The 115,343-nt window shown below is 30.5% G+C and carries 85 protein-coding genes; 34 read left to right on the top strand and 51 right to left on the bottom strand.

Annotation, left to right across the window (positions count from 1 at the left end; translation table 11 throughout):
• Window positions 1-166: 166 nt before the first annotated feature.
• The 19 genes from WG951_RS00425 to WG951_RS00335 all read right to left on the bottom strand — a co-directional run bounded on the left by WG951_RS00425 (window position 167) and on the right by WG951_RS00335 (window position 35,853).
• Window positions 167-1,609: an MFS transporter gene (locus WG951_RS00425; RefSeq protein WP_105048245.1), complete on the bottom strand. Its 1,443-nt coding sequence runs from the start codon at window positions 1,607-1,609 to the stop codon at window positions 167-169.
• A 6-nt stretch (window positions 1,610-1,615) separates the two neighbouring features.
• Window positions 1,616-3,112 (bottom strand): glycoside hydrolase family 30 protein, encoded by a 1,497-nt coding sequence (locus WG951_RS00420; RefSeq protein WP_105048244.1) that lies wholly within the window; start codon window positions 3,110-3,112, stop codon window positions 1,616-1,618.
• A gap of 5 nt (window positions 3,113-3,117) precedes the next feature.
• On the bottom strand, window positions 3,118-4,392 hold the full coding sequence (locus WG951_RS00415; protein ID WP_105049352.1) for a glycosyl hydrolase family 17: 1,275 nt from the start codon (window positions 4,390-4,392) through the stop codon (window positions 3,118-3,120).
• A 121-nt stretch (window positions 4,393-4,513) separates the two neighbouring features.
• Window positions 4,514-7,972, bottom strand: coding sequence for a hypothetical protein (locus tag WG951_RS00410; protein WP_105048243.1), 3,459 nt, complete (start codon window positions 7,970-7,972; stop codon window positions 4,514-4,516).
• 102 nt (window positions 7,973-8,074) lie between these two features.
• Window positions 8,075-9,379 carry a glycoside hydrolase family 2 TIM barrel-domain containing protein gene (locus WG951_RS00405; RefSeq protein WP_105048242.1) on the bottom strand — a complete coding sequence of 435 codons (1,305 nt, stop codon included), beginning with the start codon at window positions 9,377-9,379 and terminating at the stop codon, window positions 8,075-8,077.
• A gap of 108 nt (window positions 9,380-9,487) precedes the next feature.
• On the bottom strand, window positions 9,488-11,158 hold the full coding sequence (locus tag WG951_RS00400; protein ID WP_105048241.1) for a glycoside hydrolase family 16 protein: 1,671 nt from the start codon (window positions 11,156-11,158) through the stop codon (window positions 9,488-9,490).
• A gap of 42 nt (window positions 11,159-11,200) precedes the next feature.
• On the bottom strand, window positions 11,201-13,201 hold the full coding sequence (locus WG951_RS00395; protein ID WP_105048240.1) for a carbohydrate binding domain-containing protein: 2,001 nt from the start codon (window positions 13,199-13,201) through the stop codon (window positions 11,201-11,203).
• 11 nt (window positions 13,202-13,212) lie between these two features.
• Window positions 13,213-14,697, bottom strand: coding sequence for a RagB/SusD family nutrient uptake outer membrane protein (locus WG951_RS00390; protein ID WP_105048239.1), 1,485 nt, complete (start codon window positions 14,695-14,697; stop codon window positions 13,213-13,215).
• A gap of 10 nt (window positions 14,698-14,707) precedes the next feature.
• The gene (locus tag WG951_RS00385; protein WP_105048238.1) at window positions 14,708-17,710 is read right to left on the bottom strand and encodes a SusC/RagA family TonB-linked outer membrane protein; all 3,003 of its coding nucleotides are present in this window, start codon (window positions 17,708-17,710) and stop codon (window positions 14,708-14,710) included.
• Between the two features lie 221 nt (window positions 17,711-17,931).
• Window positions 17,932-20,715 carry a helix-turn-helix and ligand-binding sensor domain-containing protein gene (locus tag WG951_RS00380; protein ID WP_105048237.1) on the bottom strand — a complete coding sequence of 928 codons (2,784 nt, stop codon included), beginning with the start codon at window positions 20,713-20,715 and terminating at the stop codon, window positions 17,932-17,934.
• A gap of 100 nt (window positions 20,716-20,815) precedes the next feature.
• Window positions 20,816-22,465: an alpha-amylase family glycosyl hydrolase gene (locus WG951_RS00375; RefSeq protein WP_105048236.1), complete on the bottom strand. Its 1,650-nt coding sequence runs from the start codon at window positions 22,463-22,465 to the stop codon at window positions 20,816-20,818.
• 114 nt (window positions 22,466-22,579) lie between these two features.
• A complete protein-coding gene (locus WG951_RS00370) occupies window positions 22,580-24,457 on the bottom strand; it encodes an alpha-amylase family protein (RefSeq protein WP_105048235.1) in 1,878 nt (625 codons plus the stop codon).
• A 9-nt stretch (window positions 24,458-24,466) separates the two neighbouring features.
• Window positions 24,467-26,893, bottom strand: a complete 2,427-nt coding sequence (locus WG951_RS00365; RefSeq protein ID WP_105048234.1) for a TIM-barrel domain-containing protein — start codon at window positions 26,891-26,893, stop codon at window positions 24,467-24,469.
• Window positions 26,894-26,944: 51 nt separating this feature from the next.
• A complete protein-coding gene (locus WG951_RS00360; protein WP_105048233.1) occupies window positions 26,945-27,913 on the bottom strand; it encodes an alpha/beta hydrolase in 969 nt (322 codons plus the stop codon).
• 71 nt (window positions 27,914-27,984) lie between these two features.
• On the bottom strand, window positions 27,985-29,919 hold the full coding sequence (locus WG951_RS00355) for a glycoside hydrolase family 13 protein (RefSeq protein WP_105048232.1): 1,935 nt from the start codon (window positions 29,917-29,919) through the stop codon (window positions 27,985-27,987).
• 329 nt (window positions 29,920-30,248) lie between these two features.
• The gene (locus WG951_RS00350) at window positions 30,249-32,543 is read right to left on the bottom strand and encodes a glycoside hydrolase family 65 protein (RefSeq protein ID WP_105048231.1); all 2,295 of its coding nucleotides are present in this window, start codon (window positions 32,541-32,543) and stop codon (window positions 30,249-30,251) included.
• Between the two features lie 141 nt (window positions 32,544-32,684).
• The gene (gene pgmB / locus WG951_RS00345) at window positions 32,685-33,338 is read right to left on the bottom strand and encodes a beta-phosphoglucomutase (RefSeq protein ID WP_105049351.1); all 654 of its coding nucleotides are present in this window, start codon (window positions 33,336-33,338) and stop codon (window positions 32,685-32,687) included.
• Between the two features lies 1 nt (window position 33,339).
• A complete protein-coding gene (locus tag WG951_RS00340; RefSeq protein WP_105048230.1) occupies window positions 33,340-34,686 on the bottom strand; it encodes an MFS transporter in 1,347 nt (448 codons plus the stop codon).
• A gap of 144 nt (window positions 34,687-34,830) precedes the next feature.
• Window positions 34,831-35,853, bottom strand: coding sequence for a LacI family DNA-binding transcriptional regulator (locus tag WG951_RS00335; protein WP_105048229.1), 1,023 nt, complete (start codon window positions 35,851-35,853; stop codon window positions 34,831-34,833).
• Between the two features lie 199 nt (window positions 35,854-36,052).
• Here WG951_RS00335 and WG951_RS00330 point away from each other — a divergent pair, with 199 nt between their 5' ends.
• The 5 genes from WG951_RS00330 (at window position 36,053) to WG951_RS00310 (ending at window position 46,284) form a co-directional block, all read left to right on the top strand.
• Window positions 36,053-38,974, top strand: coding sequence for a SusC/RagA family TonB-linked outer membrane protein (locus WG951_RS00330; protein ID WP_105048228.1), 2,922 nt, complete (start codon window positions 36,053-36,055; stop codon window positions 38,972-38,974).
• Between the two features lie 10 nt (window positions 38,975-38,984).
• On the top strand, window positions 38,985-40,598 hold the full coding sequence (locus WG951_RS00325) for a RagB/SusD family nutrient uptake outer membrane protein (RefSeq protein ID WP_105048227.1): 1,614 nt from the start codon (window positions 38,985-38,987) through the stop codon (window positions 40,596-40,598).
• A gap of 18 nt (window positions 40,599-40,616) precedes the next feature.
• Window positions 40,617-41,756 (top strand): SusE domain-containing protein, encoded by a 1,140-nt coding sequence (locus WG951_RS00320; protein WP_105048226.1) that lies wholly within the window; start codon window positions 40,617-40,619, stop codon window positions 41,754-41,756.
• Window positions 41,757-41,777: 21 nt separating this feature from the next.
• Complete coding sequence (locus WG951_RS00315; RefSeq protein ID WP_105048225.1) at window positions 41,778-43,454, top strand: SusE domain-containing protein; 1,677 nt, start codon at window positions 41,778-41,780, stop codon at window positions 43,452-43,454.
• 61 nt (window positions 43,455-43,515) lie between these two features.
• A complete protein-coding gene (locus tag WG951_RS00310) occupies window positions 43,516-46,284 on the top strand; it encodes an alpha-amylase family glycosyl hydrolase (RefSeq protein ID WP_105048224.1) in 2,769 nt (922 codons plus the stop codon).
• A gap of 77 nt (window positions 46,285-46,361) precedes the next feature.
• Here the strand turns inward: WG951_RS00310 and WG951_RS00305 are convergent, their stop codons facing one another.
• From WG951_RS00305 to WG951_RS00295, 3 genes are read right to left on the bottom strand one after another with little or no spacing between them, the layout of a single operon-like run.
• A complete protein-coding gene (locus WG951_RS00305) occupies window positions 46,362-46,814 on the bottom strand; it encodes a DUF1569 domain-containing protein (RefSeq protein ID WP_105048223.1) in 453 nt (150 codons plus the stop codon).
• A gap of 1 nt (window position 46,815) precedes the next feature.
• The gene (gene holA / locus WG951_RS00300) at window positions 46,816-47,817 is read right to left on the bottom strand and encodes a DNA polymerase III subunit delta (protein WP_105048222.1); all 1,002 of its coding nucleotides are present in this window, start codon (window positions 47,815-47,817) and stop codon (window positions 46,816-46,818) included.
• On the bottom strand, window positions 47,818-48,306 hold the full coding sequence (locus WG951_RS00295) for an AAA family ATPase (RefSeq protein ID WP_105048221.1): 489 nt from the start codon (window positions 48,304-48,306) through the stop codon (window positions 47,818-47,820).
• 26 nt (window positions 48,307-48,332) lie between these two features.
• Between WG951_RS00295 and WG951_RS00290 the strand changes: the two genes are divergently transcribed.
• Both WG951_RS00290 and WG951_RS00285 read left to right on the top strand, forming a co-directional pair.
• Window positions 48,333-48,776, top strand: a complete 444-nt coding sequence (locus tag WG951_RS00290) for a type I restriction enzyme HsdR N-terminal domain-containing protein (RefSeq protein ID WP_105048220.1) — start codon at window positions 48,333-48,335, stop codon at window positions 48,774-48,776.
• Window positions 48,777-48,974: 198 nt separating this feature from the next.
• The gene (locus WG951_RS00285) at window positions 48,975-49,973 is read left to right on the top strand and encodes a glycosyltransferase family 2 protein (protein ID WP_105048219.1); all 999 of its coding nucleotides are present in this window, start codon (window positions 48,975-48,977) and stop codon (window positions 49,971-49,973) included.
• A 100-nt stretch (window positions 49,974-50,073) separates the two neighbouring features.
• On the opposite strand, the gene WG951_RS00280 is transcribed toward WG951_RS00285, so the two are convergent.
• The 8 genes from WG951_RS00280 to nusB all read right to left on the bottom strand — a co-directional run bounded on the left by WG951_RS00280 (window position 50,074) and on the right by nusB (window position 56,590).
• A complete protein-coding gene (locus WG951_RS00280; RefSeq protein WP_105048218.1) occupies window positions 50,074-50,694 on the bottom strand; it encodes an L-threonylcarbamoyladenylate synthase in 621 nt (206 codons plus the stop codon).
• 73 nt (window positions 50,695-50,767) lie between these two features.
• Window positions 50,768-51,469, bottom strand: a complete 702-nt coding sequence (locus tag WG951_RS00275) for a response regulator transcription factor (RefSeq protein WP_105048217.1) — start codon at window positions 51,467-51,469, stop codon at window positions 50,768-50,770.
• An 11-nt stretch (window positions 51,470-51,480) separates the two neighbouring features.
• The gene (locus tag WG951_RS00270) at window positions 51,481-53,070 is read right to left on the bottom strand and encodes a sensor histidine kinase (protein ID WP_105048216.1); all 1,590 of its coding nucleotides are present in this window, start codon (window positions 53,068-53,070) and stop codon (window positions 51,481-51,483) included.
• A 103-nt stretch (window positions 53,071-53,173) separates the two neighbouring features.
• Window positions 53,174-53,770 (bottom strand): dephospho-CoA kinase, encoded by a 597-nt coding sequence (gene coaE, locus WG951_RS00265; protein WP_105048215.1) that lies wholly within the window; start codon window positions 53,768-53,770, stop codon window positions 53,174-53,176.
• On the bottom strand, window positions 53,771-54,649 hold the full coding sequence (locus WG951_RS00260) for a CdaR family protein (RefSeq protein ID WP_105049350.1): 879 nt from the start codon (window positions 54,647-54,649) through the stop codon (window positions 53,771-53,773).
• 163 nt (window positions 54,650-54,812) lie between these two features.
• On the bottom strand, window positions 54,813-55,133 hold the full coding sequence (gene yajC, locus WG951_RS00255) for a preprotein translocase subunit YajC (protein WP_211296701.1): 321 nt from the start codon (window positions 55,131-55,133) through the stop codon (window positions 54,813-54,815).
• Window positions 55,133-55,600 carry a DUF1573 domain-containing protein gene (locus tag WG951_RS00250; protein ID WP_105048214.1) on the bottom strand — a complete coding sequence of 156 codons (468 nt, stop codon included), beginning with the start codon at window positions 55,598-55,600 and terminating at the stop codon, window positions 55,133-55,135. The genes yajC and WG951_RS00250 overlap by 1 nt, the downstream gene beginning before the upstream one ends.
• A 51-nt stretch (window positions 55,601-55,651) precedes the next feature.
• Entirely contained in the window at window positions 55,652-56,590 is a 939-nt protein-coding gene (gene nusB / locus WG951_RS00245; RefSeq protein WP_105048213.1) for a transcription antitermination factor NusB, read from the bottom strand.
• Between the two features lie 194 nt (window positions 56,591-56,784).
• Here nusB and WG951_RS00240 point away from each other — a divergent pair, with 194 nt between their 5' ends.
• Together WG951_RS00240 and WG951_RS00235 are read left to right on the top strand one after the other, a co-directional pair.
• A complete protein-coding gene (locus tag WG951_RS00240; RefSeq protein ID WP_105048212.1) occupies window positions 56,785-58,539 on the top strand; it encodes an ABC transporter ATP-binding protein in 1,755 nt (584 codons plus the stop codon).
• Between the two features lie 81 nt (window positions 58,540-58,620).
• Entirely contained in the window at window positions 58,621-58,998 is a 378-nt protein-coding gene (locus tag WG951_RS00235) for a PUR family DNA/RNA-binding protein (protein ID WP_105048211.1), read from the top strand.
• Between the two features lie 142 nt (window positions 58,999-59,140).
• On the opposite strand, the gene WG951_RS00230 is transcribed toward WG951_RS00235, so the two are convergent.
• Window positions 59,141-60,145 (bottom strand): chorismate-binding protein, encoded by a 1,005-nt coding sequence (locus tag WG951_RS00230; protein WP_245893474.1) that lies wholly within the window; start codon window positions 60,143-60,145, stop codon window positions 59,141-59,143.
• A 58-nt stretch (window positions 60,146-60,203) separates the two neighbouring features.
• Window positions 60,204-60,620, bottom strand: a complete 417-nt coding sequence (locus tag WG951_RS00225; RefSeq protein WP_105048210.1) for a PaaI family thioesterase — start codon at window positions 60,618-60,620, stop codon at window positions 60,204-60,206.
• 71 nt (window positions 60,621-60,691) lie between these two features.
• Here WG951_RS00225 and WG951_RS00220 point away from each other — a divergent pair, with 71 nt between their 5' ends.
• From WG951_RS00220 to WG951_RS00185, 8 genes are all read left to right on the top strand, one after another.
• Window positions 60,692-61,195: an IS1096 element passenger TnpR family protein gene (locus WG951_RS00220; RefSeq protein ID WP_105049347.1), complete on the top strand. Its 504-nt coding sequence runs from the start codon at window positions 60,692-60,694 to the stop codon at window positions 61,193-61,195.
• 150 nt (window positions 61,196-61,345) lie between these two features.
• Complete coding sequence (locus WG951_RS00215; protein WP_105048209.1) at window positions 61,346-62,245, top strand: ABC transporter ATP-binding protein; 900 nt, start codon at window positions 61,346-61,348, stop codon at window positions 62,243-62,245.
• 60 nt (window positions 62,246-62,305) lie between these two features.
• The gene (locus tag WG951_RS00210; protein ID WP_105048208.1) at window positions 62,306-63,151 is read left to right on the top strand and encodes an ABC transporter permease; all 846 of its coding nucleotides are present in this window, start codon (window positions 62,306-62,308) and stop codon (window positions 63,149-63,151) included.
• Between the two features lie 133 nt (window positions 63,152-63,284).
• Window positions 63,285-67,853 (top strand): T9SS type B sorting domain-containing protein, encoded by a 4,569-nt coding sequence (locus WG951_RS00205; RefSeq protein ID WP_105048207.1) that lies wholly within the window; start codon window positions 63,285-63,287, stop codon window positions 67,851-67,853.
• Between the two features lie 121 nt (window positions 67,854-67,974).
• Window positions 67,975-69,603 carry an acyl-CoA carboxylase subunit beta gene (locus tag WG951_RS00200; RefSeq protein ID WP_105048206.1) on the top strand — a complete coding sequence of 543 codons (1,629 nt, stop codon included), beginning with the start codon at window positions 67,975-67,977 and terminating at the stop codon, window positions 69,601-69,603.
• 47 nt (window positions 69,604-69,650) lie between these two features.
• Window positions 69,651-70,856, top strand: coding sequence for an OmpA family protein (locus tag WG951_RS00195; RefSeq protein ID WP_105048205.1), 1,206 nt, complete (start codon window positions 69,651-69,653; stop codon window positions 70,854-70,856).
• Between the two features lie 193 nt (window positions 70,857-71,049).
• A complete protein-coding gene (pta, locus tag WG951_RS00190; RefSeq protein WP_105048204.1) occupies window positions 71,050-73,143 on the top strand; it encodes a phosphate acetyltransferase in 2,094 nt (697 codons plus the stop codon).
• A 1-nt stretch (window position 73,144) separates the two neighbouring features.
• Window positions 73,145-74,329, top strand: coding sequence for an acetate/propionate family kinase (locus tag WG951_RS00185; RefSeq protein WP_105048203.1), 1,185 nt, complete (start codon window positions 73,145-73,147; stop codon window positions 74,327-74,329).
• A 56-nt stretch (window positions 74,330-74,385) separates the two neighbouring features.
• On the opposite strand, the gene WG951_RS00180 is transcribed toward WG951_RS00185, so the two are convergent.
• Entirely contained in the window at window positions 74,386-75,567 is a 1,182-nt protein-coding gene (locus WG951_RS00180) for a T9SS type A sorting domain-containing protein (RefSeq protein ID WP_105048202.1), read from the bottom strand.
• Window positions 75,568-75,728: 161 nt separating this feature from the next.
• On the opposite strand from WG951_RS00180, the gene WG951_RS00175 reads away from it, so the two are divergent.
• Window positions 75,729-76,445 carry a YebC/PmpR family DNA-binding transcriptional regulator gene (locus WG951_RS00175; protein ID WP_105048201.1) on the top strand — a complete coding sequence of 239 codons (717 nt, stop codon included), beginning with the start codon at window positions 75,729-75,731 and terminating at the stop codon, window positions 76,443-76,445.
• A 127-nt stretch (window positions 76,446-76,572) separates the two neighbouring features.
• Here the strand turns inward: WG951_RS00175 and lpxK are convergent, their stop codons facing one another.
• Window positions 76,573-77,586 (bottom strand): tetraacyldisaccharide 4'-kinase, encoded by a 1,014-nt coding sequence (gene lpxK, locus WG951_RS00170; protein WP_105048200.1) that lies wholly within the window; start codon window positions 77,584-77,586, stop codon window positions 76,573-76,575.
• Between the two features lie 201 nt (window positions 77,587-77,787).
• Between lpxK and WG951_RS00165 the strand changes: the two genes are divergently transcribed.
• Both WG951_RS00165 and WG951_RS00160 read left to right on the top strand, forming a co-directional pair.
• Window positions 77,788-78,882: a Nif3-like dinuclear metal center hexameric protein gene (locus WG951_RS00165; RefSeq protein ID WP_105048199.1), complete on the top strand. Its 1,095-nt coding sequence runs from the start codon at window positions 77,788-77,790 to the stop codon at window positions 78,880-78,882.
• 2 nt (window positions 78,883-78,884) lie between these two features.
• A complete protein-coding gene (locus tag WG951_RS00160) occupies window positions 78,885-79,658 on the top strand; it encodes a zinc ribbon domain-containing protein (protein WP_105048198.1) in 774 nt (257 codons plus the stop codon).
• Between the two features lie 215 nt (window positions 79,659-79,873).
• Here the strand turns inward: WG951_RS00160 and WG951_RS00155 are convergent, their stop codons facing one another.
• The 12 genes from WG951_RS00155 to WG951_RS00100 form a co-directional block, all read right to left on the bottom strand.
• Entirely contained in the window at window positions 79,874-81,763 is a 1,890-nt protein-coding gene (locus WG951_RS00155) for a DUF349 domain-containing protein (protein ID WP_105048197.1), read from the bottom strand.
• 247 nt (window positions 81,764-82,010) lie between these two features.
• Window positions 82,011-82,769, bottom strand: a complete 759-nt coding sequence (locus tag WG951_RS00150; RefSeq protein ID WP_105048196.1) for a shikimate dehydrogenase family protein — start codon at window positions 82,767-82,769, stop codon at window positions 82,011-82,013.
• The gene (locus WG951_RS00145; protein WP_105048195.1) at window positions 82,750-83,757 is read right to left on the bottom strand and encodes a DUF368 domain-containing protein; all 1,008 of its coding nucleotides are present in this window, start codon (window positions 83,755-83,757) and stop codon (window positions 82,750-82,752) included. The genes WG951_RS00150 and WG951_RS00145 overlap by 20 nt, the downstream gene beginning before the upstream one ends.
• Window positions 83,758-84,681, bottom strand: coding sequence for a DUF368 domain-containing protein (locus WG951_RS00140; protein WP_105048194.1), 924 nt, complete (start codon window positions 84,679-84,681; stop codon window positions 83,758-83,760).
• Between the two features lie 209 nt (window positions 84,682-84,890).
• Window positions 84,891-86,102, bottom strand: a complete 1,212-nt coding sequence (locus WG951_RS00135; RefSeq protein WP_105048193.1) for an ABC transporter permease — start codon at window positions 86,100-86,102, stop codon at window positions 84,891-84,893.
• A gap of 2 nt (window positions 86,103-86,104) precedes the next feature.
• Entirely contained in the window at window positions 86,105-87,283 is a 1,179-nt protein-coding gene (locus WG951_RS00130; RefSeq protein WP_105048192.1) for an ABC transporter permease, read from the bottom strand.
• Window positions 87,276-88,268 carry an HlyD family secretion protein gene (locus WG951_RS00125; RefSeq protein ID WP_105048191.1) on the bottom strand — a complete coding sequence of 331 codons (993 nt, stop codon included), beginning with the start codon at window positions 88,266-88,268 and terminating at the stop codon, window positions 87,276-87,278. Before WG951_RS00125 ends, WG951_RS00130 begins: the two co-directional genes overlap by 8 nt.
• A 7-nt stretch (window positions 88,269-88,275) precedes the next feature.
• Window positions 88,276-89,631, bottom strand: coding sequence for a TolC family protein (locus WG951_RS00120; RefSeq protein WP_170062866.1), 1,356 nt, complete (start codon window positions 89,629-89,631; stop codon window positions 88,276-88,278).
• A gap of 27 nt (window positions 89,632-89,658) precedes the next feature.
• Window positions 89,659-90,243: a TetR/AcrR family transcriptional regulator gene (locus WG951_RS00115; RefSeq protein ID WP_105048189.1), complete on the bottom strand. Its 585-nt coding sequence runs from the start codon at window positions 90,241-90,243 to the stop codon at window positions 89,659-89,661.
• Window positions 90,244-90,473: 230 nt separating this feature from the next.
• Window positions 90,474-93,329, bottom strand: coding sequence for a carbamoyl-phosphate synthase large subunit (carB, locus tag WG951_RS00110; RefSeq protein WP_105048188.1), 2,856 nt, complete (start codon window positions 93,327-93,329; stop codon window positions 90,474-90,476).
• Between the two features lie 107 nt (window positions 93,330-93,436).
• The gene (rpmH, locus tag WG951_RS00105; RefSeq protein ID WP_036820926.1) at window positions 93,437-93,598 is read right to left on the bottom strand and encodes a 50S ribosomal protein L34; all 162 of its coding nucleotides are present in this window, start codon (window positions 93,596-93,598) and stop codon (window positions 93,437-93,439) included.
• 124 nt (window positions 93,599-93,722) lie between these two features.
• A complete protein-coding gene (locus WG951_RS00100) occupies window positions 93,723-94,385 on the bottom strand; it encodes a hypothetical protein (protein ID WP_146105253.1) in 663 nt (220 codons plus the stop codon).
• Between the two features lie 138 nt (window positions 94,386-94,523).
• Here WG951_RS00100 and WG951_RS00095 point away from each other — a divergent pair, with 138 nt between their 5' ends.
• The 4 genes from WG951_RS00095 (at window position 94,524) to WG951_RS00080 (ending at window position 101,161) form a co-directional block, all read left to right on the top strand.
• Complete coding sequence (locus WG951_RS00095) at window positions 94,524-96,137, top strand: CTP synthase (RefSeq protein ID WP_105048186.1); 1,614 nt, start codon at window positions 94,524-94,526, stop codon at window positions 96,135-96,137.
• Window positions 96,138-96,344: 207 nt separating this feature from the next.
• A complete protein-coding gene (gene yidC / locus WG951_RS00090; protein ID WP_105048185.1) occupies window positions 96,345-98,225 on the top strand; it encodes a membrane protein insertase YidC in 1,881 nt (626 codons plus the stop codon).
• Between the two features lie 539 nt (window positions 98,226-98,764).
• Entirely contained in the window at window positions 98,765-99,919 is a 1,155-nt protein-coding gene (locus tag WG951_RS00085; protein WP_105048184.1) for an iron-containing alcohol dehydrogenase, read from the top strand.
• Between the two features lie 219 nt (window positions 99,920-100,138).
• Window positions 100,139-101,161, top strand: coding sequence for a hypothetical protein (locus WG951_RS00080; RefSeq protein WP_105048183.1), 1,023 nt, complete (start codon window positions 100,139-100,141; stop codon window positions 101,159-101,161).
• Between the two features lie 388 nt (window positions 101,162-101,549).
• On the opposite strand, the gene WG951_RS00075 is transcribed toward WG951_RS00080, so the two are convergent.
• A complete protein-coding gene (locus tag WG951_RS00075; protein WP_105048182.1) occupies window positions 101,550-102,743 on the bottom strand; it encodes a THUMP domain-containing class I SAM-dependent RNA methyltransferase in 1,194 nt (397 codons plus the stop codon).
• A gap of 178 nt (window positions 102,744-102,921) precedes the next feature.
• On the opposite strand from WG951_RS00075, the gene WG951_RS00070 reads away from it, so the two are divergent.
• The 3 genes from WG951_RS00070 (at window position 102,922) to WG951_RS00060 (ending at window position 104,731) form a co-directional block, all read left to right on the top strand.
• Window positions 102,922-103,647, top strand: a complete 726-nt coding sequence (locus WG951_RS00070; protein ID WP_105048181.1) for a class I SAM-dependent DNA methyltransferase — start codon at window positions 102,922-102,924, stop codon at window positions 103,645-103,647.
• Window positions 103,644-104,321, top strand: coding sequence for a ZIP family metal transporter (locus tag WG951_RS00065; RefSeq protein WP_105048180.1), 678 nt, complete (start codon window positions 103,644-103,646; stop codon window positions 104,319-104,321). Before WG951_RS00070 ends, WG951_RS00065 begins: the two co-directional genes overlap by 4 nt.
• A gap of 125 nt (window positions 104,322-104,446) precedes the next feature.
• Window positions 104,447-104,731: a hypothetical protein gene (locus WG951_RS00060; RefSeq protein WP_068605326.1), complete on the top strand. Its 285-nt coding sequence runs from the start codon at window positions 104,447-104,449 to the stop codon at window positions 104,729-104,731.
• Between the two features lie 344 nt (window positions 104,732-105,075).
• On the opposite strand, the gene WG951_RS00055 is transcribed toward WG951_RS00060, so the two are convergent.
• The gene (locus WG951_RS00055; RefSeq protein WP_105048179.1) at window positions 105,076-106,464 is read right to left on the bottom strand and encodes a S1C family serine protease; all 1,389 of its coding nucleotides are present in this window, start codon (window positions 106,462-106,464) and stop codon (window positions 105,076-105,078) included.
• 299 nt (window positions 106,465-106,763) lie between these two features.
• Here WG951_RS00055 and dapF point away from each other — a divergent pair, with 299 nt between their 5' ends.
• The 7 genes from dapF to WG951_RS00020 all read left to right on the top strand — a co-directional run bounded on the left by dapF (window position 106,764) and on the right by WG951_RS00020 (window position 112,475).
• Complete coding sequence (dapF, locus tag WG951_RS00050) at window positions 106,764-107,534, top strand: diaminopimelate epimerase (RefSeq protein WP_105048178.1); 771 nt, start codon at window positions 106,764-106,766, stop codon at window positions 107,532-107,534.
• Window positions 107,535-107,551: 17 nt separating this feature from the next.
• Entirely contained in the window at window positions 107,552-107,803 is a 252-nt protein-coding gene (locus WG951_RS00045) for a hypothetical protein (protein ID WP_105048177.1), read from the top strand.
• A 97-nt stretch (window positions 107,804-107,900) separates the two neighbouring features.
• The gene (locus tag WG951_RS00040; protein WP_105048176.1) at window positions 107,901-109,190 is read left to right on the top strand and encodes a hypothetical protein; all 1,290 of its coding nucleotides are present in this window, start codon (window positions 107,901-107,903) and stop codon (window positions 109,188-109,190) included.
• A gap of 123 nt (window positions 109,191-109,313) precedes the next feature.
• A complete protein-coding gene (locus tag WG951_RS00035; protein WP_105048175.1) occupies window positions 109,314-109,838 on the top strand; it encodes a GNAT family N-acetyltransferase in 525 nt (174 codons plus the stop codon).
• A gap of 30 nt (window positions 109,839-109,868) precedes the next feature.
• Window positions 109,869-110,897 (top strand): endolytic transglycosylase MltG, encoded by a 1,029-nt coding sequence (gene mltG, locus WG951_RS00030; RefSeq protein WP_245893473.1) that lies wholly within the window; start codon window positions 109,869-109,871, stop codon window positions 110,895-110,897.
• Window positions 110,898-110,914: 17 nt separating this feature from the next.
• Window positions 110,915-111,817 (top strand): DUF2279 domain-containing protein, encoded by a 903-nt coding sequence (locus tag WG951_RS00025; RefSeq protein WP_105048174.1) that lies wholly within the window; start codon window positions 110,915-110,917, stop codon window positions 111,815-111,817.
• Window positions 111,818-111,866: 49 nt separating this feature from the next.
• On the top strand, window positions 111,867-112,475 hold the full coding sequence (locus tag WG951_RS00020) for a peptidoglycan-binding protein LysM (RefSeq protein WP_105048173.1): 609 nt from the start codon (window positions 111,867-111,869) through the stop codon (window positions 112,473-112,475).
• A 95-nt stretch (window positions 112,476-112,570) separates the two neighbouring features.
• Here WG951_RS00020 and WG951_RS00015 read toward each other — a convergent pair whose 3' ends face one another.
• From WG951_RS00015 to dnaA, 3 genes are all read right to left on the bottom strand, one after another.
• Window positions 112,571-113,275, bottom strand: a complete 705-nt coding sequence (locus WG951_RS00015) for an SAM-dependent methyltransferase (protein ID WP_105048172.1) — start codon at window positions 113,273-113,275, stop codon at window positions 112,571-112,573.
• A 91-nt stretch (window positions 113,276-113,366) separates the two neighbouring features.
• Window positions 113,367-113,819: a low molecular weight protein-tyrosine-phosphatase gene (locus WG951_RS00010; protein WP_105048171.1), complete on the bottom strand. Its 453-nt coding sequence runs from the start codon at window positions 113,817-113,819 to the stop codon at window positions 113,367-113,369.
• A gap of 96 nt (window positions 113,820-113,915) precedes the next feature.
• Window positions 113,916-115,343 (bottom strand): chromosomal replication initiator protein DnaA, encoded by a 1,428-nt coding sequence (gene dnaA / locus WG951_RS00005; RefSeq protein ID WP_105048170.1) that lies wholly within the window; start codon window positions 115,341-115,343, stop codon window positions 113,916-113,918.

Here is a 115,343-nt window from a genome sequence, read left to right as displayed (position 1 = left end):
ACACTCGTTATTAATATACTTATAACCATAACCAACCTCTTTATATAGATTGATTTTGATACGTTTTAAGGACTTCTTAAAAAAACATAAAAAAACGCTATAAATATCAAGTATTTATAGCGTTTATAAAGAAACAGAAGTTGTTTCATTGATACTATATGCTAATTTATATTTTCTTTAAAGTTTCTTGCTTTAAGGCTTTTCTTTTATTTAATTCTGCACTAATTTCTATTGCTCTTTCTTCTGTTAAATCGTAATCTCTCATAATATACATAGCAATTGCGGTCCCTAAAATAGGAAAAACAGAGAAGAAAAATCTTAACCCAGTAACTGCTCCTTCTGGCTGCGTAGCGGCATCTGGTGTAAAATCTACCATAAGCATTATTAAGCCACTTAAACCACCTGCAATGGCAAAACCAAATTTTACCATCCACCAATAAATTGCGCCAAAAATCCCCTCTCTTCTTTGTCCGAAATTTAATTCATCTAAATCGCAAATATCTGCGGTCATAGACATCATTATTGTAAATAAACCACCTATACCAAAAGAAAAAAAAGGTAGCGCTAACAAAAATAGATAGGGTTTGCCTGGTATAAAAAGAAACCACAATAAAATGTATCCAAATATTGAAATTCCTTGTGAAATTAAAAAAGCATTCTTTTTACCCATTGCTTTAGATATTTTGGCAACTACAGGTATCACCAAAAAGGTAGTTATTAAAGCACCTACACTACCAAATAGTGTTGGCCAAATCCAAGCTGCGGCAGCATCACCATTAAACAAATAATAAACAATGATAAAAAAAGAAAAAGCTGCAACCGTATTAAATGCATTAAAAATAAAGAAGGTAGCTATACAAAGTTTTCTAAATTGTTTAATTTTAAAGGCTTCTTTAAAACCTTTTAATATTTCTCTAAGACTACCACCAATGTTTTTTATTGTTAAAGGCACCAAACTATCATCATCTAAAGTAGATTTATCTTTTAAAAATATGGCGGGTACCATGGCTAATAAAGCACAGACAATAGCTACCCAAATTGCCAAAGTTCTTGTTGCAACATCTCCAGAATCAAACCAATTAGGGTCGTACATAATTACCCACAACCAAGGTGCTAACACCCAAGCCCATTGCCCAATCCACTGAGATACTGCCATAATGCTGGTACGCTCATGAAAATCATCGCTCATTTCATAGCCCATTGCCACATAAGGAACACTAAAAATAGTTAAGCCTAAATAGAAAACCAAAGACCAAAATAAATAATAAGCAAAATTATAATTTAAACTATCTTCTCTATAAAGTTGCCACATTAATGCAAATGAAATACCCATTATAATAGCACCAATAAAAACATAATGACGTCTTCTACCATATTTAGAACGGGTATTGTCTGAAATAAACCCCATTATTGGATCTGTAATAGAATCGAAAATACGAGGAAGAAAATACAAGATACTCCACATCCAAGTTGGGAAACCTAAGTCTTTAACTAAGACCACCATAAAAATACCTAAAGCAGCCGGAAACATTTGGTTTGCCAACATGCCCAAACCGAATGCTATTTTTTTTCCCATCGGAACTTTAGAAGATGAATTTGTCTTAGTCATAATGTTTTAGTTTTTAATAGTTGATACCATAATGGTTTGTAATGCTTGTGCATCTATATTTACAAGGGTTTCTTTTTCTCCTAAAAGTAACTTGAAACTCTTTTTTGTTTTCCCTTCATTAAAAACAACCACAGCAATAGAACCGTCTGTGTTTTGTGCTGCCGTAACTTGCAATTCTTTATCTGAATTTTCTAAACCAATTACTTTTGCCTCTGGTCTTATGTATTTACTAAAATGAGCCATTGTGTAATAAAGTGGCGTAAAATAAACGGCATCTTTTGCAGGGTCTACAATTACGGGAGCCACACACCAATTCTCGAACCAGTTTGGACCTCCTTTTGTATCTAAAACCATATTCCAATCTACCCAACCATCTACCCAATTATTTAGGCAACCAATAATATCTCTTGCATATCTGTTAACTGGTGCATATTTTGGATGTAAATGTTTGTCTTTTTCTGGTGCCCAATCCCAACCCCAATCTGTTGCTTCTTTTTTCCAATACCAAGCGTCATCTTGCCAAACTGGAACCTGAGAATCGATACAACCTTCTGTTTCTATTAAGTATTTATTTGGTGCTTTGTTATGTGCATATTGCAACGCTTCCGGAAAAACTTCATAGGTACTTTCGTACCAATGTATGGCCGTTCCATCATAGTATTTAGAGGAAGCTTCATCTTTAAACATAACATCTACCCATTCTTTTAACCCTTCTCTATTTTGATCGTACCCTAAAATTTTAAGATCACCTTTTCCATCTGCTTCTAATTTAGGACCTAAGTGATGCTGAACAAACTCCGTCATTTCTTCTGGAGAATAATGCATACTTTCCCAATTATTTCCATTTCCGTGCGGTTCATTTTCTACTGTAAATCCCCAAATATCGATGCCTTCTTCTTTGTAAGCATCTGCATATTTAGAAAAGAATAATGCCCAAGTATCATAGTATTTTGGTAATAATTTACCGCCAACCCATTTCTTATTATCTTTCATCCAAGGAGCGGCTGTCCAAGGTGAAGCAAAAATTTTAAATCCGTCTTTAGACACTTTCATAGCATCTTTTATCATCGGAATTAAATCGTCCATATCTTCCTTAATTGTAAAGTGTTCTAACTCCATATCCTCTGCTACAGGAGAATAGGAATACTGATTGAGAGAAAAATCACAAGAGTTCATGTGTGTTCTTGTTAACGAATAATTGGCACCATCTTCAGCAAAATAAGCTTGTAAAATAGTATCTCTATTTTTTTTACTTAATTTATTTAATAAATATGCTGATGATTCTGTAAAAGCACCACCAAAACCAGTAATTGTTTGAAACGTCTCTTTAGGGTTTAAAGTTATTATTGATGCATTTTCATCCGAAGTAAACGTTGAAATAGGTGTTAATTTATTCCCTGCTTCAGAGGTTTCATAAACAGTTACATTTAGTTTGTTATCAACTTGCGTACAACTAATCATCGCTATTAAAAAAAGTGTTAGAAAATAGAATTTTGTTTTCATTGTTTTTATTTTTTATAGTCTGTATTCGGAACAAAAACGTCTTTCATCAACGCTTCTTTATTTCCATTATATGTTTTTGTAATTGGTTGTCCATTTCTTGTTAAACCTTTAAAAACACCTTTATCAACCAAATTCCAAAGCGCATATTTAGCTTCTCCTTTTAAAGTGATTAAACCAAAATGATTTTCTGAACCATTTGCATTTTCAGCATCTTTCCATTGTTCATCAAAAGCTTCAAAATAGAAACAAGAAATCCCTTCTTTATTAGTCCATTCTCGCAAACTATTATAATACAAACCTTGCTTGTATTCGTCTGTTGCTCTAGAGCCTTGTGCGCCATAATAGCCGTTAGAAATCGTTGCCCAACCTGTTTCGCCAATATGAACAGGTTTGTTTACGCCCAAGCTTTTCATATAACTTTTTACAGCATTATATTGCTTTATGGCAAACTTTTTAGACCTTAACATGGCTGCATCAATTTTTTCTATGTCTGATAAATGCAACTCATTATCGGGTACTTTCCAAAATTCTGAATTGTGGTGCGAATTATGATATGGATACGTATGTGCAGAAATATAATCTACGGCTTTTATCAATTTTTCTAAATCTTCTGTATGATAAATTGAATCTCCGCCACCCCAACAAGAAAAATCGTCTGAACTTGTAATCCAAACATCTTTAGCCAACTTGCTATTTTTCTTTAAATCTTGCAGGTGATTTACCCATTTTAAAATCACATTCGGTTGTACAAAATAACTTGCTGCCCATTTTACCATCGCTTCATTACCCACCGAAATTACTTTTACAATCTCTGGGTATTTGTTTGCCAAGGCGACTGCTCTTGCTATTTCTCCTTCATTTTCTGGACTTTCTAGATTATGATTTGGCTCTTTGTCTGTCCAAGCATTTAAACAATCTATCCAAGCGCCCAACATTACATACATTTCAAAATTTGCATCTTCTTTTTTAAGTTGATGAATGGCTTCTAAAACATTTGCTGCATGTGGTAATTTTGGTTGCACATTATAGGTTCTTAAAATGCGAATCCCCATAGCATGCATCAACTTTAAATCTTCTTTTAATTGAGAAATTGTAGGTTGATTGTCTTCTCTATATTTCTCTCTATAACCTCCATAAGAGATGGCTAAATAATCAGGATTTCCTAATATTTCGGCAGCTGTTACAACTTTTTTCACTTCTTTTAACTTCACTTTAGAAGTACAGCTAACGCAAAAAATAAACACAATAATTACAAAGGATATTTTAAAAATTGAATTCATATTTTGATGTTTAAAATCGTTTTTTTTGAAAGGTTTTAAAACCTTGTTAGTCTTTATTCTTAACACCTACAAGGAAAAAAAGACCTTGCAGGTGGAATCTATCTTTTAATTTTTTTATCAATTATTTTTTTACTGAAACCTCTATTCTATCTATTTCACCTGTTCTTTCAAACATCATTTTAGAAATAGTACTGTTAAGAATTAAGATTTCTGATGTTGTTATTTTTCCGTTTGTAAAAAAGATTGTTACACTTTCTTCTCCTCTATTTTTATAAATAATAGGTACTTGACAATAGGTAAAACAAAGTGAATTTTCTTTTAATTCAATTGATTTTGCTTCTTTGCTAATTGATGTATACTTAAAAGTTTTTGGAGCTTTGATAAACTCACTACCTCTTAATAATCTTGGATTGAAAATGATTTTACCTTCTTTTACAAAAACACCTAATTCACCAATTCTGCTTAACACATCTTCTTTAACCTGACCTGTCATTCCTGGTTGTTGCGCTCCTTTTCCTCCTGGTGTATGAGAATATGGATCTGTTGGAAATGCACCATATAATTCTGGTGATTTATGCACACCAATTCCTGCTTGAATTTCATAATAATGATCTAATAATTGACCAATTACAGCTTCATCTTCCTTATTTTTAACCGCTAACAAGCAATTTTCTTGAACCGCTAATAATAGTTTTGAAACCATATGCCAATAAATAGAACCTAACCCTTCATAGCCAAAGAAAGTACCTGAACGACCTGTAAATGCTTTGTGATTAAAGACTCCTTCAAAAGTTTCTAGCAACAAATCAGATTCGTTTTCAATTAAATCTGAATACGTTTCTGGTAATTCTTTAAAAGCTCCTTTTAGACTATTGGCATTATTAAAGTTTGCATTAAAATGGTAATTGCCTAAGACATCTTTAGTAATGATTTGCGTGTTTCCATCACTAATTAATTTTGACAGTAATTTTGAGTTTTTTACAGCTTCTTTAGAAATCACATTTTTCTCATCAAAACGTGGTAAATCTTTATTCGGATATAAAATATAACTGTATTGATCTTCTCTAAACAACGCACTTGCTTTCATTCCGTCTAAAACTTTTAAAGCTTCTTTTGACGATAAATATCCAGCACTTAAAACAGCAACTTGCCCTTCTAACATTTCTGGTAAATAAGAAATAGACACCTCTTTATCATTCTTAATTGTCATTAAATTGTATGAATGATATAAATTATCTGCACGTTTGTTTCCTTTAATAGTATGCTCTAAATATTGCTTTGTAATGGTAAAAAATGCTAACAATTCTGTTTTAGAAATTGTACTTCTATCACTAGAAAATCCGTTTTCATAAATTGCAGTTCTAAATACACTTCCTGCTTCACCTAAACCATCTAAAACAGTTTTTCTCTCAGTATCTGAAACATTCCCTGAAAGGATGTTTTTATTTTGATTGAAAGTCGACACAACTTCATTAAAGAATGTTGCCAATTCAGATGAAATTTCAACTTCTTCTGTGGTTGATTTCGTAACTACTTTTTCGAAGAAATTGATAAATCTATTTAAGTAATTTAATGTTACCATAGAAACTCCGTTACCAACTAAAGCGTTGTTAGCGTCATTCCATTCCGGACGTTGCGTATTCATCCAAATACCTCCTTCTGGGATGAAGTTGGATACTTTTGCTAATACAGTTGCTAATAATTTTTCTATTAAATTAACTTTATAAATAAAGAAATTTTCATCTCTTAATAAAGCACCATCAGCTCCTAATTCTTCTCTTTTTTGATGAATTTTAGCATCTAATTCAAAATCGAAATCAATGGTATCTTTAGGGTTTTTAAGTATACTTTGATAATCTTTAATTTTATAAGGCACATTTGCGTACACAAAAATATCTTCAGAAAAACGTTTTTCTAATTGATTAGGATAATGGTTTTCTATAAATTCTAAGAATTTTAATAAGTAAATTATTTGATGATCTCCCCAATAACCAATGTAAGACCAAGGATCATTTTCTTCTATAGTTTCCCAATCAAAACCATCTTTGGTAACTCTATACGGATTGTAACCATCAAAAGTTGTTGCATTTAAAAACTTATGAATCATACTTTCTATAAAGGCTGGATATGAATGTGCTAAGGTTTCCCAATTCTGGAAAATATCACGCCAGTTCCCTTCATAATCTAAAATTTTAGAACCATCAATTTCATTTTTTGTGTTGATAGAAAACTTGTTCCAAGGTCTACTTGGATCACCGTGTCTTCTACTAAATTTTAATGGTAAATATTCAAAACAAAGTCTTTTAAAGTTTTTATCTTCATCGTTCTCTGCAATTTCAAGAATGGTATTTAATGTAAATTCCTCTGGTAAGTCATTTAACAATTCTTCTTTTTTCTTGATGACTTTTTTATTTGCCTTTGCAATGTATTTTATAAAATCTTCTTTCTCAATCTTATAATCATCATCAAAAGTACCACCACGCATTAAGTTAAAAAGCGTATTTGCAAAATGTCTTGTGTTTACTAAAGGATCGTTTGTTACTTGCAAACCATCTGCAGCACCTGTTAAAGCAATTAAGTTTTTAGTTCCTAATTCAATATCTTCTAAAATACTTTCATATAAATTTTCATCATTTAAAATCGCCTTAGAAATTATTTGAATATCGCCTATCGTTTGATTTACATTCGCAATAAAACTCCATTCTTTAGTTTCATTTGCTGATAATTCTAAATCTGCACTAATAAAATAAGCCCCTTTTTCTGCTTTTACATCTACTTCTTGATGTACCTCTTTTCCTCTTCTAAAATTATCTAATTGTAATGATGATAATAAATGAGTAGGATTTTTAATACCTAAAGACCAAACGATATTTGCTTTTAAAGCTTCACTTGGTTCTGCTTTATCAACAATAATTGCACTTAATGCATAAATACCTAAACCAGCTTCTGTTTGTAATTCACTCTTTTTATAAGCATCTACTAAATTACTGCGAGAGTTTTGTAAATCTGTTTCTACATCCGAAGGAATAATATTTTGTAAACCATCTAAAAATGTAATTTGTATTTTATCTGAAGAATTATTAATTAAGGTAGATTTTTTTACAAATCCGAATTTGTCAGAAGAACTCCATTGATATCTAAAAGTTACCTCTAAATCTTCATTAATTTCTTCGAAAATAACTTTATTACCAAAACTATTTTTATATAAGTTTTGTTTGGTTTTATACAACCCAATTTGTCTTTGAGAAAAAGGCTCCCATAAATAAATGTTTCCATTTTTAGAAACCTGAAAAATAGATTTACTTCCTGTTACATCTGCAGATTCCGTAATTTTATCATCCGTATAATACGGAAAAAGAGAATATTCACTATTTTTTCTACCAGCCGTAAGACCTCCATTACTAGAAATAAACATCCAATGATTTGAGTCTGAAACAATACTCATAAAGAAGGGTCTCATTTCATTACTGTTTGCAATTTTATAATAAACTTCATTGTCAAAATTTATCATTTCTCCTTTCACTTCTTGTGCTTGAAAGTCTGCTTTGTTTTTTCCTAAAAAGATGGTTTTGTTTGTCATTAAAATTGGTGTTCTAAAACCTCTGCAACAATTAAATAGAGGTTCTAATTAGTATTTTATTTCATTAGAATATTTTAAAATATTCTCTCTAATTTTATTTTTTTATTCTAAAACAACTTTATTATTTGCTGCTTTTATAAGAGCATCGTTTAGCTTAATTTCATTAAAATGTTTTAAAACTAAGCTTGTGGTCATTCCTTCTGAATACGGATTTAATTGATGCGCTTCTTTTAATGCATAATAAGCTGCTCTTGGATATAAAGTGTATAAACCTTTATTGTTTGTTGGTCCTTTTGCACAAATACCAAACCACTCCTCATTCATATTATTATGATTTTCTTGATAGTCATAATCATATGCTTTGGTTGCCCAAGAAGCATCATTATCATGTACATCTAAATTTATGGTTTGTCCGTATTTCCACCAACCATCACTAAATTGAAACGTAAAACCTCCTATTGCATTTTCTGCTTTACCCAAACCAGCAACGTTTTTATAAATCTCTTTCCAGTTTTCTACCAAGTAAAAAGCTTGCATTTTTTGATCTTCTTTATTATTGATTGCATTAAAAGCATCTGACCCGAATTCGGTAAATAGAACAGGCATATTCAGTTTCTTTTTTACAATATCAAAAGCATCTAAAAAAGATTTTCCTCGATACATATTGGTGCCATAAATATCTACGTCTTTACATTCTTCTGCTATAATATCAATAAACAAAAGATCACCATTACAAATAGCTATTGGATGAGAAGCATCTACCTTTTTCATTTGAACAGCCGCTTCATTCATCAATTTATACATTGCTCTGCCTCTTATTTCTCCTATTTTTTTCTTTTCAGTTTCTTCTTCAGGAAAATCTTCTGTTTCTGATCCTGCCCAAAAAAGCCCGTAATTATTTTCATTCCCTAAAAGAAACAATAACAAACCAGGGGTATTTTTATACGTTTTAGTCATTTGCACAACTTCTGCAAGCAAAGACTTTTGAGCATTAACATTTGTGTAATCTGTTTCTGGTTTCCAATTTCCGTTTATAGAAACTCCGTATCTACCAAAAGAATGGTTTAGCATGGTGTAAATACCATACTTTTCATAGATATAAGTAATCCATTTAGGTTGAATCCCTTCGTAAACACGAATTGTATTAACACCTAACTCTTTAAGCAAAGTCATTTCTGTTTCTAATGCCTTTTTTATAAATGCATTAGGTTGTTGCCATAAACTGTAAGAAAAATTGGTTCCAACCGGAAAATAATCCCAATTCATTCCGTTAATGATAAAATCTTCTCCATTAACCATTAAACGCATTCCTTGTTCATTCTTTAAAACAACTACTTCCTCCTTTTTTTTAGAACAAGAATTTAAGGCCAAAAAAATAAATATAATTGGCAAGAAAATATATTTCATAAGTATCTCTTTAAAAGTAAAACCTTACTATTTTGTAGGTAATAAAAGGAAGAAATAATAAGGTCAATCAATTAAAAACTGACCTTATTACACTTCTTCAATTAATTATTATTGATATACTTTTACGTAATCTATTTCCATAGTATCTTCAGTAAACGCTGCATCTACAGACCCTCCTAAAGTACCGCCCATTGCTACATTTAAAATTAGAAAGAAATCTGCATTAAAAGGTAATGTATCATCATTTGCTAATTCATAAAAAGGAACGTTATCTAAGTAAATTTTAACTGCAGTATCTGTCCATTCTACCGTATATAAATGAAATTCAGAAGCAGCATTTGCAACAGCTGTAGTTTCGCCATAACTAGCATTATTACTACCTGCAGTATTGTACCAATGTAACGTACCTAAAGTTGTATTTTTATCTGCCCCTGTTTGCTCCATTATATCTATCTCTCCAGAATGTGGCCAACCAATAGTAGAAAAATTAGCACCTAACATCCATATTGCTGGCCATGTACCTTGAGAACCTGGTAATTTAGCTTTTACTTCTACTCTACCGTAAGTAAACTCATACAATCCTTGAGATTTTAATCTTGCAGATGTATATCCACCGCTACCATCAGCTTTTGCTTTAATTTTTAAATAACCATCTTCTACAATTACATTTTCTGCATCATTGGTATAGGTTTGTAATTCTCCATTACCCCAACCACCTGCACCTAAATCATAGGTCCAATTTGCAGGATTTGGTGCTCCGTCTGTATTAAAATCGTCTTCCCAAGCCAAATCATTATAAATATAACTAGATCCTTTTACAGGTTTTGTAGATGTAAATTTATGATACCAAGCTGCTCCAGAACCAGACGCTGGGTCTTCTATAACTCTAACAATTAACTCACTACTAGAAATAGAAATAATATCATAAGTTCCAGAACCTACTAACCATCCCATAAAACCACCATCAGAAATTTCGAAATTTGTACCTCTATATGGCGCATTGTTATATGTACCTTCTGTACCTGCTTTAGATGTAGAAGGACCAAAAGCCACTGTTTTTACACCAAACATTTTTGTTGCTACAGTTTCATCATGACACTGATCACCTGCAACCCCTAAAACACCTGCATACGTACCAGGAACAAAAGCAGGTCCTACGGTTTGTTCAAATGTTAAACCATCTGCAGTTCTTGTAAAGACAAACTCATTATCATACATACATCCTTTTTCAGAATCCCAAGCTTTAATACCATTCCACCAAGCCTCATACGCAAATTCTCCGTTACCATAATCATCTGTAACAGGTCCTAAACCAACATGTAAATCTTTATCTGCTTGCCAGTACCATTTTTTACTATCTCCAATATTAGCACCACTTAATAAGTTTTCTGCTTCAACATCAGAAAAAGAACTAAACACTTCTACATCTATTGTTTTTGTTGATGAAACACCACCTGTACCATTTGCTTTTACAACAACAGTATAGCTATTTACACCCACTTTAGAAAACCTTTTTGATAAAACGCCTGATGGAGAAGCTACCGCTACACCATCAAAATAATATACATAAGAAGATGCATTTTCTGCAGTTGTAGTAAAACTTACTGTACCACTTCCATCTCCATAAAGATTGTCTGCATCTACACCAGCAATTTCTGCAGTGATAACAATATTTGTAGGAGCTACTATTTCTCCGAATTCATGCTCATTTTCTTGACACCCATAAAAAGCCGTCATTAACGAAAATAAGATTATATAAATATTTTTTATTTTTTTCATTTTTTATATTTTAGTTACGTTACAAGTAAATAATTGTTTTACTTAATTACTAGATAATGAAACATCATCTAAATTAACCATACCTACCGCTGCTCCTAAATCGAAAATGACTCTTGCGTCAGAGGCTCCAAATTCTGCTGCAGATAATGTTACAGAATAGGTTGTTCTTGTTGGTGTAATTTCTACCGTTTTAGAATCATTAGACCAAGGATCTGCACTTAAACCGATTCCTGCAATTATGGGTCTGTTTACGTCTGACCAAGCATCAAAAGTTAATGTGTACGTACTTCCTTGAATGATTTCTAATTTTTGACTTGCATTTACATCATAAGAATTACCTGCCGCCGTTACGTTTACAGAATAATAGGTATTACCTCCATCTGTTGCTACTGGAGCAGAAGTAGTGTCATCAACACCAATTAACCAAGCATCGCTTCCGTTTTCAAAATCTCCATTAACTATTATATTTCCTGTACCTATAATAAGCGATACATTGTCTAAATTTACCATACCTACTGCAGCACCTAAATCGAAAATAACTCTTGCATTAGAGGCTCCAAATTCTGCTGCAGATAGCGTAACAGAATAGGTTGCTTTTGTTGTTGTAATATCTACCGTTTTAGAATCATTAGACCAAGGATCTGCACTTAAACCGATACCAGCAAGTATAGGTCTATTTACGTCTGACCAAGCATCAAAAGTTAATGTGTAGGTATTTCCTTGAATAATTTCTACTTTCTGACTTGTATTTACATCATAAGGTTGACCTGCTGCAGTTACGTTTACGGAATAGTAAGTATTACCTGCATCTGTTACTACTGGCGCAGAAGAACTATCATCAATACCAATTAACCAAGCATCGCTTCCGTTTTCAAAATCTCCATTGATTAATAAACCATCATCAAAAGCAGGTGTATTTGTACTTGCTTTATAGAAATAAAGGTTATCTAAAAATACGGTTCCTTGTGGTGCTGCAGCAATAACTATTTGGTTGATATCTGAAAAAGGAACTCCAGTAAATTCTGATAAAGGAATATTAAAACTTAACCATTTACCTTTTTCTGTAATTGTATTTTCTACTTCAAACTCAATATTATCAGCACCATCATTATATCCTGTACCATTAAAGTCAACAAATTTCAATTTAAAGGTATCTACATTGGTGGTCCAAATATCAAAATGAACAAACTCCATTGATGATGCATCTATTGGTGAAGCTTCTGTAATTATACCCGCATAATTTAAATCTCTGTACGCCAAAACATTGTCGGCATCTACTGTAATTACTTCTTGTAAAGCTAAAGAAGACCAATCTGTAGTAAATGAATCTACGGTAGTTTGTGTGTATTTATCTGAAAATATAGAAATTACATCTGCCGCATCTCTTGTTGCAGGTTTTTGTGCAGCAACAATTGGCACTAAAATTTCTGTTACTTCAAAATCTGCCGTATATGTTGTTGTTTCTACAGCACCACCTTTAGCAATAACTTTTACAGAGTAAGTACCTGCTGTTGGATATTGATAAGAAATTACATCGCCAATATTACCTGTTAAAACTGGTTGCGTAACACCATCTTCTCCCGAGTAAAACTCAAAAGTAGCAGCATAATCTGCAGTAGCAGTAACATTTACTTGTTTAGAAACGGCTACATCATTCTCTAAAGTAACCTCTAAATTTTCTGGAGCTTTAAATGAAACGACTAATTCTTGCGTTGCTTCTGTTGTATCTCCTTTGGTATTATAAGCTACTATTTTTATAGTATAAGTACCTTCTACATAAGTGTGTTGAGCACTTTTACCTGCTTCAATACCTTTTTCTTCTGGAGTTGCATCTCCAAAAGAAACATCAAAATAAGACCCTCCATCTGCCGTTGGTAAAATTGTTACCAACCCAGAGTTATCTTGAGATAAATTATAACTTGCAGCCACATTAGTTGGCGCAGCAATAGTATCTAAAAAGTCTAAACTTCTATCCTCTTCTGTACACGCATTAATAATTAGTAATAGTATTAATGCTTTATATATTATTTTAATTTTCTTCATCCTTATAAATATTAATATTTATCATTTTGTGACCAATTTCCTTGAGAAAACTGTATTTCTTCTACAGGTATAGGAAACACCTCATTTTTACCTGTGGTAAAACCTGGTATTTGAGTTCCTCTTCCTGTTCTTACTAAGTCAAAAAACTGATGACCTTCTCCAACTAATTCTACTCTACGTTCATGATAAATAGCCGCAGTTAAATTAGTACCTGTTGTTGTTATGTTATGATCTGTATTACCAAAAGCTCTTTCTCTAACTCTGTTTAAGTATGTTTTAGCTTTGACATCGTCTGCAGAAGGTCTTCTATTAAAAGCTTCTGCCGCCATTAATAATACATCTGCAAAACGTATTGCTCTGTAATTATTAGGATTTGTTATATTTAAATCTCCTGCTGCATCTGCATTTCTTTTTCTTGGAAGGTATTTTCTATTAAAAAAACCTGTATGCTCATAACCTGTTGTAAATTGTGCACCTGTAGCAGCAGACCAAGCATCGATATCTAAAATAGCAACCTCTTTTCTATTGTCTCCATCTTCAAATTCATCTACCACTTCTTGTGTAGGTACATTAAAACTAAAGCCTGATGTAAATAAATCTCCATCATAACCTCTAATTCCCTGAAAACCTACTGCCACATTCCCTTCACTACATTGTAAACAATCGAAACCTGCTCCCTGAGTATCTGTATATTGAACTTCGAATATAGAACCCGATCCGTTTTCTCCATCAAATTCAAAGATTTTATTGTAATCAGATTCTAACATATAAGGACCATTCTGAATTAAATTTTCTAAAACTGTTGATGCTTCTAAAAATTTATCTTGATACAAATATGCTTTTCCTAACAATGCTTGTGCCGCTCCTTTTGTAGCTCTACCAACTTGTGGTGCTGTATAAGATAGGTTAGCAATTGCATATTCTAAATCTGCTTCTATTAAAGCATACACATCTGCTTTTGGCGATCTTGGGATTGTTTTTTCATCCCCCAAAACGAAACGTCCTTCTGGTTTAATAGGAATATCTCCAAACCATTTTACCAATTCAAAATTATAATACGCTCTTAAAAAATGAGCTTCTGCAATGATAACTTCTTTACCTGTAAAGTCTGTTTTGTCTTGAAATTCTAAAATGTATGCAGCTCTATTAACACCACCATACATCCAACTCCAAAGATTTTGAAGTTGATCATTAACAGGTGTGTGCGTCATATCATCTACTTGTTGATACCCTGGTACATCTGTAGCACTTTCTCCTCCTGCCAAAGTATTGTTTGATGCAATTTCTCCCATTAATACATTGATAAATGTAGATTGTAAAGGGTCGTACGCAGCAACTAAAGCATTGTAATAGTCTGTTTCTGAATTGAAAAAAGATTCAGAATCTTCTGCGTAAATTTTAGAATTATTTAAGTAATCATCAGAACATGCGCTTAAAATAAATAAGCTTGTCATAAAGATGAATCCTAATTTTATTTTTTGTTTATAATTTCTCATCTTTTATTTTTTAAAATGTAACATTTAAGCCTAATAAAAACTGTCTTGCAGATGGATAATTCCCAGAATCGATACCAGCTCCTATTGCTCCGTCATTTATAGAAGGATCATACCCAGTGTAATCTGTTAGTGTAAATAAGTTGTTTATAGATGTGTACAATCTTAATTTAGACACCCCAACTTTTTCTAATAATTCTGGTGCAAAATTATACCCAATTTGTATGTTTTGCATACGTAAGAAAGAAGCATCTTCTACAAAGAAATCTGAAAACAATTTGTTGTTTGTTGCGTCATTTGTAAGTCTTGGTACAGAGTTGCTTGTTCCTGCTCCTGTCCATCTATCTAAATAATAAGCTGGTTTATTAACATTTGGTAAAAAACGTTCAAAGTTTCTAACCATATCTTTCCCTAACTCTGCATATAAATAAGCTGTAAAATCCCAATTTTTATAGGTAGCTGACACATTAAAGCCCATATAATAATCTGCTTGCGGATTCCCAATATTAGTTCTATCATCAAAATTTATAACTCCATCTCCATTCATATCTTTATATCTAATATCTCCTGGTGATGTTACAGTAGCCCCTAACCCAGACTGTGAAGGATGTGCATCTACTTCTGCTTGAGTTTGAAAAATACCATCTGTTTGCAAGCCTAAGAAATACCCAATTGGTTGCCCAACTTCCATTCTAGAAGGAGCAAGGTTTCCGACAGCAAAATTACCTCCTTCTACAAAGGCGTCATCTAAAACTTCGGTTACCTCATTTTTTACGTAGGTTACATTGTAACCAAAATTTAATGTAAAATCATCTTTAGAAATTGCCTTATAATTAATAGCTAATTCTCCACCCGTGTTTTTAGAAGTACCTGCATTTACTGTTGGGTTTGCTCCTCCTGGTGCAGCAGAACCTAATAAACCAGAAACCGGAAAGTTTTCTATTAATAAATCTTTTCTTGTTTCTTCAAAATAATCTGCAACAATAGTAAGTTTATCATTAAACATATTTAAGTCTACACCAATATCTAATTTCTGTGCAGTTTCCCATGTTGCTGATGGATTAGATAAAGCACCTTGCGCAGTACCATCTACTAAACTTCCACCAAACACATATTCACCTTCTCCATTTAATAAAGACCTGTATAAGTTATCACCCACCAAGTTTCCTAAAGTACCATAACTTGCTCTTAATTTTAAGAAAGAAATAGTTTCACTATCTTTTAAGAAATTTTCATCAGAAATTTTCCAACCAGAAGTAATAGACCAAAAATTATCTACTCTTTGATCTTCTGCAAAAACAGAAGCGCCATCTCTTCTTATTAACCCAGAGAACAAGTATTTACCTTTATAATCATATTGAATTCTACCAAAAAATGAAGTCAATCGTATATCTCCATTACCAGTATTTAAACTTCTTTGTTCGCTTTGTGAATTTGTTAAGCTGATATCTGCAAAATCATAAGAATTGTTTGGCACATCAAAACCAGTAGTATAAATACCATCAAACAAATCATTTTGTACACTTGTACCTAAAGTAAAACTTGTGTTATGGTTTTCTGCAAATGTTTTTTGATACGTTGCAAAAGTTTCCCAATTTACTCTTGTTGATGTTGTTTTATACTGATAAACAGAACTTTGTGTTTTATTATACACTTTACTAGAACCGTAATCTTGTATTGGTGTAAAAGAGCGTTGTTTTTCGTTATAAATTTTATAACCAAGACGAGAAACTACATTTAAACCTTCTATTGGTTTGTACTCTAACTTAAAGTTTCCTTCAATTCCGTTTCCATTATTTTCACCATAAGTGTTTTGTAATAAAGACAAAGGGTTTACAACCTCTATCCCTAAAAAGTTATTGGTATCGTTTTCTGCAACACCAAAAGTTGGGGCATAATTTAAACCATTAAATAAAAGAGATCCATCAAAACCTTGAGAAGCACTCGTAAAGTAGTTTGCAATTACAGAAAAGTTTAATTTATTATTGATATCTACCCCTAAATTTAATTTGATATTATTTCTAATAAAATTAGATTTATCTTTAGCAATAATACCATCTTGTTCTGTACGAGATGCACTAACAAGATATCTAAAACTTTCTCCACCACCAGATAAACTAATATTATGATTCATTAATAAAGCATCATTAAAAAGTTCATCTTGCCAATTGGTTCCTTTTCCTAAAGAACCAACATTAGCAAAAGGCACTGTTTGTCCGCTTGCAGCATACGCTTCATTTAAAACCAAAGCATACTCGGTTGCATTTAAATAATCTAACTTTTTGGTAGTTTGTTGAAAAGCAGCATAAGTATCATATCTTACAGTGGCTTTCTTATTTTTCTTACCAATTTTAGTAGTTACTAAAACAACACCATTTGCTCCTTTAATACCATAAATAGCGGCTTGTGCATCTTTTAAAACTGTAATCGATTCAATATCATTAGGGTTAATACTGTTTAAATCACCTTGATAACCATCTATTATTGTTAATGGTTGGTTGTTGGTGTTTGAACTTACCCCTCTAATTAAAATATTAACCTTAGCACCTGGAGCACCAGAAGACAAGTTTACAGCAACACCAGAAGTGGTACCTTGCAAGGCACTTGTTGCGTCTATAGGCTTTAAAGCATCTAATGTTTTTTCTCCAACAATAGATACAGAACCTGTAACATCTTTCCTTTTTTGTTTACCATAACCAACAACCACAATTTCATTTAAAGTCTCTGCCGCTTCTTCTAATAAAACGTTTACAGTTTGTTGATTAATAATTACTTCTTTTTTAGCATATCCTAAATAATTAAAGACAAGTGTTGCCCCTATATCTACTTTAGAAAGACTATAAAGTCCATCAAAATCAGTTTGAATTCCAACTGCTGTTCCTTTAATTAATATACTTACTCCAGGCAATGGATCTCCTGTTTTAGCATCTTTAACAACACCCTTTACATTTATAGTTTGTGCCGAAACACAAATTCCGATAAATAAAAAGAGTAATAATGTGATTTTTTTTCTCATGAATTTAAAATTATTATTAGTGGTATAAAATTAAGCCTTCATATTAGTAAATTGACAAAAACAACCACAACAAAAAACATACATCGTAAAAAAAGCACTGCAAAAACAGTAAACTCTTAATAAACATAAGGTTTTAGAAACATGTTAAATATTACCTTGTACAGAAGATATATTAACCTTGTTGTGGTATTGTATAGGTAAAAAACAGCCTTGTTTGGTTACTAAATTTCTAAGATGTAGTTGGTTAAATTTGAGTCGTGAGGTAAGTCCATTTTTTTTCTTAATCGATACCTTTTAACCTCTACACTTCTTGGAGATATATTTAATAAAGGAGCAATTTCTTTAGAAGATAAGTTCAGTCTTAAATAAGCACAAAGCCTTAAGTCATTAGGTGTTAAATTTGGATGCTTATCTTTTACTTTTTTAAGAAAGTTTTTGTCTGCATTATTAAATGCTTCTTGAAACATTTTCCAATCATCAGAATTATTTAAGTTCTTATCTATAATCTTAATTACTTTTAAAGTATTTTTTCCATCACCGTTTATCAATTCGGTTTTAATGGTATTTAAAAAATCATTTTTCTTAATAATATTCATAGTAGAACTTGCCAATTCCCTACTCTTACTGTCTATATCTACTCTTAATTTTTCATTATTCAATTTCATTATTATCTGAGAATTTTCTAGCTCCTTTAACTTTAGTTCTTTCTGAGCTTTCTCTAATAAAATTTTGTTTTTCAATTTGTATCTTCTTCTGTAATAAATATTTATCATTACAATAATAAAAACAACAGATAACGTATAAAAAACTAAAAATAAGTTACTTAAATAATAAGGTCTTTCTATAGAAAATGAAAAAGATTTAACATCAGTTGTCTCGTTACCATATTTCCCTTTTACATTAAACACATAATCTCCGTAAGGTAAATTTTCAAATAGCTGAGAAGAATTCTCTGACCAATCAGACCAATTACTAGACAAACCTTCTAACTGATACTGATATTCATTTTTAATAATTTTATCATATTTTAAAATACTGTAAGAAAAATCAATATTATTTTGTTTGTTTTCTAAGACAACCTCTCCTGCTAATGATAAATTGGTTTTTATATCATCTATTTTATTTACAAGAACCTTCTGAAAAGATATAGCTATATCTTGTTGCTTAGTTTCTATAGCATCATTTAACAATAAATAACCTCGGGAAGTACCTATTAAATAATTATTATCGCTAATTTGTGTTAGGTTCTCAAAACCTAAAACATTGTTTCTTATAGATGCAGCAATGGGTATACGTTTTACCTGCGGCTTTAAACTAATACTGTTAGAAGTAATAAAAAGAATGTTATTATTAGAAAAACTATAAAATGTATTCTTTTTTTCTGGCAACTTTCTTATAGTTGTAATATTTTCAATATCATTTAAAACATTGGTAAACAATGTATCCTTACTAAAACCTCCTGTTGGTTGTTTTTTAAAAATCCCTTTAGAAGAAGAATAATACAAATGATTACCGAAAGAAAAAACATTAGATCCATAACCTTCTTCTGGTACATGAATTTTGTTTTGAAGAAGCACCTTAGAATAATTCTCATCTATTTTTAACTCATAAAATCCTTTTAACTCATGATTTACGTACAATTTATCTTGATAAAATTCGTAAAACCTACTAGAAATATTAAACCCATCAATTTTATTTCTAAACTTCCACACCCCGTTTTGTTTCTCTAAAATAGATAAACCTTGGTAAGTTCCTTGAATTAAAATATCCTTATTATTGGGCACCTTTTTTACATTCCAAGTTCCTAACTGTTCTGGTATGGTACTGCTAATTTTTTTATTTTTTATGATAAACGTCCCTTTATCATGTCCACAAAAAAGATTTCCGTCAATTTCTTTTAGAAACCATACCTGCCCTTCAGTTCCTTTAATTATTTTATATTTTAAGTCTTTGTCTTTAAAAAACAACCCTTGGTTTGTACCTAAATAAAGCTCATTATCAAAAAAGAACGAAGTATATACTGTACCTAAATCACCATCTTCATCTTCAAAAATTTTAAATGCAGAAGAGATATTTATATAATTAATTCCGTTGTCTAAACCAATCCAAATATTATCTGTTTTATCTTGAAATAAAGAAAGAGCTGTATTATTACTTAATCCATTTTTTCTATTAACCGTAGAGGTAATTTTTCCTTCTGAGTTTAAAAAAATAATTCCATTAGAAATGGTACCCAATACAAAACTGTTGTCTTTTAGTTGAATTGCACTAAAAACAGAAAATTTTTCTTTGTTTAAATCTGTTTCTTTCCATACAACATCATTCCCTTTTACACTAACAAAACCTTTTTCTTCGGATAAAAAGACAAGCTCTTTATTATGATAAAAACAATTAATAACTTTATTGTTTCTAAAAAAATTAGCATCAGAAAACACCTTTTCTTCTCCGTTTTCTAGCGTAAATATCCCTTTGTTCTTTTTTTGAAAAAAAATGGTATTATTAATTACAAAAAGTCCTGAGATTGTTTCATTAGAATCAATTATTTTAACATCTTTGGCCAATCTATTTACAAAATAGATTCTTGTTTTAGATTGAAAAAGCACCCAATCTTGATAAAAATTAACGCCCCAAAATTCTTCTCCTTCTTTTAATTTTATTTTTAAATCTTCTACTAAAGAACTATATTCTAAAAGACCTTTATCGTTTTTTTTCCAAAAACCAAAATCCATAAAAGAACCTGTATAAATTACATCTTTTTTAATTTTTAAGGATCTAAGAATTGGGTTTGAATAATGTGAATACAATTGCCAGTGCTCTCCATTATATTCTAAAAGACCACCATTATTGGCTACGTAAATTAAATTATCTTCAGATTGTGCAATTCCCCAATTCTGGTTCTGAGCTTTATAGTTTTCTGGTGTAAATATTTTTATAGGCGGCAACTCTTGAGCATAACTAATTGATGCTATATAAAGAAGAAACAAAAAAAGTAAAGTTCTACACATATCTGTTTTAGTAATGTTTGGTTACTAAGTTACATTAAATATTGTAAAACTTATAAAAAAAGGTACAATTGTATGGTTTTTGTATGGGTAATTAATCTTCTTATTTTTCTAATAAAACAATATTAAAATCTGAATTTACAGTTACTTTTCCTTCTTTAACGGTTACCATTTGATTAGAATAAAAATCGTTCAGTTTATCTCCATTTTTAAATACGGATGAAACTGAAAGTGTTTTACTTCCTTTTGGTAAATCGATACCGGCAATAATTTTATCTTCGTTTCTTACTCTTGAAAAAACCAAACCGTTTTCTTCTGAAATTAATTGATGTTTTCCTGCGCCAACTGCTGGGTGGTTTGCTCTAAACTGACCTAATTTTTGCCAATGATTTAGAATATCTTGAGTTTCTTTTTCGTTTTCTATAGCGTTCCAATTCATAAAAGAACGTAGAGTTGCATCACCAACAGTACCGTCAATAATTAAACTTCTTGCAGACTCATCACCATAATAAACTTGCGATGTCCCTGGCGTTAACAACAACATGGTTGCTGTTTTATAAGGCATTTTTCTTTCCTTATCAAAAGGTTGTCCATCATCATGAGAAGTCATATAATTTAGAATACCATATCCTTTTAAATTATCCTGAAGAAGTGTGTCATATTTTTTAAAGACCTCTTTTTCTGCCATTTGTTTTACATTCCATTTCAATTCAAAGTTGATTAAACTATTAAAAGCTTTGTCAAAATAATTTACCTTTTTTTCTCCCAAATGAAAGGCTTTTCCATCAGAAATTGTATAATTATATACCTCACCCACTAAATAAAAATTATTTGTATCTAATACTTTATCTGGATTGTTCTTTTTATACGCTGCAAAAGCAACATCACATTCTTGCCTAAATTCTTGCCAAACAAATTCCTCAGTATGTTTTACGGTATCTACTCTATAACCGTCAATTCCAAATTCTGTAATATAATCTGTTAACCATTTCATTATATAAAAACGTGGCGCTCTAGGGTGTCCTGTTCTTGTAAAAAAGGCATCTAATTCTTCCATTTCTTGCTTATAACGTCCTTCTGCTTTCCACTTTTCCATTAACTGTGGCGGCAATGCAACATTATCATTACTTTCAGTTTTAATATCTGGTAAATTTTTTACCAACGTACACGAAATGGTATGTTCATAACTATCATAAGAACATTGCGGACTCGTTCTTACCCAATCGGAAGGCCAAACAGGATCTTTCTCTGTAACAGGCCCCGTGTGATTGATTACTGCATCTAATAAAACACGAATTCCGTTTTTATGAGCAAGGGCAACCAATTCTTTTAAATCTTCTTTGGTTCCAAAATTAGGATCTATTTTTGTCCAATCTTTTGCCCAATATCCATGAAAACCATAAGACAAACCAGTTCCTTCATCGGTTCCTCCATGAATTTGCTCTACAATGGGCGTCATCCAAATGGCGTTAATCCCTAGTTTTGTAAAATACCCTTCTTTTATTTTTTGTGTAATTCCTTTGATATCACCGCCTTTAAAACCACGTAATTTTCCGGTTTCTTTAGTTCTATCAAAATTAATATCATTGGTGGTATCACCATTATTAAAACGATCTGTCAACAAAAAATAAATATTTGCGCCTTCCCAAACAAACTCTTTGTTTACAGTTTGTGCTGTTACTTTTTCTGTTGATGATTTTTCTTTACAACTAAAAACGGTTGCTAAAAGGAATATGAAGAGTATTTTTTTCATGCGTATTGTTCCATTTAAATTCCTCCTACAAGGTCTTTTTATACCTTATAAGTGTTTATTAATTAATCTTATAATACCTACAAGGTTTTGAAAACCTTGCAGGATATATGAAAGTTATTTTTTAATTTTCAATATAAAAGACTCTAACGGTTTTACATCTACTCTAACCCTAGCTTCACCATTTTCTACTTTTAAAGTTGATGCATACTTTTTATACAATTGGTCTTCTAGTTGATATTCGCCATCTTTTAAGTTCCATTTTTCAATAACCTCCTTAGGTAAACCTAACTCAAAACCATAAGTGTCATGAGCATTAAAATTAGAAACGATTATTAATTTTTCATCACCACTCCAACGAACAAAAGACATTACTCTTTCATTATACCATTCTGTATGCTGACGATTAAAATGATGAATGTCTTGGTATTCTCCCATCAAAGCATCGCTTGTAATGGTGAAATTTAATAGACGCTTGTAAAAATCTCTTAATGATTTTTCTGCATCCGTAGATTGACCACCATCAAACTTCTTGTTATTTACCCATCTCTGAAGTGTTGGCACGCCTATATAATCGAAAATAGAAGTTCTAGACGGAGTTCCAAACCCCGCATTTTCTGCTCCTGGTTCACCAAATTCTTGTCCGAAATAAACCATGGTTGGCGACGTAGAAATAGTAGCAGAAACTACCATTGCTGGTTTTGCTTTTAAGGCGTCTCCTGCAAACTCTGGACTCGCAATTCTTTGTTCATCATGGTTTTCTAAAAAATGCAACATATTGTGCTCAATATCTTTTAAATCTTCTTGAATTGGCGCAATATGATCTGTAATTCCGTGTCCTTGCATAATATGTTTAATGGTATCATACAATTGAACTTTGTCATACAAATAATCCATTTTTCCTTTTCTAATGTAATTTCTATATTCATGCGGATTGTACACTTCTGCTAATAAAAAAGCATCCGGATTTTTCATTTTAATCGCAGAATTCATAAAACTCCAAAACTCTACAGGCACCATTTCTGCCATGTCATATCTAAAACCATCAACACCTTTTGCGGTCCAATACAAAGCAATATCTCTAAATTTAATCCAAGAATTGGGTATTTTTTTATCTTGCCAAAAAGCAAAATGTTTTTTATAATCTTCGTTTTCAAAACCTTGTGGCAATTCATCAAAATCTTTTCTTCCGTCTGGAGAAACGCCATAATTTACTTTTACAGTTTCGTACCAATCATTAAAATGTGGTTTTGCAGCACGCGATCCATTTCCTGTCCATTTTGCAGGATTTTCAACAAATTTATGATCCGATAAAGGATTTTTTTCTCCACCTAAAGGCAAATAACCATTTAAAAAATCTGGTACTTGAAATGTTTCATTAGGCACATAATAAAAATTATTATTTACATCATACTCCACTGTTTTATCATCATCTGCACCAAAATCTTTTGTCCCTTTAGGGTTTGATAAACTTTGGTAATTTCTTGCAACGTGGTTGGGTACAATATCAATAATTACTTTTAATCCTACTTTATGAGAACGTGCTATTAAAGCTTCAAATTCTTCTAATCTATTGGCAACATTTACAGCCAAATCCGGATTTACATTGTAATAATCCTTAACTGCATACGGAGAACCTGCTCTTCCTTTTACAATATCTGGATCGTCATTAGAAATGCCAAATTTTGTGTAGTCTTTAATTACATCATGATGCGGAACTCCTGTGTACCAAATATGAGTAACTCCTAAATCTTTAATTTCAGACAATGCTTTTTCTGTAAAGTCGTTGAATTTACCTACACCGTTTTCCTCTATAGTTCCCCAAGGTTTGTTGGTGGTATTTGTATTACCAAATAAACGTGTAAAAACCTGATAAACAACTGCTTTTTTCTGTGGATTTGTACTCATCATTTTATTTTTTGATATTTTTTCTTTTGAACAACCAATTATTGTTGATAAAATTAATACGGATAAAACGCTGTATATTTTTCTCATAATCGATTTTTATTTTAATGTAATTTTTATTTTTATTTCTTCTGTTGGATTCCAGTTTACTGGAATTTTTAAAATGTTATTTTCTAGGTGTGCATTTTCTGTTCTTTTTCCGTCTACTTTTATTTTTCTCGGGTTCCAATTGATGTTATGAATAACCAACAATATTTCTTTTTGCTGTGGATTCCAGTTTTTGCCAAATTCTGCTTCCATTTCAATTTCTAAACAACGTTTGGTAATTTCTGCTTCAAATTCTAAAAATTCAAATTCTTCTTTTTCAAAAGCATTCGATAATAATCCATTGTCATTGTAAAATTCTCTTTCACTCTCTTTTACTGCAGCATCATAATAGTAATGCACTTCTAAATTATTGCCATCAAAAGCATCTGAAGTTTGTACCACTTTTGTCATCGCAATAAATGCCCCTCCTCTTACATATGTAGGAATCGAATTTTCATTAACAGCAACATTTATTGTTTGTCCTCCTGCCACTTTTTCATCCGAATAAAAATTGAACCAATTTGCTGTTTTAGGAAAATAAATTTCTTTGGTTTTTAGAGAGTCTTTTAAAATTGGGGTTATTAAAAAATCCTTTCCCCATAAATAAGTGGTTGAATTTGTCATTAATTTTAAATCATCTTCTTCAAAGAAAATAGGACGCATTAAAGGTGTTCCTTTTTGATTGTTTTGAAAAGCTAAGTTGTAATTATAGGGTAATAATTTATAGCGTAATTCAATAGCTTCTTTCGCCATTTTTTTCGCGTTGTTACTTCTAAAAACAGGTTCACTTGCCACACCTTCTTGCGCATGTGGTCTAAATATAGGTTGAAAAACACCGTATTGTAACCAACGTGCATATAAATTATCATCTAAATTATCACCTGCAAATCCGCCCAAATCAGAGTGCATATACCCTAAACCTTGCATGCCCATTTGTAAGGCAATTTCTGGTTGAGATTGCAATCCGCCCCAAGTTCTGTTTACATCTCCAGACCAAGGAATCATTCCAAATCGTTGCGAACCAGAAGATCCTGCGCGCATTAAAATAAACGGTCTTTCTTTTGGAAATTCTTTTTGATACCCTTCAAAAATTAAACGTGCCCAATCATGCCCATAAATATTATGAATTTCGTCGGCTTTTTTATTTTTAAAATTTACCCAAGAAGGCAATACTTCTGGTTCTCCTAAATCTCCCCAAAGCCCTTTTGCTCCTAAATTTATAATTTCTTTATAGATATTCCAAAACCACTCTTTTCCTTCCTTTTTATAAATATCTACAATCCCTGTATTGCCAAAATAAAAATCATATTTAGCAGGATTTCCTACAGAATCTTTGGCTAAAACATCTTTTTCTACCGTTTCTTTCCATTTTTTAGAGTTCGATAAAATAAAAGGTTCTGTTATTAAAACTGTTTTTACTCCTTTATTTTTTAAACGAGTAATCATTGCTTTCATATCCGGAAAAGAATCTTTGTATACTTCTAAATTCCCCATGGTCCCTTGCAACGTTTTTCCAAACCAATACAAATCTAAAATAACAGCATCTACAGATATTTTTTCCTCTTGAAATTTAGCTATGGTTGCCTCCGTTTCTCGTTGAGAATGATACCCAAATCTACTCGAAAAGTTACCCAAAGTCCAACGTGCTGGCAAAGGTTGTTTCCCTGTTAAATCGGTGTAATTTTCTACCAAATCCATCCAAGAATCTCCCACAATAACTTGGTAGGTTTTACGGCCAGAAATGGTTTCGTAGTTTAAAGTATTGTTTTTTTTGCTATCCAAATCTAAATAACCAATGGGTGCATTATCAAAATGAAGCATGTATTTTTTTGATGAAATTACAATGGGTAAAGTAAAATTCATTAATGCTGCTTGCGTTTCATAACCATATTGCGCTCTATTATACAATGGCAATCTATTGCCTCTTCTATTCATACCCAACGCTCTTGATCCTGCTCCATATAGAATTTCGTCTGAAGTTAAATTGAATTCTATTTTTTCTGTTTCGGCAGCAACAATATTACCTTTTACCAATTCCATTGGTTGATGTTTGGATTTTAAATATCCTGTTTTTTCTGATGTAATTTCCTTATCCTTATAAAAATAAGATATCTTAAAAGGCTTTTTCTGAATTTTTACCGAAACTCCTTTTGTAGAAAAATTAACAAAAGTTGATGACTCCATAAATCTAGCATCCGTGTAAGTTGGTTTTAAAACAACTGCATGAGAGTTGGCTACAAAAGTTTCTCCTTTAGGTATAAAAGAGGTTTCTACTATTTTAGAATTGTAAAACTGAATTCTATAAGATCCGTCTGTTACCTCAACCTGTAAAAAATTTCCGTCTTTAAAAGTTGCTTTTTTAAAACCTCTTTTAGAATTTTGAGCGAATGTAAAAACAGTAAAAAAAAGTAATAAAAATAGAATGATATATGTTTTCATCTGATGATGCTTTTAATTTTTTCTGGTGAATTTACCTTGAAAATACATGGTTTATTTTTTTAATAAAAAAGTAAGAGGAATGTCTAATCTTTTTTGCCAAGACAACTCAGAATGATCGCTCCCTTCAAAAAATAAGTTTTTAAAATTTGCTTCGGTATATCCATTATTTAGAAAAATAGAATCCACTTTAGGTGCATATTCTGGATAAAACTGATCTAAAGTTTTATTACCATAATCAAAATACATTTTATGCGTTTTTGCATCTGGTAAATGCGCTTCTAAGTACTTAAAAATAGCTTTAGGCAAAGGGTTGTTTTCCTTTGGTGTTGCCCCCACCCAATGGGTAGATAAACAAGCGGCACCTGCAAATACATTTGGATATTCTGCTACGGCATACATAGACATTAAACCGCCCATAGAAGAACCTGCCACAAACGTATTTTCTTTGTCTTTATAAACCGAATATGTTTTATCTATGTAAGGTTTTAATTCATCAACCAGAAATTTCAGATATTCATCTCCAGATAAATCTACACTCAAATTATTCTTCTTAGCCTCTTCAAGCATTTTATCCTTATTTTCTTTCGATAAAAAATTCATAGCTTTTTCTGGAAATAAATCTAACCAGCGAATGGCAGGTATGTTATGAATACCTACTACAATAAAATCTTTAGTAATTCCTTGTTTCATTAGTTTTGAAGCAACCTCATCAATTTTCCATTCTTGCTTATTCCAAGTAGTGGTTTCATCAAATAACATTTGACCATCATGCATGTATAGAACGGCATAGGTTTTATTTTCAGTGTAATTTTCTGGCAACCAAACATCCACAGGTCTTGATGTAATATTTTTAGAAGGAAAAGCAGCTACTCTTATTAATTTACCTGATGATAAGACTGCCTTTTTTAATACTTTAGAAGTGATTTTTAAAGTGTCCTTCTCTTTTTTATCCGAATTCTTTTTTTCTGACTTACAAGCAACTACTAAAAGAATTAATAACAAAATTATATATTTTTTCATGATTCATATTTTAAATACAGTAAGAAAAAAAGCATAATAAATAAACTTAAACAATACTTAGTTTCTAAAAATTAGTTATTTTTTGTAGTTAAAATAATACTACCTTTTTCCGTTAAATGAATTTCATCATTCCAAATAAAATCTTCTCCGGTTATAATATTTTTAAGCTTTTTACCTGATAAACCAACTTCTTCATATCGTTTTAAATCGAGTGTTATTGGTTGTTCATTTTTATTGATAATATGCACTACAGTTTCATCATCTTTTATTCTAAACAAGAAATAAGTTCCCATAAAAGGGGCAAAATGTAGGGTTTTACCATCATGGATTGCGGCACTATGTTTCCTATAATTTAATATCTTAGTTACAAATGACTGCATGTCTTTTTGATACTCATTTAAACCTTCTCCGGTAAATGCATTGATAGTATCATCTTTCCAGCCACCAGGGAAATCAGATCTAATTAAACCATGATCTCCAGGGTTTGCAGTATCATTCATTAAAATTTCTGTACCGTAATACACTTGTGGAATTCTTGGCAAAACCAACATATAACTCAACGCTGTTTTAACTTTTCTAATATCTTGCCACAACTCTGTAAACACTCTTGTTTTATCATGATTGTCTACAAAAATTAAAATATCTTTTGGTGTTGTATAATGAAAATCATTAGCCAAACCTTCATACAATTTTATCAATCCTTTGTCCCACTCTTCTTCTTCGTTAAGACCTTCTACAATGGCCTTTTGCATCGGAAAATCCATTGGAGATTTTAAATTAGATTTGTAACCATCTTTATTATTTGCGCCTTTTTGCCAATAACCTACAATTAACGGATTGTAACTCCACTCCTCACCAACAATAGAAAAATTAGGATACTCATTCATTATAGTTCCTGCCCAATTACTCATAAATTCTTTATCAGGGTATGGATATGTATCTTGTCTAATACCCCCCAACCCTAAGGTTTCTATCCACCAAATACTGTTCTGAATAATGTATTTTGCTAAAAATGGATTCCGCTGATTTAAATCTGGCATTTTAGGAGAAAACCATCCTTCATTATTTCCTTTTCTGTCTGCTTCTGATGCATACAAATCTTGATTAGTTGTTCTTCTATGATTAGACCCAATAGAGGTTTCAATATTCCAATTATCTTTATTCTCTTCATAGTTTTTCTGATGATTTAACCAATCATCAAACGGAAGATCTTTTACCCACCAATGTCCTATTCCACAATGATTTGCAACTTGATCCATGATTAATTTCATGTCTCTTTTACGCAATTCATCTGCTAATTTTTTATACAAAGATAAGTTTCCAAAACGCGAATCTACTTTATAATAATCTGTAATTGCATAACCATGATACGAGCTTTCTGCCATATCATTTAAAAGTAAAGGAGTTGGCCAAACAGCAGTAAAACCTAAATCTGAAATATAATCTACATGGTTAATAATTCCTTGTAAATCGCCTCCATGACGTTTATAATTATCAGAACGGTCTATAGCTGTTTCTTTTAACTCTAAATTAATATTATTAGATTCATCTCCATTTGCAAAACGATCTGGCGTAATTAAATAAATGGCATCAGAGCTATTAAAACCAACATACGTATCGGACTGTTTTTCTCTAGATTTTAACTCGTAGGTATGCGTTTTTTTTGTTCCATCATTAAAAGTGAAATCAATATTAAACACACCAGCTATTGTAGAAGCATCAATTCTTACATCTATAAAAAGGTAATTGTTACTTTTTGCTCTGCTTACTTTTTCAATTGTAACTCCATTGTAAGAAATACTAGGATTTGAAGCACCAATATTCTCCTCTTTTACTAATAATTGAAGTGAATTATCTTTAAAGCCAATAAACCAATTCGGGGGCTCTACTCTTTCAATTTCATTTATTACTGCTGTAACTTCCTTAGAAAATTCCATTTTTTTTTGTTCTCCATTTTGACATGAAAACAAAAATACAACAACAAAAATTAAGATTAAGTTTTTCATTTTTTATTAATGGAATTAATTATACCTACAGTTCCCAATTACACCTAAAGGCTTTTAAAACCTTGAAGGATACTTTAGAAACTAATCCCTTTTTAAGAATACTAATGTTAGCAAGATAAATGGGCTAAAGCCATCAGAACATTAAAAATTTTAATACCTATTGATAAATCCACGTGTAATTAAAAACCTCATTAATGAGATCTTTAATAGACACAGGCTTTAGCCAAATTGCTTTAATTTAAAATGCTAAATATTAGTTTAAACAAATTTTTCTAATACAAATGCTTTAGCAACCTCAAAGATTAAAAACACCCTTGAGGTTTGTATTTTTATTTATTGGGAGAAACCGTTACTTGCTTTCCATCCACCAAAATTTCAATTGCTTGTTTACCTTCTAAAGTAAATTCTGTTCCTTTTTGAGAAACATTTACGGTAATAACTTGATGTCTAAAATTTACTTTAAATGAGTAAGTTTTCCATCCTTTAGGAATTTTTGGTGAAAAAGAAAGTGTATTATTATGCACTCTCATTCCTCCGAAACCTTCTACAATACTCATCCAAGTTCCTGCCATAGATGTAATATGCAAGCCTTCTTCTACCTCGTGATTGTAATCATCTAAATCTAAACGTGATGTACGTAAATAGAAGGTATACGCTTGTTCCATTCTGTTTAACTTTGCAGCTTGAATACTGTGTACACAAGGAGAAAGAGAACTTTCGTGCACTGTAAATGGTTCATAAAAATCGAAATGACGCTCTAATTCTTCCGTAGAAAAATCGTCTTCAAACATATAAAACCCTTGTAAAGTATCGGCTTGTTTTATGTACGGAGAACGTAAAATTCTGTCCCAACTCCATTTTTGGTTAATCGGTCTTTGACTTTTATCTAAATCTGCCACCGTAATTAATTCTTTGTCTAAGAAACCATCTTGTTGTAAATAAATGTTATGTTTTTCTGAATATGGAAAATACATTTCATCTGCAACATGTTTCCATTTTGCCAATTCTTCATCAGAGAAATTTACTTTTTCTTTAATTCTGATGTAATCAGAAATATGGTCTGTTTTTACAATCTCTATATTTTCTAAGGCATAATTAATACACCATTTGGCAATGTAATTGGTATAAAAATTATTGTTGATGTTGTTCTCATATTCATTTGGCCCCGTAACTCCCAAAATCATGAATTTATTTTTATGGGAAGAAAAAGTTGCTCTTTGTTGCCAAAAACGAGCAATACCAATTAATACTTCCAATCCTTTTTCTGGAATGTAAGAATAATCATCCGTAAAGCGGTAATAGTTAAAAATGGCAAAAGCGATGGCTCCATTTCTATGAATTTCTTCAAAAGTAATTTCCCATTCGTTATGGCATTCTTCACCATTCATGGTTACCATTGGGTACAATGCTGCTCCGTTTGTAAAACCCAATTTTGCCGCATTTTCTATTGCTTTGTCTAAATGTTTATATCTGTATTCTAACAACGTTCTTGCTACAGATTGATCTTTAGTTGCCATGTAAAAAGGAATACAATACGCTTCTGTATCCCAATACGTACTTCCTCCATATTTTTCGCCTGTAAATCCTTTTGGACCAATATTTAACGTAGCATCGGTACCTAAATAGGTTTGATTTAATTGAAAAATATTAAAACGGATACCTTGTTGTGCTTTTACATCGCCCTCTATGGTAATGTCAGACATGTTCCATATTTGTGCCCAAGATTGCTTTTGCATCTCTAATAAAGCATCAAAACCAATACTTACTGCTTTGTCTAAAGCTGTTTTTGCAGCTGCAACTAATTGGTCTTTATCATGATCTCTATCTACCACATAACCACCAAATTTATGAATAGTATATGTTTGGTTCTGTTTTACTTCTTGTTCATAAGCGCAAGAAATAGTATTTTCTGTTTGCTCATTCTTACTCTCTGCAGCAACCTCTACATTATTTACAAACAAACGAGATTCCATAAAAGTACACGTATAAAAGTGCGTTTTCATGGTTCTAGACTTAATATAAGATTGTTTGTTGTTTTTAGAAACTTCTAAAACATCCCAAAATTGGTCGTCCCAATTGGTATCTTCATTAGTAATACCAGCATCTATATAAGGAATATAAGTAATTTTAGCATCCGAATTTAAAGGGGTTACATTGTAATTGATTGCCCCAATTTCATCTAATTCTAAACTTAAAAAACGTTTGGTATCTACTTTAATTTTGATTCCGTTTTGTAAAATAGCTTCAAAACTTCTAGACAACCAACCTTCTTGCATGTTAAGTTCTCTTTTAAATTCTGATACTTCTTTACACGTATGTAAATCTAATTTTTCATCATTGATTAATACGTTAATACCAATCCAATTTGGTGCATTTAACACTTTTGCAAAATACTCTGGATATCCATTTTTCCACCATCCAACACGTGTTTTATCTGGATAATAAACTCCTGCAATATAACTTCCTTGAAAAGTTTCTCCGCTATATTCTTCTTCAAAATTTGCTCTTTGTCCCATAGCACCATTACCAATGCTAAAAAGACTTTCTGATGATTTTACTTTATCTGAATTAAACCCCTCTTCTATGATGGACCATTCGTTTGGTATGATGTAATCTTGATTCATTTTTTTCTTTTTTTCCTGTAAAGTCTCAAGGACCTTGTAGGTATATTATCTTAAATTTTAATAAAACAACTAAAGGTTTAATTTACTTATAACTTAACTTAGACCTACAAGGTTCTAAAAACCTTGCAGGATTTCATAAATTTATTTATCAATCAACTCTTGTATAAAACCAGTACTGATTTCTGTAAAATCATTGAAATTAAATTGCGCTTCAGAAAGTATCTGTTGGTCTCCAATACCGATACTTATCATTTTTGCAGCATTTGCTGCTTCTATACCTGCCACAGCATCTTCAAAAACCACACAATCGGTTGCATTTACACCTAATTGTTTTGCGGCTAAAAGAAAAACTTCTGGATCTGGTTTTGCTTTCGTTACATTATTTCCGTCTACAATGGTATCAAAATAATGTAATAAACCAACTTTTTCTAAAATAGGTTGTGCATTTTTACTTGCAGACCCTAAAGCTATTGGCACATTTTTCTCCTTTAAAAAGGCTAAAACTTTAGGTACATCAGGTAATATTTCTGATGCATCCATATTTTCTATATACTCTAAATAGTCTACATTTTTTTCTACCATCCAGGTATCAAACTCTTCTTGTGTAGCTTTTCTGTTGCCTATTTCTAATAAAATTTCTAAACAACGTTTTCTACTAACGCCTTTAAATAATTCGTTTTGTTCTTTGGTAAACTCGAATCCTAAGTGATTCGCTAATTTTTTCCATGCTAAATAATGATATTTGGCAGTGTCAACGATAACACCATCCAAATCAAAAATAAATCCTTTTTTCATTTTAATTTGTTTGAACCACATCATCTACATCTTTTACTTTGTAGACTAAAACTGCAGCAATTAAGAAACTTAACCCACTTATCATTAAAGCAAATATAGCTTCATTATTATAAGCGTATTTTACTAACGGACCACCAATTAAAGCATTGATGATTTGCGGAATTACAATAAAGAAATTAAAAATCCCCATGTAAACCCCCATTTTTTTAGGTGATATTGAGCCTGCTAAAATAGCATACGGCATTGCTAAAATACTTGCCCATGCAATACCAATACCAATCATAGATATTATTAACCAATTTTCATTTGGCATAATATAGATTGATAAAAGCCCTAAACCTCCAATAATTAAAGATATTGAATGTGTTCTTTTTCTACCAATTTTCTTTGCAATATAAGGCAATGCAAAAGCATAAAAGGCAGATACTAAATTGTAAATTCCAAAAAGAATTCCTACCCAATCTCCGGCATCTTGATATGAACTACTACTGCTATCTGTATACGGTAACCCATATATATGTTGTGCAATTGCAGGAGTTGCAAAAACCCACATTCCAAAAAGACCGAACCAAGAAAAAAACTGCACCCAACTTAATTGACGCATTGTTGTTGGCATTTTTTTGAAATCTTCAAAAATATCCATCAAACTAGAACTTTCTTCTTCTGTAGACTCTTTAGAATCTGCATCAAAACTTGCTAATTCTTCTGGAGAGTATTCTTTTGTAGTGGTTATTGTAACTAAAATAGAAATTATTAAAATAGCGGCTCCAATAACAAATGACCAAATTAAATTATCTGGTACAACGCCTAAAGACGTTCTATTAGAAACACCAAACCAATGATGCAATGCGTAAGGTAACCAAGAACCAACTACAGCGCCAAAACCAATTAAAGCAGTTTGTACACTAAAACCTAAAGTTCTTTGATCTGTTCTTAAATTATCACCTACTAAAGCTCTAAATGGCTCCATGGCAATATTAAAAGAAGCATCCATAATCATTAGCATTCCTGCACCTACCCAAAGAGCTGGTAGAAAAGCAATAAACATATCTGCTTGTGGCATTAAAACTAACCCTATAGAAGCTAATATGGCTCCCACTAAAAAGTAAGGTTTTCTTCTACCAAACCTACTCCATGTTTTGTCGCTATAATGTCCTATAATAGGTTGTACTATTAAACCCATTAAAGGAGCTATAATCCAAAACCAAGAAAGTTCATGAACATCGGCACCAAAAATTTGTAGAATTCTACTTGCGTTGGCATTTTGAAGGGCGAACCCCATTTGTATTCCTAAAAACCCAAAACTCATGTTCCAGATTTGCCAGAAGCTTAATTTACGCTTTTCCATTTATCTATGCTATTAGTGGATATTACAATAAGCGTTTACACTTATCAATTAATAAATTTTGTGGAATGTAATTTATTGATAAATCGTAATTATGACACAAAGATAGATTTTTTATTGAAAAATAGGTAAAACCAACGAAACTATCTACGACGACGGTTTCGTAGATTCTCGTAGTTTTAAATCGCTAGAAATTACGATTTTTTTAGGTTTTAAAGTTTCAGATTCTTTTTCAATTCTTTCAATTAAAAGCTCAACGGCTTGCTTACCCATTGTAAAACCATGTTGTGCCATTGTTGTGATAGATGGTGATGAATATTCTGAAATTAACCCATCTGTAAACCCAATAACAGAAAGGTCTTCTGGTACTTTTAATCCTTTTTCTTTAGCTATCCTCATAGCGGTTGCTGCATAAATTTCATTTACAGCAAATACACCATCTATATTCTGTTCAAAGATTTTTTTTATTTGATTAGAGATGTCTCCATCTTCATCAACTTCTAAAATTAAATTAGAATCTGTTTTAATATAGTTTTCTATTAAAGCTTTCTCATAACCCTGCCTCCTTAAAGTACCTACATTAACATGTTTTGGTGTTGTTATTAATGCTATTTTTTTTAGCCCGGTTTCTAACAAATGTTTAGTTGCTTTATAGCCTGCCCCAACATCATCTACAACTACTTTATCACATAAAATCTCATCTACAACTCTATCACACAATACTAAAGGAATGTCTTCTGAAACTAAAGCTGTAAAATGATTAAAGTCTTTATTTTCTAAAGTTTCTCTAGCTATAGACACAATTAAACCATCTACACTTCCGTTAGATAAAACCTTTAACGTTTCTACCTCTTTTTTATAAGATTCATTAGAGAAACAAACCATAATATGATAGCCTTTTTCGTTGGCACCTTCTTCTATTCCCATAATCACCGTAGAGAAAAAATGATGCACTATTTTAGGTAAAATAACACCTATTACTTTGGTCTTTTGATTACGAAGCTGAAGTGCCAAACTATTGGGTTTGTAATTATAAAAGTCTGCAAAGGCTTGTATTTTTTCTTTGGTTTCTTTACTAATTTCGTGACTATCCTTTAAAGCCTTTGAAACGGTTGATGTTGAAACCCCTAATTCTTTAGCGATTGTTTTTATGGTAATTTTTTTCTTCATTTATTGCGAAATGACAAAATTTAATTCGATTATCTGTTAATTTATTAATAAAAATACTCAAAAAGTTGTTAACACGAAAACGTTTTCGTGATTTTTATCATACTGAAAATGATAGACAAGATGCTATCTTTACAAAGTGGAATGTAAACTTATTGTTATCAACAAATCAAATTTACAGTTATAATTTAACAAAATATACATGAAAAAATTTAAATTATTGTTAATTGGAATTCTTTTAACATCATCATTTACAATGTTTGCTCAACAAACAGTAAAAGGTGTGGTAAAAGAAAAAACATCTGGAGAACCATTACCGGGTGTTAGTGTAGTGGTTAAAGGTACTACAAAAGGAATACAAACCGATTTTGACGGAAACTTTATAATTAATAAAGTAAGTGCTGGAAATGTACTTGTGTTTAGATATTTAGGATTTGCAGACAAAGAAGTTACACTTGAGAATAACTTTAACCTTATTGTTGAGTTAACAGAATCTGCAGAGCAATTAGAAGAAATAGTACTAGTTGGGTACGGTACAACTACCGTTAAAGATGCAACTGGTTCTGTAGAGTCTATTACAGCTAAAGATTTTACAAAAGGAAACATTGTAACACCAGAAAATTTATTAAGCGGTAGAGTTTCTGGGGTAAGCGTTACTACAAGTGGTGCGCCGGGTTCTGGATCTCAAATTACTATTCGTGGAGGATCTTCTATTGGTGCTTCTAACAGCCCTTTAATTATTATAGATGGTTTGCCTATAGAAAACAGTGATGCTAGTATTTCTGGTTCTCGTGGTTTATTAGCAAACATTAATCCAAATGACATTGAATCATTTTCTGTTTTAAAAGATGCATCTGCAACTGCTATTTATGGTTCTAGAGCTTCTAATGGTGTTATTATTATTACTACTAAAAAAGGTAGAAAAGATTTTACATTAGATTTTGATATGCAATATACTTTTGGTGAAGTATTAGATAGAGTAAATGTTTTTTCTGCAAATGATTATAGAAGTTTAATTACTGCAAAAAGACCAGGCGATGTGAGTGCTTTAGGCAATGCAAATACAGATTGGCAAGATGAAGTACTACGTTCTACAACGTCTTCTTTATACAACCTTACTGCAAAAGGACAAATATTTGGTGCAATACCAACAAGACTTTCTATAGGTTTTGCTAACCAAGAAGGAGCCTTATTAACGTCTCAATTTGATAGAAAAACAATTTCTCTTTCTATGAATCCTTCTTTATTTAAAGATCATTTAAAAATTAACTTAAACTATAACAGAGTTTTTGAAGATAGTCGTTTTGGTGATTCAGGACAAATTGGTGCTGCTTTACGTTATGATCCTACACAACCTGTTTACGATGCTTCTTCTAGATTTGGTGGGTTTTATCAACATTTTTCTAATGGAGAAATTGCAAACGGAACCACCAACCCTATTGCCTCTTTATTACAAAGAAATAATACAGGGTACGCTTTTAGACAATACGGTAACTTAAATTTCGATTACAAGTTTCACTTTATACCAGATTTAAGAGCGGTTGTAAATGTTGGTTTCGATAAGATTACATCAGAAAACAGCGACATTACATCAAAATTAGCTCCTGCTCAATCTAACGCATTATTTTTTGGTAATGATGCTTTTAACACGCAAGAAAGAGGTAATAAATTATTTGATACGTATTTAAACTATTCAAAAAGTTTTAATAAATTAAATGTAGATCTTACTGGTGGGTATTCTTATCAGAGATTCGAAAACTTTGGTACCAATTCTGGAAACAGAAATAATCCAGAAAATATTTCTACCACATTTGCAGATCCTGATGTTGTTAACTTAGGATTCTTTAGTAGACTTAAATTTAAATACAACGAAAAATATTTACTTACTTTAAACTTTAGAAGAGATGGTACTTCTCGTTTTAGTTCAGACAATCAATGGGGTAACTTTGGTGGTGCCGCATTAGCTTATAATATAAGTGATGAAGATTTCTTAAAAGATTCTAAAGTATTATCTAGCTTAAAATTAAGAGCAAGTGTTGGTTTAACAGGGCAACAAAACATACCTGGTGTTAATGATTTGTATTTAGATAGATACCGTTTTGGTAATGAAACTTCAAGATATTTATTTGGTAACTCTTCTATAAAATCTACCATTCCTTCGGTTGTAAATCCTGATTTAAAATGGGAAGAAACAACAACTATTGAATTTGGTGTAGACTATGGTTTGTTTGATAATAAGTTTAGTGGATCTTTAAGTGCTTTTCAAAAAACATCTGATGATTTATTATTTGATGCTGCTTTAGCAGATGGTACTAACTTTGGTAATAGTACAATCCAAAATATTGGTCAATTACAAATAAAAGGTTTAGAGTTTACTTTAAACGGAGACATCCTTAAAAGTGAAGACTATAACTGGAACTTTACCTTTAACGCAACCTATTTAGATAGAAAAATTACAGAACTTGCAAACGACCAAGACGTTAGAACTGGTGGTACTGAAGGTGGTACAGGTAATACAATTCAATTATTAAGAGAGGGATATACACCTAATTCTTTTTATGTATACAAACAATTATATAACACAGCAGGAAAACCAATTGAAGGAGCCTATGCAGATTTAAATGGAGATGGTGTTATAAATGATGATGATAGATATTTAAAAGAAAACCCAAATGCAGATGTTACCTTAGGTTTTCAATCTAATTTTAATTACAAAAACTTCGATTTAGCTTTTAACTTAAGAGCTAGCCTTGGTAATTATGTTTACAACAACGTAAACTCTTCGAAAGCGCAATACGAATTATTACTAGATAATGCTGTTTTAGGAAACCTTCCTACCTCGGTATTAGAAACAGATTTCTTAAGAACTTCTGATGTTATAAATTCTGATATCTATATAGAAAATGCTTCTTATTTAAGAATGGACAATGTTACTTTAGGATACACTTTTAACAACCCAATAAAAAAATTCTCTTATAGCAGTATTCGTTTATGGGCTGGTGTACAAAATGTATTCACTTTAACAAACTACTCTGGCTTAGACCCAGAAGTATTTGACGGAATTGATAAATTAATTTATCCAAGATCTAGAAACTTCTTAATGGGAGCTAATATTAAATTCTAATAAAAACAAGATGAAAAAATATATAAAAACAATAAAAAATCTATTCGTTGTTATTTTACTAACATCAGTAGTTGCTTCTTGTACAAAAGATTTAAATATTGTACCCGAAGATGATCAAACGGTTTTAAGTGATGCGTTATTTGAAAATGAAAATGCTTACTTAGAAGTTTTAGCAGGTACTTACGCAAACTTATCTTTAACAGGTGTTGATGGCCCAGAAAGTTCTAATATTAAAGGATTAGACGCGGGTACTAGTCAATATGGTAGAACATTATTGTACTTACAAACATTATCTGCAGACCAAATGATTTGGTCTTATGAAAATGACCCTGGTACAAGAGAACTACAACGTAATATTTGGACCGCCCAAAACCCTGTAATATTAGGTATGTTTAGTAGAGCAATGGTTACGGTTGCATTTGCTAATAACTTTTTAAGAGAAACAACTAAAGAAAAATTAGACGCAAGAAACGTTTCTACTGCAACAAGAGAAAACATTGTTACTTATAGAGCAGAAGCTCGTTTACTAAGAGCTTTGTCTTATTATAACTTAATGGACTTATATGGTAAAGCCCCAATGGTAGTAGAAACAGACCCAACGGCAGGTTTTAATCCTCCACAAGCAGACAGAACTGAATTATTTACATTTATAGAAAGCGAATTATTAGCAATCGATGCCGATTTAATGGCACCAAAAACCAATCAACATGGTAGAGCAGACAAAGCTGTTGCGTGGATGATTTTAGCTAAAATGTATTTAAATGCAGAAGTATATATTGGTGAAGCAAAATATACAGAATGCTTAACCGAATGTAAAAAAATTATAGGTGGTGGGTTTTCTTTAGCAACTAATTACGCTCATTTATTTATGGCTGATAACAATACCAATTCAGCAATCAACGAAATTATTTTTCCTTTAATTTCTGATGGTTTAATTACACAAAACTACGGACCAACAACCGTTATGGTAAATGGTGAAATAGGAAGTTTAGAAGCAAACGGCATTCCTTTAGGTGTTGGTGCTTCTGGATGGGGAGGCGCATTAAGAGTAAGAAAACAATTTGCTCAATTATTTGATGGAGGTATCTTTTCTGGAGACACTAGAAACACCATTATCTCTGGAACAAGAAGTATTGATATTACTGATATCTCAGATAAAGATCAGGGTTATATTATAGAAAAATACTCAAATGCAACTTCTACCGGAACCTTTGGTTCTGACCAAACTTTTGTAGATACAGATTTCCCTTTGTTTAGATTAGCAGATGTATATTTAATGTATGCAGAAGCACATTTAAGAGGTGGATCAGGAGGTTCTAATGCTGATATGGAAACGTATATTAATGCACTAAGAACTAGAGCTAACAACCCTCAAAACAACTTAACTGCCGCAGATATTTCTCTAGAGTTTATTTTAGATGAAAGAGCAAGAGAGTTACACTGGGAAGCACACAGAAGACAAGATTTAATTCGATTTGGTAAGTTTACTGGTGGTAATTACAACTGGGCATGGAAAGGAAATGGAAGTAACGGTATTGCTTTACCTTCTTACATGAAAGTATATCCTATACCTACCGCTAGTTTAGCTTCTAACCCAAATTTAACTCAAAATACTGGGTATTAATTTAAAAACAAATTACAAATGATGAAAAACATAAAAAGATTTTCAGCAGTTAGTATCATTGGTCTAGTACTTTTATTTTTCCAATCTTGCGATGACACTTCTGATACATTCACGATATCAGCTCCAACAGCACCTATTTTAGCTGAATTAAATTTTACTCAATTAGAATTAGATGCTGTAAATACTACAAACCCTGCCATAACTTTAAATTGGGATGAAGCAGATTACGGTATACAGGCTGCGGTTAACTATGCTATTCAGTTTTCTAAAGATGATGCTTTTACAGCGCCAGTTACTGCATCAACAATTTCTGGTAAAACTTCTGCAACATTATCTATAAACGAGGTAAATGCAGCTGCAGGTAATGCAGGTGTAAATCCTTTTAACTGGTCAGATATTTATATTAGAATTGTTGCCTCATTAGGTACTCAAAATAATGAAATGGCCGTTTCTAATGTAATTCAGTTTAGCGTATATCCGTACTTTAACTACTCTTTTAAAGATTATTATTTAGTAGGTAACGCAACAGCTCCAGGTTGGGATAATTTTGCAACAGGTAACAACCCTGCTTTATTTAGAGATGAAACAGATAGCAATACGTTTTACTATACTGGTTATTTTGCTAAAGCAACTGCAGATGATGGTGAAGGAAGATTTAAAGTAATTGAAACAAAAGGAGAATGGTCTAACCAATGGGGTACAACTTACCCTGATAATGAAGATCCAATAGATGCTGAAGGTGACATTGCAGGAAACCCTGCAACACAAGAAGCAGATCCAGGTAGATTTGGTGTAAAAACTGATGGTTACTATACCTTTAAAGTAAACTTTGCTTCTAAAAAATATTCTATAGAGCCTTTTAATGCTGACGGTATTGTAAGCCCTACATCATTAGAAATACAAGGATCTAGTACAGCTAATGTAGCCATGACTCCTTTAGCTTTTGATGGTCATATCTGGTTTGCAACTGCAATTCATTTAACTCCTGGTGAAGTAGAATTTGTTACAGGTGCAAGTGCTAAATGGGGAAGTTCAACTTCTTTTTCTGGAGTAGCAACCGATGGTGGTGGTGCAATACCTGTAATTGTAGAAGATGATTATGATGTTTGGTTTAATGATTTAACAGGTCGTTATATCTTAATTCCTTTAAATTTATAATAACTTAAAAATAGATATAAAATGAAAACTTATTTAAAAAGATTAAGCTACTTATTTTTATCACTTACACTTTTTTTAGGTGCTTGTGAAACAGAAGAGAGCTTAACAATAACAAGTCCAGATCCTGTTTTTGAGTTAGTAACACCAGGAATTAGTAATGTGTTTTTAAACTCAGAATTACTAGACAATCCTGCATTTACAATTACTTGGATAGATGAAATTAATACCGCTGCAACTTATACGGTAGAAATGGATTTAGAAAGTACTTTTGCAGCCCCTATTCAATTAGGTACTTCAGATAAAAAGAACTTTACAATCACAGTATCAGAATTAAACAAAGCTTTAGAAAACACAGATGTAAAATCGTATACAGAAACACCTATTTATGTAAGATTATCTACAGGTAGTGCAATGTCTAACGTAGTTTTATTTCAGATTTCTAAATTTGCCGTAAAACCACCAGTAATTACCAGTCCAGACAATACTTTTACCAAAGTATTAACCGACGTTAATCCTGATGAAACAGCCTTAACCCTTACTTGGAATGATCCAGAAATAGGTGCATCTAGTAGCTTAATTATTAGTTATGAGATAGAAATGGCTGTAGCAGGTACTAGTTTTGCCTCTCCTGCAAACATTGGTTCTACAAACACAACTACTTTCGAAATTTCTCATGATAATTTAAATGATTTAGTGATTGCTAACGGAGGTGTTGCAGATGTTGCTTCTAACTTCGATTTTAGAATTAAAGCTATTGCAAAATCTGCTTCGGGAGATTTAGCAAGAACCTCAGAAGCTATTACAGTTTCATTAACAGGATTTAAAGCAGAAATACCAGATAATTTATACATGGTAGGTGCTCATAATGACTGGAACAATGCAGATGCAACTCAACAGTTTTACACTTCAGGAAATGGAGTTTTTACCAAAGTACAAGCTTTTTCTGCAAACGATGAATTTAAATTGTTACCTACATCAGGTGCTTGGGACGGAGATTATGGAGAAGACCCAAACAATGCTGGTAAAATAGTACAAGATGGTGAACAAAACATAAAAGTAACTGCTGCAGGTACTTATTTAGTAATTATAGACTTTAATACATTAAGTTTTAAATTACAAAACATAGACACTATGTTTATGGTAGGTGCTCATAATGACTGGAACAATGCAGATGCTACTCAACAATTTTATACTTCAGGAAACGGTATCTTTACAAAAGTGCAAGCTTTTTCTGCAAATGATGAATTTAAACTATTACCAACTTCTGGTTCTTGGGATGGTGATTGGGGAGAAAACAAAACAATTGCTGGTTCTTTAGAGTTAGATGATGAACAAAACATAAAAGTAACTACTGCTGGTACTTATATGGTTACTTTAGATTTTAATAAATTAACATTTAATCTAACAGAAATACCTACAAACCTTTACTTAGTAGGTTCTCCAAATGATTGGAACAATGCTACGGCACCTGCATTTACAAAAGTATCTGAAGGATTGTTTGAAATAACACAAACGTTAACTGCAACAGACGAATTTAAATTTTTACCTCAACAAGGTGCTTGGGATAATGATTGGGGAGAAAGCAAAGAAAATGCAGGTATGTTAGTTGTTGATAATGAAAACAACGTAAAATCTCCTGGAGATGGTACCTATAAAATTACAGTAGATTATAATAAAGGAACAGTAACTGTTCTATAATTTTATAAAACTTTACAAAGGCTACCTTTATAGGTAGCCTTTGTTTTTAACAACCTATTTTATGAAAAAAATTACTTTATTAATCCTTTTAATATCCTCATTTACTTTTAGCCAAGTACAGAATGTTACTTTTTCTGTTTCTCCTGCTACTTTTAATGAAACGGATGCTATAACTATTACAGTGTCTAACATTACAACGGCTTCTTGGGGTGTTTCAGACATTTATTTATGGTCTTGGTCTTATGATTCTAGCGGAGAAAACTCTATGGATTCACCAACCAACGGAAGTTGGTCTAGTTCTAATGAGGCGCAAAAATTAACCAACAACGGTAATAATACATACTCAATTACTTTTACACCAACTACTTTTTATAACAGAACAAACATTGGTAGCATTGGCATGCTAGTAAAAGCAAAAGATGGTTCTGGTGATAAAAAATCGCAAGATAAAACATACCAAGTTGGTACTTTTCAATTAACATTAAACACGCCTACAGAGGCAACAACTGTTTTAGACTCCGGACAAACATTACCAATAAATGCAACGAGCTCAATAGCCGCAGATTTTACTTTAAAAGCAAATGGAACAATAATTAATCAAAAAAACAATGCAACGGCATATAGCTACGCTCCTACTGTAACTGAAAACACAACGTACCTTTTAGAAGCTACAAATAATGGAGAGGTACAAAACACCAGCTTTAATGCCATTGTAAAACCAACAATTACAGAAGCGGCACTTCCTTCTGGTATGAAAGATGGAATCAATTTAAATCCATCAGATAATACAAAAGCAACTTTAGTATTTTATGCACCAGGAAAAGAATTTATTCACCTAATTGGTAGCTTTAATAATTGGCAAGTAAACGATGCTTATTTATTAAAAAAAGACAGTAGCAAAGATCGTTTTTGGATAGAACTTAGTAGCTTAACTCCGCAAACAGATTATACGTATCAATATATTATTGAAGCCGATTTAAGAGTTGCAGATCCATACTCTACAGTGGTTTTAACAGAAAACAACGATCAATATATAAACGCAACCACCTACCCAAACCTAGCAAGTTATCCTACAGGAAAAACAAACCACGCAGTTACTTTATTAAGAACGGGTGATGCTGCCTATAATTGGCAAACAAATAACTATACAAAACCTGCAAAAACAGACTTAGTTATTTATGAACTTTTAATTAGAGATTTTGATGAGCTTCATAGTTTTGATGCTGTACAAAACAGATTAGATTATTTGCAAGAATTAGGTATAAATGCTATAGAATTAATGCCTGTAATGGAATTTGATGGTAATGAATCTTGGGGATACAACCCTTCGTTTCATATGGCATTAGACAAATATTATGGTAACACAAACTCTTTTAAACAATTAATAGACGAATGCCACAGAAGAGGTATTGCTGTTATTGTTGATGTTGCTTTTAATCATGCAAGTGGTCAAAATCCTTATTACAGAATGTGGAACACAGACAATGGTGGCTACGGAGGGCAAGCAAGTGCCAATAGTCCTTTTTTTAACCAAACAGCAACACACTCTTACAGTGTTTTTAATGATTTTAATCACTCTAAACAAGCTGTAAAAGAGTATGTAAAAAGAGTTTCTCAATACTGGATTGATGAATATAAAATTGATGGTTTTAGATGGGATTTAACAAAAGGGTTTACACAAAACTGTTCTGATGCGGACCAAAGTTGTACAAACAATTATCAACAAGACAGAGTTGATGTTTTAAAAGAATATGCTGATTATCAATGGGAAAAAGACCCTAATTTCTACATTATTTTCGAACATTTAGGAGGTAATACAGAAGAAACCGAATGGGTAAATTATAGACTTGATGAAGGCAAAGGAATTATGCTTTGGGGAAATCATAACCACCAATACAACCAAGCAACTATGGGCTTTGGTAGTGACGCAGATTTTTCTTGGATTTCTTATAAAAACAGAGGTTGGTCTGTACCTGCAAATGTTAGTTATATGGAAAGCCATGATGAAGAGCGTTTAATGTACAAAAACCTAGAATATGGTAATTCTAATGGAAGCTATTCTATAAAAAACCTAAACACAGCTTTAAAAAGAGAAGAATTAGCCGGTGCTTTTTACTTTACAGTACCAGGACCCAAAATGATTTGGCAATTTGGCGAATTAGGATATGATATTTCTATTGAAGAAAATGGTAGAACAGGTAACAAACCTATTTTATGGAGTTATCTAGCCAACGAAGGTAGAAGAGCTGTTAAAGACACTTGGTCAAAATTAATTAAATTAAAATTAAAATATGATATTTTTGAAACATCAAATTTTACGTTAGATGTTGGTAATGCTAATGGGTTAAACACCATTCATTTAACAGATCCAACAGCAACAGACATACAAAATATTACAATTATTGGAAACTTTGGGGTAACCACACAAAGTATTGTTCCTGCTTTTCAGCAAACAGGTACTTGGTATAATTTGTTAGAAAACAACGCTAATATTACAGTTACTAATACAACAGCGGCAATTACATTAGCGCCAGGAGAATTTAAAGTGTATGCAAATAAGCCTGCTTCACTTACTACAGATGATTTTACAATTGATGATAAAAACACCATTAAACTGTATCCTAATCCTGCTAAAACGCACTTTGTTCTTTCTGATAAAACAAACAAAGTATCCGTTTTTGATATTACAGGGAAGTTAGTAAAAACGTATTCTAAAGAGGATATTGAATCAAATTATTATGTGATATCAACATTAAAAAAAGGCATCTATTTTATTAGAATTAAGGATATAAAAAACCAAATTCTAACTAAAAAATTGATTGTAAATTAATCCCCCAATTTTTAAAAAAAAGCGAGCAGTAATTATTTACTGCTCGCTTTTTTTTTATATAAATCTTAAAAGAAAACCTAAACTCCAAATTGAGTTAAATGATGATCTAAATGTTTGTAAAAAGAATTATTCCATTCTACCGCAGTTAACTTTCCAAAAGAATGAGATTCTTTCCCTTCAAAATATGTCTCTCCTAATTCTTGTGTTTGTATCATATAATCTATCAAACGCTTTTTTTCTGTTTCAAACACTCTATCATCCGATACAATAAATTGTGCGGCTGTTTTTCCGTTTTTAGCATACGGTTTTTCAGACACAACAATATTTTTAACAAACGTTTTTAAGATCCACTTTGTAAAAGCATTCGGTTTTGGATGTTTATCTGTATAAACCATCTCGTAAGAGACAGAACAATGAGCTAACATTTGAGAAACAGACATCTTACCCCATGTTGGTTTGGTTGCAGCCGTAAGCTTGTTAATTCTATTAATTTCTTCTAAAGTAATCTCTTTCTCAAAAATGTTTTTCATCTTAATGTAGTATTTTGAATAATAATTCTTTTAAAATATCTTGGTTAGATTGGCTTGCCCCAACTCCTTTACTTTTTACATCAGCATCTCTTAAAAAAGCAATTACTTGTGCTACTTTTCGCATCGGATAATTTCTAGAAGCAGAAAAATATTCGTCTACAAAATACGGATTAACACCTAACGCTTTTGCTACAGAACTTTTAGATTTATCTTTTAAACCATGAAAACAAAGAAGCTGTGTAAAATAACCGTTTAATAATGAAATGGTCATTACCAAAGGGTTATTTTTTGGGTTTTCGGCAAAATAATTTATAATTCTATTGGCTTTAACCACATCCTTCTCTCCTACTGCTTTTCTTAATTCGAAGTTATTAAAATCTTTAGAAATACCAATATTGTCTTCAATATCCTTATCATTAATAATAGATTCTTTAGGTAAAATTAGCATCAATTTATCTAACTCATTAGATATTTTACTTAAATCAGTTCCTAGAAACTCTACTAACATTTGAGACGCTTTGGGCTCAATTTGATATTTTTTTCCGCTTAAAACCCTACGAATCCAATCTGAAACCTGATTTTCATACAGTTTTTTACTTTCATAAATTAAACCTGTTTTTGCAATTGCCTTATGTAGTTTTTTACGCTTATCTAGTTTTTTATACTTATAATTAAAAACTAAAACAGTTGTAGGCTGTGGGTTTTCTGCATAGGCAACTAACTTCTCTATATTTCTACTTAAGTCTTGTGCTTCTTTAACAATAATTACCTGTCTTTCGGCCATCATTGGGTAACGCTTGGCAGAAGAAACAATATCTTCTATAGTAGCATCTCTACCATACATTACTTGCTGGTTAAATCCTTTTTCGCCTTCATCTAATATATTTTCTTCTATATAGTCAGAAATTTTATCTATGTAATAAGGCTCATCACCCATTAAAAAATAGATAGGTTTAATATTTCCTTTCTTTATATCTGAAACAATGTTTCTTATTTCGTTCATTTATTTTTCTATAATTACAGCGTTTGATAACTCTGCTTCTGTAAGAGTTTCAAACCAATTTTCCATAAAATCAAAATCTGATTCACTTACTTCAAATTCAAAAGTGTCACCTTTTTCTAAATTTCTTTTAATAATTCGTTCTTTTCTTATTTCTTTCGAAATATTTAAGAAATGAATTTTTACTTCAATATTATTTTCTTTAGCAAATTGGTTATATTTTTCTCTATGTAAAAGTTTAGAAAGACCAACATCTAAAATACTATCAACACCCGATTTTTCTAATTGTAAAATTAAATCTTGCATTAATAATTCTGCCCTTTCTATTCTTTCTAAAAACCAATTTAAACCATCTTTTTCAGTCTTATCAGGAAAAAATAATATTTTATTCCATTTATCAAGCGTAAAAACGATTCCATTTGTCTCCGTTTTTAGCTTTTTAGCATATGTAGATTTACCTGCTCCAGTATTACCTACTAATAAATGTATCATAACTGATTTTTATTTACTTTTGACTGATGCAAAAACTCAATCTACCCACTTATAATTTCAAACTCAAAAGTAGCGAAAATAAGACGCTTATTTTTGATAAATTAAGAAAAAAATATATGGTTTTAACTCCAGAAGAATGGGTCCGCCAGCATTATGTTTCTTTTTTGATTGAAGAAAAAAATTATCCAACCACATTAATTGCTTTAGAAAAACAGTTAATTATCAATAATCGAAAAAAAAGAACTGATATTTTAGTCTTTAATAAAGAAGGTAATCATGAAATTATTGTAGAATGCAAAGCACCATCTATAAAAATTACCCAAGATACTTTTGATCAAATTGCACGTTATAATTTAAAACTAAAAGCTACTTTTTTAATAGTTACCAACGGTTTAGAGCATTTTTACTGTAAAATGGATTTTGAAAATGAAACTTATGTTTTCTTAAAAGAAATACCTAACTACAAATAAAAACATCTTTTTTTTTATTTGTCCCCTATTATTTCTAGTGAATTTTGATACATAAAAAAGATTATTAAAAACTTTTTAAACCAATTCTTTTTATATAATTATAGAAAAAATATTTTTATAATAAGACACCAATAAAATTCATTTATTATTAAGAAAAAATTAGAATTTAACTAATTTATAAACTGTAAATTCGCAGTCTTGAAAACAGCCATCGTCATATTAAATTGGAACGGTCAAAAACTGTTAGAACAGTTCTTACCATCGGTAATAAATTTTAGTTCGCAAGAGGCTACTATTTATATCGCAGACAATGCGTCTACAGATTCTTCTATAAATTATGTAAAAGAATTTTTTCCATCCGTTAAAATTGTAGAAAACGCCATAAATGGCGGATATGCAAAAGGATATAATGATGCTTTGCAAAATATTGATGCAGATATTTATTGTTTATTAAATTCTGACGTTGCCGTTACCCAAAACTGGTTAACACCTATTATAGATGTTTTTAAGAACGAAGAACATACCGCAATCATTCAACCAAAATTATTAGATTATAAAGACAAAACAAAATTTGAATATGCTGGTGCTGCTGGTGGTTTTGTAGATTTATATGGTTATCCTTATTGCAGAGGACGAGTATTTAATCACTTAGAAACAGATACAGGGCAGTTTAATGATGAAGCCACTATTTTTTGGGCTTCTGGAGCTTGTTTATTTATCCGTGCTAACGTATACCATCAATTGGGTGGTTTAGATGAAGATTATTTTGCGCATCAAGAAGAAATAGATTTGTGTTGGAGGGCTCAAAACAGAGGGTATAAAGTAAAATATGTAGGAGCTTCAACTGTATATCATGTTGGTGGTGCTACTTTACAAGAAACAAATCCGCAAAAAACATATTTAAACTTTAGAAACAGTTTATTGAATGTTGTAAAAAATGTTCCTAAAAAATGGTTTTTATTTGTTGTTTTTTCTCGTTTAGTTTTAGACGGAATTGCAGGTGTAAAATTTATGCTAGAATTAAGACCTATACATACTTGGGCCATTATTAAAGCTCACTTTAGTTTTTATAAGAATTTTTTTAAATTTTTAAAAAAGCGTAGGGTATTACAGAAAAAACAAAACTATAATTTACATACTAGTGTTGTTTGGCAATATTTTGCTTTGGGTAGAAAAAAGTTTGAGGAGTTGAAATAAAAAAACAGAAAAACATGTATTCTGCTCCTTTTTTAAACTGAAACAAAATCACTTAAAACCAGTTCTTTATCAACTTTAAAAAAAGTTTTACTTTAAAAAACTACAGAATGTCTAAACTTCCTTTTCCTTCTCTAATAACTTCTGGATAACCTTCTGTAAAATCTATAATTGTAGAAGCTTGGTTATCTCCATAACCACCATCAATTACAATATCTACTAATTTTCCCCATTTTTCGAAAATTAATTCTGGATCTGTAGTATATTCTAAAATCTCATCATCATCTCTTATAGATGTAGATACAATTGGGTTGCCTAAACTTTCTACTAAAGTTCTAATAATATTATTATCAGGAATACGAATACCTACTGTTTTTTTCTTTTTAAATACTTTTGGCAAGTTGTTACTACCTGGTAAAATAAAAGTATAAGGACCTGGTAAAGCTCTTTTAAGTATTTTAAAGGTTCCGCTATCTAATTGCTTCACATAATCAGATAAATGGCTAAGATTATCGCAAATAAAAGAAAACTTTGCTTTATCTAACTTTACCCCTTTTATTTGAGCTATTTTTTCTAAAGCTTTATTATTGGTTATATCGCACCCTAAACCATAAACAGTATCTGTTGGATAAATAACCAAACCACCACGTTTTAAAACTGCTACAACTTTATCTATAGCCTTTTGGTTTGGATTTTCATTATATATTTTAATAAATTCTGACATATTATAAATATACAAAAACTCAACTTGATTATCAATCAAGTTGAGCTATTTTTTATGGGAACATTGTTTTTTATTAAGACTTATCTACCATTCTAAAACCTTCTCCATGTATGTTTAAAATTTCTACATTTTCATCTGGTTTTAAATATTTACGCAATTTTGCAATATAAACATCCATACTTCTAGATGTAAAATAATTGTCGTCTCTCCATATTTTTGTTAATGCTAACTCTCTTGGCATTAAATCATTTTTATGAATTGCCAACATACGTAACAATTTACTTTCTTTTGGAGATAATTTTATAGGTTCACCATTTTCACCTACAGATAAATGTCTTAATTTAGAATTGAAGAAAAAGCCTCCAATAACAAATTCGAATTGTTCTGATTCTGTTGTTTTATCTGTGTCTTTTCTTTGTAAAATTGCTTTAATTTTATGCAATAATACTTCAGAATCAAAAGGTTTGTTTAAGTAATCATCTGCACCAACAGCATATCCTTTTAAAACATCTTCTTTTAACGTTTTTGCTGTTAAGAAAATAATTGGCACTTCTTTATTGGTAGCTCTTATATCTTGTGCTAACGAGAAACCGTCTTTACGAGGCATCATTACATCTAATATACACAAATCATAATCACTGTTTTTAAACATAATTAATCCTTCTATACCATCTTTAGCATGTGTTACATTGTAATCGTTTAATGCTAAATAATCTTTTAAAACGGTTCCAAAATTTGGATCGTCTTCAACTAATAAAATTTTTTTACTTCCCATTGTTATACTTTTTAAATTAAAGGTAATTTTACTGTAAATGTACTTCCTTTTCCTTTTTCACTTTCAACAAAAACAGTTCCATGATGTTTTTCTATAATTTCTTTTACATAAGCCAAACCTAGCCCATGCCCTTTAACATCATGAATGTTTCCTTTTTGTTCTCTATAAAATTTATCAAAAACTTGTTTTTGAACTATTTTACTCATTCCAATTCCTTGATCCTTTATTTTTAAGATAAAGAATTTATCTGTGCTTTCTGTATACACATCAATTTTTGGTGTATCCGCAGAATATTTTAAAGCATTTTCTAACATATTAACAATTACGTTTGTTAAATGAAATTCGTTTCCTGGAACTTCTGTAACTAATGCTTCAAAATGTGTATTTAAACTTCCTTGTCTATCTTGTATTAGTAAACTAACATGTGTAATTGCATCGTCTATTGTGTCGTGCATATCTATAGTTTCCTTACTAATATCTATCTGATTTTTTTCTAATCGAGATATTCTTAATACATTTTCAACCTGAGAATGCATTCTTTTGTTTTCGTCTCTAATCATTTGCACATAACGTAACACTTTTTCGTTATCATTAATAATCTTTGGATTCTTAATAGAATCTAATGCCAGATTAATGGTAGCAATAGGTGTTTTAAACTCATGTGTCATATTATTAATAAAATCTGTTTTAATTTCTGATATTTTCTTTTGCCTAATTAGTTGGTATAATGAACTAGAAAAAGCGATTATAATAATTAAAATAAAAAATATTGAGAGTGATAAAATACCTGATATACCAGAAAGTATGTGCTCTTTTTCTGCCGGAAAAGTAATATACAACTCATAATCTACCTCACCATTTGCTTTAAAAAAAAGCGGATAAGGGTAGCTCTTTTTTTTGTTAATGGTGTAATAACCCGACTTTAATTTTGTGGCTAAACCATCATTACTATAAACACCATATTTAAATTCTAAATGAATATTTCGTTTTTCTAGCTCTTCTTTTATGGTTTCATTAAGCTCTCTATTACTTAATCTTTTATGAATAGGTTTTGTACTATTAATATTTCTAAATATTTCTGCAAATTCACTTCTTTCAATACTCTTTAATCGTTTTGTAAACGAAAATCTTTTTTCATCACTAGATGAAAATAAATTATCAGCACCTTTAATAATTCTAGAATGAAAAAAATCGTTTTTACCTGTTACTCTTTTAAAAATAATAGTGTCATTATCTAAAAAATCAGTTTCATTATCTAGATAATCTACAGGCATTTTAAAACTTTCTTCTAAAATGGTACCACCATAAGTAAATTTTTGATTTGTTGCAGTGTCTATTTCTTGAAATAGAAAGTTTTTAATTTGAGCTTCGTCTGCTAAAACAGTGTTTTCTATAACACCTTCGTATTTTTTTTCTAAATAAAAATTCTCTTTATCGGTAATCCTTTGAGAAACACTTCCCAAAGATTTTTGAACATCATTTTTAAATTGTTCTTTCTTACTCGCTACTGCGTTATTAATCCAATACAGTTGTACAGCAATAATTCCAATTAAAGAAATGCTCATTAATACAACAATAAGAACAAACATCTTCTTACCCATACATCAAAGTTACGATTTTCAAAAATTGATTTTATTGTTTTTAACCTAAATTAACAATATAACTTTAAATTTAAGAGTAATTTAACAATCCTATTGAATAAAATTAAATTGAACGGCTTTTTTCTGTTAAAATATTATGGATTTTAACAACCTGAATTTGAGTGTTTTCTGCATCCAAATTATTAATTATATAGTTAGATTGTAGTAGTTTTTTATCTTCTAACCATTGATTTTTTATTCTGCTTTCTATAGCTGTTTTAGAACTATTATCTCTTAACATTGTTCTTTCTATTCTAACATTAAGTGGTGCATAAACAGTAATAATTATATCGCACTTTAAATTACTATTACTTTCAAAAAGAATAGCATTTTCATAGACTACATAATCTTTATGGTCTTGTTGATTTACAAATTCTTTAAAATGATTTTTAACCTCTGGATGTACAATGGCATTTAAGGTTGCTAGTTTGTTTTTATCTTTAAAAACAAGATTGGCAATGTAAGGTCTATTTAATTGATTATTTAGGTAAGATTCAACTCCAAACTCCTTAATAATTTTCGATTTAAGTACTACCGATGTATTCATTAATTTTTTAGCCTCAGAATCGGCATTATAAATAGCAACATTATTAAACTTAGCAAAGATATTTGCTACAGTTGTTTTACCACTCCCTATTCCGCCTGTTAAACCTACAATCATTTATTTCTGAATTAAAAAATCAATTTTATTAGGAATCACTTTAAAACTTTTTACATAGTTAGATTTTGCCACCACTTTAGGCATTAAATAATCTAAATTGTTTTTTTTAGAAACACTATAATCACAAACTACTTCAAAAAAGTTTTTATCAATTTTATCAAAATTAGACAAACCAACTACATAAGTCACAGAAACGGTTTTGTTTAATGTTGTTAAAGTAAGTCCTTTTGGAAGGTTTATTACTTTAAAAGGGATTTCTAAAGTACCTTCTGTAAACTTTTCTACTTTACCACTTATAGTAGCATAGGTAGATTTCATTTTAATGTTATTAGAGTTTTCTGGTACTATCATTTTTACTTTTTTAGAAAAGTTTTCTTTAACTCCTTCTAGTTTTAATAATTTTAAATTGATTTCTTTTATCTTTTCTATTTCTGCATCTGGCCCAGAAATTAAAATACTATCTGGTTTTACTGTTACAGGTTCTAAAATATCATAACCTATGTGGTAATTAATATCTAAATTAGGTTTTAAAGGCACTTTTTTAGAAAGCAAGGTGCCTATTTCTAAATAAATGGTGTCTAAAATAATTTCTTGTAACTGAACACCATAGTGCAATTGTTTTTGAATAGGAACAACTTGGTTTCTAGTTAAAAAATAATACTTATTTGATGATTTTTTATATAAACTATTTGCATTTAGAGTGATATTTTTACGACCAAATCTAGAACTTATAATGTTAAAACCAGATGATTTTACCACAATATCTATTTCTTTTATGGGTACTTTTTGCAATAGTTTATCTTGAGGAATATTTGTGTATTCTACAGGAAAAGTTAAGGTGGTAGTATACTCTTTAGAGAGCGTTATTAAAAACCACATTAAAATAGAAGCGATTAAAAAGCTAATAAAACTTTTCGAAATTTTTTTATTCTTTATCAAAGTAATAGTTGAATTTAATGCAATCTACACAAAAGCTTGTAAACAAAAAAGTGAGCAGTATCTAAAAAGACAAAGCTCACTTAATACTTTAAAAACTTAATTTTTATTTTTTAGCTGGCTCTAAAAACCTTTTACTTAATTCCATTGAAATAGCAGAGCGTTCAAACTTAATTTTACCGGCTCCTGTTTCTATAGTAATAGTATTATCTGCAGCATTTATAGTAGCAATTTTACCATGTATTCCGCTAGAAGTTACCACTTTTGTACCAACTTTAATTTCAGCTTGAAAAGCTTTTTCCTTTTTTTGCTTATTCATTTGTGGTCTTATCATAAAGAAATAAAACACTACAATAATGGCTAAAAAAGGCAACATACTCATTAAACTACCTGCTCCTTCTTGTAAAAATATTACAGTTGATATCATTATATTTTTGCTTTTGGTGTTACAGATCCTTTTAACGTTAATACTTCTCTACCAGACTCTGTATTTGTAGTTAAAGTTACTGTTTTTTGTTGTCTATTTGGCTTACCGTTTGTATTAAACTTTACATCAACCTTACCTGTTTCTCCTGGTTTAATTGGTGTTTTAGGCCAAGTAGGAACCGTACATCCACAAGATCCTTGTGCATTGGTAATTACTAAATCTGTTTTACCAGAGTTGGTAACTAAAAAAGTAGTCTCTACAATATCTCCTTCATTTACAGTACCAAAATCGTACACTTTTTTGTCTAGAGAGATTAAAGCTGTTCCTTTTTTAATTTCGTTATCTCTAGAGGCAGCTTTATCTAAATTTTCTTTGTTAATTTTAGAAGTAACATTTCCTCCATCTTTACAGGCTGTAAAAAAAGATGCTGTAATTACAAAAGCTAATAAAATTGTTATTTTTTTCATTATGATTTAATTTTGTGTAAAAATAATAAATATATTATCTAAAACAATGGTTTAGAGTAATCCTCTTCCTATTTTAACAATTTTTTTATTTTCTACAAATTCCTTCGATATTTTATCTAAAACTCCGTTAATAAAATAGCTACTTTTTTCTGTAGAATAATCCTTAGAAATTTCTATGTACTCATTAATAGTAACTCGGGTTGGTATAGAAGGAAAATTAAGAAATTCTGAAACGGCCATTTTTATTAGAATCATGTCCATATCTGCAATTCTATCGGTTTCCCAATTTGGCGTTTTCTCTTCAATAATTAGTTCGTATTCTGTATTTTTTAAAACTGTTTTTCTAAACATTTTAGATACAAACTCTTCATCATCTTTGTCTTTATATAGCTTTCCTAAAACAAAAATAGCATTCTCTTTTTGCTTACTTAACGTTTTTACAACCCAAGTGTTTACAAAAGGAATATCATCTGACCAAGAAATCATAGTATCTTCAAAATATTCCCCTAATTTTTCATTCGGAGCAATAATTTCTTTAAAGAAATCGATAACAAAAGTCTTATCTACTTTGTAAGAATCTGCTTCTGTAGCCAAATATTTTTTATACAAATCGCTATTTTGCAATTGGTCATAAATAATTTTTACGTACTCATCATTTTCTTCCCAATTTCTCAAATCATTTAACTCAACATACCCTTCTACACTAACGCTTTCTGCAATTAGGTTGATTAGTTTATTGTTTAAAAATTTGTTGTTTGGATTTAAATCTTCTTTGGTGGCAAGAATTTTCTTTTTAGAAAGTGCTATTTTTTTTGCTGCTAATTTCTGTACCTCTACCAACAACAATAAATTTAAAACGTACAAATCGTACATTTTTAAAATACTATGTTTTAAAAATTTTTCCTCTTTAATGATATCATCATTATAAGAATGTAACATTGCGTACACAGATTGCATTACTTTAACTCGAATATGTCTCCTGTTAATCATTTTCTAAAGAACTTATATATAATTTGCTGCAAAAATAGTGTTATTTTATTTTTCTACTACCACGTTTTAATTCTTTTTTAAGAATAAATTTTATACTGATTCTTGTATCTTCGTGCTTTCTCTTTTTTAACAAAAAAATAATTTACAAACATTATAATAGTTGTAATTTTATTTTTTTTAAAACTCATTATTCGTTGAAAGAATTACAACACGTAAATAAGTACTTTTCTAAATATAAATGGCGATTATTAATTGGTATTTTAATTACCATTTTAGCCAAATTTTTAGCCTTAAAAATCCCTCAAATTGTAGGTGATTCTTTAAATATTGTTGAAGATTATCAAAACGGAGTCGTTACTAATTTAGAAACCGTACAACATCAATTACTAATAAATGTGCTTATAATTGTAGGTGTTGCAGTACTATCTGGTTTTTTTACTTTTGTAATGAGACAAACTATTATTGTGACTTCAAGGTTGATAGAATTCGATCTCAAAAATGAAATTTATCAACAATACCAAAGACTATCACTTAATTTCTACAAGAAAAATAGAACGGGTGATTTAATGAACAGAATTTCTGAAGATGTTTCTAAAGTAAGAATGTATGTTGGGCCAGCTGTTATGTATAGCCTAAATATGATTGTAACTTTTACGGTAGGTTTTACACAAATGATTAGCATCAACGTAAAACTAACCATGTATACGTTAATACCTTTTCCTTTATTATCTATTTCTATATTTGTGTTAAGCAAAGTAATACATAAAAGAAGTACCGTTGTTCAACAATATTTATCAAAATTAACCACCTTTAACCAAGAATTTTTCTCAGGTATAAATGTGGTTAAATCATACGGAATTGAAACTTCTATTATTAAAGACTTTGATAAAATTGCAGATGAAAGCAAAGAAAAGAACATTCACCTGCAAAAAGCAAATGCTTTATTTTTTCCGTTAATGATTTTGTTAATTGGTATTAGTAACATTATTGTTATTTATGTTGGAGGAAAATTATATATTAATGACGAAATTCCTATTGGAGTTATCATTGAGTTTATGCTCTATGTAAATATTTTAACGTGGCCCGTTGCCGTTGTAGGTTGGGTAACTTCTATGGTACAGCAAGCGGAAGCTTCGCAAGCAAGAATTAATGAATTTTTACAGCAAGTACCAGAAATACAAAATACAAATACTGCTCCATTTACATTAAAAGGAAATGTTACCTTTAAAGATGTTACCTTTACCTACGATGACACCAATATTACCGCTTTAAAAAACATTAATTTTTCTGTAAAATCGGGAGAAACAATTGCAATATTAGGAAGAACAGGTTCTGGTAAATCTACTATTATCGAACTCATATCAAGGTTATACGACACAAAAGTAGGTACTATTTTGTTAGACGACACGCCTATTAAAGATGCCAATTTAGATGATGTTAGAAGTCAGATTGGTTTTGTACCTCAAGACCCATTTTTGTTTTCAGAAAGTATCGAAGACAATATTAAATTTGGTAAAGATGATGCTACCGAAGCAGAAATTATAACCGCAGCCAAAAATGCAGATGTACATAAAAACATTGTCGATTTTCCTAACGGATATAAAACCGTTTTAGGTGAACGTGGGGTAACCCTTTCTGGCGGACAAAAGCAGCGTGTTTCTATTGCTAGAGCAATTATTAAAAAACCTAAAATATTAATTTTTGATGATTGTTTGTCTGCTGTAGACACAGAAACAGAAGAAAAAATATTATCTAATCTAGAACGAATCTCTAAAAATATTACCACTTTTATAATTAGTCATAGAATATCTTCTGCTAAAAATGCTGATAAAATTATTGTTTTAGACGATGGTAAAATCATACAACAAGGAACTCATAATCAACTAATAACACAAGAGGGTTATTACAAAAACTTGTATGATCAGCAACTTTTAGAAAAAGAAATTTAATCTTTAACATTGCTACATAAAATATTTTGTTAGATTTGTTAAGTATAAAAAACATATTATAATTACTATTTTAAAAGAATTATGGCAGAGAGAGCAGAGAGAGTTGAACAAGAAGAAATCTTTTCACAAGTATTAAGAGCAGGAAGAAGAACTTACTTTTTTGATGTAAGAGCAACAAAAGCAGATGATTATTACTTAACTGTTACAGAAAGTAAAAAGTTTACACATGATGATGGTAGCTTTCACTACCAAAAACACAAAATTTACCTTTACAAAGAAGATTTTACTGATTTTCAAGAAATGTTAGGCAAAGCAACAGATTACATTTTAAATGAAAAAGGTAGCGAAGTAATTAGTGAACGCCATCAAAAAGACTTTAAAAAGGAAGAAGAAATTGAAACTACAGACGTTAAAAAATCTACAGAAAGTTTTACAGACGTTTCTTTTGATGATATATAAAGGTTACCAACCTTTTTTTACTTTGGCTTAAATGAATACTAAAATTCAGAAAAACGATAAGTAAAGAGAACTATTTAAATTCAAATTATTTTACACCTAAAAACCATAAGTTGTTATACTTATGGTTTTTTTATTGATATATTTAGAGTACTTTTTTAATAGTTGTTGTTTTAGCAACGGTTTCTTCCCATTCTTTTTTTGCATTGCTATCTTTAGTTATACCACCACCTACATAAACAAAAGCTTTTTTACCATCTATACACATGCACCTTAGGTTTACAAAAAGTGATGAGTTTTTATCTTCAAAATTTAATTCACCTAAAAAACCAGTATAAAATGTTCTTTTATAATTTTCGTTTTGGTTGATAAACAAAGTTGCCTTTTCTCTAGGCAAACCACAAACCGCAGGCGTTGGATGCAATTTTCTAATCAATTCTTTTAAATTTGAACTCTTATTTAAATGACCTTCTACGCTGCTTCTTAAATGTAATAAGTTCCCTGCTTTTACAGTTTCTGTTTTATCAATTTTTAAATTACTTGTTATTGGTTCTAATTGATTTTGAATAAAATCTGTAACTAATTGCTGTTCTTCTAACTCTTTCGATTTCCAAATAACCTCATTAGTATCCACATAAACTTGAGTTCCTGCCAAAGACATTGTTGTAAAATTATGATCAGAAATAGTTAACAACGTTTCTGGTGTGGCGCCAAACCACAAACCAACCTTTGGATGAAACCATACATACACAAATGCATTTGCATAGGTTTTTAAAAGTTTTTTAAATGTAATTAACACATCAAACTCACTTAATAAAACCTCCTCTTTTCTAGAAACTACTACTTTCTTAAGCTCATTATTATTAATTTCATCGAGCGTTTTTTCTACAAGGTGAATGTGTTTTTCTTTATCAGAATTAGTAGCATGTTCAAAAATAGTATTAAAAGAAAAATCTTCTTCTATTAAGATATGCTCATTGATAAATTCTGCATTTTTAAGAGGAAATAAAACAGCATTTTCTTCACTTTTAAAAGGCGCAAAGACAAATCCGGTTTCTATAAATTCTGAAGTAAAATTTAATGTGTTGTCATCCATAAAAAAACCAGAAATTGATAATGAATTTGGTTTTCTATAGGCTACAAAAGGCATTTTGCTTTTGTAATGTTTTTCAATTTTATTAAAAAGGGTATTCAATGTGAAGTATAAATTATTTTTTAGTTAAAACAATATTCGTCATTTTAGCTACAGAAATTAAATCGTCATTTTCATCTACAATTGTAACTTCCCATAAATGCGTGGTTCTACCCTTATGAATATTCCTTGCGGTGGCAAAAACAACACCTTCTCGCTTGCTTTTTATATGGTTTATAGATAATTGAATTCCGTTTACAAACTGGGTTTTACTATCAATAAAAAAATTAGAAGCTGCACTACCAACACTTTCTGCTAAAGCCGCAGTTGCCCCACCATGCAATTGCCCATAAGGTTGATGAACCCTAGAATTTACAGGCATTTTTGCTGTTAAAAAATCATCACCAAGAGCAACATATTCAATATCAAGCGTTTCCATTAATGTGTTTTTAGAACTCTCGTTAAACGCTTTTAAAATTGCAGTTGTATCCATATCATTTAGATTATATGGTAAAAGTACATATAAAATTTTGTATTTTTGCCACAGAAAAATTTATCCATTTCATGTACAAAATACGCGTAATTTTAGACACTAAAGAAGATGTAATTAGAACAATTTTAGTTGACAACAACTTAAATTTAGAAGATTTACACGCCACAATTGCTAAATCTTTTGGTTTTGGAGGTCAAGAGATGGCTTCTTTTTACAGAACCGATGATGAATGGACGCAAGGTGAAGAAATTCCGTTATTTAATATGGAAGAAGTTGGCGAAGGTATTTCTATGCAAAATTGTATTTTACAGGATACTTTACCAGAAGAAAGCAACAAGTTAATTTACGTGTACGATTTCTTAAAAATGTGGACTTTCTATGTTGAAGTTTTGGAGGTTTCTAACGAGAAAAAAGAAGATTTACCGCAAATTATTTTAACTGTTGGCGAAATACCAAGTGAAGCTCCTGAAAAAGAATTTGTTGCCGAAAAATTAGACGATGGTTTTGGTGATGAAGAAGACCTTGATGATGAATTTGGTCATTTTGATGATGATTTCGATTATAACGAATACTAGAAAAAATTTAAGCGTGTAACTTGTTTAATTGGTTTACTGTTAATCGTTTTTTACAGTTAAACAATTACACTTTTTAACAATTACACATTTTAGAAGTAACAAAATTGTATTTTAGTCGTCTTACATTCATAATCGACTAAATCAATTTCTTTGGAAACTATCTTATCACTTAAAAATCTCGATAAAAAATACGGAAAAGTTCATGCAGTAAACAATCTTTCTTTTGATATAGAAAAAGGAAATGTTTACGGAATTTTAGGTCCAAACGGAAGTGGAAAATCTACCACTTTAGGTATTATTTTAAATGTTGTTAACAGAACTTCTGGTGAATTTTCTTGGTTTAACGGAAAACTATCCACACATCAAGCCTTAAAGAAAGTAGGTGCAATTATAGAGCGTCCTAATTTTTATCCGTACATGACGGCTACTCAAAACTTAGCTTTAATTTGTAAGATAAAAGAAATATCAACAGAAAAAATTAACGAAAAACTGACTATTGTTAACCTTTTTGACAGAAAAGATAGCAAGTTTAGTACCTTTTCTTTAGGGATGAAACAACGTTTAGCAATTGCTTCTGCCCTATTAAACGATCCTGAAATATTAATTTTAGATGAACCTACAAATGGTTTAGATCCACAAGGAATTCATGAAATTCGTCAAATAATACAAACCATTGCAGCAAACGGAACCACTATTTTATTGGCGTCTCATCTTTTAGATGAAGTAGAAAAAGTATGCTCTCATGTTGTTGTTATTAGAAAAGGTGTAAAATTATATGCAGGTCGTGTAGATGAAATGACAGCCTCTAACGGTTTGTTCGAATTAAAAGTAGCAACTGATGAAACAAAATTACTATCCGTTTTAGAAGAACACCCGGCAATTGGCAAGGTTACCAAAGACCACGAAACGATTATTGCTACGTTAAGCAATCCCATTTCTGCTACAGAACTAAATGAATTCCTCTTTAAAAAAGGAATTATTTTATCTCACTTAGTAAAGCGTAAACCAAGTTTAGAACAACAATTCTTAGATTTAACCAACAATAACTAACCATAAAAGGTCTATTCTAGCGCAGTAGAGAATAAATTAAAATAAAAAACACACAACGTCATGTTAAGACTACTAACTATAGAATTTCATAAACTTAAACACAATAGAGCCAGTAAGGTATTATCACTTATATACTTTGGGTTACTTACTTCTATTGCCTTAATTGCTGCCATAAAATTTGATATTGGTCCAATTAAATTCCATTTAGCCGATATGGGCATTTTTAATTTTCCATATATCTGGCATTTTAACACGTATATGGCTTCCATTTTAAAGTTTTTCTTATTATTGGTTATTGTTTCTATGATGGCGAATGAGTATAGTTACAAAACTTTAAAACAGAATTTAATTGATGGTTTAAGTAAAAAAGAATTTATCCTTTCTAAGTTTTATACCGTAGTTGTATTTTCATTAATTTCAACATTATTTGTTTTTGTAGTTTCTTTAATTTTAGGTTTAATGTATTCAGACTATAATGAACTGTCTATCATTACCACAAATTTAGAGTACTTAATAGCCTTTTTTATCAAACTAGTTGGCTTCTTTTCTATGGGCTTATTTTTTGGTATTTTGGTAAAACGTTCTGCTTTTGCTGTGGGTGCCATGGTGGTTTGGCTAATAGGAGAAAGCATGTTTAAAGGGTATCTATTTTGGACTTTTAGGAGTGCAGAAAACACCTCAGAATCTGTAAATAGTATTATGCAATTTCTACCTATAGAAGCATTATCTAACTTAATAAAAGAACCTTTTTCTAGATTAGGCGCTGTTAAATCTATTGCAAACCAAGTAGGCGAAAATTTCACTAAAAGTTATGATGTAGATTTTTCTACAATTCTAATAGTTTGTGCTTGGACATTTATTTTTATTTACAGCTCTTATAGACTACTAAAAAAGAGAGACTTATAACATCTATAAACTTATTTTTTTCTAATTTAAAAAAACAAAAACATTCAATAAACTTTTGTAATTTGCCTTTAGATTATTCTGTTGTTAAAATTGATTAACCACAAATAATATTAATACTTAATTTAATATTACAATGCGCAAAAGTTTCTTATTAGGTTTATTCATTTTTATCAGTCTTATTACATTTCAAAGTATAAATGCTCAATTAAGTAAAAAGCACTATTTACCGCCAGTTACAAGTGATGAAGCTATTGATAATCAATACATTTATATTTCTACACCCAAAAGTAGTAATGTTTCTTTTACGATAAAACCAATAGGAAAACCTGCTTCCGAAGAAATTACAGGTACCGTTTCTAATACCTCTCCTTTTTCTACAACATCAAGAGCTGTTGGTGACCAATTATTTCAAAGCCCACAAAGAACAGCTACCATAATAAACGATAAAGGATACATTATTGAAGCCAATGATGTTATTTATGTTTCTGTAAGAATGATTTCTTCTGGTAGAGGAAATCAAGCATCTGCCATTGTAAGTAAAGGACTTTCTGCCTTAGGTTCAGAATTTAGAATGGGAGGCTTCCCTAGCACAAACCCTGCGAGCGGGCATTTAAATTTTGTTTCAGTGATGGCTACAGAGAATAATACAAATGTAACTTTTGATGATTTTACTCCCGGTATTACCATTAACAATTATGCAGGTTCTGTTCCTTTTACAAAAACTTTAAATGAAGGTGAAAGTTTTATTGTATCGGTTTCTTTTGATAGAGGTGGAACTCCTAGTGATTTATTAGGTACGCTAATAAAATCTGACGATGAAAACAAACCTATTATTGTAAATTCTGGTTCTGCAACCGGTACTTTTGATACTCCTACCAACCTTAGAGATTATGGGATAGACCAAATTGTTGATGCTAAAAAAATTGGAAACGAATATATTTTTGTAAAAGGTGATGGAGAAAACGCTTGGGAAAACATACTAATTGTTGCACATCATAACAATACAGAGGTATTTATAAATGGCAATTTAACTCCAAAAACCACCATAGCAAAAGCAGGAGAATGGTATGTGATAGAAGGTGATGAATATACTACCAATGGAAACATGTATGTAAAAACTTCACAACCTGTATTTGCATATCAAGGTGTTGGTGCAAATGATAGAGCTGCAAACCAGGGGCTCTTTTTTGTTCCTCCTTTAAATTGCGAAAGCACAGGCTTTGTAGATAATATTCCTAATATAGATAAAATAGGTTCTAATACATTTGATGGAGGAGTTTCTATAGTTACAAAAAAAGGAGCAACACTAATTATAGAAGAAAATTCTACAAATACAAACCATACAATCGATGGTCCAAAAGACATTATTGGTAATGGTAATTATGTAACTTATAAAGTAACAAATCTTTCTGGAAACGTTACCGTAAAAAGTTTAATTGGTGATGCTGCAACAGAACTCTACTGTTCTTACTTTAATCAAAACGGTGCAGCTACTTCTGGTGGCTTTTACTCAGGGTTTCCTTCTAAACCAGAAATTAATTTTAACGTTAGCATAGAAACTTTAGGAAACTGTCTAGGTAATGATTTAAAATTAGAAGCTGCAAATACCGAATTATTTGATGGTGGTATACAATGGCAATTGTATAATGAAACTACCTTAAATTGGGTAACAAAAAGTACCGACAACACTTATACTCCTTTAGCTACAGAACCTGGTAGATACAGATTAGTTGGTAAAGTTATATGTACAGGTACAGAATTTATTTCCGTAGAAATACCAATTAGTATTTGTCCTGATGATTATGACAAAGATGGTATTATTGACAATATAGACGTTGATATTGACAACGACGGAATTTTAAATTGTGATGAATCTTTAGGTAATAAAATCATTGATTTATCAGATATAAACAATCCAACTGTAGAAAATAATTTAACAGCAGTTTCTGCTAGTTTAACTACAGAAAACACAACTTTTACAGGAAATACAACGGGTAACTTTATTTCTACCGCAACTGCAGGAGTAACATCTAATGCTAAATACAAATTAGATTTTAACGATAATATCAACTTTAAGTTAACCCAAAATAATACTACAGACCACAGGATTTCTAATAACGAATATTTTATCCTGAGGTTATCACAAGCAGACAAAAACATCACCATAATAGATCCAGATAACCAAATTTTAATAGACTCTAATTTTGATGATGAGTTCGAAGATAGTTTCACTCAATTTTCTTCCTCAGTTATTAAATTTAAATTTAAAACAGATCTTGTTGGTGGCACAAGTACTTTTCAATTTGTAGCCCATCAAATTAAAAACATTTCTTTTGAGCATTACAACAATATTAGTAGTGATATTTCTACTTTTAACGGAACCATCGGTTTAACGTGTTTCTCCCGAGATTCTGATGGAGATGGAATTGAAGATATGTTTGATTTAGATACTGATAATGATGGGATACCAGATATTTATGAGGCTTCATCACCACAAATTACACTTCTAAAAACAGATGCAAATTTAGATGGTTTAGATGATGCTTTTAATGGTCTGATTACAAATATTGACACCGATAATGACGGAGTTAAAAACTATTTAGACTACGATGCGGACAACGATGGTATTTTTGACGCAACAGAAGCTAACCATAGTTTAGATGTTGATTTTAATGGAACTATAGATACTTTTATAGACATCAACAAAAACGGATTGGCAGATTCTCTAGAAAATGACACCACAGTGCAAACTCTTTCTTTAAAATATACAATTGCAGATACTGATGGAGATAACGTCTTTAATTTCTTAGAATTAGATGCTGATAATGATGGTTGTAATGATGTTATTGAAGCTGGTTTTACAGACTATAATAATGATGGAATTCTTTTTGCAAATTCCTTTTCTGTTGATGAAAACGGAAAAGTAAAAAACCCTGATGACGGATACACAAACCCTAATTCAGATTACATTACAAGTGCTCCAATTGAATTAATTACAGCATTTACTGATGTTACTTTTTGTGAAAGTGCTACAGATACTATAACTATAGATTCTACAGCAGATGGTTTTCAATGGGAACTTTCTACAGATGATGGTACAACTTGGAATACGATTACAGACAATGCAGTTTATCTAGGAAGCAACACAAATTCCTTAGAAATTACAAACACTCCATCTTCTTATAACAATTATCAATATCGAGTAGCTTTAACTAGAACTGGTAATAGTTGTGGCCTTACTACTACCCCAATTACATTAACCGTAACTCCTAAACCAATAGTTTTAAACAATCCGGCAGCATTGTTTCAATGCGATACTAATTCAGACCTTCAAACAACTTTTAACCTTACAGAAGCAGAGATAAGTATTTCTAAAGATACAGATCATTCTTTTAAATATTTTAAAACTAGAATTGATGCAGAAAACGGTACACCAGAAGTTAGTGATAAAACAAGTTATTTTGTAGCCGCAAACGGAGAAGCTTGGGTTAGAACAGTCTCTAAAACAACAGGTTGTTATACCATTTCTAAAATTGATTTAACAGTTAGCTACACTCCAAATGAACCTTTTGAAGACACATTTTATGAATGTGATGATTTTTTAGATACCGAAGGAAACAACACTACAGATAACTCTGACACTGACGGGATTACTTTTTTTGATTTAAGTGGCGTTCCTGCTAAAATTACTACCGATTCTGATAAAAAAATAGAATTTTATGAGACTGATGAAGATAGAACAAAATCGATAAAAAAAATTACAGAAACACAAAACTTAGCAAATTATAGAAACAAAAACAATCCGTATGCAGGTAGTCCAATTCCTATTTTTTACAAATTAATTAGTAAAACAAATAACAATTGCCAGGGCATTGGCGTGTTTTATTTAGAAGTAAATAAAATCCCTGAATTTTCTGTTGAAGGAGAATCTCCTGATGCTCCTATTATTATTTGTGCTAAAAACCTTCCATATACCTTAGAAGTTCAAAGTATTTTTAAAGCTAATTACGATTATAAATGGACAGACAAAGCAGGCAATACTGTTGGTGGAAATAGTTCAACTCTATTAATAAGTGAACAAGGAGAATATACGGTAACTGCATTTAGCAGAGCAACAACAACTTGCTCTAGAGCCAGAACTATTGTTGTTTTAAAATCTAACTTTGAAACCTTAGAAAATAGTTTTGTTACCGTTACAGATGATACTTCTGGCATCAGTTCTAATTTAAGTATTCTTATAAACATCCCTATAAACCCTTTAATTAATGAAGAGTTTCAATACGCTTTAGAAGATGAAAACGGAATGACTGTTCGTGCTTTTCAAGACAGTAATATTTTTAATAATATAGAAGGAGGAGTTTATAAAATTATTGTAGAAAATAAAGATGGTTGCGGTTCTTCTTCTTTAATTGTTTCTGTTATTCAATTCCCAAAATTCTTTACGCCGAATGGTCAAAAAAACAAAACATGGGTAATAAAAGGCGCAAATAATTCTTTTTATCAACCCAATAGTAGCATTAATATCTTTAATAGATATGGTAAATTAATAGCCCAAACAACCATAAACGGAGAAGGTTGGAACGGAACTTATAGTGGTAAAACATTACCTTCTGATGATTATTGGTTTACAGTACAACTCATACCAATAGACCCTAATAAAATGCCTATTCTTAAAAAAGGACATTTTTCGCTATTAAGGTAATAGAAATTATAGTTTAAACATAAAAGCATCCATAATTATAAAATAGTTACGGATGCTTTTTTAGCCTTTTAATCAAAAGAATATTTCTTATTTTAGCACAAAAAATAAGAACAAAATTTCTATGGATTTAAACTTCAATAAAAACGAAGATTACAATAAACTTCTTGCATCAGATTTAAAAAGAAGGTTTGCCAAAGTAAAATTGGGTGGAGGTCAAAAAAGAATTGATAAACTTCACCAAAAAGGTAAAATGACCGCAAGAGAACGTGTTGATTATCTTTTAGACAACAATGCTAAATCTATAGAAATTGGTGCTTTTGCAGGTGAAGATATGTATGCAGAACACGGCGGTTGTCCTTCTGGTGGTGTTGTTGTAAAAATAGGATACATAAAAGGAAAACAATGTATTGTTGTTGCCAATGACGCTACAGTTAAAGCAGGTGCTTGGTTTCCTATAACTGGAAAAAAGAATTTACGAGCACAAGAAATATCTATAGAAAACAAATTACCAATTATTTATTTAGTAGATTCTGCTGGCGTTTATTTGCCTTTGCAGGATGAAATTTTCCCTGATAAAGAACACTTCGGACGTATTTTTAGAAATAATGCCATTATGAGTAGCATGGGCATTACACAAATTTCTGCAGTTATGGGAAGCTGTGTTGCAGGGGGTGCTTACTTACCTATAATGAGTGATGAAGCTTTAATAGTTGATAAAACTGCCAGTATATTTCTTGCCGGAAGTTACCTTGTAAAAGCTGCAATTGGCGAATCTATAGACAATGAAACTTTAGGAGGCGCAACAACACATTGCGAAATTTCTGGAGTTACAGATTATAAAGCTAAAGACGATAAAGACGCATTAGACAAAATAAAATTTATTGTTGATAAAATTGGCGATTATGACAAAGCAGGTTATAGTAAAACCGAAGCTTTTCCGCCAAAAGAAAATGAAGATGATATTTTCGGAATTCTACCTAGAGAAAGAAACGCTCAATATGATATGTTAGAAATCATAAAACGTTTGGTAGACAATTCTGAATTTGAACAATATAAAGAAGGTTACGGAAAAACGATATTAACCGGTTATGCTCGTATTGATGGTTGGGCAGTTGGTATTGTTGCCAATCAACGTAAGTTGGTAAAAACTAAAAAAGGAGAAATGCAATTTGGTGGCGTAATCTATAATGATTCTGCAGATAAAGCTACCCGTTTTATTGCCAATTGTAATCAGAAAAAAATTCCATTGGTTTTTTTACAAGACGTTACTGGTTTTATGGTAGGTTCAAAATCAGAACATGGCGGAATTATAAAAGATGGCGCTAAAATGGTGAATGCTGTCAGTAATTCTGTAGTACCAAAATTCACTATTGTTATTGGAAATTCTTACGGAGCAGGAAATTATGCCATGTGTGGTAAAGCCTACGACCCTAGATTAATTGTTGCGTGGCCTAGTGCAGAACTAGCAGTAATGAGCGGTAATTCTGCTGCAAAAGTATTGCTACAAATAGAAACAGCTTCACTAAAAAAACGAGGAGAAGAAATAACCCCAGAAAAAGAAGCGGAGTTATTCGACAAAATAAAATCGCGTTACGACAAACAAATTTCGCCATATTATGCTGCTGCAAGAATATGGACCGATGCCGTTATCAATCCTCTAAAAACTAGAGATTGGATTTCTATGGGTATTGAAGCAGCAAACCACGCTCCTATTGAAAAACAATTTAATATGGGAATTTTACAAGTATAATTCTCTACAATCACATTTATTATATTAACAACAACTATAAATTGACCATGAAAAAAACCACAAACTTACTTGTAGCATTTTTAATGATTTTTGCTTTTACACAAAATAGTGAAGCTCAAATATGGAAAAGACTTAAAAAGAAGGCCGAAGAAGCTCTTGTAAAAGGAGCCGAAAAAAAGATTGACCAAACCATTAACGGAGACGAAGATGAAGATGAACCATCAAGTAATGATTCTAAAAGCATTGATGATGAAGAATTTGCCAATAACGATACGCCTAACTTATGGCGAAATTTTCGTTTTGTACCCGGAGAAAATGTAGTCTTTTATGATGATTTAACAACAGAAGAAGTTGGCGAATTTCCTGCTCGTTGGGATCTTGTTAAAGGTAGCGCAGAGGTTGCAGAACTAGATGGGGAAAAAGTAATCATATTTATGGCTGAAGCTGGAAATACAATTACGCCTTTAATTAAAAGCACAGACTATTTAGGAAATGAATTTACTATAGAATACGATATTTTAGTTCCTAATTTTAGACAAGAAAAAATTTGGTGGATGGAACATAATATTTTCTTTAATCCTAAATTTTATAACAAAGATGTTCATATTGAACTTAGAGAACAAATAGGTAAATTAAATGGTTGGGCATCTAATACTAAATTTAAAATAGAAGATCTACCTATTGGAGCACAAAACGATTGGCATCATATATCAATTTCTTATTATCACGGAAAATACAAAATGTATTACGATTCTAAAAGAATTGCCAACATACCAAGATTTGATGTTACACCTACAGTATTTGGTATCAATTTAAGCTGTCATTCTAATAGTAAAAAAGCACATCCATATTTAGCTTTAAAAAATGTTAGAATTGCTCATGGAGGCGGAGAAATGTATAAAAAAATTATTGCTGACGGAAAATACGTAACCAACGGAATTATTTTTGACAGTGGAAAAACTGAAATTAAAAAACCTTCTTTAGGGATTATCAATAAAATTGTTAAAATATTAAAAGACAACTCAGATTGGACCTTTAATATTGTTGGCTATACAGATAATGATGGAGATGATGATCTTAATTTAAAATTATCAGAAGAAAGAGCAAATGCAGTAAAACAAGCAATTGTAGAGCAAGGTATAAGCACAGATCGTTTAACGGTAACAGGTAAAGGAAAAGCAGATCCTTTAAATAACAATAGCTCTCCAGAAGAAAAAGCAAATAATAGACGTGTAGCTTTTATAAAAAAATAAACACAATTTCTAACCTTAAAATCAAATAAAAAAGTGTAGAATAAAATACTACACTTTTTTTTTGAAAAAATAGAACCAAAAAAACAAGGTTCTTTTATTAAAAAGACTCGTTTTTGGCTCTAAATAATGACTATTATCATAATTAGTAGTCTAATTATCGTATATTTTTGCGACATAATTTATTAATAAAAAAATGAGTAAAGCTATTTATATTGCCGCAGTAGAATCAGATAGTGGTAAATCATTGGTATCATTAGGTCTGTTAAGAATGATGTTAACCAAATCTTCTAAAGTAGGCTATTTTAGACCTATTATCAACGAAGTTGAAAACAGTGCTATTGATGATCATACCAATACTGCTATTAATTTTTTTAACTTAGATATCGAATACAATGACTGTTATGCATACAAGCAGAACGAGGTTGTAGAACTTTTAAGTGAAGGAAAAGCAGATGATGTAATTCATAATGTTATAAAAAAATATAAAAAACTAGAAGCCAAATTTGATTATGTATTGGTAGAAGGTACTGATTTTTCTGGCGAAGGTGGTTTTACAGAGTTAGATGTAAATTTAATGATTGCCAAAAACTTAGGAATCCCTGCATTAATTGTAGGTTCTGGAAATGGTAAGAAAAAGAAAGATTTTGTAAATACCATGCAACTTACTTATAAATCTTTTATAAGAAAAGAAGTAGATGTTATTGGTATTATTGCTAACAAAATTGAAGCTAACGAAATAGATTATATTCAAAAAGAATTACAAAAAAGTTTTCCAGAAAACTTACAAATAGACATCATTCCTAAAATTGATTTTTTAGCGTATCCAACTGTAAGAGAAGTTTTACAAGCTTTAAATGGTAAAGTATTATTTGGAGAACAATTTTTAGACAATGCTATTGGTAGTTACAGTACTGGTGCTATGCAATTGCGCAACTATTTAACCAGAATTAGAGAAAATGCATTAGTAGTTACTCCTGGCGATAGAGCCGATATTATTTTAGGTGCTTTACAAGCAAATGCCTCTACAAATTACCCAAAGATTGCTGGTATTGTTTTAACCGGTTCATTAATCCCAGAAGAATCTATTACCAAATTAATTGAAGGTGTTCAATCTACAGTGCCAATTCTATCTGTAGAAGGTGGTACCTTTGGAATTACCAATAAAATTGGAGCTGTAAAATCTAAAATTTATGCTTCACACGACAAAAAAATATTATTATCATTAGATACTTTTGATACTTACGTAAACGCAGAAGGGTTAACAACCACACTTACCTCATACAATTCTGATAAGTTAACACCAAGTATGTTTCAATACAATTTATTGCAAAAAGCAAGAGCTTATAAAAAACATATTGTTTTACCAGAAGGTGATGATGAAAGAATTATTACTGCTGCAGCTCGATTACAATTATTAAATATTGTTGATTTAACTTTATTAGGAGATAGAAATGCTATTCAGTTAAAATGCGATCAAATTGGGTTACAAATAGATTTAGATAAAATAAATATTTTAAACCCAGAAGATTCCATTCATAATGAAGCTTTTGAAAAAACATTATACGAAGCTCGTAAACATAAAGGAATGACAGAAACTACTGCTAAAGATTTAGTAAGTGATGTTTCTTATTACGGAACTTTAATGATTATGAACGGATTGGCAGACGGTATGGTTTCTGGTGCAGTACATACAACTATGCACACTATAAAACCTTCTTTACAATTAATTAAAACCAAACCTGGAGTTTCTGTAGTATCTTCTGTATTTTTTATGTGTTTATCAGACCGAGTTTCTGTAATGGGAGATTGTGCTGTAAACCCAAACCCTAATGCAGAACAATTAGCAGAAATTGCCATTTCTTCGGCAGAATCTGCAGAAGCGTTTGGTATAGAAGCTAAAATTGCCATGTTGTCTTATTCTTCTGGAAGCTCTGGAAAAGGTGAAGAGGTAGAAAAAGTAAGAAAAGCAACTGCAATTGTTAGAAATTTACATCCAGAATTAAAAATTGAAGGTCCAATTCAATATGATGCTGCCGTAGACATGTCTGTAGCAAAAACAAAAATGCCAGATTCTGAAGTAGCAGGACAAGCATCTGTTTTAATTTTCCCAGATTTAAATACAGGAAACAACACTTACAAAGCCATACAAAGAGAAACAGGAGCTTTAGCAATTGGCCCAATGTTACAAGGCTTAAACAAACCGGTAAACGATTTAAGTAGAGGTTGTACAGTAGAAGATATATTTAACACTGTTTTATTAACAGCAATACAAGCACACCAAGGATAATATGAATATTTTAGTTTTAAACGCAGGCTCTTCTTCTTTAAAATATCAATTGATAGAAATGCCTTCTCAAGTAGTACAATGTGTTGGTTTAGTGGAAAGAATAGGTATGGAAGATGCCATTTTTACACACGAAAAAGACAATGAAAAACACTCTGAAGTAACCCCTATTTTAAACCATGAAATTGGTTTAAAAAAAATCACTAAAACCTTATTAGATCCTAAAATTGGTGTTATCAATTCTGTTGATGAAATTAAAGCAATAGGACATAGAGTAGTTCATGGTGGTAGTAAATTTAGTCACACAGTGGTTGTTACTAAAGAAGTAAAAGATAAAATTAGAGATTTATTTGATTTAGCTCCGTTGCATAACCCTGCAAATTTAACCGGAATAGAAATTGCAGAAACTATTTTTACATCGGCTAAACAAATTGCAATTTTTGATACCGCATTTCATCAAACAATGCCTAAAGAAGCATACCAATATGCAATTCCGTCTACTTATTTAGATGATTATAATATTAGAGCTTATGGTTTTCATGGTACAAGTCATAAATACGTATCAGAAAAAGCTATCGAAACGTTAAATAAAGATACTTCTAAAATTATTACCATTCACTTAGGTAATGGTTGTAGTATGGCTGCTGTTAAAAATGGTAAATGCATAGAAACTTCTATGGGATTTTCTCCTACAAATGGTTTGGTAATGGGAACTAGAGCCGGAGATATTGATCAATCTGTAATTTTCTTTTTAATGAAGAAACTTAATAAATCTGCTGATGAAGTAAATGATTTATTACAAAAAGAATCTGGAATGAAAGGTTTAACTGGTTTTTCTGATTTAAGAGAGATTGAAGAAAAAGCAGGTAATGGAAATGAGGATTGCAAAAATGCTTTAAAATTAGCAGCCTATAGAATTAAGAAATTTATTGGGGCTTATGCTGCTGCTTTAAATGGTTTAGATGCTATTGCTTTTACTGCTGGAATTGGAGAAAATTCTAGTTTAATGAGACATCTATCTTGTTGTAATTTAGAATTTTTAGGCATCGAATTAAACAATTCTAAAAACGAAATTCGTTCTAAAGATATAAGAGAAATTCAATCACTAAATTCTAAAGTTAAAGTTTTAGTAATTCCTACAAACGAAGAACTAGAAATTGCAAAACAGACTTGTGAATTATTAAATTAAAATAAGAAAGCATTTTTGAGTTTTACTCAAAAATGCTTTTAAAAAATTGAAAGGATTTAATTTTTTATAAATCTTTTACTACCAATTCTCCCCTCTTTAGTATGTACTTTTAACAAATAAATTCCGTTTGTTAAAGAAGTTACATCTAATTTATGTTTAGATGAAGAAAATATTTTATTTCCTAAAACATTATACACATCTACTTTTTCTATATCTAAATTTTCTGTATCAATTGTAATAATACTATTTGTAGGATTTGGATATGCATCAAAACGTAAAGCAGTAAAATCATTTACACTTGCAGTTGCGCCATTGTAATAATAAATTGTTCTATCGTTTACTCCATTAGAAGAACTAATAATTTTATTTATAAACCTATTATCTTCACCTGTTAAATAGGCAAACCCTAATATATCTTTAAAAGGGTTAATAATAGTACTCATTAATTTGTTGGTATCAAAAGTATAACTAGTTTCATATTCACTGGTAAAAGCTCCATTTTCAAATACAAATTCTTTTTCTAAAATCAAATTCCCACTTGCATCATAGGTGTTTTCTGATTTATACTCATTCACATAAGAAGTGCCACTCCAAGTCTGCGATAGATTTTGTATTAATTTATTATTAGAATTATAGGTCATAGTATCTTTACCATCTTTATCCCAAGAACTTCCATTCCATTTTTCATAAACAAATTCAAATACCAAACCATTAGATCCATATTCTACAGTAACTTTAGAAGAAGCATCTTGCTCATCACTATCTATTAAATATACCCAATCATTGCCGTTCCAACTTTGATCTACTACACCTGTAATCTTATTATTAGCATAAGTATATGTAATTTTATCTTCATTTACCCAACTATTATCAATTAGCTCTTGATCTATAGATGTTATAATTTTATGATCACCATTATAGGTGTAAGTTGTTTTATACCCACTACTTCTATTTCCTGTTAAAAAATCAAAATTTTCATAACTATCAATTATCACTTTATTCTGTGAGTTGTACGTGTAAGATTGTTTACCACTAATTAACCAATCAGAACTACCAGCATCCCTCCAAAAATAGGTTTCTTTAATTAAGTTATTGTTTGCATCATATTCGTAATTTGTTTTATAACTAGCTACCCAATCTGTACCATTAAAAGATTCGTTTATATTGGATGTTAATTTATCTTGTCCATAAATTAAGAAAGTTATGAATGTAAAAAGTAAAAAAGTAATTTTTTTCATATTAAAGGTTTTTAGATTTAGTATCAAAACTAAAAAAACTAGTTTATAAAATTATACCTATAAATAGGGATATTTTATTAAAATCCTTGGTTAAAAAATTGTGAAACAACTTGCTAATTTCTACATTTGTATTTATACATATTTTAAAACAATCATTAGAAATGGGTAGAGCATTTGAGTTTAGGAAAGCAAGAAAAATGAAACGCTGGTCGGCAATGGCAAAAACATTTACCAGAATTGGTAAAGATATTGTAATGGCAGTAAAAGAAGGCGGACCAAACCCAGAAACAAATTCTCGTTTACGTGCAGTTATACAGAATGCTAAGGCTGCAAACATGCCTAAAGACAATGTTGAGCGAGCTATAAAAAAAGCAACAGATAAAGATACTGCGAACTACAAAGAAGTACTTTTTGAAGGATATGCGCCTCACGGAATTGCAATTCTTTTAGAAACTGCAACAGATAACAATAACAGAACAGTAGCCAATGTTAGAGCCTGCTTTAACAAATGTGATGGAAATTTAGGTACATCAGGTTCGGTTGTTTTTATGTTTGACCATACTTGTAACTTTACTATTAAAAAGGAAGATATTACAATGGATATGGAAGAACTAGAGCTAGAACTAATAGATTTTGAAGTTGAAGAGGTTTTTGATGATGAAGAAGGAATTATTATTTACGCCCCTTTTGAGCAATTTGGAGCAATTCAATCTTTCTTTGAAGAAGCCAATGTAGAAATTTTATCTTCTGGTTTCGAAAGAATTCCGACAACTACCACTAAATTAAACGAAGAGCAACAAGCAGATGTTGAAAAGCTTTTAGAAAAATTAGAAGAAGATGATGATGTACAACACGTATATCATTCAATGGAAATGTAAAAGATTAGAGTTAGATAATTATAAGGTGACTTTTTGATAAAAATAGTGTCTAAAATAATGAAGGGGTCTTAACAGATACTTCTAACAAAAATCAAGAAAAGAAGCCAGCGCCCTAACAGCGCTGGTTTTATTTTATATGTTTTTTTATAATGGCATTAAACGCTTCTTGTTCTTCTAAAAAAGAAGTTTGTATTCCTAAAAAAGAAATATTTTCTAGTCTACTTTCTAAACGAACAAAATCTTTTTCTGTGGTTAACATTAGTTTCTTAGAAGACTTTAAATTAACATATTCTTCTTTAATTGTTTCTATTTCTTTATCTGTAAAGTGATGATGATCTGCAAATTTTAAATGTTTAAAAACTACTTCTTTATCATGTAAAAAAGATAGTAATGGGTTTGGGTTTGCAATTCCTGTAATTAATAAAACTTCATAATTCTTTAAATCATCAATTAAAACAGTAGCCTTACCAGAAGTTTTATCATCATAAGAAATAGCGGTAAAAAAAACCTTTTTATGATATTTTTTTAACTTTACTTCAATTTTATTTTTAACAGTTTTAGACAAATTTACAGGACATTTAGTAACTAAAATGATATCTGCTCTTTTTGCTCCTCGCCTACTTTCTCTTAGGTTTCCCCTAGGTAATAAAAAATCTTCGGTAAACAGATCATCAAATTTTGTCAATAAAACATAAAAACTACCTTTTACTTTTCTATGCTGATAAGCATCATCTAATAAAATTACTTCGGGCAAGTTCTCTTCTATTAATTTAGAAATTCCTGCAACTCTATTTGCGTCTACAGCTACATCAATATTCTTAAATTTTTTAAAATACTGCAAAGGTTCATCACCTACATCTTCTGCAGAATGCGTATCATTTAACAATACAAAACCTTCCGTTTTACGCTTATAGCCTCTACTTAAAACAGCTGTCTTAAAATGATCTTTAAGCAAACGAATTAAGTATTCTATTTGTGGTGTTTTTCCTGTACCACCAACACTTAAATTACCAACTACTATTACTGGTATTTTAAATGAAGTTTGCTTAAAAATTCCGATTTCAAAAAATAAATTACGAATACTCGTTACCACATTATAAATAATGGCGAATGGAAATAATAAAAAACGTAGAAATTTCATTAATACGAAAATAGGCAGGTTAAATGTGTTAAAAAAGAAAAAGATACAAATTTACTCCATTCACCTATTTTTAAAACTTTAATTTTTGATTATTCGTATTATTTTTTGAAAATAACTAGAATTTATCTCTAAAAAGCAGTTCATTTTTATGGATTGATGAACAGAAAATGTTAACTTTGATTCTCTTTACAATATTAATTTATGATTATAAAAGATATTACCAATTACTTAGAAAAATTAGCTCCTTTAAATTATGCTGAAGATTTTGATAATGTTGGTTTATTAGTTGGCAATTACAACACTACCATTGCTGGAGTTTTAGTAACTTTAGATACTTTAGAGGAAACGGTAGAAGAAGCAATTGCTAAAAATTGTAATTTAATTGTAAGCTTTCATCCTATTGTTTTTGGTGGTTTAAAAAAACTAAACGGTAATTCGTATGTAGAACGTGTAGTTTTAAAGGCAATAAAAAATGACATTGCTATCTATGCAACGCACACTGCATTAGACAATTCTAAAAATGGAGTTTCAGCAAAAATGTGTGAAGTTTTAGGTTTAGAAAACACTAAAATTTTAATTCCTAAAAAAGGGATCATTAAAAAATTAACTACCTATGTACCTAATGCAAATGCGGTAACAGTAAGAAACGCTCTTTTTTCTGCAGGCGCAGGTAGTATGGGCAACTATAACAATTGTTCTTTTAATGCCTTAGGAGAATCTACTTATAAAGGTAACGAAAACTCAAATCCTACTTTAGGCGAAAAAGGAGTAGATCATACCGAAAAAGAAACCCAAATCTCTGTAGTTTTTGAAAGTAAATATGAAGCCGCTATTTTAAGAGCTTTAAATGAGCATCACCCTTATGAAGAAGTTGCTTACGAAATACTTACCACAGAAAATGTGCATCAGAATATTGGTATGGGAATGATTGGAGAATTACCAACAGAAATGGATGAAAAAGCATTTCTTTTATATGTAAAGAAAACAATGAAAACAGCTTGTATACGTCATTCTGTTTTATTGAATAAAAAAATACGGAAAGTAGCTGTTTTAGGTGGATCTGGTAGTTTTGCCATTTCTAATGCAAAAAGAGCTGGCGCAGATGCGTATATTAGTGCAGATTTTAAATATCATGAGTTTTTTAAAGCTGAAAACAGTATTCTTTTAGCAGATATTGGACATTATGAGAGTGAACAGTTTACAAAAAACCTTTTGGTAGACTATCTTACGAAAAAATTTAGTAATTTTGCAGTCATTTTATCAGAAAAAAGTACAAATCCTATATATTATATATAACCATGGCAAAGAAGAAAGAAATTTCGGTTGAAGAAAAATTAAGAGCTTTATACGATTTACAATTAATCGACTCTAGAATTGACGAAATTAGAAACGTTAGAGGAGAACTACCTTTAGAAGTTGAAGATTTAGAAGATGAAGTTGCCGGATTAAACACGCGTATTGCGAACTTAAATCAAGATGCAGCAAACTTAGAAACTGACATTAATAACAAAAAATTAGCAATTGAAGAGTCTAAAGAGCTAATGAAAAAGTATGATGAGCAGCAAAAGAAAGTTAGAAACAACAGAGAATTTGATTCTTTATCTAAAGAAATTGAATACCAAGATTTAGAAATTCAATTAGCTGAAAAAAGAATTACAGAATACAAAGCAAAAATTGCTCAGAAAAATACAGTTATTGATGCTACTAAAGAAAAATTAGCAAAACAAGAAAAACATTTAAGCCATAAAAAAGCTGAATTAGATGCGATCTTAAAAGAAACTGAAAAAGAAGAAGAGTTATTAGCAAAAAAATCTGAAGAATTTGCTCAAAGTATAGATGCTCATTTATTTACTGCATATACTAGAATTAGAACAAAAGTTAAAAATGGTTTAGCTGTTGTTGCTATAGAACGTGGCGCTTCTGGAGGTTCTTACTTTACAATTCCACCTCAAGTACAATTAGAAATAGCAAATAGAAAAAAAATAACTATAGACGAGCATAGTGGTCGTATTTTAGTTGATGCAGCTTTAGCTGAAGAAGAAAAATTAAAAATGGAAAAATTCTTTTCTTAATTAATTTTCTTCTTATAAATTTATAAAAAAACTCGAAGCTTAACTGCTTCGAGTTTTTTGTTTTAGATAAAAGTATATTTAAAAAACCTTTCTTTTATACATTATCATTCTTACCTAAGCGAAACTTAAAATTTAATTAAGGACATAAAAAGATGTTCATAAAAAAACTCGAAGCAAAAGCTTCGAGTTTTCTATTTTATAGAAGGTTTAAAGAACTAGTAATCTAAACTCTTTATGTAGCTTAACTTCTCTTTCCAAAGCGCTAAATCTTCTTTAAATTCATTTACTCTGTTTCTTACATTTAATACCAAAGGATTATCATCTTTAGCATTAGAAAAGAAACCTAAATTGTTTTCTAATTGCTGAATTTCTTTAACAACTTCATCAATTTTCTTTCTAACAAACATTTGTTCAGAATCTAACTTTCTAACGTCATTATCTGCTGCAAGACCATCTACAACATGTGTAAACTTTAGCATGGCAACTTCATTCTTATCTAAGTCTAAACCATTAAGTGCTCTGTCTATTAATTTATTAAACTTACCATCTATATGTCTTGCATTTCTTGGCAATACACCTAAATTTCTCCAATTATTAATAATTTCGAAGATTTCATCTTTTGTTGGCGTTGTTAATTCTTTTACAGTTTCTAAAAATGCTTTTTTAGCATCTACAACCTCTTGCTGTTCTTTATTTAAAGAGTTTTTCTGATCGTGGTATCTATCAAAATAATGATTACAAGCCGCTTTAAAACGTTTCCAAATATCATCAGAAAATTTACGCGGTACATGACCAATTTTTTTCCAATCTGCTTGTATTTTCTTTAAAGTGTTTGTAGAAGATTCCCAATCATCACTTTCTTTTAAAGACTCTGCGAGTTCTATCAACTCCATTTTTTTCTTTAAATTCTCTTGCTGATCATTCTTTTCTTGTTTGTAAAAAACATTCTTAGCACTATTAAATTTCTTTGTAGCTGCTTTAAATTTTTGCCAAACTTCTTCACTTTTAGAATACGGAAGTTTTCCTGCATTAAAATACTCTTGCCTTAAAGCTTCGATATCTTTAATACTTTTTTGCCAATCATTATGCGTTTTATTATTAGCCGTATCATACGCATTTAGCTTTTCTACAACTACTAATTTTTTCTCTATAATTTCTTGATATTTAGAACGCATTTCTCTAAAATGATCATGTCTTCTATCATGAATTTTTTTAGTAGCAGCACTAAATTTTTGCCAAATATCTTCTCTCATTTCTTGAGAAACTGGTCCAATATCTTCTTTCCAGATTTTATGTAAATCTTGTAATTCTTTAAAAGCAACATTAATATCAGCTTCTTCGGCTAACGCATTTGCTTTTTCTATGATTTTTAATTTTTCTTCTAAATTATGTTTAAAATCTAAATCTCTAAAATCGTTACTTAAATGCAACAAATCATAAAAACGCTCTACATGATGATGAAACGTTTTCCAAGTATCATTGTAATGGTTTTTAGAAACCGGTCCAATAGTTCTCCAAGTATCTTGCAACTCTCTAAAACTTTTATACATGGTTGCTGTATCTGCATTTTCAATTAAATCTTTTAACTGCTCTATAACGGCAAGTCTTTTATTTAAATTGGCAGATAATTGTTTTTCTAAATCATTATAATGAGCATCGCGTTGTTTTTTATATTCTGATAAAAGGCTATTGTAATCAGATTTTAACGGACTAGAAAATTGAAAGTCTATAGAATTACCTCCTTCTTCTAAAAAGGCTGCTTTCTTTTCTGCTAATAATGCCCCAAATTTTTGGTTAAAAGCAGTTTTAATTCCATCAACTTGGTTTTTAATTTTTTGAACAGGATTGTTTGAAATTGTTTTTTTAAGTTCTGCAACCAACTCTTCTAAAGATAATTTTGTATAATCTACAACTGCAGATTCTTCTTCTTTAGCCGTGTCTTTTTCTGCATCCACCGCAATAGATTTCTCTATTTCTTCAACAGCATCAGTAGTATCATCTACTTTTTCTTTAACTTCTTTAACTTCAACTTTTACAATTTCACTCGCAACTTCTGTTACTTTCTTTTCCGTCTTATCAACGTTTTCTTCATTATTTTCTAACATATCTACAATGTTTAAGGTCTTAATATAATACAACTATTATATATCTATAAAGATACTGACATCTTACTAAATCTACAAACTATCTAACCACTAAAATAATATAGATAATTTACTTTTGGGCGTTCCCTTACGGTCGGGCTTTACTTTACAATCTTTTTATTCATTCTTCATAAAAAGGATTTCCAATTCAATCCCTAACGCAGCAAACTTGCTAACTTTTTTTTTAATCTAAAAAAAATCATTCTAATTAAACATCATTCCAAATTCTCCAAGATTCTTCTGCTTGCAATTGCAACATTTCATATCCATTTTTTATAATAGCTCCTTTTTCTTTTCCTTTAGATAAAAAAGTAGTTACTTCTGGATTGTAAATTAAATCATATAACAAATGTTTTTCTGTAATATATTGATACGGAATATCAGGACACTTATCCGTATTTGGCGATGTACCAACCGGTGTAGAATTGATAATGATTTGATACTTTTCCATAACTTCTTCCGTTACATCTTGGTACGAAATTTCTTTTTTTCCATTAGGTTTTCTAGAAACAAATTTAAATTTAATATCATTCTTTTTTAGCGCGTAAGCAATTGCTTTAGAAGCGCCACCTGTACCTAATATTAAGGCTCTTTTATGTTGTTTTGTTATCAACGGAAATATTGATTTTTCAAAACCAACAACATCAGAATTATACCCTTTTAAATTTCCTCTTTTGGTAAATTTTATAGTATTTACTGCCCCAATTTCTTTTGCCGTTTTATCTAGCTTATCTAAATATTTCATTACGGCTTCTTTATAAGGAATAGTAACATTTATACCACCTAATTTTTCGCCACCTTCATCAATAACACCAGGAAATTCTTCTATTTTCTGAAGATCAAAATTAACATAGCTGTGTTTTTTTAAGCCTAATTTTTCAAACTTTTCTGTAAAATAACCACGAGAAAAAGAATATTCAATATCTTTTCCTAATAACCCAAAAACTTTATTTTTTCTTTCGTCCATAAAAATCTATTACTAAAATTATCAAAAGCCCTAGTATTATAAAAAATATAGCATACCAGGTTTCTGAGATTGAAAAATCAGGAACAAAACGTTCGTAATTTTCAACGATTTTATTCCCTTTTTTATCTATTAAAAATTTTCCTTTTTCTTGTAAATAAATCGCTTTTTTCCAAGGCCAAACAATTCCTAAAGATCCTGTTATAAAACCAATAATAACCGCATTTACTATTTGATGCCAACGTTTTAAAACATACCCCAAAACATGACTGATAGAAACCAAACCAAAAGTAGAACCTGCGGTAAAAACGCTAATAATTTTTAAATATCTTATTTTAATCGGATCAGACAACACTTTAAAATCACCAGATAAAAGACTGGTAATTACATTAAATAAAACGTTTACAGAGTCTACTAATAACAACACATAATTACCTAATAGAATTAAAATAAAAGACCCCGAAAGTCCGGGAAGCGTCATACCAGAAACACCTATAATTCCACAAATAAATACAAACCAAAGGTTGTCATTTTCGGTTGCAGGTGTTAAAAAACTAATTCCGATACCTATAGAGGCACCAACAATTAAAGAAAATATATTTTTAAAATTCCAATCACCAAAATCTTTACCTATATAGTAAATAGAGCCCAAAATCATTCCAAAAAACCAACTCCAAACATACAGTTCAAAATTGACCAAAAAATAATCTAATACTAAAGAAATGCTAAAGTAACTAAAAATGCTACCTCCCATTATTAGTATTAAAAAAGGACCATTTACATATTGATAAAAACTTTTAAAACGGCCATTAAAAAGTAATTTAAACGCTTTTAAATTTATTTTTCTAAACGAGTAAATTAACTCTTCATAAAAACCTAAAACAAAAGAAACTGTTCCGCCAGAAACACCAGGAACCTTATTGGCAGCTCCCATTGCTAAACCTTTAAAAAAAAGGCTTAATTTTTGTAAAAAAGTTCTTTCTACAATCATTTATTTTTTCTGAACGGCTAATCTTTCCATCGCTAAAATAATAACAAAACCAACAACAGCCAATACAATTGCCATGGTTAATTCTGCTTCTCCGTTAAAAGAAAAAGGACTTACACTTTGTTGATTAAATGGTACTTCTACTCCATGAGAATTTGTACGCCATGTTAAGGTTTCTTTCCAAGGCCAAATTTTGTTTAATGAACCAATTATAAAACCGGTTAAAGCAGCTAAAGTTAAATTTTTATAATGTTTAAACAACCATTTTAAAACTCTAGAAAAGGTTAACAAACCAATAACGGCACCTGCCATAAAAATTAAAATCGTTTTAATGTCTTTATTATTTAAAGCATTTAAAACAGGTTTGTACGCACCTAACAACACTAATATAAATGAACCTGAAATTCCAGGTAAAATCATAGCACATATTGCTATTGCACCCGCTATAAATATAAAAATTGGTGATGAATTTTCTGAAACTAAAGGATTTAAAGTGGTAATATAATAGGCCAAAAAAGCACCTATAATTAAGAATACAAATGCAAGAATGTTCCATTTTGTAATTTGTTTAGCAATGTAAATAATACTTGCCAATACCAAACCAAAAAAGAAAGACCATAGTAAAACAGGCTCATTTTCTAATAAATACTTTATCGCTTTTGCCAAAGAAATAATACTTATAAAAATCCCTAAAAATAAGGATGCTAAAAAGTTTCCATTTAATTGTGTCCAAGCTGCTTTAAAACCATCTTGTTTTAACGTTTTAAATAAACCAATATTTACGTTACTTATAGAGCCTAATAATTCTTCATATATACCAGAAATAAAAGCAATGGTACCTCCTGAAACTCCAGGAACTACATCTGCGGCTCCCATTGCCATTCCTTTTAAACCTATAACAATATAATCTTTTATATTTCTACTCATTTTATATCTCTTTTAAAAAAAACGAAGATAATAGAATTTTGAGAAAAACTAAGAAAAGAGACTTAATTTAACCGCTTCTTTATGTTGATGAAATTTAATTTACGCAATAGAAATTCATGATTAAAATGCGTGAAATTTACAGAAAGGATAAATGATTTAATTTCTAAACGTATTCTTCATAAACTTTTTAATAAAAAGCAATCTATGTTTTACAATGCTTTATTTAAAGCCAATTCCTTTTTAGCTCTTACTTTTAAAGAAATAGCAGCAATCACAAAATAAATGATTGTTAACAACCATAAATGATTCCATTCTTTTAAGACATCTACAAACGAAGCTTCCATTTGTGTTAATTTAACAAAACCATTCATACCTGCTGTAGACGGAATGATTTCTGAAATAAATTTATAAAAATTCGAAAACCCTTCAGCAGGAAAAGACAATCCGCTTAACATTAATGAAGGAATAGAAAGCAATACTAAAAACACAATTGAATCTTCTCTTCTTTTAAAAAAAGAACTGATTGATATACCTAAAAACACGACTGAAAAGATATACGGAATTATAAATACGTAAATAGATAACAATGAGGAACGTACCGGAATGCCAAACAGCGTGTATACAATACCAACTTGAACAGGAATAATAACAATATAAATTAAAGTATATAAACACGCTTTTGCTAATAAAACAGAGAGTACGCCACCTTTATGTAATATTCTTGGAAATTTTTTATGTGTAGATTTTGCTTCTCGTCTAGAACCACTTAAAAGACCAATTCCCATTAATAAAACTAATTGAATAATTAAGGCGGTTAACATCGGAATCAAATAAGTTGCATACCCAGAATTAGTATTAAATAAACTGGTCGATATTGCTTTTATAGGTGTATAATTTTTCTGAGCTTCATCAAAAGAAACACCTTTTGCCATTTCTTTTTTAATTGAAATTCCTGCGCTAAAATAACCGTTTACTTCAGTAACATCTCCTAAAACACGTTTATAAAATAACATGTTAGCAGCATCAGAAAAAGTTGTAATTGTTGTTTGTCTACCGCTTCTAATATTCTTTTCAAAATTCTTTGGTACAATAACAATTCCCTGTACATTTCTTGAATAATAGGCTACTTTAGCAGCTTCTAAATCTGTAAATGTGGTGATTGTTTTTGTACCTTCTGTAGCAGCTAACATGGCAATATAATCTCTACTCATTCTAGTACCATCTTGGTTTACAATTGCTACCGGAACTTCTTTAATTATTTGGTTTGAATATATATACGTGTACACTACCAAAATAATAAGTGTTACAGATAAAAAAGTGCTTGCCACTGCTTTGTCCGATTTAATTGAATTCCATTCGGTACCAAACGTATGCTTAAATGAGATGATTCCTTTGTAGATAAATTTATATAAATTTTTCATTTTTAAATACGGTGATTAAAGCTTCCTTTTAAAAACAATCTTTTTAATTTAAGCCAACTTATTGCAATTGGTACAATACATAAAACAACTAAAATAATAATCGATTTTAAAGAATAAAATACAGGAAATCCTCGTTGTGATTGATCTAATAATAATTCAAAGAAATGCGTAAATGGAAAAACCTGACTTAACCATTGCAATACTTCTGGCATTCCAAAAATAGGGAATGTAATTCCTGAAAAAGAAAGACTTACAGCTCCAAATCCAGAACCAATTGTTAATGCTTCCCTAAAACTACCACTGATAGCAATAAAGAATAAAGCGAATGATTGATTTGCTAAAATCAATAAAAGTAAACCAACCAAAACTGTTATTTTACTTCCCAAAAACGGAAAATCTTGCCATACGTACATACTTAATAACGTAATAATACCTACCAACAAAAACCATACAGTATAAGGTAAAACTTTTCCTAAAATAATTGCTGATAAACGTCCATTTGTAATATTCAATAACTTATTTCCTTTACTATATTTTAAATCTGCTCCAAAGCAATAAATTGTAGTTAGCATGACAAATAACTGAAAAAACATGGTTAAAAAACCTGTATTCAAATAATACGAATAGTTTGTAAATGGATTTGACAACACATGATTATTGGCCAAAATAGGCTGATAATTAACCAATGCTTGTTGCATGGAAACTCCTTTTTTACGTTGTTTTTCGATATTTATACCTGCCGAAATTGTACCAATTACTTTTCTAAATGCTTTATACTCTAATCCTCCTGCCAATAATAAATTACTATTGTATTGATTGATGATATGTACTTGTTTTCCACTTTTTAAATCTGCTTCAAAGTTCTTAGGAATTGTAATGACACCATACGCTTTTCCTAAACGAATTAATGCTTCTCCTTTTTGCTGATCTAAAGGGAAAAAACCAATTTTAATCTCTGGCGCAGCATCTAACTGAGCAATGACATTTCTAGAGGTTGCCGTATGATCTAAATCTACCACAGCAACGGGTAAATCTCTCGCAACACCTTCACTTAAAAGCGTATTGAAAAACAAAATGGACACAAAAGGCAGTATTATTGCAAGAACAAAAGACGACTTACTGTTAAACAACAGAGCAATCTCTCTTTTTGCAATCCGTAAAGAGGGTTTCATTTTACTCATTAAATTGAGAATAATCAATTAAAATACTCATTCCAGGTCTTAAATCTACTTCTTTTGTAACTGGCATCGCTTTAATTTCAAAAGTTCTAATATCAAAATCTCCAGAAGCCTTGGTTGCACTCCAAGTAGCATAATCTCCTAAAGCAGCTACATAGTAAATTTTAAATTGTACTTTTTTATTCTTTAAAGCAGGAATCGTTGCTTCAAAAACACTTTCTTTTTTAAAGTTGAAAAGGCTAGTTTCTTTAATGTTTAATATGGCGTAACTATTTGTTAAATCTACCAAATGAACCACCGGATAACCCGCACCAATTAACTCTCCTTCTTCTGGTAAAAAGTTAAGAACTTCGGCATCTATTGGTGCAATAATATTACGTTCATTTTTATAACCTTCTAATTCTGTTAAAGCGCCATCTGCTTGTTTTACCATAGCTGTTGCAGCATCTATATCTTCATTTCTAGCGCCTTTCATTGCCATCTGATACATACTTAATGCCGCTTCTTGGTCCTTTAAGGCAACTTCTTTTTTTGCAAATATTTCATCTCGTTTTTGTTCAGAAATTACGCCGTCTTTAAATAAGTTTGCCATACGAGTGTATGTTTTATTCATTACATTGGCAGCTGCAGTCGCTTTTTCATAAACACTTTTGGCTGCTCTAATTTCTTCTGATCTTGCGCCATTTTGTGCTTTATTTTTTTGAGCATTTGCAGCATCTCTTAACGCCAAAGCTTGTTGCTCTTTTGCCATAATTTCTGGACTTAAAAGCGTTGCTAATAATTGTCCTTTTTTAACACTTTGTCCTTCTTTAACTTCAAAAGAATTAATTCGTGTAGGTATTTTAGACGATAAATAAATTTCTTTAGCTTCTATTCTACCTTGTAAAATAACAGATTTAGGTTTTGTTAAGAACCACACACCTATAAGTACGATAATTGAAATAATTACAACACCTATTAATGACTTTATAAATTTTGGATTTCTCATTTTAATATTAATTTTGATTTAAGAAAGAAGCTGTTTTACCTGTAAGTACCATTAACTCTCCGTAAGCTACATTGTACTCGTATAAGGCTTTTATTTTATGTAATTTAATTTCTGATAATTTTAAAGTTGCATCCACAACTTCTAAAGAAGTTCCCGTTCCTTCTTCAAAAGCACGAGTTCTCATAAACTTTAATCGGTTTGCCAATGCTTCATCGGTTTTTAAACTTTCATACTGCTCCAATTCCTTTTGCATGGTATTGTACAATTTTTCTGTATACGTTGTTAAATTTAATCTTGCTTGCCTATCTATTTCTTCTACTTGAGAAATTTTATATTTAGATGCTTTTACTTTATGTTCTCTTTGAAAACCATTAAACAATTCCCACTCTACACCAACACCAACAAACCACTTTGTATCTACTAAAGGTAAATTATCTTTCCAAAGAATGTATTTTCCAGAAACACCAACCTTCGGAAAATAATCACTGTTTTCTACTTTAACACCTACTTTTGCTAACTCATAATTTTTTTTAATGATTTTTAACTGTTCATTTGCAGTCAGCATATCACTAGTAAATTCTTGCAAAGGTTTTACAATGGTTGGTTCTTTAAAATCACTACTAAACTCAGAAATGGAATTTACTCCTATTAAGTTTTGAACAGCTGTGGTAGCTAAATCAACATCTTTTTTAGCACCTAACAATTCCCTATTTGCATTAGACAGCGCTACTTTTGCATTTAATGTTTCTACTTCTGGAATGATACCATTTTCGAAAAACTTCATTGCTTGGTTATTATGTAACAAAATAACATTGTAAACTTCTTGCCTTAACTGCAAAGCTTCTTTAGCTAATTTTAACTTAAAAAAGTAATTTATTAACTGTACCGTTAATTGATCTTCCTTTATTTTATGCTTTGTTTCCGATAATGCTAATTTTATTTCTGATGCTTTATTGGCGGCATTTATTTTTCCTCCGGCATAAATAGGCATCGATATATCTGCAGTTGCAAAACCCAAGTTTTTTTCTTGCAACGTAAAATCCCAACTACCTAAAACTGCAGCTGGATCTGTAATACCTAATAAACCACCTACCATATTTCTTTGCTCATTTAAATCTGCCGAAATATCTTTATCTAAATGCATATAAGTACCAGAAACACCCAGCGTTGGTAAACGCAATCCTTTTGTAGCTTTATGCTCTTCTTCCATCGCTTTTACTTCAAAGCTAGATGCTTTTACATCTCCATTTTTAGACAACATTAAATCATATGCTTGCCTTAATGTAATATCTTGTGCATTTGTAAACGCTGATAGAAAACACAAAACACAGGAGAATAACACTCCCATTCTCTTCAATTTCATTGGTTTAAATTTTAAATTGATATTCATTTATTTTAAAATTTTCATAATATTATCCGTTAATTTCTCTACATCATGTATTGTTACATCTTGTTCTCCAAAAATATTTTTTCGAGTAAAATTGATGTAATCTACCGCATATACTAAAATGTGATAATGCAATTGGTAAACCGTTGTATCTTTTGAAATCTCCCCAGATTTGACACCAATTTTTTTAATACTCTTCATTAACTCAGCACTTTTTTCCTTAATAACTTCTGATGCAAAAAAGTTTTCATTATGCAGTAATTGGTAAAAAAACTTCGATGCATTTGGCTCATTCAAAAAGAAAGTAACTCTATTTCTAATAAACTCTTCTAATAACGGTTTAATACTATTGGGATTTAAGTCTAATAAAAATTCTAATTCTTTATATAAAGAATTTACTTTATCATGATACAATTCATTAATTAAATCTTGTTTACCAGCATAAGTTCTATATAAATAGCCACCACTTACGTTTGCTTTTTTAGCAATCATGGCAATAGTAGTTGCTTCAATTCCATTTTCTACGATGGTATGCATAATAGCATCTTTAATTCTCGCTATTTTATCTTCATCAATTTTACGTGCCATAGTATCCCTTTTTTTGAGTATACAAATTTATGAATAAATGTTCATTCATTTATTATTTATCTATTATTTTTTATTTTAACTATAACGAGTCATACAGACATTAATCTTAAAACAGAAACAAATACAAACCGAAAATTGATGAAAAATAAAATATAAGCACAAAAAAAAAGCACTCATTTTACTAAAATAAATCAGTATAAATGAGTGCCTTAAATATCTAAGTGTTGAATTTACTTATTCAAATACATTTTACGTCTAGAATATAAATCGTAAAATTGATCGTCTTTTAAGCTATCAATAAATAAGATACTCTCTCCAGTCGATTTCATTTCTGGTCCTAGTTTCTTATCTACATTAGGAAACTTGTTAAAAGAAAATACAGGTTGTTTAATTGCAAAACCTTCTAATTGAGGGTTAAAATTAAAGTCTGTTACTTTATTGTGACCTAACATTACTTTAGTTGCATAATTTACATACGGTTCTTTGTATGCTTTTGCAATAAAAGGTACCGTTCTAGATGCTCTTGGGTTTGCTTCAATAATATATACAATATCATCTTTTACCGCAAACTGAACATTTATTAAACCTACCGTTTTTAATTCTGTAGCAATTGTACGAGTATGATCTTTAATTTGTTGTAAAACAAATTCTCCTAAATTAAAGGCTGGTAAAGTTGCATTAGAATCTCCAGAGTGAATTCCACATGGTTCTATATGCTCCATAATACCAATAATATACACATTACCATCTGCATCACAAATTGCATCAGCTTCTGCTTCTATTGCTCCGTCTAAATAATGATCTAACAATAATTTATTACCAGGCATTCTACCTAATAAATCTACTACATGTTTTACCAAATCATCTTTATTGATAACAATTTTCATTCCTTGTCCTCCTAAAACATAAGAAGGTCTTACTAAAATTGGAAAATCTAATTCATCTGCCAAAGCCAAGGCTTCATCTGCAGTTTCTGCAATTCCAAATTCTGGGTAAGGAATGTTATTTCTCTTTAATAAATCAGAAAAACTACCTCTATCTTCTGCTAAATCTAAAGCTTCAAAAGAAGTACCAATAATTTTTATTCCGTATTTAGTTAACTTTTCGGCTAACTTTAATGCGGTTTGCCCACCTAATTGTACGATAACTCCTTCTGGTTTTTCATGACGAATAATGTCATAAATATGTTCCCAAAAAACAGGCTCAAAGTATAATTTATCTGCGGTATCAAAATCTGTAGAAACCGTTTCTGGGTTACAGTTAATCATAATTGTTTCGTAACCACATTCTGCAGCTGCTAAAACACCATGTACACAACAGTAATCAAACTCAATTCCTTGTCCAATTCTATTTGGTCCAGAACCTAAAACAATAATTTTCTTTTTATCAGTTACAATACTTTCGTTTGCAATAATAATTTCTCCGTCTGCTGTTTCAATTTCGTTTTCGAAAGTTGAGTAGTAATAAGGCGTTTTTGCTTTAAATTCTGCAGCACAAGTATCAACTAATTTAAAAACACGTTGTACTTTTAACTCTTCTCTTTTTGTGTAAACTTGACTTTCTAAACAACCCAACATGTGTGCTATTTGTCTGTCTCCGTATCCTTTTTGCTTTGCCTCTAATAATAAATCTCTACTAAGCGTTTCTATTGTATAGGTAGAAATTTCTTTTTGAAGTTGAAATAACTCTTCATATTGTTTTAAATACCACATGTCTATTTTTGTGATATCATAAATCTGAGTTAAAGGAATTCCCATGGCAATTGCATCATAAATAGCAAAAACACGATCCCAACTTGCATTGGTTAATTTATCTATAATTTGGTTATAATCTGTGTAACCTTTACCATCTGCACCTAACCCATTTCTTTTAATCTCTAAAGATTGCGTTGCTTTGTGTAATGCTTCTTGAAAAGAACGTCCAATTCCCATTACTTCTCCAACCGCTTTCATTTGTAAACCTAAAGTTCTGTCTGAACCTTCAAATTTATCAAAATTCCAACGAGGTATTTTTACAATTACATAATCTAAAGTTGGCTCAAATAAAGCAGAAGTAGATTTTGTAATTCCGTTTTCTAATTCATCTAAAGAATAACCAATAGCTAATTTTGTTGCTACTTTTGCAATAGGGTAACCCGTTGCTTTAGACGCTAAAGCGGATGAACGCGAAACACGTGGGTTAATCTCGATAGCAATAATATCTTCTTTTTCGTCTGGTGAAACCGCAAATTGTACGTTACATCCACCTTCAAAATCTCCAATAGAACGCATCATTTTTATTGCCATATCACGCATTCTTTGATACGTTTTGTCAGACAATGTCATTGCTGGGGCAACGGTAATAGAATCTCCTGTATGAATTCCCATAGGATCCATATTTTCGATAGAACAGATAATTACAACATTATCGTTTTTATCACGCAATAATTCTAATTCGTATTCTTTCCATCCCATCATTGCTTTATCAATCATCACCTCGTGTATTGGTGATGCTTCTAAACCAAAACTTAATAGTTGGTCAAAATCTTCTGCTTTGTAAACAATAGAAGCTCCTGCCCCACCCAAAGTATATGAAGAACGAATAACTAAAGGAAAGCCAAACTCTTGTGCAATTTCTTTTCCTTTTAAAAATGAAGTAGCTGTTGCTTGCGGCGCCATTGGCACATCAATCTTTAGCATTAACTCTCTAAATTGCTCTCTATCTTCAGTAATATTAATGGCATCAATGTCTACACCAATTAATTTTACATTAAAATCTTCCCAAATTCCTTTGTCATCTGCTTCAATACATAAGTTTAATGCAGTTTGACCACCCATTGTTGGTAAAACAGCATCAATTTGAGGATGCTCTTTTAAAATTTGAATGATTGATTTTGTAGTTAAGGGTAATAAATAGATATGATCAGCCATAGAAGGGTCTGTCATAATTGTTGCTGGATTCGAATTGATTAAAATAGTTTCAATTCCATCTTCCCTTAAAGAACGTAAAGATTGTGAACCAGAATAATCAAATTCACACGCTTGTCCAATAACAATTGGTCCAGATCCAATAATTAATACTGATTTGAGGTCTTTTCTTTTTGGCATTGTAAGTTGTTGTGTTATTTAGTTTTACAAAAATAGTTAGTGCTTGGGTATAAAAAAAGGCGTTACTTAAAAAAGTAACACCTTATATATTAACAATTGTTAATCATTTATTTTTTATGTCTAGTTTCAGTAGAAACAGAAATTTTCTTTCTTCCTTTTGCTCTTCTACGAGCCAACACCTTTCTACCATTAGCAGAAGCCATTCTCTCCATGAAACCATGTTTATTTCTTCTCTTTCTCTTTGACGGTTGGTAAGTTCTTTTTGGCATTATCTGTATTTTTAAATATCTTCTATTATTATTTTACTACTAAAAATTCTCCTCATTTAAAGCGTTTGCAAATATACAATTGTTTTTATTTGTGGCAAATACTATTTCAAAAAAAAATAAAAAATTATTCAATTCTACTAAAAATTCTTTTAAAACTCTTTTTTATCAACTGATCTTCACTTTTATAGGTTGATATTCTAGTGTCTTTTTCATAACTATTTGTATCAAAATTAAATTGTTCATCGTCATAAACAGAACTTTTACAACTCATCTCTATTAAAACATTGTTATTTTTAATGTCAAAAATTTTAAAAAACACCACAGAACCTGCTAAAACACCTGATCTATATTTTAAAGAATCATATTGTGGATCTTTTGATTTATTAATTAAATCGGGAGTTAATATTTTAGATAAGATTACATAATCTAAATCTGTTGTTTTTTGTAAAAGCTCAATATTTTCTTTTGTAAGATCATATTCTATTTTAAAAGGAATAATTATTTTACCATCCGCAGTTTTATAAGTTTCTCTTGTAAGCGTATTATTGCCTAATTTCTTTGATATAAAATTTAATAGTTGCTCATTATAAGCATCACTTCTAAAGGCATTATAACTTAATTGAGTTGTATTTAATAAATACCTAGCATTTTTATGATAGTCTAATTGTGTATTAAACCATAAATTTTCTAAACTAAAATTTGCGGGTTTACGTTGAAATACTTTAGGAAAAATAATTGCACAACTAGACAATAGTAGCGTACATAATATGACTATACTTTTTTTCAAAATCAATTTTTAAATTTTACTTCTCAAAAACTATTCCATTTACATCTATTTTAAATAGAAGAAATAATAAAAATAAATACCTCTTTTTATTTGCCATAAATCTTAGAGTTAGTATTTTTGCGCAAACCTAAGAATACCATGAGTAACACTAAATACGTTTTTGTCACAGGAGGCGTAACTTCATCACTTGGAAAAGGAATAATAGCTGCTTCTTTAGCAAAACTATTACAAGAAAGAGGCTTTTCTGTAACCATACAAAAATTAGATCCATACATTAATATAGATCCAGGAACACTAAACCCTTATGAACATGGCGAATGTTATGTTACAGATGATGGTGCAGAAACAGATTTGGATCTTGGGCACTACGAACGTTATTTAAACATACCAACTTCTCAAGCCAATAATGTTACAACTGGTAGAATATACCAATCTGTAATAAACAAAGAGCGTAAAGGAGAGTTTTTAGGAAAAACGGTACAAGTAATTCCTCATATTACTGATGAAATTAAACGCAGAATTCAAATTTTAGGTGAAACCGGAGATTACGATATTGTAATTACAGAAATCGGTGGAACTGTTGGTGATATTGAATCTTTACCTTACGTAGAGTCTGTTAGACAACTATTATGGGAAAAAGGAGAGGAAAACGCCATTGTTATACATTTAACATTAGTGCCTTATTTAGCTGCTGCAGGTGAGTTAAAAACAAAACCTACACAACACTCTGTAAAAATGTTAATGCAAAGTGGTGTTAGCCCAGATATTTTAGTGTGTAGAACAGAACACGAAATTTCTGACGATATTAAACGTAAGTTGGCATTATTTTGTAACGTTAAAAAAGAAGACGTTATACAATCTATTGATGCAGAAACTATTTATGATGTGCCTAATTTAATGTTAGAACAAGGTTTAGATACCGTTGTTTTAAATAAATTAAAACTATCATCTAAAGGAGAACCAGAATTAAAAGTTTGGAACAACTTTTTACAAAAACATAAAAACCCTAAACACGAAGTAGAAATTGCCTTAATTGGTAAGTATATAGAATTGCAAGATTCTTATAAATCTATTACAGAAGCTTTTATTCATGCAGGTTCTACGCACGAAACGAAAGTAAAAGTACGTTGGGTACATTCAGAAAGTTTAACACCTAAAAATGCTGAAAAGAAATTAGCAGGTGTAAATGGTATTTTAGTGGCTCCTGGTTTTGGAGATAGAGGTATTGAAGGTAAAATTAGAGCTGTAAGATATGCCAGAGAAAACAATATTCCTTTCTTCGGAATTTGTTTAGGAATGCAAATGGCAGTTATTGAGTTTTCTAGAAACGTTTTAGGTATAGAAAACGCAAGCTCTACAGAAATGAACAAAAACTCTAAAGAACCTGTTATTAATTTAATGGAAAGTCAAAAAGGAGTTACAGAAAAAGGTGGTACCATGCGTTTAGGTGCTTGGGATTGTGAATTGAAAAAAGATTCTAAAATATTTAATGCTTATAAATCTGCGTTGATTAGTGAACGACACAGACACCGTTACGAGTTTAACAATGCATATTTAGAGCGCATTGAAGCTGCAGGTATGAAAGCTACAGGTGTTAACCCAAAAACAGGATTGGTAGAAGTTGTAGAAATACCTACACATCCTTGGTTTGTTGGTGTACAATATCATCCAGAATATAAAAGTACGGTTTTAAAACCGCATCCTTTATTTGTAGATTTTATTAAAGCTGCTTTAAAACAGTCTCAAAAATAGTTTTATTTCACTGAGTGCTGTAGAAAACTTAAAACATTCTACTGCACTCAATGAAACATTTTAAAAACGGAATACTATTTGAACTATCTAACAGTATAAAATATAAAGTAGTAAAAACAATATAAAACTGCTTTTTAACTACATTTGTCGCCTTCATATCAAAAAAATATTTTGATTTGATGACAAAATGACATTTTAAAATAACACATGGAACAAAAAAAATTCGACATCAATTCTTTTATAGGAATGGTTTTATTAGGAGGTATTTTATTATACTGGATGAATACCAACAAACCAGATGAAACTATTGATAACTCTACGAATACCGAGCAAGTTGTAGATGCTACAAAAAACACAAATACTACTGTAGAGAATACACCTGTTTTTGAAAACGATTCTTTAAAACAAGTTGCTTACACTACCAAATTAGGTGCATTTGCACAAAGCGCAATTAATGGTTCTGAAGGAACTTCTGTTTTAGAAAACGAATTGGTTAAGTTGCTTATTAGTAATAAAGGTGGACAAATTATAGAAGCAGAAATTAAGAATTACAAAACACATGATTCTTTACCGCTTTATATGATTAAAGACAAAAACGCGTCTTTTAACATTAATTTTGGTACTACAGATAATAGAATTTTAAATACAAAAGATTTATTTTTTGCACCTACCATTTCTAAAAACGGAGAAAGTACTATTGTTTCTATGAAACTGAAAGTTTCTAACACTCAGTTTTTAGAATATAGATACGAAATAAAACCAAAGAACTACATGGTTAATTTTGCTGTACGTTCTCAAGGTTTAAGCGGTGTTATCAACTCTTCTAACCCAATTAATTTAGATTGGTCTTTAGATGGTTACAGACATGAAAAAAGTTTAAAAACAGAGAATACCATGTATTCTCACCTTTACTATAAAACAGAAGAAGATGTAGATCATTTAAACCCTGGTAACTCAGAAATTTTAAATGATGTAGATTGGGTTTCTTATAAACAACACTTCTTTACTTCTACTTTATTATCTGATACACCTTTTAATAACGCAACGGTAACTTCTACCGATTTAGTGAAAAATGAAGAAATAGATACCGTGTTTACAAAACGATATGAATTAAAAACTCCTTTAGCATTGGCAAATGGAGAGTTAAATTATAACATGAAATGGTATTACGGACCAAGTGATTATAATTTATTAAAAACTTTTAAAGGTACAGATTTAGATCAAACTGCCGATTTAGGTTGGGGAATTTTTGGTTTCTTAAACAGAACTGTATTTTATCCTGTATTTAATTTCTTAAAAGGATTTTTATCTAACTACGGATTAATTATTATTTTAATGACTATTGTTGTTAGAATTATCATGTCTCCGTTAGTATACAAGTCTTATTTATCGAGTGCTAAAATGAAGGTAATAAGACCTGAATTAACAGCCTTAAATGAGAAATATCCTGGTAAAGAAAACGCTATGAAGCGTCAGCAAGAAACCATGGCAATTCAAAGAAAAGCTGGTGTAAGCATGTTATCTGGTTGTATACCTGCCTTATTACAAATGCCTGTTTTCTTTGCATTATTTAAGTTTTTCCCTACAAATTTAGCATTAAGACAAAAAAGTTTTTTATGGGCACCAGATTTATCTTCTTATGATATTATCTACAACTTACCATTTAAAATTCCTTTTTACGGAAACCACGTAAGTTTATTTCCAATATTAGCTTCTGTTGCTATTTTCTTTTACATGAAAATGAACCAGAGCCAACAAGCAAATATGCAAGCACCTACGCAAGAAGGAATGCCAGATATGGGTAAAATGATGAAGTACATGATTTACTTCTCTCCTATTATGATGTTATTTTTCTTTAACAATTATGCAAGTAGTTTAAGTTTATACTACTTTGTATCTAACTTGTTAACCATTACTATTATGTTAGTAATTAAAAACTACATTATTGATGAAGATAAAATTCATGCTCAAATAGAAGAAAACAAAAAGAAGCCGGAAAAAGCGAAAAGTAAATTCCGTCAGAAAATTGATTCTGCTATGAAACAAGCGCAAGAACAACAAGCGCAGCAAAAGAAAGGAAAAAAATAAAAGGCAATGCCTTTCCACAATTTAAAAAAGTCCAAAACTTAATTGTTTTGGACTTTTTTTTGTTTGAATCTTAGAGGAATAATTTTACTTCTACCCCACTCTTTAAAAGAAAGGTAACTATCACACACTATAAAAGCAAAACAAACAGTAATTAACTTACCTCTTTACCCCGCTATATTGCATATCTTTAGAAAGGTAAAAATTGTTGTCCTACATAAAAAAAAGACACTGCCAAGTAACATTATACATTCTACTACTTAAATCATCATTTATAGATGTTCTATTTGTTGCTATAAACACTCGTTTCATTTTTTTTTAAAATTATTTTAATTTTATTATATCTCAAAAAAAACAACACAAAACCTTGTACATAAACACATTAGGAAAAATACATACACTTTAAAACTGACAAAAAGCACGTTTTTTAGTACATAAAAATTGAACATAAATAGGTAAAATAGAAAGATGATAATAGTCATTAACGGCTTAAAAGAATACCAATACTTTTAACTTGTAAAAAAAACCTTAAATTTCATAAAATGTTACAAAACAGAAGAATTTATTTACCCCCTTTAAGTTTAATTGGTCCTGGTGCTTTAAATGATCTTGGAGAAGAGCTAAAAAGTCTTCCTTATAAAAAAGCCTTATTTGTTACTGACAAAATGTTGGTAAAAATTGGAGTGGCAGAAAAAGTAATAGAAGTTATGGAGGCTTCTAATATAGAAGTTGTAGTATTTGATAATGTACAACCCAACCCAACAACCCAAAACGTAAATAACGGATTAAAGTTATTAAAAGATCAAAATTGCGACTTTATTATTACTCTAGGAGGAGGCTCACCGCAAGATTGTGGAAAAGCCATTGGTATTTTAGCAACCAACGGAGGTGATATTAAAGATTATGATGGTGTGCATTTATCTAAACATAAATCACTGCCAATTATAGCTATAAATACAACTGCCGGTACTGCAAGTGAGGTTACCATAAATTACGTTATTACAGACGAAAAACGCCATATTAAAATGGTTATGGTAGATAAAAACTGTTTAGTATCTATTGCTGTTAACGACCCTGTATTAATGTTAGGAAAACCAGCTGCTTTAACTGCTGCTACAGGTATGGATGCACTAACACATGCTATAGAAACTTATGTTACAAAAGGGGCTTTTGGTTGGTCTGACGCTTTGGCTTTAGAGGCTATTAAGTTAATTTCACAAAGTTTAGAAATTGCCGTTGTAGATGGTAAAAACTTAGAAGCTAGAAGCAAAATGGCTTGGGGACAATTTATTGCAGGTCAGGCGTTTTCTAATGCAGGTTTAGGTTATGTACATTCTATGGCACATCAATTAGGTGGTATGTACGATTTACCTCATGGAGTTGCCAATGCTATTTTATTACCACATGTAGAACAATTTAACATTCCTGCTTGTGCTCATAAATTAAAAAGAGTTGCAAGAGCTATGGGAGTTGGTGTCTTAGAAATGAGTGATACCCAAGGAGCCAATGCTGCAATTGCTGCAATTAAAGCCTTGTCTAAATCGGTTGGAATTCCTACTGGATTAAAAGAATTGGGGGTTAAAGAAGAAGATTTTGAAGAAATGGCTAAAAATGCCTTATTAGATGTTTGTACTGGTGGAAACCCTAGAGAAGTAACTTTAGAAGATACCATTGCTATTTATAAAGCTGCCATGTAAAACAACATTTTTCTATATAATAAAACCACCATACCTTAAGTTATGGTGGTTCTATTTTTTAAAAATATAGTAGGTACAACGTATACTTTTTTGGGGTTATAATAATGAAAAACAAGTACTTCTACTTTTGCCTTTTTGACTCAAAAAAGCTAACTTAGCTAACTACTTGATATAAGTCATTAAAACGACGTCATATCAGTCTTAACGTTAGCTACAAGTATGAATAAAATTCCGTACATATTGACAATTTTAGGATTATGTTTAATAGGTTGTAAACATGAAAAACCTGAAATTGAAACAAATGAAAGCTCGATTTCAATATCCATAGATGATAGAGTGGAATTATTTAGAGTTGCTTATTTTTTGGCACTTGAGGACAGTATTGACATCAATTTAAGACCTTGTAAAACGGACTTCTACAAAACAAATTTTGAGCCATACAAAAAGTACAGAAATCATCCATTAGTTAAAAAAATCGGAAATGGAGATGTGTGGAAATCGGATTTACCAACACTTGCTCTTTGCCTTGACAAAAACTTAAAAACAAAAGACAACCTAAATATTAAAGTGCTTACAATAGAGTTTGGTTGGTACGGACAACATTTAGATTCTCTTTCAAAACTTCTTATTGATTTCAAAAAGACAATTAAATTCAAAAACAATTACAATATAGATTTTAAGCCTTTTAAAGATTCCATAAAATCCAACCAAATCACTAAAAAACTAAATAGATTCTATCGGACAGACAAAGAAACAAACCTTGAAATATTTTTTGACCCATTAAACCGAATAACCAATAAAGCCATAACTTTCACAAATAATCCAGAAAATGAAAGATTGGTTCTCTTGACCTATTTATGTGACCAACCAAATGATTCAATCAAACCATTAAGATTGAAATGGAACGAAGATTACAGAAGAATTGTGATTCACGAAAACAGTCATATTTATACTGACCACCTTTATAAAAAATATTATGACCAAAAACTTGATTCATTGGTTAATCAAGAAAAATTTAAAGATGAATATCACGACATAGACGAGATTATTGTGCGTGGATTAACGGCTAAAATATTGGAATTAAATTATGGAAAAAAAGTAGGCGATGATGAAATTGACCATCAACCGAAAAATTCAAGAATAATTTATGAATATTTGGACAAGTACCTTAACGATGAAAAAATGGAATTTGAACAAGCATACAAGGAAATTATTGAACAATTAAAGAAAAAATACCAGTAACTAATACCGTGTAAAAAAATTGCTTAATTTTAGCTTAATCAAAGTTAGCCGCATTTTTGTAAACTCCTATTTTCCTGCGGAAAATAGCCGTTCACTTTAATCGCAACTTTTCATAACACAACAACGGTTAGCTAAACGGAAAAAAAACACCTTAGACAAACTGACTTATATTCAGTTTGTCTAAGGTATTTTTATATTTAAGAAAAGAATAGCCTAATTATTATTGAAGCTTACAAACAAGTCTAGCCCCGATTGAAGTGGCATCCTTTTTGTTTTTCACAAAAAGATATAACGGAAAGCGGGAAATAGCTTCAAATACTAATTCTTTAAGCGTTTAAAAAAACAGTTCTTTTAATAATTAGCAGATTGCTTTGTTCCTCGCAATGCCTTAATCATTTGTTTCTTCTTCTGTATCTGTATTTTCTTTACGTTCTTTAAACTTACGGGTTCCTTCGTACAATTCGTACTTTACAAACCTACAGTTTAAATCTCCGTTTTTAAGAGCAATTCTCTTAGAGGTTCTTAAACCTACACACTTTAAAGCGTCTGTATCTGAAGTAATTAACCAAGCCGTAGAACCTGGATAGTTGTTTTTTAAGGTATCGCCTATTTTAGTGTAAAATTCTTCTACATCTATATTTAAACGCTCGCCATAAGGCGGATTAAATAAAATAGTGGTGTTACCAAAAACTTCTTTTTTAGAGTTGAAAAAGTTAACGTGGTGTACACCTATAAACTCGTCTAAATTTGCATTTATAATATTTGCATTCGCTTTTTCTACTGCAGATGGCGCTTTATCGAAGCCCATTATTTTAAAGTGAGAAGAACGAATTTTCTTTAATAAGGATTCTTGAATGGTAAAATACAAGTCTTCATCATAATCTTTCCAATTCTCAAAAGCAAATAATTTTCTGTTGATGTTTGCCGGAATATTATTGGCAATCATTGCTGCTTCTATTAAAATAGTACCAGAACCACACATTGGGTCTATAAAATTTTCTTCACCTGTGTACCCAGATAATAAAATCATACCTGCTGCCAAAACTTCGTTTATGGGTGCAATGTTTGTGGCAGTTCTATACCCTCTTTTGTGTAAAGAATCTCCGGATGAATCTAAAGAAACGGTTAACCACTCTTTTTGTATGTGAATGTGAATCTTTAAATCTGGATAATCTAAATCTACATTGGGTCTTTTACTGTATTTATGTCTAAAATAATCTGCAATAGCATCTTTAGATTTTAAAGAGATATAATGCGAGTTAGATGTAAAATTCTTAGAGTTAACTACCGCTCCAATAGCAAAAGTACCTTCGGTTTCTAAATAATTTTCCCATTTAATTTTCTGAATCGCTTCATACAAATCTTCTTCATCGTAAATTTTACAAACTTTAATTGGTTTTAAAATTCTTACAGCAGTTCTTAAAGCAATATTTGCTTTGTACATAAAACCGCTATCTCCTCTAAAAGAGACCATTCTTACACCTTCTTTAACATCTTGTGCTCCTAGGTCTCTTAATTCTTTTGCTAAAACACCTTCTAAACCGAAAAGTGTTGTTGCTGTCATTTTAAAATCTTTGTTCATGCTCATAAAATTGACTGCAAAAATACTATTTATAAATAGGATTTATACTAATTAAGAAATACATTTTACAGAACGTAAGATTTGGTTACTTTTACAGACTGAAAGTCCATAAAGGACATGCATAAAAAACCCCAATAGCAATCTAAGTAATCTGCTGGTTATTGCAAATATTATAAAAATGAAAACAAAAGATTGGTTTACAGATTGGTTTAACACTTCTTATTACCACACTTTATATAAAGAAAGAAATGACGGAGAAGCGCAGTTGTTTATGAAGAATATTACGTCTTTTTTAAACTTACCAAAAACAACGCATATTTTAGATTTGCCTTGTGGTAAAGGACGTCATTCTGTATTTTTAAACTCTTTAGGGTATACGGTTAGTGGTGGCGATTTGGCTGAAAACAGTATTAAAGCTGCTAAAAAGTTTGAAAATGACACCTTACAATTTAAGGTACATGACATGCGAAAGCCTTTTAACCACACGTACGACGCTGTATTTAACCTATTTACAAGTTTTGGTTATTTTGAAGATGATAAGGAAGATATTCTAATACTAAATAACATTAAACAGGGGTTAAATAAAGGGGGTGTTTTTGTGTTTGATTTTTTAAATGCAGAAAAAGTAAGACTGAATTTAGTAACTTCTGAAACCAAAACGGTTGATAACATTACTTTTAACATTAAAAGAGAAATTAAAGAGGGTTTTATCTTAAAGCATATTTCTTTTTTTGCTGATGGAGAAAATCATTCTTATACAGAACGTGTTAAATATTTAGACCTTGCTAAAATGACTTCTTTCTTTAATGAAGTTGGTTTTACAATTACAAATGTTTTTGGCGATTACGATTTAAATACTTACGAAGCTAAAACTTCTGATCGATTAATTATTATTGCAAAATGAGTTATATACTTTTAATAGCATCTGTTTTTATTGGCTCTATCTTGGTTTTTATCATAAAACCAAGTAAAAAAATAGTCCGTCTATTATTGGCTTTTAGTGGCGCTTATTTATTATCTGTTACCGTTTTACATTTATTACCAGAGGTATATGCAGAAACTACGGAATATAAAAAAATAGGAATCTTTATTTTAGTCGGAATTATCATTCAATCTGTTTTAGAGTCTTTTTCTAAAGGAGCAGAACATGGTCATATTCATATTCATTCTGATGGAAAAGAATTTCCTACCTTATTATTTGTAAGTTTATGTTTGCATGCTTTTTCTGAAGGTTTACCGATACACAATACGGGTGATAATTTATTATGGGCAATTATAGTACATAAAATACCCATCGCCATTGTGTTAACAACCTTTTTAATTCAGACAAAATATTCTAAAAAAATAACCTTTATTTTTTTAAGTGCTTTTGCTTTAATGAGTCCTTTGGGTTTATTACTAGGTGATAAGATTCCTTTCTTTACTACTTATGCAACAGAAATTACGGCATTAATTATTGGTGTGTTTTTACATATTTCTACCATTATTCTTTTTGAAGGATCTGAAAACCATAAATTTAACTTACAGAAGTTTATAGCCATTCTTTTAGGAGTTTTACTTACTATTTTTACGTTGTAGTAAAATTAAACGCAAGTAAACACGAATAATAACTGTTTACCTGATTCATAAATGATAGACCTTATTACCTGTTGTACGTAATTTGAGAAAAACGGAACTGAAATAGAAAATAAAGAATTAATTAAATGAGCGGAGGAGCTGGACATGTTGCGGATATGAATAATAGAATGAAACAAAATCGTTCTATGAAAACATCTAACAAACCGAAATTTAAATCTAATAATAGAGATTTGAATTTTTCAAGTGGCGAATCTGAAAAACTGAATTTTAAAAAAGTTTCAGAAGAGGAACTTACTCGAATTAAAACTGAAATTAGAAAGAAAGCGGAATCGGAACGAAAAAAGGAAAGAATAATATTCGCCTTGACTGTCTTAATTCTAATCATTATTTTGACTATATTTTTGAACTAGTATTTTGAAAATAATAATCTGAAAAATAAAAACGACGTACAACACCGTCTAAAAAAATTTGCTAAATTAGTGTTTAAACAAAGACAGTTGCATTTTTGCCAACTTCTGAATTTCCTTCGGAAATTCCTCGCTGACAAAACCGCAACTTCCCTTATACAACAACGATATGTTCATGTAAACACAAATTTGCATGGTTTACAGCAATGGAATCTCATTTCAGTAATCAATAAATTGAACTCAATGTAAAAAAAAACACTTCTAAACAATGTTTAGAAGTGTTTTAATAATTAGTAATAATTAATCTACTAATATCTAAGAACAACAAAAACTAATAATAATTTATTTTATCTAAAAGCGTAACGTTCTACCTCTCCCTTTAAATTAATTACCTCAATATAAATAGGGGTTCCAGATCCATAAGAAGCATCTATTGCTTTAGCTGCAGCATTAGCATCTAACACTTCTTTTTTATTAATTTTAGTAATAATATATCCTTCTTTAACTCCGTAATAATCTAAGTTTCTATTCCCGTTTTTCAAAATTTTTGCGCCTCCAGAAATATCATATTTTTTTAAGTCTTTTTTAGTTAAATCTTTTAAGGTAACATTTAAACTTCTAGATAAAAAGTAATTTTTCTTACCTAACTTAACGGTTTTAGTAATTACATCACCATCTCTATCAACCGTAATACTTACATTTTCTCCGGGTCTTTTTGCTGTTAACTGCCCTCTTAACTCAGAGAATTTAGAAATCTTAACATCGTTTACTTTCATAATTATATCTCCAGATTTTAAATCGGCATTTTTAGCACCACCATCTTCTGTAACAGAAGCAATTTTAACTCCATCTATATCATCATTAGAGCTATCCACATTAATCCCTAAAATAGCCTCTTGTACTGCACCATATTCTAATAAATCATCAATTACTTTTTTAGCAATGTTAGATGGTACTGCAAAAGAATACCCTATAAATGATCCTGTTTTAGATGTAATGGCAGTATTAATTCCTACCAATTCTCCACGTGTATTTACCAAAGCTCCTCCACTATTTCCTGGATTTACAGCTGCATCTGTTTGTATAAAAGAATCTATAGCTGTATTTCCTTCTAAATCTCTACCCTTTGCACTTACAATACCCGCAGTTACTGTAGATGTTAGGTTATAAGGGTTACCAACTGCCAATACCCACTCTCCTATTTTAATATTGTCTGAATTTGCAAATGGAATGTAAGGTAAATCCATATCTGCATCAATTTTTAACAATGCAATATCATTTTCTTTATCCGTACCAATTAATTTGGCTTTGTACTTTTGCTTATTGTTTAAAGTAATTTCTAAATCTGCTGCTCCATCAATAACATGATTATTGGTTACAATGTATCCATCTTGTGAAATAATAACACCACTACCAGTACCTACTTGCTCGTATTGTCTACCTCCATTACTGTTTCCAAAAAACATATCTAACGGATTTACTTGTGTCCTTATTGCCGTATTTTTTACGTGAACAACTGCATGAACACTATTTTCTGCTGCAATTGTAAAATCGATAGAATTTGCAATTGAGCTTGCTTTATTTAGGACGGGATTATAACTTGCCGTGACCGTTTGCAAAGGTTGAGAAACTGTGTTTTTTACAATTACCTCATTTCCAAAAAACATTTTATAGCCACCTAAAGCAACTGCGCCTCCTAAAACGGCCATTCCTAATAAACCAAAAATTTTCTTCATAATCTTTACATTTTTAATTACTCAAAGATACAATTTTAACAAATTCAAAAAAGCTGTTTAACGCTACTTTAACTGACTTTAACCGCTTTTTAACACTTCTTTTTTAGCCTTTAAACATCTAGTTATTAGCTATAAATACAAATAAAATAAAAATATTTATTTCTAAAATATTACTCACAATTTCTAATATTAAGAGGCTAAAAATTACTTCCTAAAAATAAAAAAAAATAAATTTCATCAAAAAAAATATTTTACTAAAACTTTCTATTTCCAACCAAACACTCATTATATTTGTTCTAATGAAAATAGAATTTTATAAATATCAAGGAACCGGAAACGATTTTGTTATGATTGATAACAGAACAAAAACTTTCCCAAAAGAAAACATCTCAATAATATCTAAACTTTGTGATAGGCATTTTGGTGTTGGAGCAGACGGAGTTATTTTAATTGAAAATGACACCGATTTCGATTTTAAAATGATTTATTTTAATGCCGATGGAAGTCAGACTTTCTGTGGTAACGGAGGTAGATGTGCTGTTGCTTTTGCAAAGTATTTAGAAATTATTACTGATAAAACTCGTTTTATTGCTGTTGATGGACCTCATTTAGCTGAAATTAACAACGGAATTATTTCTTTAAAAATGATAGATGTTGATGAAATTACCGTTAAAGAAAACTCAGTTTTTGCTTATACTGGCACGCAACATCATGTAGAATTAGTAGCTGATTTAGATCAATTTCCTGTTTTTAATAAAGGAAAAGAAATTAGATATTCTTATAGTGATCCTGGAAGTAATGTCAATTTTGTACAACAAATAAACGATACTACTTTTAGAGTAAGAACCTACGAAAAAGGTGTAGAAGATGAAACGTTAGCTTGCGGAACCGGAGTTACAGCAGTTGCCATTGCCATGCATAAAACAGGTAAAACAACCAGCAATTTAATTTCGCTACCTGTAGAAGGTGGAAATCTAGAAGTCTCTTTTTCTGAAGAAAATGGTGTTTATACAAATGTGTTTTTAAAAGGACCTGCTACTTTTGTTTTTAAAGGGAGTATTTCTTTTTGATTTTTGAGGATAAAATAATGACTAAAATAAAACTAATTTTAATTTTCTTACTATTATTATCTTTTGAATGTTTTAGTCATGAAAACGGAAATTCTGGAATTAAACAAACTTTTTTTAAAAACGGAATTGGATTAGGTAGCGTAATTGCAATAGTTGTTTCTTGGGATAGAAATAAATCTATACTTTATGCATTATTACACGGTGCTTTTGGATGGCTTTATGTTATCTATTTTATAATAGTTCGTGAAAATGATGAAAAAAAGAAATAATTGTTTCTTTAAAATGATAGCTATTGATGAAGTTACTGTTAAAAAAAATCAAAAGATCGTATTTTTTTGATGCTAGCATTCATTACAAAAACCGTTTATGAGTATTTTTAAAAATCTTTTTAATACCAAAAAAAAGCATTCTAAAATATTTCCGAAAGAAAGTAATGAGGGAAATGTTAAAATAAAAAACAATCAAATTATTTGTACAGATACAAGCGGAATAGATAGTTGTACCGTACATTTAAAAGATTTACAATATGCCTACATTACTATTAGAAATAATAAAGTGGCCTATCTTTTCCTTTTTGATCACCATCAAAATTTTATACCTGTTACCTATACCGGATTCAGTAAAATGTATCAGGAATTATCAACCAAGTTTCATTTTAATGACCCTATTTTCTTTGAAAACATTGCAAAAACAACCGTTTTAAAAAAAGAAATCTGGAGAAAAAATCATCAACCTACTTTTAAAATCTTAACGTCTAATTATAACGACTACCACCTTGGTTTTGAAATTCAATCTACTCCCAAACAATTCATTTCATGGGATACTACTTATGATGAATTAGAAAAAAATAAAAATACATTATTTGAAAAATCGCCATACGGACAAAAAATACTAAAATTTAATGCTCCTGTGCGTATTGGAAATATACTTTTAAAAGATTTTAGTGCTTATTTTGATAATGCTAGAACTGATGTTCCTGTGCTACACTTTTACACACATTGCTTTAATAGCACAGCAACGGATGAAAGTTATATACAGCTAAAGAAAATTTTAAACACAGATTTAGCTAGCAGTAAAATGAATAACGGATATGAAAGAGCAGATCAAAAAAATATAAATTTCAATTTAACAGGTATGCACTTGTCAATTTGTTATACGTATGACAGTGATTGGCTATTTAATGGTGGCTATACTTCTTTATCTATAGAGAATAAAAGAGAATACCCAGCATTATTACACAATGAAGGTTACGAAGAAGTTATGGTTATTTCTAACTTCTTATTATTACAAGGAAATATAACAATATCTGGTGATTACAAGAAAAATAAGTACATAAAAAAAAGACCAGAAAAAATAAATATTCAATTTAAAAAGAACACCATTATTTGGGTTGATGATAAAAATAAAAAAATAGGCTTTTCTAGTAACAACATGGCACAAGTATTTGATATTGCTGAAATAAATTCATTCTATATACAAAATATTTTACCAGCAAAAGGAAGTGGTGGTGCGAATCTAGAAATCATAACAAATACTAAAACACAGAATTCCCCTATTTTTTATGGAGCTTGTAATCTCTTTGATAAATACGCTTTAAAAATAGAAAAAGTAACAAGAAAAAAAGTAGTATTTGGTAAAGAATATCATGATTGTTAAACGAATATTAAAAAGTCTTTCTGTGCGACTCTAAGCTGTTTAAGATTTTTTAATTCCGTATTTTGCATTTTATAATCTATTTGCTTATTAAATTTTCTTTTAAGAAAACCAATTTTAGAAAAAATGAAGACTTTAAACGGTAAAAAAATAAACTTACGTGCTTTAGAACCCGAAGATTTAGACTTTCTATATCAAATAGAAAACAATGAATCTTTTTGGGAAATTAGCCATACACAAACTCCTTTTTCTAAATTTATTTTAAGACAGTATTTAGAAAATGCTCATTTAGATATTTACGAAGCCAAACAATTACGTTTATTAATAGAAGAAAGCTCTACTAAAAAACAACTGGGTATGATTGATGTTTTCGATTATAACCCAATGCACAAAAGAGCCGGAATTGGAGTTTTAATTCACCCAAAATATCAACAAAACGGATTTGCTTCTGAAGCTTTATCTCTTTTAATTGCCTATGCTTTTACATACTTAAATGTGCATCAATTGTATGCTAACATTACTTCTAACAACCTTAAAAGCATCTCTCTTTTTACCAAACATCATTTTCTAAAAGTGGGTGTTAAAAAAGATTGGATTTTATCCGAAGGAAAATTTAAAGATGAAGTTTTATTTCAGCTGATAAAAGAGTAATTTCGCAACTCTAAAAAATTAAAAAATACATTGAGCAAAAAATTTATATACGCAGTTATAGCTACCGTTATTTTTATTGGTGGTATGATAGGTTATAATTACTATCAAAAAATATTTGGTAAAGCAATTACTAAAGACACCGTTTTATATGTATATTCTTCTGATAGTTTAATTGATGTGAAAGACAAAATCGCTGATTATTCTAAAAATAAAAACACTTTTCTTTTAGTTGCTGCTAAGAAAAATTTCTCGAAACCAAAACCGGGTAGATATCTTTTAAAAGAAGGCATGTCTAATAATGATTTAATTAATTTATTAAGAAGTGGTAACCAAACACCGGTAAAACTTTCTTTTAACAACCAAGATACACTAGAAAAATTAGCTGGTAGAATTGCAGAACAGTTAGAAACAGATTCCATTACCTTATTAACTTCTTTTAAAGACAAAGATTTTTTATCAAAAAATAACCTGACAGAAAAATCGGTGCTGCAAATTTTTATTCCTAATAGTTATCAATTTTATTGGACTACTTCTGCCAACAACTTTAGAGATAAGATTTTTAAAGAATACAATCGTTTTTGGAATGCTAGTAGATTGCAAAAAGCAAAAGCCTTAAATTTAACAAAAGAAGAAGTAATTACTTTGGCATCTATAGTTCAAAAAGAAACCGCAAAAAAAGTAGAAAGACCAATAGTAGCTGGTTTGTACTTAAATAGGTTACAAAAAGGGTGGCCTTTACAAGCAGATCCTACCATTATTTATTGTGTTAAAGAACTTAAAGGACAAGATTATGTAGTAAAAAGAGTACTAACTGCAGATTTAGAAATTAACTCACCTTACAACACCTATAAAAATAAAGGATTACCTCCTACTCTTATCTCTATGCCAGACATTTCTGCCATAGACGGAGTTTTAAACGCACAAAAACACAATTACTTTTATATGTGTGCAAGTGTAGATAAAATTGGGTATCATACTTTTGCAAAATCACTTGCGCAACACAATAGAAATGCCGCTAAATATCATAGCTGGATGAACAAACAAAGAATTAATAGATAGTTCTTAAATAATTAGGTTTGAAAAGCAAAAAAATAATTTTCCGTTTTATACTATTCTTTTCTACATTTTCTTTGTGTGCACAAAACGCGTCCTTTTATAAAAAATCTGATACGTTAAATACAAAGAGAAGAAATGCCATTATAATTACAGAAAGTGTAATGACGGGTGGTGCATTAATCGCTTTAAATCAACTTTGGTATAAAGATTACCCACGTTCTAGTTTTCATTTAAAAAATGATAATAACGACTGGAAACAAATGGATAAAGTTGGGCATATGATGACTTCTTACTATGTGGGTAAAATTGGTATGGAAGCATTAGATTGGGCTGGTGTTTCTAAAAAGAATCAATTAATTTACGGGGCAACCTCTGGTTTTGCTTTTTTAACTGCTGTAGAAATTTTAGATGGTTTTTCTGAAGAATGGGGAGCATCACCTGGAGATATTCTTGCGAATGCCACAGGAACCGGTTTATTAATTGGTCAAGAATTACTTTGGGGAGAGCAACGTATTACCGTAAAATACTCTTTTCATCAAACAGAATACGCAAAACAACGGCCAAATACTTTAGGTGAAAATTATTTACAACAAGCTTTAAAAGATTACAACGGACAAACGTATTGGCTTTCTGCAAATATTTGGTCTTTTAACAAGAAAAGTACGTTTCCTAAATGGTTAAATGTTGCTTTAGGTTATGGCGCCGAAGGAATGCTTTATGGAAACTCAAACGCTGCAAACACAACGCTACACAATCCTTACAGACAATTCTACCTAAGTTTAGACTTAGATTTAACCAAAATTAAGACAAATTCGGAATTCTTAAAATCTGTCTTTTCTGTTGTAAACTTCATAAAAATACCTGCTCCAACACTTGAAATTAATACCAAAAAAGGAATTAAATTTCATTATCTGTATTTTTAGTAAACTTTAACATATTGATTATCAGTATAATTGTTTTTTGATTATACCTTTGCACCCGCAAAACAGAAAAATAACATTTATCAAAAAGTTTTTATTTTTAAGTATCGTATTTTTAGGATTTATCAACGCAACGTCTATTGATAAAAAAATAGGTACTAACAACAAAATTACCTTTCCAAAATTTGTGGATTATAACATTCCTTATTTACAAAAGGATTTTGTAGGTTTTAAAGAAGCATTGGCTTTTAAAGAATCTCAAGGAAAATATACCGTAGTAAACACATTAGGATATTTAGGAAAATATCAATTTGGTAGAACTACTTTACACCGTTTTAAAATTTACAACACACAAGCCTTTTTAAATAATCCAGAATTGCAAGAAAAAGCTTTTATAGCTTTATGTAAAGTAAATAAATGGATTTTAAGAAAAGATATTAGACGCTCTGTTGGCAAAGTTATAAACGGAATTAAAGTTACAGAATCTGGGATATTAGCTGCAGCTCATTTAAGTGGTGCAGGTAATGTAAAAAAATTTTTACGTAGCAATGGTTTGGATGGTTTTTCTGACGCTTACGGAGCTACCATTAAATCTTATTTAAAAAGCTTTGGTGGGTATGATGTTTCTAATATAGAAGCAGACCAAAACCCTATTGTTTAAAAAAACCTCTTTTAATTCAAATAAAAAAAGGCTTTATGTATCTTTTATAAGAAAACATTAAACCTTTTTTGTGTTATTTTTATATAAAATACAAGCTATTTCTGAATAATAAAGATTGCTGGTTTTTTGTGTAAATCTGGTTGCTGATGTTTCCAATCTTTAACCATCAAGGTTTTAATATATTCTGTTGGCAACGTAATATCTGCTGCAATACATAAATTTGTAGTGGGTGATAATGTGGCTTTTAAATCTGCCAACATTTTTTCATTTCGATAAGGAGTTTCTATAAAAATTTGCGATTGATTTTTATCATTAGAAAGCTTTTCTAAATCTTTTAAAGCCTTTTTTCTATCCGATTTATCAATAGGTAAATACCCATTAAAAGCAAAATTTTGTCCGTTCATACCAGAACTCATCATTGCCATTAAAATAGATGACGGTCCTACCAAAGGAATTACACGTATATTGTTTTCGTGTGCCAGTTTTACAATACTTGCTCCAGGATCTGCAATTGCAGGCACTCCTGCTTCAGAAAGTAAACCAACATTGATTCCTTCTTTACAAACATCTAAATATCTAGAAGTTTCTAATTCTTCGGCATATTTATCTAACAACATTAATTGAAGGGATGGTTGTGATTTTTTAGGTGAAATTTTCTTGATAAATCTTCTTGCTGATTTTTCATTTTCAACAATATAATAATCAATTTGTTCAACTACTTTTTTAACCGATAAAGGCATTACTTCTAAAGGTTCAGTATCGCCTAAAGTGGTGGGGATTAAATACAGTTTACCAATCATTGTTTCTATTTTATAAATGGATTTTTAAGGAATTTCTACAAATAAAAAAATGAAATATTCACTTCTTTAGTGCTAAAAATACAGAAAGTTTTTAAGATAAATTACTAACAATTACATTGCAAGCTTCATCTAGCATTTTATATACGTTTTCAAAACCTTGATTACCGCCATAATATGGGTCTGGTACACTCAGGTTTTTATTAGGTTCTATTTCATTTAAAATCATTCTTACTTTCTGTTCATCTTCTTTATTTCTGGCTAATGAAAGTATGTTTTGGTAATTGCTATCATCCATTGCAAAAATAATATCGAATTCATCAAAATCTTTTACAACAAATTTTCTGGCTCTTTGATTCGTAATATCAATACCATATTTTTTAGCAACTTCTATAGAACGTTTATCTGCAAGGTTGCCAACATGATACGCTGCTGTACCTGCAGAATCTACCATTACTTTTTTAGAGTTTACTTTAGACTCTAAAATTCCTTGTGCTAAAGGAGAACGACAAATGTTACCTAAGCAAACCATTAATATTTTTTGCATAAAAATAATTTTTGATTAAAGTAAGAAACAATTACGCTCTTAAAAAATTTAAGAGCGTAAAGTTAAATATCAATAAGTTACTAAAAAATTGTCTTTTTAGAAAGTCAATTTTTTAGTTAAATCTTCTACGTATTTTTTAAACTGCTTATCCGTTTCCGTTAAGTTGTCTACCGTTTTACAAGCATGTAATACCGTGGCATGATCTCTTTGTCCAATTTGATTACCAATACTTGCTAAAGATGTTTTTGTTAATCTTTTAGCAAAAAACATAGCTAATTGACGCGCTTGTACAATATGACGTTTACGTGTTTTAGATTGTAAAGTAGCTACATCCATATCAAAATATTTAGAAACTTCTTTCTGAATATAATCTATAGAAACTTCTTTCTTGGTGTTTTTTACAAACTTATCTACAATCTGTTTTGCCAATTCTACAGAAAATTCTTTTCTATTAAAAGAAGCTTGTGCAATCATAGAAATAACAACACCTTCTAATTCTCTAACGTTAGATTTTATATTTTTAGCAATATATTCTACAATATCTTCTGGCATTTCTACACCATCTCTGTACAATTTATTTTGTAAAATAGAAATTCTAGTTTCGTAATCTGGTGCTTGTAACTCTGCAGATAATCCCCATTTAAAACGAGACAATAAACGTTGTTCTATATCTTGCATATCTACAGGTGCTTTATCCGAAGTTAAAATTACCTGTTTTCCATTTTGATGTAAATGGTTAAAAATATGGAAGAAAACATCTTGTGTTCCTGCTTTTCCTGATAAAAATTGTACATCATCAATAAGTAACACATCAATCATTTGATAGAAATGAATAAAATCGTTTCTTGTATTTGATTTTACAGAGTCTATAAATTGTTGTGTAAACTTTTCTGAAGAAATATATAATACTGTTTTATCTGGATATTTATCTTTAATATCAACCCCAATAGCATGTGCTAAATGTGTTTTCCCTAAACCTACTCCACCATAAATTAATAATGGATTAAAAGAGGTTCCACCTGGCTTATTTGCTACAGCCATACCAGCAGAACGTGCCAATCTATTAGAATCTCCTTCTATAAAGTTTGCAAAACTATAATTTGGGTTTAATTGAGACTCAATCTTTACTTTTTGCAATCCTGGAATTACAAACGGATTTCTTAATTCTCTTTTATTAGATTCTAAAGGAACTGTAACTCGCTGTGGCTTTAACGGATCTCTATTTGAACTCGGAATTTTAACAATTTGCGGTCTATTACTGCTATAATTGTTTTCCATTTTTACATCGTAAATCAATTTGGCATCATTACCTAATTGTCTTACCAAGGCAACACGCAATAATTTAATGTAATGTTCTTCTAACCATTCATAAAAAAACTTACTAGGAACCTGTATTGTTAATGCTTCTCCTGAAAGTTTAACTGGCTTTATTGGTTCGAACCAAGTTTTATACGCTTGTGGTTTTATGTTGTCTTTGATAAAAGACAGACATTCATTCCAAACAGAGTCAGCAGTTACATTCAT

Origin of the sequence: Polaribacter butkevichii (assembly GCF_038024105.1) — a bacterium.
Taxonomy (GTDB): Bacteria; Bacteroidota; Bacteroidia; order Flavobacteriales; family Flavobacteriaceae; genus Polaribacter; species Polaribacter butkevichii.
This window is presented reverse-complemented; position numbering and strand designations above follow the sequence as displayed.

Bases quoted from the DNA above. Each gene is read 5' to 3' on its own strand.
- WG951_RS00425 (WP_105048245.1), bottom strand. From the start codon at position 1,609: ATGACTAAGACAAATTCATCTTCTAAAGTTCCGATGGGAAAAAAAATA.
- WG951_RS00420 (WP_105048244.1), bottom strand. From the start codon at position 3,112: ATGAAAACAAAATTCTATTTTCTAACACTTTTTTTAATAGCGATGATT.
- WG951_RS00415 (WP_105049352.1), bottom strand. From the start codon at position 4,392: ATGAATTCAATTTTTAAAATATCCTTTGTAATTATTGTGTTTATTTTT.
- WG951_RS00410 (WP_105048243.1), bottom strand. From the start codon at position 7,972: ATGACAAACAAAACCATCTTTTTAGGAAAAAACAAAGCAGACTTTCAA.
- WG951_RS00405 (WP_105048242.1), bottom strand. From the start codon at position 9,379: ATGAAATATATTTTCTTGCCAATTATATTTATTTTTTTGGCCTTAAAT.
- WG951_RS00400 (WP_105048241.1), bottom strand. From the start codon at position 11,158: ATGAAAAAAATAAAAAATATTTATATAATCTTATTTTCGTTAATGACG.
- WG951_RS00395 (WP_105048240.1), bottom strand. From the start codon at position 13,201: ATGAAGAAAATTAAAATAATATATAAAGCATTAATACTATTACTAATT.
- WG951_RS00390 (WP_105048239.1), bottom strand. From the start codon at position 14,697: ATGAGAAATTATAAACAAAAAATAAAATTAGGATTCATCTTTATGACA.
- WG951_RS00385 (WP_105048238.1), bottom strand. From the start codon at position 17,710: ATGAGAAAAAAAATCACATTATTACTCTTTTTATTTATCGGAATTTGT.
- WG951_RS00380 (WP_105048237.1), bottom strand. From the start codon at position 20,715: ATGTGTAGAACTTTACTTTTTTTGTTTCTTCTTTATATAGCATCAATT.
- WG951_RS00375 (WP_105048236.1), bottom strand. From the start codon at position 22,465: ATGAAAAAAATACTCTTCATATTCCTTTTAGCAACCGTTTTTAGTTGT.
- WG951_RS00370 (WP_105048235.1), bottom strand. From the start codon at position 24,457: ATGAGAAAAATATACAGCGTTTTATCCGTATTAATTTTATCAACAATA.
- WG951_RS00365 (WP_105048234.1), bottom strand. From the start codon at position 26,893: ATGAAAACATATATCATTCTATTTTTATTACTTTTTTTTACTGTTTTT.
- WG951_RS00360 (WP_105048233.1), bottom strand. From the start codon at position 27,913: ATGAAAAAATATATAATTTTGTTATTAATTCTTTTAGTAGTTGCTTGT.
- WG951_RS00355 (WP_105048232.1), bottom strand. From the start codon at position 29,919: ATGAAAAACTTAATCTTAATTTTTGTTGTTGTATTTTTGTTTTCATGT.
- WG951_RS00350 (WP_105048231.1), bottom strand. From the start codon at position 32,543: ATGAATCAAGATTACATCATACCAAACGAATGGTCCATCATAGAAGAG.
- pgmB (WP_105049351.1), bottom strand. From the start codon at position 33,338: ATGAAAAAAGGATTTATTTTTGATTTGGATGGTGTTATCGTTGACACT.
- WG951_RS00340 (WP_105048230.1), bottom strand. From the start codon at position 34,686: ATGGAAAAGCGTAAATTAAGCTTCTGGCAAATCTGGAACATGAGTTTT.
- WG951_RS00335 (WP_105048229.1), bottom strand. From the start codon at position 35,853: ATGAAGAAAAAAATTACCATAAAAACAATCGCTAAAGAATTAGGGGTT.
- WG951_RS00330 (WP_105048228.1), top strand. From the start codon at position 36,053: ATGAAAAAATTTAAATTATTGTTAATTGGAATTCTTTTAACATCATCA.
- WG951_RS00325 (WP_105048227.1), top strand. From the start codon at position 38,985: ATGAAAAAATATATAAAAACAATAAAAAATCTATTCGTTGTTATTTTA.
- WG951_RS00320 (WP_105048226.1), top strand. From the start codon at position 40,617: ATGATGAAAAACATAAAAAGATTTTCAGCAGTTAGTATCATTGGTCTA.
- WG951_RS00315 (WP_105048225.1), top strand. From the start codon at position 41,778: ATGAAAACTTATTTAAAAAGATTAAGCTACTTATTTTTATCACTTACA.
- WG951_RS00310 (WP_105048224.1), top strand. From the start codon at position 43,516: ATGAAAAAAATTACTTTATTAATCCTTTTAATATCCTCATTTACTTTT.
- WG951_RS00305 (WP_105048223.1), bottom strand. From the start codon at position 46,814: ATGAAAAACATTTTTGAGAAAGAGATTACTTTAGAAGAAATTAATAGA.
- holA (WP_105048222.1), bottom strand. From the start codon at position 47,817: ATGAACGAAATAAGAAACATTGTTTCAGATATAAAGAAAGGAAATATT.
- WG951_RS00295 (WP_105048221.1), bottom strand. From the start codon at position 48,306: ATGATACATTTATTAGTAGGTAATACTGGAGCAGGTAAATCTACATAT.
- WG951_RS00290 (WP_105048220.1), top strand. From the start codon at position 48,333: ATGCAAAAACTCAATCTACCCACTTATAATTTCAAACTCAAAAGTAGC.
- WG951_RS00280 (WP_105048218.1), bottom strand. From the start codon at position 50,694: ATGTCAGAATTTATTAAAATATATAATGAAAATCCAAACCAAAAGGCT.
- WG951_RS00275 (WP_105048217.1), bottom strand. From the start codon at position 51,469: ATGGGAAGTAAAAAAATTTTATTAGTTGAAGACGATCCAAATTTTGGA.
- WG951_RS00270 (WP_105048216.1), bottom strand. From the start codon at position 53,070: ATGGGTAAGAAGATGTTTGTTCTTATTGTTGTATTAATGAGCATTTCT.
- coaE (WP_105048215.1), bottom strand. From the start codon at position 53,770: ATGATTGTAGGTTTAACAGGCGGAATAGGGAGTGGTAAAACAACTGTA.
- WG951_RS00260 (WP_105049350.1), bottom strand. From the start codon at position 54,649: ATGTGGTTTTTAATAACGCTCTCTAAAGAGTATACTACCACCTTAACT.
- yajC (WP_211296701.1), bottom strand. From the start codon at position 55,133: ATGATATCAACTGTAATATTTTTACAAGAAGGAGCAGGTAGTTTAATG.
- WG951_RS00250 (WP_105048214.1), bottom strand. From the start codon at position 55,600: ATGAAAAAAATAACAATTTTATTAGCTTTTGTAATTACAGCATCTTTT.
- nusB (WP_105048213.1), bottom strand. From the start codon at position 56,590: ATGATTAACAGGAGACATATTCGAGTTAAAGTAATGCAATCTGTGTAC.
- WG951_RS00235 (WP_105048211.1), top strand. From the start codon at position 58,621: ATGGCAGAGAGAGCAGAGAGAGTTGAACAAGAAGAAATCTTTTCACAA.
- WG951_RS00230 (WP_245893474.1), bottom strand. From the start codon at position 60,145: ATGCCTTTTGTAGCCTATAGAAAACCAAATTCATTATCAATTTCTGGT.
- WG951_RS00225 (WP_105048210.1), bottom strand. From the start codon at position 60,620: ATGGATACAACTGCAATTTTAAAAGCGTTTAACGAGAGTTCTAAAAAC.
- WG951_RS00220 (WP_105049347.1), top strand. From the start codon at position 60,692: ATGTACAAAATACGCGTAATTTTAGACACTAAAGAAGATGTAATTAGA.
- WG951_RS00210 (WP_105048208.1), top strand. From the start codon at position 62,306: ATGTTAAGACTACTAACTATAGAATTTCATAAACTTAAACACAATAGA.
- WG951_RS00205 (WP_105048207.1), top strand. From the start codon at position 63,285: ATGCGCAAAAGTTTCTTATTAGGTTTATTCATTTTTATCAGTCTTATT.
- WG951_RS00200 (WP_105048206.1), top strand. From the start codon at position 67,975: ATGGATTTAAACTTCAATAAAAACGAAGATTACAATAAACTTCTTGCA.
- WG951_RS00195 (WP_105048205.1), top strand. From the start codon at position 69,651: ATGAAAAAAACCACAAACTTACTTGTAGCATTTTTAATGATTTTTGCT.
- pta (WP_105048204.1), top strand. From the start codon at position 71,050: ATGAGTAAAGCTATTTATATTGCCGCAGTAGAATCAGATAGTGGTAAA.
- WG951_RS00185 (WP_105048203.1), top strand. From the start codon at position 73,145: ATGAATATTTTAGTTTTAAACGCAGGCTCTTCTTCTTTAAAATATCAA.
- WG951_RS00180 (WP_105048202.1), bottom strand. From the start codon at position 75,567: ATGAAAAAAATTACTTTTTTACTTTTTACATTCATAACTTTCTTAATT.
- WG951_RS00175 (WP_105048201.1), top strand. From the start codon at position 75,729: ATGGGTAGAGCATTTGAGTTTAGGAAAGCAAGAAAAATGAAACGCTGG.
- lpxK (WP_105048200.1), bottom strand. From the start codon at position 77,586: ATGAAATTTCTACGTTTTTTATTATTTCCATTCGCCATTATTTATAAT.
- WG951_RS00165 (WP_105048199.1), top strand. From the start codon at position 77,788: ATGATTATAAAAGATATTACCAATTACTTAGAAAAATTAGCTCCTTTA.
- WG951_RS00160 (WP_105048198.1), top strand. From the start codon at position 78,885: ATGGCAAAGAAGAAAGAAATTTCGGTTGAAGAAAAATTAAGAGCTTTA.
- WG951_RS00155 (WP_105048197.1), bottom strand. From the start codon at position 81,763: ATGTTAGAAAATAATGAAGAAAACGTTGATAAGACGGAAAAGAAAGTA.
- WG951_RS00150 (WP_105048196.1), bottom strand. From the start codon at position 82,769: ATGGACGAAAGAAAAAATAAAGTTTTTGGGTTATTAGGAAAAGATATT.
- WG951_RS00145 (WP_105048195.1), bottom strand. From the start codon at position 83,757: ATGATTGTAGAAAGAACTTTTTTACAAAAATTAAGCCTTTTTTTTAAA.
- WG951_RS00140 (WP_105048194.1), bottom strand. From the start codon at position 84,681: ATGAGTAGAAATATAAAAGATTATATTGTTATAGGTTTAAAAGGAATG.
- WG951_RS00135 (WP_105048193.1), bottom strand. From the start codon at position 86,102: ATGAAAAATTTATATAAATTTATCTACAAAGGAATCATCTCATTTAAG.
- WG951_RS00130 (WP_105048192.1), bottom strand. From the start codon at position 87,283: ATGAGTAAAATGAAACCCTCTTTACGGATTGCAAAAAGAGAGATTGCT.
- WG951_RS00125 (WP_105048191.1), bottom strand. From the start codon at position 88,268: ATGAGAAATCCAAAATTTATAAAGTCATTAATAGGTGTTGTAATTATT.
- WG951_RS00120 (WP_170062866.1), bottom strand. From the start codon at position 89,631: ATGAAATTGAAGAGAATGGGAGTGTTATTCTCCTGTGTTTTGTGTTTT.
- WG951_RS00115 (WP_105048189.1), bottom strand. From the start codon at position 90,243: ATGGCACGTAAAATTGATGAAGATAAAATAGCGAGAATTAAAGATGCT.
- carB (WP_105048188.1), bottom strand. From the start codon at position 93,329: ATGCCAAAAAGAAAAGACCTCAAATCAGTATTAATTATTGGATCTGGA.
- rpmH (WP_036820926.1), bottom strand. From the start codon at position 93,598: ATGCCAAAAAGAACTTACCAACCGTCAAAGAGAAAGAGAAGAAATAAA.
- WG951_RS00095 (WP_105048186.1), top strand. From the start codon at position 94,524: ATGAGTAACACTAAATACGTTTTTGTCACAGGAGGCGTAACTTCATCA.
- yidC (WP_105048185.1), top strand. From the start codon at position 96,345: ATGGAACAAAAAAAATTCGACATCAATTCTTTTATAGGAATGGTTTTA.
- WG951_RS00085 (WP_105048184.1), top strand. From the start codon at position 98,765: ATGTTACAAAACAGAAGAATTTATTTACCCCCTTTAAGTTTAATTGGT.
- WG951_RS00080 (WP_105048183.1), top strand. From the start codon at position 100,139: ATGAATAAAATTCCGTACATATTGACAATTTTAGGATTATGTTTAATA.
- WG951_RS00075 (WP_105048182.1), bottom strand. From the start codon at position 102,743: ATGAACAAAGATTTTAAAATGACAGCAACAACACTTTTCGGTTTAGAA.
- WG951_RS00070 (WP_105048181.1), top strand. From the start codon at position 102,922: ATGAAAACAAAAGATTGGTTTACAGATTGGTTTAACACTTCTTATTAC.
- WG951_RS00065 (WP_105048180.1), top strand. From the start codon at position 103,644: ATGAGTTATATACTTTTAATAGCATCTGTTTTTATTGGCTCTATCTTG.
- WG951_RS00060 (WP_068605326.1), top strand. From the start codon at position 104,447: ATGAGCGGAGGAGCTGGACATGTTGCGGATATGAATAATAGAATGAAA.
- WG951_RS00055 (WP_105048179.1), bottom strand. From the start codon at position 106,464: ATGAAGAAAATTTTTGGTTTATTAGGAATGGCCGTTTTAGGAGGCGCA.
- dapF (WP_105048178.1), top strand. From the start codon at position 106,764: ATGAAAATAGAATTTTATAAATATCAAGGAACCGGAAACGATTTTGTT.
- WG951_RS00045 (WP_105048177.1), top strand. From the start codon at position 107,552: ATGACTAAAATAAAACTAATTTTAATTTTCTTACTATTATTATCTTTT.
- WG951_RS00040 (WP_105048176.1), top strand. From the start codon at position 107,901: ATGAGTATTTTTAAAAATCTTTTTAATACCAAAAAAAAGCATTCTAAA.
- WG951_RS00035 (WP_105048175.1), top strand. From the start codon at position 109,314: ATGAAGACTTTAAACGGTAAAAAAATAAACTTACGTGCTTTAGAACCC.
- WG951_RS00015 (WP_105048172.1), bottom strand. From the start codon at position 113,275: ATGATTGGTAAACTGTATTTAATCCCCACCACTTTAGGCGATACTGAA.
- WG951_RS00010 (WP_105048171.1), bottom strand. From the start codon at position 113,819: ATGCAAAAAATATTAATGGTTTGCTTAGGTAACATTTGTCGTTCTCCT.
- dnaA (WP_105048170.1), bottom strand. From the start codon at position 115,343: ATGAATGTAACTGCTGACTCTGTTTGGAATGAATGTCTGTCTTTTATC.